The sequence below is a fragment of the Pseudomonas sp. NPDC086581 genome (assembly GCF_044746165.1).
GTDB lineage: Bacteria > Pseudomonadota > Gammaproteobacteria > Pseudomonadales > Pseudomonadaceae > Pseudomonas.
In genome coordinates this window covers 1-111,986 of record NZ_JBIVBR010000007.1, presented here as the reverse complement: position 1 = coordinate 111,986, position 111,986 = coordinate 1, and the positions used below count along the sequence as shown (strand labels likewise).

At 65.9% G+C, this 111,986-nt stretch carries 101 protein-coding genes (1 of these 101 running past the window's edge); 38 read left to right on the top strand and 63 right to left on the bottom strand.

Going from position 1 to position 111,986, the window contains the following annotated elements; translation table 11 throughout:
• The 3 genes in view from ACIPK7_RS15615 to ACIPK7_RS15605 are tightly spaced (at most 14 nt apart) and all read right to left on the bottom strand, a layout consistent with a single transcriptional unit that may run on beyond the window.
• Positions 1-318, bottom strand: partial view of a YidH family protein gene (locus ACIPK7_RS15615; RefSeq protein ID WP_401088729.1) — the 5' portion only. The gene continues 48 nt to the left of window position 1, outside the view; the window shows 318 of its 366 coding nt (coding positions 1-318); its start codon is at positions 316-318; the stop codon falls past the left edge of the window.
• Between the two features lie 13 nt (positions 319-331).
• Positions 332-1,684 carry a DUF1329 domain-containing protein gene (locus ACIPK7_RS15610; protein ID WP_401088727.1) on the bottom strand — a complete coding sequence of 451 codons (1,353 nt, stop codon included), beginning with the start codon at positions 1,682-1,684 and terminating at the stop codon, positions 332-334.
• 14 nt (positions 1,685-1,698) lie between these two features.
• Positions 1,699-3,549 carry a DUF1302 domain-containing protein gene (locus ACIPK7_RS15605; RefSeq protein ID WP_401088725.1) on the bottom strand — a complete coding sequence of 617 codons (1,851 nt, stop codon included), beginning with the start codon at positions 3,547-3,549 and terminating at the stop codon, positions 1,699-1,701.
• Positions 3,550-3,843: 294 nt separating this feature from the next.
• Between ACIPK7_RS15605 and ACIPK7_RS15600 the strand changes: the two genes are divergently transcribed.
• On the top strand, positions 3,844-4,791 hold the full coding sequence (locus ACIPK7_RS15600) for a LysR family transcriptional regulator (RefSeq protein ID WP_401088723.1): 948 nt from the start codon (positions 3,844-3,846) through the stop codon (positions 4,789-4,791).
• A 39-nt stretch (positions 4,792-4,830) separates the two neighbouring features.
• On the opposite strand, the gene ACIPK7_RS15595 is transcribed toward ACIPK7_RS15600, so the two are convergent.
• From ACIPK7_RS15595 to ACIPK7_RS15580, 4 genes are all read right to left on the bottom strand, one after another.
• Positions 4,831-6,117: an MFS transporter gene (locus ACIPK7_RS15595; protein WP_401088721.1), complete on the bottom strand. Its 1,287-nt coding sequence runs from the start codon at positions 6,115-6,117 to the stop codon at positions 4,831-4,833.
• 49 nt (positions 6,118-6,166) lie between these two features.
• On the bottom strand, positions 6,167-7,369 hold the full coding sequence (locus ACIPK7_RS15590) for an acyl-CoA dehydrogenase family protein (protein WP_401088720.1): 1,203 nt from the start codon (positions 7,367-7,369) through the stop codon (positions 6,167-6,169).
• 4 nt (positions 7,370-7,373) lie between these two features.
• On the bottom strand, positions 7,374-8,921 hold the full coding sequence (locus tag ACIPK7_RS15585; RefSeq protein ID WP_401088718.1) for an AMP-binding protein: 1,548 nt from the start codon (positions 8,919-8,921) through the stop codon (positions 7,374-7,376).
• A 125-nt stretch (positions 8,922-9,046) separates the two neighbouring features.
• Entirely contained in the window at positions 9,047-9,259 is a 213-nt protein-coding gene (locus ACIPK7_RS15580; protein ID WP_401088716.1) for a PLD nuclease N-terminal domain-containing protein, read from the bottom strand.
• Between the two features lie 265 nt (positions 9,260-9,524).
• Here ACIPK7_RS15580 and ACIPK7_RS15575 point away from each other — a divergent pair, with 265 nt between their 5' ends.
• Both ACIPK7_RS15575 and ACIPK7_RS15570 read left to right on the top strand, forming a co-directional pair.
• Positions 9,525-9,884 carry a hypothetical protein gene (locus ACIPK7_RS15575; RefSeq protein WP_401088714.1) on the top strand — a complete coding sequence of 120 codons (360 nt, stop codon included), beginning with the start codon at positions 9,525-9,527 and terminating at the stop codon, positions 9,882-9,884.
• Between the two features lie 47 nt (positions 9,885-9,931).
• Positions 9,932-10,543, top strand: a complete 612-nt coding sequence (locus ACIPK7_RS15570) for a Yip1 family protein (protein ID WP_401088713.1) — start codon at positions 9,932-9,934, stop codon at positions 10,541-10,543.
• A 42-nt stretch (positions 10,544-10,585) separates the two neighbouring features.
• Here ACIPK7_RS15570 and ACIPK7_RS15565 read toward each other — a convergent pair whose 3' ends face one another.
• From ACIPK7_RS15565 to ACIPK7_RS15550, 4 genes are all read right to left on the bottom strand, one after another.
• The gene (locus ACIPK7_RS15565; RefSeq protein ID WP_192432710.1) at positions 10,586-10,726 is read right to left on the bottom strand and encodes a hypothetical protein; all 141 of its coding nucleotides are present in this window, start codon (positions 10,724-10,726) and stop codon (positions 10,586-10,588) included.
• A gap of 66 nt (positions 10,727-10,792) precedes the next feature.
• Positions 10,793-12,748: a PAS domain S-box protein gene (locus ACIPK7_RS15560; RefSeq protein ID WP_401088711.1), complete on the bottom strand. Its 1,956-nt coding sequence runs from the start codon at positions 12,746-12,748 to the stop codon at positions 10,793-10,795.
• A 271-nt stretch (positions 12,749-13,019) separates the two neighbouring features.
• Entirely contained in the window at positions 13,020-14,378 is a 1,359-nt protein-coding gene (locus ACIPK7_RS15555; RefSeq protein WP_401088709.1) for a DUF1329 domain-containing protein, read from the bottom strand.
• 27 nt (positions 14,379-14,405) lie between these two features.
• On the bottom strand, positions 14,406-16,259 hold the full coding sequence (locus tag ACIPK7_RS15550; protein ID WP_401088707.1) for a DUF1302 domain-containing protein: 1,854 nt from the start codon (positions 16,257-16,259) through the stop codon (positions 14,406-14,408).
• A 282-nt stretch (positions 16,260-16,541) separates the two neighbouring features.
• On the opposite strand from ACIPK7_RS15550, the gene ACIPK7_RS15545 reads away from it, so the two are divergent.
• From ACIPK7_RS15545 to ACIPK7_RS15530, 4 genes are all read left to right on the top strand, one after another.
• Entirely contained in the window at positions 16,542-17,864 is a 1,323-nt protein-coding gene (locus ACIPK7_RS15545; RefSeq protein ID WP_401088705.1) for a CapA family protein, read from the top strand.
• A gap of 54 nt (positions 17,865-17,918) precedes the next feature.
• A complete protein-coding gene (locus ACIPK7_RS15540; RefSeq protein WP_401088703.1) occupies positions 17,919-18,599 on the top strand; it encodes a response regulator in 681 nt (226 codons plus the stop codon).
• A gap of 187 nt (positions 18,600-18,786) precedes the next feature.
• Positions 18,787-19,461, top strand: a complete 675-nt coding sequence (locus tag ACIPK7_RS15535) for a polysaccharide lyase family 7 protein (protein WP_401088701.1) — start codon at positions 18,787-18,789, stop codon at positions 19,459-19,461.
• Between the two features lie 101 nt (positions 19,462-19,562).
• Positions 19,563-20,159 carry a GNAT family N-acetyltransferase gene (locus ACIPK7_RS15530; protein ID WP_401088699.1) on the top strand — a complete coding sequence of 199 codons (597 nt, stop codon included), beginning with the start codon at positions 19,563-19,565 and terminating at the stop codon, positions 20,157-20,159.
• 7 nt (positions 20,160-20,166) lie between these two features.
• On the opposite strand, the gene ACIPK7_RS15525 is transcribed toward ACIPK7_RS15530, so the two are convergent.
• The 9 genes from ACIPK7_RS15525 to ACIPK7_RS15485 form a co-directional block, all read right to left on the bottom strand.
• Positions 20,167-21,669 (bottom strand): aldehyde dehydrogenase, encoded by a 1,503-nt coding sequence (locus tag ACIPK7_RS15525; protein ID WP_192432718.1) that lies wholly within the window; start codon positions 21,667-21,669, stop codon positions 20,167-20,169.
• A complete protein-coding gene (locus ACIPK7_RS15520; protein WP_192432719.1) occupies positions 21,666-22,718 on the bottom strand; it encodes an aminoglycoside phosphotransferase family protein in 1,053 nt (350 codons plus the stop codon). Before ACIPK7_RS15520 ends, ACIPK7_RS15525 begins: the two co-directional genes overlap by 4 nt.
• Positions 22,719-22,722: 4 nt before the next feature.
• On the bottom strand, positions 22,723-23,067 hold the full coding sequence (locus ACIPK7_RS15515) for a cupin domain-containing protein (RefSeq protein WP_081518261.1): 345 nt from the start codon (positions 23,065-23,067) through the stop codon (positions 22,723-22,725).
• A gap of 65 nt (positions 23,068-23,132) precedes the next feature.
• On the bottom strand, positions 23,133-23,513 hold the full coding sequence (locus ACIPK7_RS15510; protein ID WP_401088696.1) for a cupin domain-containing protein: 381 nt from the start codon (positions 23,511-23,513) through the stop codon (positions 23,133-23,135).
• On the bottom strand, positions 23,506-24,810 hold the full coding sequence (locus tag ACIPK7_RS15505) for a nucleotide disphospho-sugar-binding domain-containing protein (protein ID WP_401088694.1): 1,305 nt from the start codon (positions 24,808-24,810) through the stop codon (positions 23,506-23,508). The genes ACIPK7_RS15510 and ACIPK7_RS15505 overlap by 8 nt, the downstream gene beginning before the upstream one ends.
• 32 nt (positions 24,811-24,842) lie before the next feature.
• Positions 24,843-25,922 carry an ABC transporter ATP-binding protein gene (locus ACIPK7_RS15500; protein WP_401088692.1) on the bottom strand — a complete coding sequence of 360 codons (1,080 nt, stop codon included), beginning with the start codon at positions 25,920-25,922 and terminating at the stop codon, positions 24,843-24,845.
• The gene (locus tag ACIPK7_RS15495; protein ID WP_401088690.1) at positions 25,915-26,730 is read right to left on the bottom strand and encodes an ABC transporter permease; all 816 of its coding nucleotides are present in this window, start codon (positions 26,728-26,730) and stop codon (positions 25,915-25,917) included. The genes ACIPK7_RS15500 and ACIPK7_RS15495 overlap by 8 nt, the downstream gene beginning before the upstream one ends.
• A complete protein-coding gene (locus ACIPK7_RS15490; protein WP_401088688.1) occupies positions 26,723-27,595 on the bottom strand; it encodes an ABC transporter permease in 873 nt (290 codons plus the stop codon). Before ACIPK7_RS15490 ends, ACIPK7_RS15495 begins: the two co-directional genes overlap by 8 nt.
• Before the next feature lie 172 nt (positions 27,596-27,767).
• Positions 27,768-28,817: a spermidine/putrescine ABC transporter substrate-binding protein gene (locus ACIPK7_RS15485; protein ID WP_401088686.1), complete on the bottom strand. Its 1,050-nt coding sequence runs from the start codon at positions 28,815-28,817 to the stop codon at positions 27,768-27,770.
• A gap of 202 nt (positions 28,818-29,019) precedes the next feature.
• On the opposite strand from ACIPK7_RS15485, the gene ACIPK7_RS15480 reads away from it, so the two are divergent.
• Both ACIPK7_RS15480 and ACIPK7_RS15475 read left to right on the top strand, forming a co-directional pair.
• On the top strand, positions 29,020-29,952 hold the full coding sequence (locus ACIPK7_RS15480) for an FCD domain-containing protein (RefSeq protein ID WP_401088684.1): 933 nt from the start codon (positions 29,020-29,022) through the stop codon (positions 29,950-29,952).
• Positions 29,953-30,038: 86 nt separating this feature from the next.
• Positions 30,039-31,325, top strand: coding sequence for a glycosyltransferase (locus ACIPK7_RS15475; protein ID WP_401088682.1), 1,287 nt, complete (start codon positions 30,039-30,041; stop codon positions 31,323-31,325).
• A 72-nt stretch (positions 31,326-31,397) separates the two neighbouring features.
• Here the strand turns inward: ACIPK7_RS15475 and ACIPK7_RS15470 are convergent, their stop codons facing one another.
• The 5 genes from ACIPK7_RS15470 to ACIPK7_RS15450 form a co-directional block, all read right to left on the bottom strand.
• Positions 31,398-32,804 (bottom strand): DUF1254 domain-containing protein, encoded by a 1,407-nt coding sequence (locus tag ACIPK7_RS15470; protein ID WP_401088680.1) that lies wholly within the window; start codon positions 32,802-32,804, stop codon positions 31,398-31,400.
• Between the two features lie 3 nt (positions 32,805-32,807).
• Complete coding sequence (locus ACIPK7_RS15465; protein WP_401088678.1) at positions 32,808-34,151, bottom strand: DUF1254 domain-containing protein; 1,344 nt, start codon at positions 34,149-34,151, stop codon at positions 32,808-32,810.
• 224 nt (positions 34,152-34,375) lie between these two features.
• Entirely contained in the window at positions 34,376-35,713 is a 1,338-nt protein-coding gene (locus tag ACIPK7_RS15460; RefSeq protein WP_401088676.1) for a DUF1329 domain-containing protein, read from the bottom strand.
• 10 nt (positions 35,714-35,723) lie between these two features.
• On the bottom strand, positions 35,724-37,553 hold the full coding sequence (locus tag ACIPK7_RS15455; protein ID WP_401088674.1) for a DUF1302 domain-containing protein: 1,830 nt from the start codon (positions 37,551-37,553) through the stop codon (positions 35,724-35,726).
• Positions 37,554-37,636: 83 nt separating this feature from the next.
• Positions 37,637-38,482: an AraC family transcriptional regulator ligand-binding domain-containing protein gene (locus tag ACIPK7_RS15450; RefSeq protein ID WP_401088672.1), complete on the bottom strand. Its 846-nt coding sequence runs from the start codon at positions 38,480-38,482 to the stop codon at positions 37,637-37,639.
• Positions 38,483-38,578: 96 nt separating this feature from the next.
• Between ACIPK7_RS15450 and ACIPK7_RS15445 the strand changes: the two genes are divergently transcribed.
• Complete coding sequence (locus ACIPK7_RS15445; RefSeq protein WP_192432731.1) at positions 38,579-39,517, top strand: LysR family transcriptional regulator; 939 nt, start codon at positions 38,579-38,581, stop codon at positions 39,515-39,517.
• A gap of 44 nt (positions 39,518-39,561) precedes the next feature.
• A complete protein-coding gene (locus ACIPK7_RS15440) occupies positions 39,562-40,602 on the top strand; it encodes an AraC family transcriptional regulator ligand-binding domain-containing protein (RefSeq protein WP_192432732.1) in 1,041 nt (346 codons plus the stop codon).
• Positions 40,603-40,633: 31 nt separating this feature from the next.
• On the opposite strand, the gene ACIPK7_RS15435 is transcribed toward ACIPK7_RS15440, so the two are convergent.
• A complete protein-coding gene (locus ACIPK7_RS15435) occupies positions 40,634-41,560 on the bottom strand; it encodes a cation diffusion facilitator family transporter (RefSeq protein WP_401088669.1) in 927 nt (308 codons plus the stop codon).
• A 391-nt stretch (positions 41,561-41,951) separates the two neighbouring features.
• Between ACIPK7_RS15435 and ACIPK7_RS15430 the strand changes: the two genes are divergently transcribed.
• Entirely contained in the window at positions 41,952-42,377 is a 426-nt protein-coding gene (locus tag ACIPK7_RS15430) for a hypothetical protein (RefSeq protein ID WP_401088668.1), read from the top strand.
• Positions 42,378-42,394: 17 nt separating this feature from the next.
• Here the strand turns inward: ACIPK7_RS15430 and ACIPK7_RS15425 are convergent, their stop codons facing one another.
• Together ACIPK7_RS15425 and ACIPK7_RS15420 are read right to left on the bottom strand one after the other, a co-directional pair.
• Complete coding sequence (locus ACIPK7_RS15425; protein ID WP_401088666.1) at positions 42,395-43,921, bottom strand: MDR family MFS transporter; 1,527 nt, start codon at positions 43,919-43,921, stop codon at positions 42,395-42,397.
• Between the two features lie 56 nt (positions 43,922-43,977).
• Entirely contained in the window at positions 43,978-44,643 is a 666-nt protein-coding gene (locus ACIPK7_RS15420; RefSeq protein WP_401088664.1) for a TetR/AcrR family transcriptional regulator, read from the bottom strand.
• A 277-nt stretch (positions 44,644-44,920) separates the two neighbouring features.
• Here ACIPK7_RS15420 and ACIPK7_RS15415 point away from each other — a divergent pair, with 277 nt between their 5' ends.
• Positions 44,921-45,442, top strand: coding sequence for a ProQ/FinO family protein (locus tag ACIPK7_RS15415; protein ID WP_192432737.1), 522 nt, complete (start codon positions 44,921-44,923; stop codon positions 45,440-45,442).
• Between the two features lie 226 nt (positions 45,443-45,668).
• On the opposite strand, the gene ACIPK7_RS15410 is transcribed toward ACIPK7_RS15415, so the two are convergent.
• The 3 genes from ACIPK7_RS15410 to ACIPK7_RS15400 all read right to left on the bottom strand — a co-directional run bounded on the left by ACIPK7_RS15410 (position 45,669) and on the right by ACIPK7_RS15400 (position 48,737).
• Positions 45,669-47,303, bottom strand: coding sequence for a mechanosensitive ion channel family protein (locus tag ACIPK7_RS15410; protein ID WP_401088662.1), 1,635 nt, complete (start codon positions 47,301-47,303; stop codon positions 45,669-45,671).
• Between the two features lie 215 nt (positions 47,304-47,518).
• Positions 47,519-48,160, bottom strand: coding sequence for a DUF1109 domain-containing protein (locus tag ACIPK7_RS15405; protein WP_401088660.1), 642 nt, complete (start codon positions 48,158-48,160; stop codon positions 47,519-47,521).
• Positions 48,147-48,737 (bottom strand): sigma-70 family RNA polymerase sigma factor, encoded by a 591-nt coding sequence (locus ACIPK7_RS15400; RefSeq protein WP_192432739.1) that lies wholly within the window; start codon positions 48,735-48,737, stop codon positions 48,147-48,149. The genes ACIPK7_RS15405 and ACIPK7_RS15400 overlap by 14 nt, the downstream gene beginning before the upstream one ends.
• Positions 48,738-48,967: 230 nt before the next feature.
• Here ACIPK7_RS15400 and ACIPK7_RS15395 point away from each other — a divergent pair, with 230 nt between their 5' ends.
• Genes ACIPK7_RS15395 through ACIPK7_RS15380 form a run of 4 tightly spaced genes read left to right on the top strand, consistent with a single transcriptional unit; the run spans position 48,968 to position 51,335 of the window.
• Positions 48,968-49,255, top strand: a complete 288-nt coding sequence (locus tag ACIPK7_RS15395; protein WP_192432740.1) for a DUF2282 domain-containing protein — start codon at positions 48,968-48,970, stop codon at positions 49,253-49,255.
• Between the two features lie 16 nt (positions 49,256-49,271).
• Positions 49,272-50,105: a DUF692 domain-containing protein gene (locus tag ACIPK7_RS15390; protein WP_192432741.1), complete on the top strand. Its 834-nt coding sequence runs from the start codon at positions 49,272-49,274 to the stop codon at positions 50,103-50,105.
• Positions 50,102-50,857, top strand: coding sequence for a putative DNA-binding domain-containing protein (locus ACIPK7_RS15385; RefSeq protein WP_401088657.1), 756 nt, complete (start codon positions 50,102-50,104; stop codon positions 50,855-50,857). Before ACIPK7_RS15390 ends, ACIPK7_RS15385 begins: the two co-directional genes overlap by 4 nt.
• Positions 50,858-50,867: 10 nt before the next feature.
• A complete protein-coding gene (locus ACIPK7_RS15380; protein ID WP_192432743.1) occupies positions 50,868-51,335 on the top strand; it encodes a DoxX family protein in 468 nt (155 codons plus the stop codon).
• A 95-nt stretch (positions 51,336-51,430) separates the two neighbouring features.
• Here ACIPK7_RS15380 and ACIPK7_RS15375 read toward each other — a convergent pair whose 3' ends face one another.
• Genes ACIPK7_RS15375 through ACIPK7_RS15360 form a run of 4 tightly spaced genes read right to left on the bottom strand, consistent with a single transcriptional unit; the run spans position 51,431 to position 55,445 of the window.
• Complete coding sequence (locus ACIPK7_RS15375; RefSeq protein WP_401088991.1) at positions 51,431-52,255, bottom strand: autotransporter domain-containing protein; 825 nt, start codon at positions 52,253-52,255, stop codon at positions 51,431-51,433.
• Entirely contained in the window at positions 52,180-53,484 is a 1,305-nt protein-coding gene (locus ACIPK7_RS15370) for a hypothetical protein (RefSeq protein ID WP_401088655.1), read from the bottom strand. The genes ACIPK7_RS15375 and ACIPK7_RS15370 overlap by 76 nt, the downstream gene beginning before the upstream one ends.
• A gap of 57 nt (positions 53,485-53,541) precedes the next feature.
• Positions 53,542-55,257: a beta strand repeat-containing protein gene (locus ACIPK7_RS15365; protein ID WP_401088653.1), complete on the bottom strand. Its 1,716-nt coding sequence runs from the start codon at positions 55,255-55,257 to the stop codon at positions 53,542-53,544.
• Between the two features lie 20 nt (positions 55,258-55,277).
• Positions 55,278-55,445 (bottom strand): hypothetical protein, encoded by a 168-nt coding sequence (locus tag ACIPK7_RS15360; protein WP_192432744.1) that lies wholly within the window; start codon positions 55,443-55,445, stop codon positions 55,278-55,280.
• A gap of 635 nt (positions 55,446-56,080) precedes the next feature.
• Between ACIPK7_RS15360 and ACIPK7_RS15355 the strand changes: the two genes are divergently transcribed.
• Together ACIPK7_RS15355 and ACIPK7_RS15350 are read left to right on the top strand one after the other, a co-directional pair.
• The gene (locus ACIPK7_RS15355) at positions 56,081-57,070 is read left to right on the top strand and encodes a D-2-hydroxyacid dehydrogenase family protein (RefSeq protein ID WP_401088651.1); all 990 of its coding nucleotides are present in this window, start codon (positions 56,081-56,083) and stop codon (positions 57,068-57,070) included.
• Between the two features lie 182 nt (positions 57,071-57,252).
• The gene (locus ACIPK7_RS15350) at positions 57,253-58,137 is read left to right on the top strand and encodes a DMT family transporter (protein ID WP_401088649.1); all 885 of its coding nucleotides are present in this window, start codon (positions 57,253-57,255) and stop codon (positions 58,135-58,137) included.
• Here the strand turns inward: ACIPK7_RS15350 and ACIPK7_RS15345 are convergent.
• From ACIPK7_RS15345 to ACIPK7_RS15335, 3 genes are all read right to left on the bottom strand, one after another.
• On the bottom strand, positions 58,130-59,467 hold the full coding sequence (locus ACIPK7_RS15345; RefSeq protein ID WP_401088647.1) for an MFS transporter: 1,338 nt from the start codon (positions 59,465-59,467) through the stop codon (positions 58,130-58,132). The genes ACIPK7_RS15350 and ACIPK7_RS15345 overlap by 8 nt on opposite strands.
• Positions 59,468-59,648: 181 nt before the next feature.
• Positions 59,649-60,728 (bottom strand): C45 family autoproteolytic acyltransferase/hydolase, encoded by a 1,080-nt coding sequence (locus ACIPK7_RS15340; RefSeq protein WP_401088646.1) that lies wholly within the window; start codon positions 60,726-60,728, stop codon positions 59,649-59,651.
• Between the two features lie 60 nt (positions 60,729-60,788).
• Positions 60,789-62,525, bottom strand: a complete 1,737-nt coding sequence (locus ACIPK7_RS15335) for an amidohydrolase (RefSeq protein WP_401088644.1) — start codon at positions 62,523-62,525, stop codon at positions 60,789-60,791.
• 119 nt (positions 62,526-62,644) lie between these two features.
• Here ACIPK7_RS15335 and ACIPK7_RS15330 point away from each other — a divergent pair, with 119 nt between their 5' ends.
• Positions 62,645-63,559 carry a LysR family transcriptional regulator gene (locus ACIPK7_RS15330; RefSeq protein ID WP_401088642.1) on the top strand — a complete coding sequence of 305 codons (915 nt, stop codon included), beginning with the start codon at positions 62,645-62,647 and terminating at the stop codon, positions 63,557-63,559.
• Positions 63,560-63,683: 124 nt separating this feature from the next.
• Here the strand turns inward: ACIPK7_RS15330 and ACIPK7_RS15325 are convergent, their stop codons facing one another.
• On the bottom strand, positions 63,684-65,156 hold the full coding sequence (locus ACIPK7_RS15325; protein ID WP_192432751.1) for an aldehyde dehydrogenase family protein: 1,473 nt from the start codon (positions 65,154-65,156) through the stop codon (positions 63,684-63,686).
• A gap of 398 nt (positions 65,157-65,554) precedes the next feature.
• Positions 65,555-66,292 carry a helix-turn-helix domain-containing protein gene (locus tag ACIPK7_RS15320; protein ID WP_401088989.1) on the bottom strand — a complete coding sequence of 246 codons (738 nt, stop codon included), beginning with the start codon at positions 66,290-66,292 and terminating at the stop codon, positions 65,555-65,557.
• Positions 66,293-66,532: 240 nt separating this feature from the next.
• Here ACIPK7_RS15320 and ACIPK7_RS15315 point away from each other — a divergent pair, with 240 nt between their 5' ends.
• The 3 genes from ACIPK7_RS15315 (at position 66,533) to ACIPK7_RS15305 (ending at position 69,403) form a co-directional block, all read left to right on the top strand.
• On the top strand, positions 66,533-67,918 hold the full coding sequence (locus ACIPK7_RS15315; protein ID WP_192432753.1) for an FAD-binding oxidoreductase: 1,386 nt from the start codon (positions 66,533-66,535) through the stop codon (positions 67,916-67,918).
• 11 nt (positions 67,919-67,929) lie between these two features.
• Positions 67,930-68,289 carry a cupin domain-containing protein gene (locus tag ACIPK7_RS15310; protein ID WP_192432754.1) on the top strand — a complete coding sequence of 120 codons (360 nt, stop codon included), beginning with the start codon at positions 67,930-67,932 and terminating at the stop codon, positions 68,287-68,289.
• Between the two features lie 289 nt (positions 68,290-68,578).
• Positions 68,579-69,403, top strand: coding sequence for a lytic transglycosylase domain-containing protein (locus tag ACIPK7_RS15305; RefSeq protein ID WP_401088640.1), 825 nt, complete (start codon positions 68,579-68,581; stop codon positions 69,401-69,403).
• Positions 69,404-69,550: 147 nt separating this feature from the next.
• On the opposite strand, the gene ACIPK7_RS15300 is transcribed toward ACIPK7_RS15305, so the two are convergent.
• The 6 genes from ACIPK7_RS15300 to ACIPK7_RS15275 all read right to left on the bottom strand — a co-directional run bounded on the left by ACIPK7_RS15300 (position 69,551) and on the right by ACIPK7_RS15275 (position 76,005).
• Positions 69,551-70,645, bottom strand: coding sequence for a hypothetical protein (locus ACIPK7_RS15300; protein WP_401088638.1), 1,095 nt, complete (start codon positions 70,643-70,645; stop codon positions 69,551-69,553).
• 175 nt (positions 70,646-70,820) lie between these two features.
• Positions 70,821-71,972, bottom strand: coding sequence for a M24 family metallopeptidase (locus ACIPK7_RS15295; protein WP_401088636.1), 1,152 nt, complete (start codon positions 71,970-71,972; stop codon positions 70,821-70,823).
• Positions 71,973-72,060: 88 nt separating this feature from the next.
• Positions 72,061-72,903 (bottom strand): ABC transporter permease, encoded by an 843-nt coding sequence (locus ACIPK7_RS15290; protein ID WP_401088635.1) that lies wholly within the window; start codon positions 72,901-72,903, stop codon positions 72,061-72,063.
• Positions 72,900-73,751 carry an ABC transporter permease gene (locus ACIPK7_RS15285; protein WP_401088633.1) on the bottom strand — a complete coding sequence of 284 codons (852 nt, stop codon included), beginning with the start codon at positions 73,749-73,751 and terminating at the stop codon, positions 72,900-72,902. The genes ACIPK7_RS15290 and ACIPK7_RS15285 overlap by 4 nt, the downstream gene beginning before the upstream one ends.
• Before the next feature lies 1 nt (position 73,752).
• Positions 73,753-74,886, bottom strand: a complete 1,134-nt coding sequence (locus ACIPK7_RS15280) for an ABC transporter substrate-binding protein (RefSeq protein WP_401088631.1) — start codon at positions 74,884-74,886, stop codon at positions 73,753-73,755.
• A 39-nt stretch (positions 74,887-74,925) separates the two neighbouring features.
• Positions 74,926-76,005, bottom strand: a complete 1,080-nt coding sequence (locus ACIPK7_RS15275; RefSeq protein WP_401088629.1) for an ABC transporter ATP-binding protein — start codon at positions 76,003-76,005, stop codon at positions 74,926-74,928.
• A gap of 131 nt (positions 76,006-76,136) precedes the next feature.
• Here ACIPK7_RS15275 and ACIPK7_RS15270 point away from each other — a divergent pair, with 131 nt between their 5' ends.
• The gene (locus tag ACIPK7_RS15270) at positions 76,137-77,030 is read left to right on the top strand and encodes a LysR substrate-binding domain-containing protein (protein ID WP_081516854.1); all 894 of its coding nucleotides are present in this window, start codon (positions 76,137-76,139) and stop codon (positions 77,028-77,030) included.
• Between the two features lie 300 nt (positions 77,031-77,330).
• Here ACIPK7_RS15270 and ACIPK7_RS15265 read toward each other — a convergent pair whose 3' ends face one another.
• From ACIPK7_RS15265 to ACIPK7_RS15245, 5 genes are all read right to left on the bottom strand, one after another.
• Positions 77,331-79,766, bottom strand: coding sequence for an RND family transporter (locus ACIPK7_RS15265; protein ID WP_401088627.1), 2,436 nt, complete (start codon positions 79,764-79,766; stop codon positions 77,331-77,333).
• A 59-nt stretch (positions 79,767-79,825) separates the two neighbouring features.
• Positions 79,826-80,902: a WD40/YVTN/BNR-like repeat-containing protein gene (locus ACIPK7_RS15260; RefSeq protein WP_401088625.1), complete on the bottom strand. Its 1,077-nt coding sequence runs from the start codon at positions 80,900-80,902 to the stop codon at positions 79,826-79,828.
• Between the two features lie 89 nt (positions 80,903-80,991).
• Positions 80,992-82,350, bottom strand: coding sequence for a DUF1329 domain-containing protein (locus ACIPK7_RS15255; protein ID WP_192432764.1), 1,359 nt, complete (start codon positions 82,348-82,350; stop codon positions 80,992-80,994).
• A 41-nt stretch (positions 82,351-82,391) separates the two neighbouring features.
• Positions 82,392-84,239, bottom strand: coding sequence for a DUF1302 domain-containing protein (locus tag ACIPK7_RS15250; protein ID WP_192432765.1), 1,848 nt, complete (start codon positions 84,237-84,239; stop codon positions 82,392-82,394).
• A gap of 128 nt (positions 84,240-84,367) precedes the next feature.
• Positions 84,368-84,934, bottom strand: coding sequence for an RBBP9/YdeN family alpha/beta hydrolase (locus ACIPK7_RS15245; RefSeq protein WP_401088623.1), 567 nt, complete (start codon positions 84,932-84,934; stop codon positions 84,368-84,370).
• 344 nt (positions 84,935-85,278) lie between these two features.
• Here ACIPK7_RS15245 and ACIPK7_RS15240 point away from each other — a divergent pair, with 344 nt between their 5' ends.
• Complete coding sequence (locus ACIPK7_RS15240; protein ID WP_401088987.1) at positions 85,279-86,283, top strand: AraC family transcriptional regulator; 1,005 nt, start codon at positions 85,279-85,281, stop codon at positions 86,281-86,283.
• A gap of 1,117 nt (positions 86,284-87,400) precedes the next feature.
• Here ACIPK7_RS15240 and ACIPK7_RS15235 read toward each other — a convergent pair.
• From ACIPK7_RS15235 to ACIPK7_RS15190, 10 genes are all read right to left on the bottom strand, one after another.
• Complete coding sequence (locus ACIPK7_RS15235; protein WP_192432767.1) at positions 87,401-88,411, bottom strand: YeiH family protein; 1,011 nt, start codon at positions 88,409-88,411, stop codon at positions 87,401-87,403.
• The gene (locus ACIPK7_RS15230; RefSeq protein WP_192432768.1) at positions 88,408-88,734 is read right to left on the bottom strand and encodes a Rieske 2Fe-2S domain-containing protein; all 327 of its coding nucleotides are present in this window, start codon (positions 88,732-88,734) and stop codon (positions 88,408-88,410) included. Before ACIPK7_RS15230 ends, ACIPK7_RS15235 begins: the two co-directional genes overlap by 4 nt.
• Positions 88,731-89,396, bottom strand: coding sequence for a DsbA family protein (locus ACIPK7_RS15225; RefSeq protein ID WP_192432769.1), 666 nt, complete (start codon positions 89,394-89,396; stop codon positions 88,731-88,733). The genes ACIPK7_RS15230 and ACIPK7_RS15225 overlap by 4 nt, the downstream gene beginning before the upstream one ends.
• Complete coding sequence (locus tag ACIPK7_RS15220; protein ID WP_401088620.1) at positions 89,396-90,685, bottom strand: MFS transporter; 1,290 nt, start codon at positions 90,683-90,685, stop codon at positions 89,396-89,398. The genes ACIPK7_RS15225 and ACIPK7_RS15220 overlap by 1 nt, the downstream gene beginning before the upstream one ends.
• Before the next feature lie 90 nt (positions 90,686-90,775).
• Positions 90,776-91,828 (bottom strand): 3-keto-5-aminohexanoate cleavage protein, encoded by a 1,053-nt coding sequence (locus ACIPK7_RS15215; protein ID WP_081516844.1) that lies wholly within the window; start codon positions 91,826-91,828, stop codon positions 90,776-90,778.
• Between the two features lie 44 nt (positions 91,829-91,872).
• Positions 91,873-92,721, bottom strand: a complete 849-nt coding sequence (locus ACIPK7_RS15210; protein WP_401088618.1) for a TauD/TfdA dioxygenase family protein — start codon at positions 92,719-92,721, stop codon at positions 91,873-91,875.
• 10 nt (positions 92,722-92,731) lie between these two features.
• On the bottom strand, positions 92,732-93,712 hold the full coding sequence (locus ACIPK7_RS15205; protein WP_192432771.1) for a quinone oxidoreductase: 981 nt from the start codon (positions 93,710-93,712) through the stop codon (positions 92,732-92,734).
• 201 nt (positions 93,713-93,913) lie between these two features.
• On the bottom strand, positions 93,914-94,585 hold the full coding sequence (locus ACIPK7_RS15200; RefSeq protein ID WP_192432772.1) for a DUF3313 domain-containing protein: 672 nt from the start codon (positions 94,583-94,585) through the stop codon (positions 93,914-93,916).
• A 135-nt stretch (positions 94,586-94,720) separates the two neighbouring features.
• Positions 94,721-95,680 carry an HlyD family secretion protein gene (locus tag ACIPK7_RS15195; protein ID WP_192432773.1) on the bottom strand — a complete coding sequence of 320 codons (960 nt, stop codon included), beginning with the start codon at positions 95,678-95,680 and terminating at the stop codon, positions 94,721-94,723.
• Between the two features lie 3 nt (positions 95,681-95,683).
• Positions 95,684-96,052 (bottom strand): DUF3302 domain-containing protein, encoded by a 369-nt coding sequence (locus ACIPK7_RS15190; protein WP_192432774.1) that lies wholly within the window; start codon positions 96,050-96,052, stop codon positions 95,684-95,686.
• 222 nt (positions 96,053-96,274) lie between these two features.
• Between ACIPK7_RS15190 and ACIPK7_RS15185 the strand changes: the two genes are divergently transcribed.
• Entirely contained in the window at positions 96,275-96,460 is a 186-nt protein-coding gene (locus tag ACIPK7_RS15185; protein ID WP_192432775.1) for a hypothetical protein, read from the top strand.
• Between the two features lie 27 nt (positions 96,461-96,487).
• On the opposite strand, the gene ACIPK7_RS15180 is transcribed toward ACIPK7_RS15185, so the two are convergent.
• Entirely contained in the window at positions 96,488-96,718 is a 231-nt protein-coding gene (locus tag ACIPK7_RS15180; protein WP_192432776.1) for a hypothetical protein, read from the bottom strand.
• Positions 96,719-96,886: 168 nt separating this feature from the next.
• Here ACIPK7_RS15180 and ACIPK7_RS15175 point away from each other — a divergent pair, with 168 nt between their 5' ends.
• From ACIPK7_RS15175 to ACIPK7_RS15150, 6 genes are all read left to right on the top strand, one after another.
• On the top strand, positions 96,887-97,888 hold the full coding sequence (locus ACIPK7_RS15175) for an HlyD family efflux transporter periplasmic adaptor subunit (protein WP_192432777.1): 1,002 nt from the start codon (positions 96,887-96,889) through the stop codon (positions 97,886-97,888).
• On the top strand, positions 97,888-99,654 hold the full coding sequence (locus ACIPK7_RS15170; protein ID WP_401088615.1) for an ATP-binding cassette domain-containing protein: 1,767 nt from the start codon (positions 97,888-97,890) through the stop codon (positions 99,652-99,654). The genes ACIPK7_RS15175 and ACIPK7_RS15170 overlap by 1 nt, the downstream gene beginning before the upstream one ends.
• Positions 99,651-100,793, top strand: coding sequence for an ABC transporter permease (locus ACIPK7_RS15165; RefSeq protein ID WP_401088613.1), 1,143 nt, complete (start codon positions 99,651-99,653; stop codon positions 100,791-100,793). Before ACIPK7_RS15170 ends, ACIPK7_RS15165 begins: the two co-directional genes overlap by 4 nt.
• Positions 100,794-100,798: 5 nt before the next feature.
• The gene (locus tag ACIPK7_RS15160) at positions 100,799-101,902 is read left to right on the top strand and encodes an ABC transporter permease (protein WP_192432780.1); all 1,104 of its coding nucleotides are present in this window, start codon (positions 100,799-100,801) and stop codon (positions 101,900-101,902) included.
• 68 nt (positions 101,903-101,970) lie between these two features.
• Positions 101,971-102,279, top strand: a complete 309-nt coding sequence (locus ACIPK7_RS15155) for a hypothetical protein (RefSeq protein ID WP_401088612.1) — start codon at positions 101,971-101,973, stop codon at positions 102,277-102,279.
• 45 nt (positions 102,280-102,324) lie between these two features.
• On the top strand, positions 102,325-103,818 hold the full coding sequence (locus tag ACIPK7_RS15150) for an efflux transporter outer membrane subunit (RefSeq protein WP_401088611.1): 1,494 nt from the start codon (positions 102,325-102,327) through the stop codon (positions 103,816-103,818).
• 2 nt (positions 103,819-103,820) lie between these two features.
• Here the strand turns inward: ACIPK7_RS15150 and ACIPK7_RS15145 are convergent, their stop codons facing one another.
• A complete protein-coding gene (locus tag ACIPK7_RS15145; protein ID WP_401088609.1) occupies positions 103,821-104,441 on the bottom strand; it encodes a DUF4157 domain-containing protein in 621 nt (206 codons plus the stop codon).
• 273 nt (positions 104,442-104,714) lie between these two features.
• Between ACIPK7_RS15145 and ACIPK7_RS15140 the strand changes: the two genes are divergently transcribed.
• The 6 genes from ACIPK7_RS15140 to ACIPK7_RS15115 all read left to right on the top strand — a co-directional run.
• Positions 104,715-105,131 (top strand): YybH family protein, encoded by a 417-nt coding sequence (locus ACIPK7_RS15140; RefSeq protein WP_401088607.1) that lies wholly within the window; start codon positions 104,715-104,717, stop codon positions 105,129-105,131.
• Entirely contained in the window at positions 105,128-105,619 is a 492-nt protein-coding gene (locus ACIPK7_RS15135) for an ATP-binding protein (RefSeq protein ID WP_192432784.1), read from the top strand. Before ACIPK7_RS15140 ends, ACIPK7_RS15135 begins: the two co-directional genes overlap by 4 nt.
• Positions 105,620-105,677: 58 nt before the next feature.
• Complete coding sequence (locus tag ACIPK7_RS15130) at positions 105,678-106,616, top strand: class I SAM-dependent methyltransferase (protein ID WP_401088606.1); 939 nt, start codon at positions 105,678-105,680, stop codon at positions 106,614-106,616.
• A gap of 250 nt (positions 106,617-106,866) precedes the next feature.
• On the top strand, positions 106,867-108,516 hold the full coding sequence (locus ACIPK7_RS15125) for a VRR-NUC domain-containing protein (RefSeq protein WP_401088604.1): 1,650 nt from the start codon (positions 106,867-106,869) through the stop codon (positions 108,514-108,516).
• A complete protein-coding gene (locus tag ACIPK7_RS15120; protein WP_401088602.1) occupies positions 108,513-110,834 on the top strand; it encodes an ATP-dependent DNA helicase in 2,322 nt (773 codons plus the stop codon). The genes ACIPK7_RS15125 and ACIPK7_RS15120 overlap by 4 nt, the downstream gene beginning before the upstream one ends.
• Before the next feature lie 509 nt (positions 110,835-111,343).
• Positions 111,344-111,986 (top strand): transposase (locus tag ACIPK7_RS15115; RefSeq protein ID WP_401088600.1); only part of this gene is annotated, 643 nt, incomplete at its 3' end.

The window sequence follows — 111,986 nt, the reverse complement described above, 5'->3', positions numbered from 1 at the left end:
CGCCAACAGCGGCACCAACAAAGGCACCGGCAAGGGCCGCCCCTGGCGCAGCGCGCGCTCCACGCTCAGCCAGCGCAACCCGGCTGCTCCCGCCGTGAACAGGCCGAGGCCGGCCAGCACCAGCGCGAAGAAGGTCCGTGCGGCCCCCGCCAGCGCGGAGTCTGCGAAGGCGTCCACGGCGATGGCGCCGGCCAACAGCGCCATGGAGGTGCGAATCCAGGCCAGAAAGGTGCGCTCGTTGGCCAGGGTGAAACGCGGGTCCGGCTCCTGACCGCCGCCCAGCAGGCGGTCGGCCAGGCGGCTGCGGCCGCTGCTCATTGCCGCTGCCCCATCAGCGGATACCCAGGCCGCGCAGGGCGCCCGGCGAGTAGTCCGACGTGGTAGCACGGAAGCCGAAGTCATAGCCGCGCGGCTGCTCGTTGCTCATGTTCGAAGCGATGTAGCGGCCGGCCTGCAGGTCATAGAACACCTGCGCGGCGGACAGCAGCACCTGGGCATCCGGGCGGTAGAAGGTGTGGTTTTCACCAATCCGCCAGAGCTCGCCACGGCTGTCGTACTGGTCGTTCTCGACCACCGTCCAGCTGTCCTCGTCGAGGTAGAAGCGGCGCTTGGAGTAGATGTGCCGTGCGCCGGGCTTCAGGGTTGCCTCCACTTCCCAGACGCGGTGCAGCTCGTAGCGGGTCGGCGCAGCGTCGATCACGCCGGGCTTGAGGAAGTCCGCGTACTTCAGGCTCGGCGAGGCCAGGCGGTAGCTGTTGTAGGGGATGTACAACTCTTTCTTGCCGATCAGCTTCCAGTCGTAGCGATCCGGCGCGCCGTTGTACATGTCGCGGCTGTCGGCGGTACGCAGACCGGCGGTGGTGGGCCCGGCGGCGTCGTAGGCGTTGTCCGGGGCGCGGCGTACGCGGCGCTGGCCGGAGCTGTAGACCCAGGACAGGCGCGGCTGCTTCACCTGGTCCAGCGTCTCATGGACCAGCACCACCTCGCCCACCTGACGCGAGGGCGCGGTGATGCGGTGGCTGTAATAGAACAACATGTTGTCCACCTTGCCCGGCTCATAGTTGCTCACCTGGTCGGCCATGGTGAAGCGCTGTTCGGTGGTGGTGATCACGTAGTCGCCGCCGGCCTGGGGCGCCGCGCTGTCGTTGACCGACAGCAGGCTGCCGCCGCGGTAGCGGGTGATGTGGTTCCAGATCGCTTCCAGGCCGTTCTGCGGGATCGGGAAGGCCACCGCGCCGTGGAAGCCCTCGATGCCGTTGCCTTCGTTCACCAGTTTCGCGCCGGTGGCGTTCTGCGCCACCCAGCCCTTCACCTGCTCGGAGACGCCCACGCTGCGGTGGCTCGGGTACACCGGCAGCCTGTACTGGCCGGGGTAGCGCTTGAGCAGCGCAATCTGGCCCGCCGTGAGGTTGGCCTGGTATTGCTGGTAGTTGCCCGAATCGATGGTGAACAGCGGCTGGTCACCGGCGTAAGGGTCGGCCGGCGTACCGTTGCCCTGGATCTTCAGGCCATCGCCGGACAGCCCGCCCTGCCAGGCCGGGACCTTGCCGTCGGCGCTGGCGGCGCGTTCGGCGCCCATGGGGGTCAGGCTGTCTTGCAGCTTGGCAGCCTCCCCGGCCGGCACGGCGGCATGCGCGCCGGGGGCCAGGAGGATGGCGGAGAACAGGCAGTAAATGCGTTTCAAGGGGGCAGGCTCCGTCAGAAGTTGATGCCGACCGACAGCGAGACGAAATCGCGGTCGCCGCGGTTGCCGTAGTCGCCATCGAAATAGTTGGTGTAGGAAATGCCGGCGGTGTAGGTGCTGTTGAAGTCCGCATCCAGCGAGACGCCGACCGCCTTGGAGCCCTCGTTGAAACCCGAGACCTCCGCCGGGGCGTAGCCCTTCACATCGTGGGACCAGGAGAGGCCGGGCTTGAGGTCGATACCGGCGATGGCGTTGGCGTAGCTCCAGATCGCCCGGGCGCGGTAGCCCCAGGAGAAGGACGTAACGAAGCCTTCGTTGTTGCAGTTTTCCGGCGTGGCCGAGTTGGCGATGCACACCGCGTTGTTGGCCAACTCGCCCGAACCGAAGGTGCTGTTGCGCCCGTAGCGCGGGCCGCCGTTGCCCTCCAGGCCGCCAACGAAGGTGGCGCCCACCTCGCCCACCAGCACCAATTGGTCCGCGCCCATGACCTGGCTGATGGTCTGGGTGGCGGTCATCTGCGCCTGAGTCACTTCCTTGCGGCGGTAGCCGTCGGTGGCGTTGCTGTCGGCGTAGGCCACGACGCCACTGTCGTACAAGGGCGTGCGTGACGGATCGCCCAGGCCGGACTGGATCAGGTCCGGGCCGTTGAACTGCAGCGGCAGGTTCGGCCGGTAGCTGATCTCGCCCTGCAGAGCGGTGCCGCTGGCCAGCGTGGTGGCGAAGGTCAGGCCATACAGGCGGATGTCTTCGGGGTACTCGACGAAATAGCTGGAAGTGCCCATGCGCAGCGCGTCGGTCAGCGTCTTGCCGGCACTGCTGCTCATCAAGCCGTTGCAGGCCGCCCCGGACAGACCCAGGTTGCCGCACAGTTGCGGGACAAAACTGGTATTGGTCAGGTACGGGCTGCTGATCGAGCCGGTATACGGCAGGCGGCTGTGGTAGTTGGCCGCATAGGCGCCGAACTCTGTGTCCAAAGCCGGCACGAACCAGTGCAGCGACAGGCCCCACTGGCCGCTGTTGCGCGCGTCCTGGTCGGCGGCGCGCTGCAGGCGGATGCCTTCGCTGGTCAGGTCGACGCCGAACGGCGACAGCGCGCGCACGGCAGCGGCGTTGCCCTGCAGGTTCCTGCCGACATCCAGGCCGGAGCAGCCTTCGGGGATATAGTCGTTGCTGGAAAAGAAGGTGCCGCAGTTGTCCAGATTGGTCTGTTCCCAGTCCAGCTGGTAGAAAAAGTCCGTCGAGAGGTTCTCGCTGAGGTTCTGGGTGACGTAGAACAGGTTCACCGGCACCAGCGCGTCCTTCACCTCCGAGCCCGGCCGGCGGATGGCCGACAGGTTGGTCGGGTTAACCACGTTAAGGCCGCCCTGGATGAAGGTGCTCTCGCCCCAGTTCACCACCTGCTTGCCCAGGCGCACGGAGCCCGGCTCATCGGCGATCTGGAAGTTGTGATAGACGAAGGCGTCGAGCAGCTCGAAGCCGGCGGACTTGTTGGCGTTCTTGCGGCCGTTGTCCTCGACGTCCTTGAAACGCTGGCTCTCGTCGCGCAGGGCGTAGTCGTACCAGTAGCTGCCGCGCAGGAATACGCCACTGTCGTTGTACTTCAGCTCCAGGTCGTGGCGACCCTTGAAGATTTTCGAGAAGACGTCGCCGGCTCGATAGTTGCGCCGGCCGTCATCGCCCGAGGCGCTAAGCATAAGGCGCTGTTCCGGGTTGTGGGTCGACATGCTGGCGCCCAGCGACAGCGCAGAGTCGAGCTGACCCTGGATTTCCCCGATCTCGAAGTTGTAACCCCAGGCGGAATGGCAGGCGCAAGTTGCGACCAATAGCCATGAGCCTCGCACCATGATGCGAACTTTCGGCGTCATCACTCTTATCCTCTTTATTCTTGTTCGAGCGATCTTCAGGCAATAGCAAGCCTTCCTCGAAATCACTTTAAGTGACGTGAAGTTTCGAGCATATGCTTCTGAATTTAATGAATATTTTTAATCTATAAATTGCTCTTCCGATGAACTTCCAGAAGACTTGGCAGATTGTTGACTTATCGTTAACGGCCCTTGATTTGCGTGGACAGGCCGATACTAAATAGCCCTTTCTGGACGAACAAATATCGTCTTCAGATGGGCCCCATAACAAACCGGCATGGCCGGAAAGGCACGACGATGACCCTCAAGCAGTTGCGTTACCTGATCGCCATCGCCGAGGCCGGCAGCTTCTCCGCCGCCGCCCGCAAGGCCTATATCGCCCAGCCGGCGCTGAGCCGGCAGATCGGCATGCTGGAGAGCGAACTGGAGGTGCAACTGCTGCTGCGCCAGCACGACGGCGTGGACCTGACCGACGCCGGCCGTCGCCTCTACGAAGTGGCGCGCTCGGTGGTGCAGAAGATCGATTCGGTGAAGGACGAGTTGGTTTCCAGCCGGGGCGACCCGCGCGGCCGGGTGTCCGTGGCGATCCCGGTGACCACCTCCGCCCTGCTGCTGCCGGCGATCATCCAGCGCGTGCAGGAGCGTTTCCCCGGCATCGACCTGGTGGTGCGCGACGGCCTGAGCAAGGAAGGCGGCGAGGCCATCGAGCTGGGCAAGGTGGATTTCGGCATCGTGCCCAATGCCGAGGAGCTGGAAGGTGTGATCGCCGAGCCGATCTTCGTCGAACAGCTCTACTGGGTCGGACAGATGCAACTGGCCAGCACGGGGGACACCATCACCCTGGCCGAGGCGCTCAGCCAGCCGCTGGTGATGCCGCCACGGGGCATGCATTTGCGCCGGCGTATCGAGCAGGCGGCCATGGCGGCCGGCCTGGAACTGAACGTGAAGTACGAACAGCAGTCCGCCTATGGCATTACCGGCCTGGTGGTCAGCGGGCTGGCGGCGTCCATCAGCAACTGGCCGCCCATCGAGGTCGGTTCGCAATCCCTGGCGCGGCGCATCGTCGAGCCGCAGATCGAGCGCACCGTGTCCATTGCCCATTCGGCGCACAAGCCGCTGAGCTTTGCCGCCTCCTGCGTGCACGACCTTATGCGCGAACTGCTGGTGGAATCGGTGCGTAACGGAACCTGGAAAGGCGAGCTGATCGAGCGCTCGCCTTTCCCGGCGGTCAATCTCGTCGATTGACCGAGTCACCCTCATTGCCCGCGTGCAAGGCGCTACCGGTCAGCCGGCGGTAGCCAGCCCCGCGGACAGTTGGGCCCGCGATCGCTGCGGGCGCAGCCAGGCCAGACCGACCAGCCCCGCCACCACCAGCAGCACGCCACTGACCGCGAAGCCATGAGCGTAGCCGGCGCCGTCCAGCCCGCCGGAGCGTTGCACCAGGAAACCGGTGACGATGGGTGCGCTCAGCCCCGCCAGTGAGGAGAAGGCGTTGCCGATGGCAAGGATGCTGCCGCGCTGGGCGGTGGGCGTGACTTCCGCCAGCATCGCCGGGCCTACCGAGTACATCACCAGCGCGAGGCCGCCGCTGAGGGTCATGTAGGTCATGCGCAGGACCACCGGCAGGTCTGCCAGCAGACTGATCGACAGCACACCGCTGGCCATCAGGCAGGCGGAGACGAACACGCCCCGCGCCACCCGCGACGACAACCCGGCGCGCAGCATGCGCTGCGACAGCCACGCCATGAACAGGCTCAGCGGCATGGTCACCAGCACGAACAGGCCGAACAGGCGCCCGGCGTTCATCCCGCTCAGGCCCAGGCCGCTTTCCAGGTAGGCCGGCACCCAGGTCAGGGTCAGCGCCAGCGACCAGTTGGCGGCGAAGTGGCAGAAGTAGTTGGCCAGCACCGTGCTGTCGCCCAGCAGGCGGCGATACGGCAGGCGCTCGCCACCCGGCTGGCCCTGGCGTACCTCGCCCAGCCGGCCTTCCTGGCCGAAGAAGAACCAGGCCGCGCACCACACCGCGCCGAGGATCGCGAGGATGGCGAAGTTGCTGCGCCAACCGTAGTGGGTGCTGACCCAGGGGATCATCAGCCCGGCGATCAGCAGGCCCATGGCGCTGCCCGAGTGCAGCAGCGCCACCGGCAGGCTGCGGCGCTCGTCGGGGAACCACTTGTACAGCGCGTGTGTGGCGACCGGCGAAGCCGGTCCCTCACCCACGCCCAGCAGCACCCGGCAGGCCACCAGCGTCCATAGCGAAGTGGCATAGAGCATCGGCAACTGCACCAGCGCCCAGAAGGCGCCCATGCCCAGCAGCATCCAGCGGGTGGAGCGGCGATTGGCGAGGAAGCCGCCGACCACCGCGGAGATGGAGAACAGCCAGTGCAAGCTGCCACCGACCAGACCGAATTCGGCCGGGGTCAGGTTCAACTCCTTCATCATCGGCACCGCGACCAGTCCGGTGACCACCTTGTCGAGGAAGTTCACCAGCATCATCGCCGCCAGCAGGAAGGCGACCGTCCAGGCCTGGCGAGGCTGGTAGGCATGATTTGGGGCGTAAGAGTCGTGCATGTTGCTTGTCTCTCTCTTGTTATTGTCGAGCGCGCTCGCAGCCACCCGCTCAATCGGGCATCAGGATGCCCTTGGCGATGGTGTTGCGCTGGATTTCGCTGGTCCCGGTGAGGATGCGCATCATACGGGTCGCGCGGAACAGCCACTCCACCGGATGGCCGTTGATCAATCCGGCGCCGCCGTGCACCTGCACCGCGCGGTCGGCGATGCGGAAGGCGGTCTCCGAGCTGAACACCTTGCACATCGACGACTGGGTGCGTATGTCGCCGCCCCCGTCATAGCTGGCCGCGGTGGCGTACATCATGCTGCGCGCGGCATACAGCTCGGTGGCCATGTCGGCGATCATGTGGCTGACCGCCTGGAACATGCCGATAGGCCGGCCGAACTGCACCCGCGTGCGGGCGTAATCCACCGACAGGTTCAGCGCCAGCTCGGCCATGCCGAGCATGGTCGCGCAATGCAGCAGGCGATTCAGGGTGATGCGCCCCATGGCCAGCTTGAAGCCCTTGCCCTCCTCGCCGATGCGGTGCGCCAGCGGCACTTTCACCCCTTCGAGGATGATGTCGCCGTGGGTGCCTGGGCCAGACATCGCCTGGTAGTCAGAGACTACCTTCGCGCCGGGAGCTGCGAGATCGACGAAGAACGCCGAGATGCCTTCCGCGCCCTTGCCCGGCCCGGTCACCGCCAGCAGCACGGCGAAGTCCGCGTAGGGCGCGCCGGAGATGTAGCGCTTGGCACCGTCCAGCACGTAGTGGTCGCCCTCCAGGCGCGCGCTGGTCTTGATCGCCGTGGCGTCGGAGCCGGCCTCGGCCTCGGTCAGCGCGAAGCACACGGCCTTCTCGGCGCGGCACACCGGGCGCAGGAAATGCTCGATCTGCTCTTCGCTAGCCACGCGGAACAGGTGGCCGACGCGCGGCGGGCCGCTCAGTTCGCCCAGCACGTGGGCGGCCAACACCGCACCGCTGCTGGCGGCGGCTTCCTTCACTGCGCACAGGTCGGCGATGCCCAAGCCGGCGCCGCCCAGTTCCTCGGGCAGCATGATGTTGTAGAAGCCGCGCTCGCAGGAACGCTTCCACAGGTTGCGCAGCAGCTCGCGCGGGTGCTTCTCGCCGAAGCGGATGCCCTCGCGCTGCTCCAGCGGCAGCAGCTCCTCACGCAGGAAGCCGCGCAGGTCGTCGATGATCGCTTGCGCCTTGGCGCTGGGCTGGATGCCCGGATAGCTCGATTGCACAGGGTTCGATTGCATGCTCATGTCCTCAGATCCGCCGATCCTGGTTCTGCCAGTAGGGCTCGCGCACCAGGCGCCGCACGACCTTGCCGTTGGGGTTCTTGGGCAGTTCGCGGACGAAATCCACGCTGCGCGGCTTCTTGAAGCCAGCCAACTGTGCGGCGCACAGCTCGATGATCCGCGCCTCGTCCAACTGCATGCCGGGCTTGAGCACCACCACTGCCTTGATCGCCTCGCCCCACTGCTCGTCGGGCACGCCGACCACCGCCGCCTCGAAGATTTCCGGCAGGCTGTAAAGCACTTGCTCCACCTCGGTCGGGTAGATGTTGAAGCCGCCGGAAATGATCATTTCCTTCTTGCGGTCGACGATGAACACGTAGCCGTGCTCATCCACCGTGGCGAGGTCGCCGGTGAGGTAGTAGCCGTCGCGCATGACCTCGGCGGTCAGCTCCGGCGCCTGCCAGTAGCCCTGCATGATGTCCGGCCCGCGCACGACGATCTCGCCGATCTCGCCTGCCTTCACGTCCTCGAAGTCTTCGTTGACCACCCGCAGGTCGGTGTCGAAGTAGCAGCGCCCGCAGGAGGCCAGGCGCCTGGGGTCTTCCAGGGCGGCAATGTGGTCCTGCTCGGTGAGCACGGTGACCAGCGAACAGGTCTCGCCGGCGCCGTAACCCTGGGCGAGTATCGGCCCGAACACCTGCATGGCCCGCCGCACCAGCGCCGGAGCCATTGGAGCGGCGCCGTACATCACCAGGCGCAGGCTGCTCAGGTCGTAGGTTTCCACGCCGGGGAAGTTCACCAGGCGATTGATCATCGCCGGCACCAGGAACAACCGCGTAACGCGCTCGCGCTGGATGGTCTCCAGCAGCAGGCGGTCGTCGTAGCGCTCCACCAGCAGGTTGCAGGCACCAGCGGCGAGCAACGGCATGACCTGCATGCCACTGGCATGAGTAATGGGGCCGACGTGGGCCATCACATCGCCGGGGCCGGAACGGCCCGTGGGGCTGGCGATGCTCTTGCGCACCAGCGCCTTGCGGTTGCCGACGCTGAGCATGGCGGCCTTGAGCACGCCGGAGCTGCCGGAGGTGTAGTGCAGCACGGCCAGTGCGTCATCCGCAGGGTCGCAACTGATGTGCGCCTCCGAGCCACGCTCGAGCACTTGCATGTAAGGCACGTCAGCGCCCGCGTCCGCCAGGGGGACGATCAGTTTCAGGTCCGCCAGTTCGGCGCGACGCTGGTCGATCAGCTGGGCGAAGGCCGCATCAGCGATCACCGCCTGGCTCCGTGAATCCTTCAGTACGCTCAACACTTCATCGGGAGCCAGGCGCGCATTGATCGGCACCTTGACCATGGCGTTCTTGTAGAGCGCGACTTCCGCCTCCACCAGTTCGACGCGGTTGAGCGCCAGGATCGCCACGTGGGCGCCCTGCTCCAGCCCCAGCGCGAGCAGGCCGGAGGCCAGACGGTTGGTGCGGCGTTCGAGGTCGGCGAAGGTGATGCGTTGGCGGGAGTCGACCACGGCTTCGCGGTCAGGCCAGTAAAGCGCGCTACGGCGCAGGATTTTACCCAGGTCCACTTGTTGTTCTCGTTGTCAGGGGAGACGCACGAGATGCTAAGAGCCGGGTGCCGGACCCGGCCAATACCATAGGTCGATGCCGGCCATGCCGGAATGCGATGGGTCATGCCAATGGAGCCGGTGAGCTAGTCCAGCGGCGGCTCCTGGGCGAGGCCACGGGGCCCGGCAATTCCCCAGATAACCAGCCCGACCGCCGGGAAGATCACGATCAGCAGAGACCACAAGGCCTTGGCATTCACGTCCTTGTCGCTGCGGAAGATGCTGACGATGGCCCACAGGTCCAACAGCACGATGATGATCGCCACGGCGATCCAGAACCACGAAGCGAGCGTGGACATGGCAGGTCTCCTTTCTATGACGGGCAATGGCCTATGACAGGCAATGGCTGCCCTGTCCTACGACTGGCCGCGTGCCTTGCGCAAAGGTTCATTCCGCCGGACGAGACGTGTGCACAGACCGTTCGTCCCTGGCAGCGAACACCGGACCTGTTACACCGGTCATCCGCATAGGCGACACAACAACAGATGTCGCCCGCTGCCAGCGTTCATGGCCAGCCGTTCACGTTGACCACTCACGCTTGACCAGACACGCGAGGTGCCCCCGATGGGCTGGAACGATCATCAGGATGTCGAGCGCTCGGAGGCCCTGCGCCGGCTGCTCGAAGAAGGTGCCCTGGAAGCCGACAGCCGCCAGGAAATACTTGCCCGCTACATCCTCAACCACGGCTTCGCGGCGCTGTCCGAGGCACAGCAACAGGAATTCCACGATGAACTTCTCCCGCTACTCAATCGCCGAGACCGCAGCGAAGGGCTGATGCCCCAGGGCGACCTCGACCCGGCCATCGCCGATCCGCCCATCAACGCGCCTTCCATCAACGATCCTGGCAACGAAGACCCCGGCTCCCTCATCGAAGTGGAAGTCGCCGAGGGCCTGCGCCCAGGGCACCGCTCCAGCCGCGATTGAGCCCGGACAGGGGCGAACATCCAAACCACAGGCCCGAGGAGGACGACATGAGCTTTCCCCTGACCCATTTCTTTTCCCACCCGGAGCAGGCCTGGCACGAACTGCGTGAGAACACCGAGCGGCATCCGGCCAGCTACCTGCCGTTCTGGTTGCTGATGCCGCTGATCCCGGCGGTGTGCCTGTTCATAGGCACCACCCAGGTCGGCTGGCGCCTGCCCGGCAACGAGCAGACCCAGTACCTCAGTTTGTCCAGCGGCGCGCTGCTTGGCTTCTGGTGCTATGTCGGCCTGGTCGCCGGGATCGTCATCATCGCCTACCTCACGCGCTGGGTGCTGTTCCGTACCGAGGTGCGGTCCAACGTCAACCACAGCATGGGCTTCTCCACCGCCGTGGCCCTGCCGCTGATGCTCGCCGGCATCGCCGCGCTGCTGCCCTCACGCTGGCTGCTGATCCTCGCTGCCGGGGCAGCCGCGGCCTATTCCGGCTGGCTGCTGTTCATCGGCCTGCCGATCTACATGCGCCTGACCCAGCGCAGCGCGGCGTTCTATGCCGGCTGCATCCTCGGCCTCGGCTTCCTGGCATTGCTGACGACGGCGTTCGCCTTCCTGGAGATGTGGGGGCAGACAATGGCGGGGGCCGGGGAATATCTGCAGGAGTAGGCCAGCACTCCTACAGAGTGATTCGCTCGCATCCGGGTTCGGTCATTGCTCCGGCCGCGGCACAGGTTCTTCCGGGGGTTGCTGCATCGGTACTTCCTCGGGGAAATCCTCGGGAATCTGGCTCTCACGGTCCGGCGGAGCTTCCTGGGGTTCCGGGCGCTGGGCTTGGTGATGGGCGTACATGGCGAGTCCTCCGGCCAGATGGCAGTCACCATTGGGCTGCACCAGCGTCACGGAGGTTCGCTTTTTCTACCCGCGGCGCGTCACCTGCAGCAGCAATGCCAGCAATTGCTCGCGGTCGAACGGTTTGGGCAGACGCAGCACCGCGTCGGCCACACTGTCCAGCCGTCCGGCGTAACCGGTGGTAAGTACACAGGTCAACGCAGGGTAAGACTGGCGCACCTGCTGGATCAGCAGCATGCCGTCCATGTCCGGCATGGCGAAATCGGTGATCATCAGGTCGAACTCCGACTGCTCCAGCAGGTGCAGCGCCGCCCGCGCCGAGTCGGCCCGAGCAGGCTGGCAACCGAGGTCCGCCAGCAATGCACTGGTGCCGGCCAGCACCAGGGCATCGTCGTCAACCACCAGCACCCGCAGTCCCAGTGGCTCGGTCAGTTCGACCGGGGCACCATCCGCTGGCACTTCATCGCTCACACCCGGGTCCGCCTTGGCCGTCACCTTGACCGCCGGTAACCAGATTTCCGCCGTGGTCCCCTGCCCCGGTTTGCTGCGCAGCAGCAGCGCCCCACCCTGCTGCTGGGCGAGACCGTGGACGATGGACAGGCCCAAGCCGGTGCCCTTGCCGGTCGGTTTGGTGGTAAAGAACGGCTCGGCGGCTCGGCGCAGGGTGCCCTCGTCCATGCCCTGCCCCGAGTCGGTCACGGCCAGGCACACGTAGTCCCCCGGCGCCAGCTTGCCGCTCTGGCGCGGCCCGACCTGGGCATTACGCGCCGAGAAGGTGATGCTGCCACCGCCAGGCATGGCGTCGCGGGCGTTGGTGGCGAGGTTGATGATCGCCAGCTCCAGCTGGTTCTGGTCACTCATCACGCAGTCCAGCTGAAGCGGAAAACGCGTCTCCAGGCTGATGGTCGGGCCCAGGGAGCTGACCAGCAGCTCGCTCATGTCCTGCAGCAGCGCCGGCAGCTGGATCGGCTGCGGGAACAGCCGTTGCTTGCGGGCGAAGGCCAGCATCCGCTGGGTCAACTGGGCGCCGCGCCGGGTAGCCTCCAGCGCATTGCGCCAGATGGCCTGGACCTTCTCGTTGTCCTTCGGCAGCTGCCGTTCGAGCAACTGCAAGCCGCCGAGAATCACCGTCAGCAGGTTGTTGAAGTCGTGGGCAACGCCGCCAGTGAGCTGGCCGAGGGACTCCATCTTCTGCGACTGGATCAGCTCGTCGCGGGCGCGCTCCAGCTCTTCCTGGACGCGGCGCTTGTCGGTGATGTCGCGAGTGATCTTGGCAAAGCCCAGCAGCTTGCCGCTGTCGTCGAACACCGGGTCGATGACGATGTTGGCCCAGAAGCGCGAGCCGTCCTTGCGCATCTGCAGGCGCTCTTCCTCGTAGCGCCCTTCAGCCAGCGCGGTGCTCAGGCTGGCCTCGGGAACGCCATCCTGGCGATCCTCGTCACTGTAGAAACTGTCGAAGTGACGGCCGATCACTTCCTCGGGATGGTAGCCCTTGATCCGCTGGGCACCGGAGTTCCAGCTGGTGACGTGCCCCTCGGGATCGAGCATGTACAGCGCGTAATCGGTAACGCCGTTGACCAGCAGGCGGAACTGCTGCTCGCTGCGGCGCAGAGCCTGCTCGGTTTCGTGCTGCTCAGTGCGGTCGCGGGTGATCTTGGCGAAGCCCAGCAGCTCGCCGGAGGAATCACGGATGGCGTCGATCACCACGTGTGCCCAGAACGATCTGCCATCGCGGTGCAGGCGCCAGCCCTCGCTCTCGAAGCGCCCGACCCGAGCGGCCTCGCCCAGTGCCAGCTCCGGCAACCCGGCTTCGCGGTCAGCGGGGGTGTAGAAACGCGAGAAGTGCTCGCCGAGGATCTCATCAGCGGCATAGCCTTTGAGGCGCTGCGCCCCGGAGCTCCAGCTGCTGACGCGGCCATCGGGGTCGAGCATGTAGATGGCGTAGTCGGTCACCGCCTCGACCAGCAGGCGGTAGCGTGCATCTTCGACGAGTTGGGCGGTGCTGGCGATCTTATCGGGCATGGATTAGGGGCTCCCTCGGCTCATTGAGCAAAGCACAGGCTCAGCCATCCTACCCCGGCTGCCGCCGGATGGCGCCGCAGGAAAGAATCTCTGCCCCCTGCGCGCTTGTGCCCGTCCGCCAGCGTGGACTCAGGCTGCTCACCGGTGCGGCGTACTGTCCCCGCGAAACCGGCTCAAGGCTTGCGCTCATGGTGACAGTCGCAAAAAAAAGCGGCCCGAAGGCCGCTGATAAACACATCGGAGCGCCGGTGAGCGCCAGTCAAGCCCGCCGTCAGCGGATGCCGGTGGCGCGCAAGGCGTTGGGGGTGAAGTCGTTGCTGCTGGACTGCACCGCGAAGTCGTAGCTGCTCTTCTCCTCGTTGCGCAGGCCGGACACCGTGTAGCGGCCGGACAGCACGTCATAGTGGGTTTCCGCCGTCAGCCAGGTGAACTGCTGGTCGTAGAACGGCCGCGCATGGCCCTCGGATACGCGCCAGAGGCTGCCACGGCCGTCGTAGGCGTCCGCCTCGGCGATCTGCCAGCTGTCCTCGTCGATGTATAGGTCACGCTTGCTGTAGATGTGCCGCTGGCCCGGCTTCAGGGTCGCCACCACGTGCCACACGCGATGCAGCTCATAGCGGGTGTGGTCCGGGTTCAGGTGGCCGGGCTTGACGATGTCGTCGTACTTCAGCGATGGCGAGTCGAGCGCGAAGCTGTTGTAGGGGATGTACAGCTCCTTCTTGCCCACCAGTTTCCAGTCGTAGCGATCCGGCGCGCCGTTGAACATGTCGAAGTCGTCGTAAGTACGCATGCCTTCCGCGCCGGGGCTGTCGTAGCCCACCTGCGGAGCGCGGCGCACGCGGCGCTGGCCGGCGTTGTACATCCACGCCATGCGCGGTTCCTTGACCTGGTCGATGGTCTCCAGCACCAGCATCACGCTGCCCGCGCGACGCGGCGGCGAGAGAATTTCCTGGCGGAAGTAGTAGAGGATGTTGTCCATCTTCGCCGGGTCGTAGTCCTTGAGCCCGAACGGGAAGGCGAATTGTTCCTTCATGTAGCTGATGGTGTAGGCGCCATTGGTCTGCGGGTTCATCTGCGCGGTGGTGCGCAGCATCGCATTGCCACGGTAGCGGGTGACGTGGTTCCAGATCACTTCCAGGCCGTTCTGCGGGATCGGGAATGGCACAGTCATGCTGAAATTGGTCAGCCCGTTGCCACCTTCGGCCAGCGACGTGGCGGTGGCGTTCTTCTTCGCCGCGTCGATCACCGCCTGCGGGTAGCTCGCACTACGGTGGCTGGGGTAGACCGGAATGCGGTAGGTCTCGGGGAAGCGCTGGAACATCGCCAGCTGCCCCGGCGTGAGCTTGTCCTGGTACTGGCTGGCGTTCTGCGCAGTGATGGTGAACAGCGGCTTGTCCGCGGCATAGGGGTCGGCGAGGAAGCCGCCAGCGTCGACCGTGCCGGCGTTCAGCGCCAGGCCACCGGTCCAGGCCGGGATGCTGCCGTCGGCGTTGCCCGCTTTCTCGGCGCCAATCGGGGTGAGTTCATTGCCCAGGCGCTCGGCCTGGTCGGCGCCGACCGCGGCCATGACCTGCCCGGCGAGCAGGCTCAGCGTCAGGCAGCCGGCCTGCAACCATTGTTTGTTGTTCATGCTTTTACCTCAGGGGGCTGGCGGGCATCAGAAGCTGACGCCCATGCTGACGGCGAGGAAATCGCGGTCGGTGTTGACGTTGTAATCACCGCCGAAGTAGTCGGTGTAACTGATGCTGGCGGTGTAGCGGCTCAGGTACTCGGCATCGACGCCGACGCTGACCGACTTGTCGCCCTCGTTGAAGGTCGGGCCGTAGCCCTGCACGTCGTGGGAGAACGCCAGGTTCGGGCGCAGCGAGACGCCGCCGAGCAGGTCGTTGTATTCCAGGCCCGCGCGCACGCGGTAACCCCAGGAGTTCTGGGTGTAGAAGCCCTTGTCATCGCACTGGCCGGGGTTGGCGGTGTTCACCACCTTCTGGCAGATCGCGTTGCCCGACAGCCCCAGCAGCGCCGAGGTGCCGGCACTGGCCAGCTCACCGTTGCCGTATACGCTGCTGCGGCCGAAGCGCAGGTCGGAGCCGTCGGTGGAGCCCAGGTCGGCGATATGGCTGAAGCCGATCTCGCCCACCAGCGTCAGTCGCTCGGCGCCGATTAGTTCGATCTGGTCGAAGGTGTTGGTGAAGGTCATCTGCGCCTGGGTGAACGGCTTGCGCTCGTAACCCTGGATCAGCGAGCCGTAGGCCGAGTCGGCCCAGCCGCTGGAGAAGATCGGCAGGCCGCCGTTGACCAGCGGGCTGGTCGCCGCGGAGCCGAGGGTGGCGGCGCCGGAGACGTCGCTGGAATTGATGCCCAGCGGCATGTTCGGCCGGTAGCTGATCTCGCCCTGTACCGCGGTGCTGCCCCAGGTGGTGTTGAAGCCCAGGCCGTAAAGGCGGATGTCCTCGGGGTAGTCCAGGTACCAGCGCGCGGTGCTCACGCCGCCCTGCCCGATCAGCCCGCCGACCGGGTCGGCCAGCGCGCCCTTGCCCACCACCCAGTTACTGGTCGGCGTGCGGCTGTGGTAGTTCATCGCATAGGCGGAGAACTCGGTGTCGTTGACCATCCAGCGCAGCGCCACGCCGAACTGGCCGCCGTCGCGGGCGTCGTGGTCCTTGCCACGCGGTACGTAGCCATAGCCACCCTTGATACCGGTGCCGTCGATGTCACGGTCGAAGTCGCTGCCGTTCACCGCCATGTTGATGTCGCAGCCCTTGGCCGCCACGTCGCTGCCGAAGAAGGTGCCGCAGTTGTCCGGCACGGTCTTCTCCCACTCCAGCTGGTAGAAGGCCTCCATGGACAGGGTGTCGGTGAGCCCCTGGTTGAAATACAGCATGCTCACCGGGATCAGCGCTTCCTTCACCTCGGAACCGGGGCGGCGCAGCGCGGCGACGTCCGCCGGGTTGATCGAGTTGATGCCGTTCTGGATGAAGGTGCTCTCGCCCCAGCTCACCACCTGGCGGCCCACGCGCACGGTACCCGGCCGGTCCTGCAGTTCGTAGTTGTGGTAGAGGAAGGCGTCGAGCAGCTCGGCGCCGGAGGACTGGGCGGCGGTATCGCGACCGCTGTCGTCGATGTCATAGAGCGGACGGTGTTCGTCCTTCAGTTCGAAGTCGTACCAGTACTTGCCACGCAGGAACAGGCCACTGTCGCCGTACTTCAGCTCCAGGTCGTGCAGGCCCTTGAAGATCTTGGAGAAGGTCTCGCCGCGCTTGAAGTTCAGCCGACCGTCATCGGAGGTCTGGCTGGATGCCGTGCCGCCGTTGCGGGTGCCGATGAATTTCTTGTCCGGGCTGTCCATCGCCCAGCTCGCGCCGATGGACAGGGTCGAGTCGAAGCGACCCTCGATTTCCCCCACGTTGAAGCTCACTGCCTGAGCCGAAGATGCCCCGCCAAGGGCCATGCTGGTAGCCAGCGCCAGCGCGTGCGGCTTGAAGCCTGCGGCGCCGGTTATTGTTTTTTTCATGCTGCTCTCCGCCTGGATCGTGCTGGTCACGGCAAGCCGTGCCACCCCTGCTCCGCGGCTCTTGGGCCGGGAGGCGGTCGCATGGTAAGAGCGCTGTCACACCCCTGACTTCTGAAAAAAAGTGATGCCCATAGCCAGAATGAAACCGCCGGCACCTCGCTGCGCGTGAGGCATTTCGGGTGATAACCGACGGCTATCGCGATACCCAGGATTCAGCCGACCCGGGGCGCGCATTGCCCTAAAGTCCGCCGCCATCAGCGACTCCCGACCCTGAGGTGGACCATGAAGATTGCGTTGACCGGCGACAGCATCCTGCAGCGCCGCCTGAACAGCCGCGAAGACCAAACCCTGCTCCCGCTGTTCGACCTGCTGCGCGGCGCCGACGTCAGCTTCACCAACCTGGAAGTGCTGCCCAACGACTTCCAGGGCGACGCCGTGCTGGAAAGCGGCGGCTCGCACTTCGGCGCGCCCTCCTGGGTTCTCGACGAACTGGTGGACGGCGGCTTCGACCTGTTCTCCACCGCCAACAACCACAGCCTGGACTACGGCATCGCCGGCCTGCAGGCCGCCCACGCGCAGCTGGACAAGCGCGAGCTGCTGTTCGCCGGCACCGGCCGCAACCTCGAGGAGGCCCGCCGCCCGGTGTACTGCACCAAGCCTGCCGGCACCGTCTCGCTGCTGGCCTGCACCTCCACCTTCGGCAAGGGCCAGGAAGCCAGCGAGCAGACCCGCGACATGCCCGGCCGCCCCGGCCTCAACCCGCTGCGCTACGACACCGTGCACCAGCTCGACGCCACGCAGATGGAAGCCATGCGCGGCATCATCGCCAGCCTCGGCCTGGACCGCCTCTACCAGGGTGCGGTGGACCTGGGCTTCGCCCACCCGATTCCCGATCCGTCGCTGGCGGTATTCGGCCCCTTCACCCCGCTGCTGTTCCGCCAGGGCGAAACCTCGCGCCTGCGCACCCTGCCGCGCAAGAAGGACATGGACGACATCCTGCGCTGGGTCGAGGAAGCGCGAACGTTATCCGACGTGGTGGTGCTGAGCATCCACGCCCACGAACTGGGCCACGACGCCAAGGGTGAGTGGGACCTGGAAGTGGCTGCCGAATTCATCCAGCCGGTAGCCCGGCGCATGATCGACGCCGGCGTCGATATCGTGGTTGGCCACGGCCCGCACCTGCTGCGCGGCATGGAGATATACAACGGCAAGCCGATCTTCTACAGCCTGGGCAACTTCATCGGCCAGAACGAGCTGGTGGAGCGCCTGCCGGCGGACAGCTACGAGCAATTCCGCGTGGACCGCAACCAGACGCCTTCGAAGGTGTTCCTGCAGCGCACCCAGAACGACACCCGCAGCTTCCCCTCCGATGCGCGCTTCTGGGAGAGCCTGGTGCCGGTCTGCCAATTCGACGGCCGCCGCCTCACCGGCATCGAGCTGCACCCGGTGAGCCTGGGCCTGGGCGAAGCGGTGCACCGCCGTGGCCGCCCGCGCCTGGCCGAAGGCGAACACGCACAAGCGATCCTGCAGCGCTTCGCCGCGTTGTCGGAACCTTACGGTACTCGGCTGTCGGTGGACGGTTCGATTGCGCGCGTCACACTCTGATGCCGCAGCGCCGGGCAGCCACAAGCTGCCCGGCGCCCTCTTCTTCCCATACCCATGACCACAGCCCGCATTCTCATCGTCGAGGACGACCTGCGCCTCGCCGCCCTCACCCGCGACTTCCTCGCACAGCACGGCCTCCGCGCCTCCATCGAGCCTGACGGCGCGCGCGCCGCCGAGCGCGTACTGGACGAACGCCCAGACCTGGTGATCCTCGACCGCATGCTGCCCGGCGAGGACGGTCTGTCCATCTGCCGACGCATCCGCCCGCGCTATCAGGGCGCAATCCTCATGCTCAGCGCGCGCTCCGAAGACACCGCGCAGATCGACGGCCTGGAGAACGGCGCCGACGATTACGTCTGCAAGCCGGTGCGCCCCAGCCTGCTGCTGGCTCGCGTGCGGACCCTGCTGCGCCGCCCCCGAAGCGCGGCCGAGCCGGCGGAACGGCTGGAGCATTCGGGACTGATCCTCGACGCCCGCCAGCGCGAAGTGCGGCGCAACGGCTCGCGCATCGACCTGACCGGCGCCGAGTTCGACCTGCTCTGGCAACTCGTCGCCCACGCTGGCCAGACTCTCAGTCGCGATGAGCTGCTCCTGACCTTGCGTGGCATCACCTGGGACGGCATGGACCGCTCGGTGGACGTGCGCGTCGCCCATCTGCGCGCCAAGCTCGACGAAGACCCGCTGCGACCGCTGATCGTCACGGTGCGCGGCAAGGGCTATCGCTTCACCGGTTAGCAGGAATCCCCTTTGTTGGAGCGCGCTTGCTCGCGAACCTACCCAGCATTGGCGCTGCCGGTGAATCTGTTCGCGAGCAAGCTCGCTCCTGCAAAAGTGCCGCCATGACCGCCCGGCCGAAAATTCGTCCCGCGGGGAACTCCGTCCAGTCAAACCAGGCATCCTCACCGCCGCAGGAGTGCCCGGCATGACCGTCAACATCGACAACCTCAACATCGCCCTGCCCGTAGGCAAGACGCCGACCGATACCGTCTCTATCGAAATCCCCGGTCCGCAGGCGCTGGCGCAATATCCCCAACTGGTCACCCGCCTGCCCGACGGCAGCCTGCAGCTCACCGCGCCGACCAAGGGCGTAGCGAGCAAGAGCGTCCACCGCACCCGCTGCGAGTGGAAGGAACCGATCTATTGGGCCCTGAGCGGCGCCACCGAGCATGTGAACCACCAGCTGATGAAGGTCACCCAGGTGAACTCGGCGCAGAAGGTGGTGGTGGCGCAGATGCACGTGAAGGACGACGACAGCCCGCTGCTCAAGGTGTTCTGGCAGAAGGGCAAGCTGACCATGGGTTTCCGCCAGAACTTCAACCAGACCACGCCGGTGAACAGCACAGTGCTGGACAACGTGCCGCTGGGGGCGGAGTTCGACATCCTGATCCTCGCCACTTCCAGCCTGATGCTGACCGTGCAGGCCAGTTGCAACGGGCGTAATTCGGCGGTGCCTTCGATGCCGCTGGATGTCAGCTGGGCAGCACGGGTTTTCGATTTCCACGGCGGGGTCTACAACCAGATCGACTTCACCGACACGACCCTGGCGAGCGATGCTTCGGTGTGCGTGATCAAGGACCTACAGATCAGGCACGCGTGAGCGCGCGCCTTACAGGCGCTGTTCGCGGGCGTGGCGCACTTCTACAGAAAAGCGTCGGCTTCCGGTAGGCTGTGAGGGCGTCCCATTCAGAGCCTATCCGCATGCCCGCCCTCACCTGCCCCCACCTGATCGGCAATCACGTCGAACTCCTGCCCCTGCGCGCGGAACATGCGCAGGCGCTGCACGAAGCAGCCGCCGATGGCGAACTGTGGAACCTCAAGGTCACGGTGGTGCCCGGTCCGGATACCGTCGCGAGCTATATTGCCAAGGCCGAAAAGGGCCTGGAGGAAGGCAGCGTCCTGCCCTTCGCCATCCTCGACCGGCGCACCGGCAGGATCGTCGGCAGCACCCGCTTCTGGAAGGTCGACCGCGCCAACCGCAAGCTGGAGATCGGCCACACCTGGCTAGCCCTGTCGGCCCAGCGCACGCCGATCAACAGCGAGGCCAAGCTCCTGCTGCTGACCTACGCCTTCGAGGAACTCGACTGCGTGCGCGTGCAGTTCACCACCGACGAGCTGAACGAGAAGTCTCGCGCCGCCATCCTGCGCCTGGGCGCGGTGCAGGAAGGCATCGTCCGCCACGAGCGCATCATGCCCGACGGCCGTAAGCGCAACTCGGTGCGCTTCAGCATCGTCGACAACGAGTGGCCCGAGGTGAAGGCGCGGCTGCTGGAAAGGCTCGGCCGCGCCCCGACCTGAGAGCCGCTCAGCCCTGGTAGAACACCTCGTCGCTGTACGGATACCACCAGGAATGGATCTGCGGCTGGTGGTCGATGATCACCATCTTCGAGCGGCGGAACGCATCCAGCCCCTGGCGACCGAGTTCGCGGCCCATGCCGGACATCTTCCAGCCGCCGAAGGGCAGCGCATCGTTGTCGATCAGCGGGTTGTTCACCCAGACCATGCCCGCTTCCAGGCGATCCGCCGCTTCCATGGCTTCGGCCAGGTCGGTGGAGAACAGCGAGGCGCCGAGGCCGAAGGGCGAGTCGTTGGCCAGCCGCACCGCCTCGTCGAAGTCCTTCACCTTGCAGATCGCGGCCACCGGGCCAAAGCACTCCTCGTGGAAGATCGCCATGGCCGGGGTGACGTCGGTGAGGATGGTCGGCTCGTAGTACCAGCCCACCGGGAACTGCTCGGGAATGCGCCCGCCGCAGACCAGTGTGGCGCCCTTGGCGATGGCGTCATCCACCAGGCGCATGACCTTGGCGCGGGCCGCCTCGCTGACCATCGGGCCGATCTCGGAATGCTCCAGGCCATGGCCGATGCGCAACGCGCGGGTGCGCTCGGCGAAGCGCGCGACGAACTTGTCGTGCACTTCATCGACCACATAGAAGCGCTCCGCCGAGGTGCAGATCTGTCCGCTCAGGTGGAAGGCCGCAGTCACCGCACCGGCCGCCGCGACTTCCAGCGGTGCATGGCGGGAGATGATCATCGGGTCGCTGCCGCCGGCCTCGATCACCGCCGGTTTCATCCGCTCGGCGCAGGCCACCGCCACCGCCTTGCCGGCGGCGACGCTGCCGGTGAAGGCCACGGCGTGGGTACGCTCGGACTGCACCAGGCGCTGCGCGGTGCTGGCATCACCCGGAACGCAGCTGACCATCCCAGCCGGCAGCACCTTGAAGTGCTGCATGAATTTCAGCGTGCACAATGTGGTGCTTTCCGCCGGCTTGACGATGCAGGCGTTGCCGGCCGCCAGCGAGGCGGCCAGGGTCCAGCACATCAGCAGGATGGGGAAGTTGAACGGCATGATGTGCACGCTGACGCCGTAGGGCTCGTAGCGCACATGCTGGAACGAGCCGAGCTGCGTGGTACCGGCGACCTTGCCAGCTTCGTCGCGGGCCATTTCGGCGTAGTAGCGGAAGATCGGTGCGCAGTTCGCCAGTTCGCCCATGGCTTCGGGGAACGGCTTGCCCATTTCCAGGGTCATCAATCGCGCCACTTCGCGCTGGGTCACCTGGTCCGTTTCGATGGTGTTGGCCAACTGGTGAAGGATCGCCGCGCGGGACTTCGCGTCCACGAGCTTCCACTCGCGCTGGGCCGCGTTGGCCGCGTCGATGGCGGCGTCCACGTCTTCCGCGTCGCACAGGGCGATGCGTCCGACCGGGGTGAGGTCGGCGGGGTTGATGATGTCGCGCAGGCGCTGCGTCGCCACGCCCTGGTAATGCGGGCCGATGAAACGCAGGGGCCGATCAACGTGAAAGTCGGTCATGGAATGCTCCGCAGGGATTCGGATGAAGCCAGGCGCTGGGCGATCACGTCGCTCTCCAGCGGCTGGCGCCAGTTCGGCAGATGGGCGTCGAGCAGCGCTGCCAACGGGCGCAGCTGTTCGCTGTCGAGCGCGCGCTGGAACAGCCGCAGCACGCGCGGCAGATGCTTGAGGTAGCCGTGCTTGCCATCGCGCCTGGCCAAACGCACGAAGATGCCAAGTACCTTGGCGTGGCGCTGAGCGGCGAGCACCTGGAAATCGGCCATGAAACGCCGGCCGTCCACTTCCGGGCGCTGGCTGAGATACTGGGTGAGCAGGGTCACGCGCAGGGTTTCGGGAATGTCGCGGCGCGCGTCTTCGAGCAGGGACATGAGGTCGTAGGCCGGCGCGCCGAAAAGCGCATCCTGGAAGTCCAGCAGCCCGCACGCCGCCACGCCCGCCCTGCCCTCCAGCAGCATCAGGTTGTCAACGTGGTAGTCGCGCAGCACCAGCACTTCCCGGCGCAGCGAGACATCGCGCCAGAGCGCGGCGAACTCCGCAAGATAGCGTTCGCGGATCTGCGCAGCGGCCTTCTCGCCCACCAGCAGCGGCGCATACCAGTCAATGAACAGCGCCGCTTCGTCCTCCAGCTTCTGCCCGTCGTAGGCCGGTACGCCTTCGGCGGCCTGGGGGCCCGCGCGGTGCAGGCGCACCAGCGCTTCAACAGCCAGGCGGTATAGCACCACCTCGTCATGGCTGTCGGCGAGCAGCCGGGTATAGGTGGCGTCGCCGAAGTCTTCCACGAGCGCCAGGCCCAGCTCACGGTCGGCGGCCAGTACGCTGGGCGCCGACAGACCGCAATCGCGCAGCAACTGCGCCACCCGCAGGTACGGGGCCAGCGGCTCGGCACTGGGTGGCGAATCCATCAGCAGTAGTCCCTTGCCGTCGAGGCGGAAGTAGCGCCGCGCCGAGGCGTCCGCCGGCAGCGCGGTGATCGCAGCGCCGGCCAGGCCGCTGCCGGCGAGGAAGGTCTCGCGGGCGGCGGCACGGGTGGTTTCGCAAGGCAGGTTCATGGCATCACCGGATCATGTAGACCTTCTTGATGGTCTCGTGCACGGTGCACACGCCCTTCCAGTCCTTGGGGAAGAAGGCCGCGGTGTCCGGCTCGATCTCGATCACCTCACCGGACTCGTGCACGTAGGTGCAACGGCCCTCAAGGAAGTGGCAGAACTCGTCGCTGGTTACGTGGCAAAACCACTTGCCCGGCGTGCAATGCCAGATGCCGCATTCGGACTGGCCTTCAGGCCCCTTGTGCAGGACCACGCCGCTGACATGGGATTCGCCCTCTAGCATGGTCGGGATCACGCCCCAGTCCTTGAGTTCGGTGACCTGCAGCGGGCGGTAGATAACGGGGGTCTTCATGTACATCTCCTTCGATGGCCGTCCGCACGGACGGCCGGGTAAGGCGTAGCCGGTGGGTTCGGAAATCAGGCCAGCATGTAGAGGTTTCGCAGGGTGCTGTGCACGGTGCATTCGCCGGTCCAGCCGGCCGGGAACAGCACCAGGGTATCGGGTTCGATCTCGATCACCTCGCCCTCGTCGGAGCGGTAGGTGGCGCGGCCTGCAACGAAGTGGCAGAGCTCATCGCGCGGGATCGACAGCCGCCAGCGGCCGGGGGTGCAGACCCACAGGCCGGTTTCCGGGCTGTTGTTCGGGCCTTTGAACAGCAGACGCCCACTGGAGTGCGAGACGCCCTCCAGCGCGTCAGATTGCACACCCCAGTCCACCAGGTCGTCGTAGTCGCGGGCGCCGAGGATGTGTGGCGCAGTGCTCTCTCCATTAAAGGAAGCGGCCTTGAACTCAGGCATGGTTCACCGCCTTGCCCTGCACCAACTGGTCGAGGATGCGCGCGGCGTCTTCCGGGCCCTTGCGCGAGCGCATGTAGTCGCTGGTGCGGGCCAGGCGCTCCTTCATCAGCTCATCGCCCAGCAGTTGGGCGATGTTGCGCGCCAAGTCTTCCTCGCTCCAGTCGTAGCGGTCCATGCGCAGGCCGTGGCCGCTTTCCTGGGCGCGCATGGCGTTGTCGTGGCCGTCCCAGACGTAGGGCATGACGATGGCCGGTTTACCGAAGAACAGGCACTCGGTGAAGCTGTTGTTGCCGCCGTGGTGGATCACCCCGTCGACCTGGGCGATCACCGAGGGCTGTGGGTACCAGTTGGAGACGATCACGTTGTCCGGCAGGTCGGTGTACTTCTCCACGTGCTCGCCGACGTTGAACAGCGCGCGGTACGGCAGCTTGCCGATGGTGGCGACCAGGCGCTTGAGCAGCTCGACGTCGCCCGAGCCCAGGCTGCCGAAGCTCACGTACAACAGTGGCTTGTCGTTGTGCGCCTTGAAACGCGGGATTTCGTAGGGCTTGTCGGTGCGTACGCAGCCTTGCAGATAATGGAACTGCCGTGCCGGCAGCGGATGGCGGCGCTGGAACTTCACCGGGTCCGGATAGAGCAGCAGGTTCATGTAGGGCGACTCTTCGAAGAAGGTGCCCAACGGATACGGCCGCTCGCCACACTCGGCGAGGAAGTCGTTGAAGTCGGCGTGGATCGGCGCGATCACTTCCTCGAAGCGCTTCTGGAAGCGCGCGTGGCCGTCCTTGTCGTCGACGCTCATGCCCGACAGGTACGGTGGGATGTCCGGGTCGTGCACTTCGTTTTCCGAGCAGGAGATGATCCGCACCCAGGGCTTGCCGTAGTGCTTGATGGCCGGGAAGAGGATCACGTTGTCGACGCAGATCAGGTCCGGTTTGATCCGGTCGAGGATCGCCGGCAGCTCCTTCTGCGCCCACTTGGAGGTGGAGACGATGGCCTCCCAGCATTCCTTCACGTAGTTGTCGAGCTGGTCGATCGGCGCCTTGCGGAAGTTGGGGATGTGGCCGTTGATGAAGTCGGTCCAGTAGCGCGCCATCTCCTCGGCCGGCATCGGCTCGGACATGTTCACGTAGTGCTCCTCGAAGCCGTAGGCCGAGTACACCCCGGTCATCCCCGGATCGGTGAGGAACACCGCCTTGTGCCCCAGCGCCTCGCAGGCCTGGGCGATCCCTACCGAGTTGAGGGCCGGGCCGTAGGCGGCCTCGGGGAAGAATGCGATGACCTTGCGTTCACTACTCATGGTGCTCTCCAGTCAGTCTTGTTCTTAGGCGATCAGTGAGTCAGCACGCGGCCATGCCGCGCATCCCAGCCCAGGCGCACCGGCATGCCGGCGGCAAGGCGCAAGAAGTCGTAGTCCGAGGACGGCACGCGGACGATCAGCGGCTTGCTGGAGAGCGCCGTGTTCACGTGCAGGTTGGTGTCCAGGCCGTGGTAGGCCACTTCGGCCACCTCGCCGTGAATCTGGTTGTCGGTGGCCGGCGTGGCGTCGGTGAGAACCCGTAAACGCTCCGGGCGCAGCGCCAGGGTCACGCTCTCCGGGCTGGACTCGGCGGTGGTCTCGATGTTCAGCACCTGGTCGCCGGCCTGCAGGCGATTGGTGCCCACCCGGCGACCTTCGATGAGGTTGCTGACGCCGATGAAGTCGGCAACGAAGCGGCTGCCCGGATTCTCGTACAGCTCACTGGGGCTGCCGCACTGGCAGACCTTGCCGTCACGCAGCACGGCCATGCGGTCGGACATGACCAGGGCTTCTTCCTGGTCGTGGGTGACCATGATGAAAGTGATGCCGCTCTCGTGCTGCAGGCGCTTGAGCTCCAGCTGCATCTTTTCGCGCAGCTTCTTGTCCAGCGCGCCGAGGGGTTCGTCCAGCAGCAGCACGCGCGGGCGCTTGACCAGCGCGCGGGCCAGGGCGACGCGCTGGCGCTGGCCGCCGGAGAGCTGGTCCGGCCGGCGGTTGGCCAGCGGGCCGAGCTGGGCGGTGTCCAGCACCGCATCGACGCGCTGGCGGATTTCAGCGGCCGGCAGCTTCTCCATCTCCAGACCGTAGGCGATGTTGCCGCGCACGGTCATGTTGGGAAACAGCGCATAGGACTGGAACATCAGGTTCAGCGGGCGCTTGTTTGGCGGCAGCGGCGAGATGTCCTGGCCGTTGAGATAGATCGCGCCGGAGCTGGGCGTCTCGAAGCCGGCGATCATGCGCATCAGGGTGGTCTTGCCGCAGCCAGAAGGGCCGAGCAGCGCGAAGAACTCGTTCTCGCGGATGCTCAGCGACACCTGGTCCACCGCCGTCAGGCCCTCGCCGTAGGATTTGCTCACCTGCTCCAGCACGAGCAGGTCGGATGACTTAGTCATGGGCTTTGGGCACCTTGTTCAGACGTTGGGAGGCGAACAGCGCGGTGAAGCTGACCAGCATCACCAGGGTGGCGAGGGCGTTGATTTCCGGGGTCACGCCGAAGCGGATCATCGAGTAGATTTGCATCGGCAGCGTGGTGGACGCGCTGCCGGAACCGGAGTTGAAGAAGGCGATGATGAATTCGTCCACCGACAGGGTGAATGCCAGCAGGCCGCCGGCCATCACGCCGGGGAAGATCGCCGGCAGCAGCACGCGGCGCGCGGTGGTGAACCAGCCGGCACCCAGGTCGATGGAGGCTTCGAGGATCGAGTAGTCGAAGTGCTTGAGCCGCGTGCGCACCACCGCGCAGACGAAGGCGATGTTGAACACCACGTGGCTGAGGATGATCGAGTGCAGCCCCAGGCTCATCTTCAGCAGGTTGAAGAAGCTCAGCAGCGCGATGGCCAGGACGATGTCGGGGATGATCATCGGCGCCATCAGCAGGGTGTCGGCGAGGTTCGCCCCCTTCTTGCCGGGATTGTTGCGGGCGCGCATCTCCACGCCAAGCGCGAGCAGCGTACCGAGCACGCAGGCGATGAAGGTGGAGGTCAGCGCGACAATCAGGGTGTTCAGCGCCGCGTGCTGGATCGAGGCGTTGGCCAGCAGCTTGGCGTACCACTTCAGCGACGCGCCGCCCCAGGCGGTGGGCAGGCCGCTGGCATTGAACGACAGCAGGATCAGCACCAGGATCGGCACATAGAGGAAGGCGTACACCAGCCACAGGTGCGCGCCGAGGGCGATGCCGGAGACGTTACTGGAGCTACGCATGGCGTTCGCCCTCCGCGCCCTGGGCCCGGCGCGAGACCATGGCCTGGATGAACAGCAGCAGCATCATGATGCCGATCAGGAAGAAGCTCAGCGCCGCGCCGAACGGCCAGTCGCGCGCCGTGAGGAACTGCGCATAGATCAGGTTGCCGACCATCTGTACCTGCTTGCCGCCCAGCAGGTCGGCGGTGATGAAGTTGCCGATGGACAGCACGAAAACGAACACCGCGCCGGCGGCCACACCCGGCACCGACAGCGGCAGGATCACCCGGCGGAAGGTGGTCCAGCCGGAGGCGCCGAGGTCCCGCGAGGCTTCCCAGAGTTCGTTGTCGATGCGCGACAGCGAGCTGTAGATGGCGAGGATGACGAAGGGGATGTAGTTGTAGACCAGCCCGAGCACCACGGTGGCGTCGGTGTACAGCAGGCTGATCGGTTCGCCGCTATAGCCCAGCAGGTTGAACAGCCGGTTGAGCAGGCCTTCGCGGTTGAGCAGCACGATCCAGGCGTAGGTGCGGATCAGGTAGTTGCTCCAGAACGGCAGCATCACCAGGAACAGGAATACCGCCTGCCGGCGCGGCGTGCTGCGGCTGATCGCATAGGCCGCCGGGTAGCCGATGAGCACCGCGAACAGCGTGGCCAGGCCGGCGATCTTCGCCGAGCGCAGGAGGATGTCGAGGTACAGCGGGTCCACCGCGCGGCGGTAGTTTTCCCAGGTGAACACGTAGTCGATGCCGCCATAGGCACCCCGCTCGAGGAAGCTGTAGACCAGCACCAGCAGGCACGGCAGCAGCAGGAACAGGGCCAGCCAGCCAAGGCCGGGCGCGAGTAGCCAGGCCGAGAGTTTCCGGTCGGCGGACAAAGCGGTCATGCGTAGTTCCCCCAACCCCACGCCAGGCGGGGTGCTTCAGGGTTATTGAATGCAGTGAACTTGTGGGGCGAGCGAGCTAGAGCGAGGCAAGGCGAGAACAAGCGTGGGCGCGGATGTAAATAAGCAAGCCCGCGCGTGTTCTCAACGCAGCATCGCCGACGCGCAGCCGGCCCTACTGCGCAGCCATGATTTCGGTCACGGCGCGGGTGTAGGCCTTCTGCGTGGAGCCGCCGACGTCACGCAACTGCTGCTGCTTGACCAGCTCTGCCGGCGTGGTGGTGAGGTTCGGGTACTTGGCCAACAGGTCCGGCTTGAGCGTCGCCATCGCCGCCTGGTTGGGCACCTTGTAGAGGATGTTCTCGGCCACCCAGGCGTGGTTTTCCGGCTCCAGCATGTAGTTGATGAAGCGGTAGGCGGCGTCGGGGTTCTTCGAGCTTTTCAGCACGACCATAGTGTCCACCCAGAGGTCGGAACCTTCCTTGGGCACGACGAACTTGATCGACTCGTTGGCCTGGGTGCCGTAGTTGCACCAGCCGTCCCAGGCATGGGCCATCAGCGCCTCGCCGGAGGCCAGCTTGGAGTAGAAGGTGGTGTCGTCGAAGGACAGCAAACGCTTCTTGGTGGCGATCAGCTGGTCGCGCACCGCGTTGATCTGGTCCGGGTTGCCGTCGTTAACCGACCAGCCGTTGGCGAGGAAGCCGGCGCCCAGCAGCCAGCGGTCGGTGGCGAGCATGGTGGTCTTGCCCTTGAGGGCGTCGGAGGGCTTGAGCAGGTCGCTCCAGCTCGAAGGCGCCGGGCTGACCTTGTCCGAGCGGTAGCAGATGCCGGTGGTGCCCCAGGTGTAAGGCACGGAGAAGTGGTTGCCGACGTCGTACTCGAGCTTCTGCGCTTCGGGGTAGAGATTCTTCAGGTTCGGCACCTTGGCCGGATCGATCTCGGCGAGCAGGCCCTGCTTGTGCAGGATCTCGGCAAAGGGCGAGGAAACGAACACCACGTCATAGCCTTCACCGCCGGAAGCCATGAGCTTGCCCATGATTTCTTCGTTGGTGGCGTGGAGAGATTTGTCGGCTTCGAGGCCAGTGGCTTTCTGGAACTTCTCCAGGTTGTCCGGGGCCATGTAGCCGTCCCAGATGGAGATCACCAGATCCTTGGCGCTGGCCGTGGTGGCGGACAGCGTGAGCGCGAGGGTTGCCCCTGCGTAGAGCATGGTCTTCAGCTTCATCTTGCGCACCTGACGATTGGTTGTTGTTGTGTCGACGGCAGCGGAACGAAAAGCGTACTACATGTCTTTTTTTCAAAATAAAAACCGAACCGCTGGCGAAGTCAACAATTTCCTACAACCATTTCCCACATTCTTGTTGGACCACCCACGCTGTGGCATAAGGGATCGCCCCTTTACTACGGGCCTGCTGGAGATACGCCGCTTGAGCAAGGACACCGAAAAACGACCACGTACCAACCACCTGGAACTGGCCCGGCGGATCATCGAGCACGCCCAGGACACAGGGCTGGGAGATGGCGACGGGCTGTCCGAGCAGCAACTGGCACGCACTTTCGGCGTGTCACGCACGCTAATCCGCGCGGGGCTGGACCTGCTGCTGGAACAGCAACTGGTGGCCCACGAGCCGGGCAAGGGCTATCGCCTTAGCGCCGACCCTTCCGCCCAGGTACTCGGCCCCGCCCTGCCCCAGGCCGAGGAACAGGCGCTGGCCGCCTCGGTACTGCGCGACCGCATGGCCGGGCGGCTGGGCAACAGCCTCAGCGCCAGCGAGCTGATGCGCCGCTACGACATCAGCCGCGCCGCCGCGCAGAAGGTTTTGGCGCAGCTCAGCGAAGACCAGGTGCTGGAGCGCGGTGCCGGGCAGAGCTGGTCCTTTCGCCCGCTGCTGAACAACCTCGCGGCGCTGGAAGACAGCCTGCGCTACCGCCTGATCCTGGAGCCGGAAGCGCTGCTGGCGCCCGGTTTCGACCCTGACCTGGCGCGCCTCGCCCTGCTGCGCGGCGCCATGGAAGACTTGCTCAGTGCGCCCATCGAACGCTTCGACGTGGCGCAGTTCCGCGAGCTGGACATCGGCTTCCACGAATTGATCGCCCAAGGCTGCGGCAACCGCTTCGTCGGCGACGCTTTGCTGCAGCACCAGCGCCTGCGCCGCTTGCCAAACCTGCTGCCGATGGTCAGCGTGCACCGCCTGCAGGAAGCCCTGCGCGAGCATCTGCGGATCATCGAACAGATCGAGCGCGGCCAGCTGGAGGTCGCCGCCGACCTGATGCGCCTGCACCTGCGGCTGTCCTTCGCGCAGCGCCCGCAGACCGCCAACCGCGGGATTCCGCAGTCATTCGCCAGCGCACGCCGCTAAGTATTTTTCACTCACGGTGTTTTTTTTAACGAAAAAATGCAGTATCACTTTCACGCAGTGCCCGTGAGCAACACCCGGATGTGCCCATGACGCAAAGAACCAGAACCATCGCCTTCTTCCCCGAGGCCAGTTTCGGCGCCGCGCTGAACTGCATCGGCATCGCCCAGGCCCTGCGCGATCTCGGCGCCCGCCCGGTGTTCATCTGCCATGCGCACTTCCAGGGCATCTTCGCCGAGTACGGGTTCGCCGAGTACCCGCTGCAGTTGGACTCGCCGCTCTCCGCGGCCGACCACCAGCACTACTGGGAGCGCTTCATCGAGCGCAATGTGCCCTACTTCGACCAGCCGCCCCTGGCGCAGATCGACAGCTACGTGGCGCCGGCCTGGGAAGCCATCATCGACACCGCCATCGAATCGGAAAAGCCGCTGCAGCAACTGCTCGCCCGGCTCAAGCCGGACGCCATCGTACTGGACAACGTCGTCAGCTTCCCGGCCATCGCCGCGGCCGGCTGCCCCTGGGTGCGCATGGTCTCCTGCGCGGAAACCGAGCTGCCCGACAACGCCGTGCCGCCCTATCTGTCCGGCGCCAGCAGCAGCGATGAGCAGGCCTGCGCCATCTACCGCGAGCACTATCTGCAGGCCACGAAACCGGCACACGAGCGCTTCGCCCGTTTTCTCGCCGAGTGCGGCCACCCCGCCCTGCCCGCCGGCCAGTTCCTCGAGGACTCGCCCTGGCTCAACCTGCTGTTGTCGCCGACGCCGGTGCGCTACGAGCGCAAGAAGCCGCTGCCGGCCGAGCGCTACCTGTACCTCGACGGCTGCGTGCGCAGCGAAGCGCCGTACATCCCACCGCAGTTTCCCCGGCATGACGACGCACCGCTGATCTACGTGAGTTTCGGTAGCCTCGGCGCGGCCGACGTGGCGATGATGCGCCGGCTGATCGACGCCGTTGCGCAGTTGCCCTATCGCTTCCTGATCAACGTTGGCGCCTACCGCGAGCACTACGACACGGTGCCGGACAACGTCTACCTCGACAGCTGGTATCCGCAACCGGCGGTGCTGCGCGAGTGCCAGCTGTTCATCCACCACGGCGGCAACAACAGCTTCTGCGAGGCGCTGTATTTCGGACTGCCGTCGGTGATCATCCCCTACTGCTGGGACGGCCACGACAACGCCCGGCGCGCTGATGAAGTGGGTGTGGCGCGCTACCTGCCGCGCTTCGAGAACCCGCTGGCGGCGCTGCCCACAGCCCTCGCCGAACTGCTCGCGGACACGGCCATGGAGAAACGCCTGAACGCCGTGCGCGAACAGATGCAGGCGTCGCGCGGCACCGAGGCGGCGGCGCTGGCGATCCTCGGCATCTGCGCGGACTGAGCCCGCCACGGGAACCGCTCCAGGACGCTTCACCCGCTAGCCTCGCCCCTTGGGGCGAGGCACACTCCAAGGTCAGACCCGCTCGATTCCCGGCAGGGTCCACTGCCCGGCTACCACCGACTGCTCCGGCCCGTAGATGCGCAGGATCAGGTTGAACGGCCCCTGCCGGGTCGACGGCAGCCAGTTCAGCTGATGGTTCTCACCGGGCGAGTCAGCCTGGATGTACAGCGTTACCCCGCCGTCAGCGTCGCGCACCAAGGGATCGCGGCTACTCAGGCAATAGCGCTGGATCGGGTTGTCGACCAGTTGGCGGTCGGGCAGATCGTAGAGCGTCAACGACCAGAATTCCCTGGCTGGCGGCAACTGCCCCGGAGCGAAATGCAGTCGATAGCGCTGCCCGCCCTGCAGCGGCTGCTGCGTGCTGTCCTGGCGGCTGCCCAGGTAGATCGCCTCCTCCACGCTGTTGCCATAGATGCCGCTGGCGGCCGCTACCGCGCGGCTCAGGTAGTCGTTGTGCATCACCGCGCGGGTACCGAACAGTCCAGCCGATGAGCGCAGCGTTGCGACCTTGGCCTTCAATTCCTCGACACCCTGCTGGATACCGGCGGCCAATGCCTGGCGCTGGGCGGGGCTCAGCGCGACAGGGTTGAACGCCAGCCCCGCACCAATGCCTGCGCGAGCGAAACGCTGGCGCAATTCGACCTCGCTGGGGTCCACTGGGCAGAAAGCGAGGATCTGGTTCAGGTGCGGAATGAATCCCGCACCAAGATCACGCGGCAGCTCCCAGGGCAGCCATTGCTCCGCCGGTGCGACAGCTGGCGCCGAGCCACCGACAAAGCCATGCAGCGGCCTCAGACGGTATTGCTGCTGGAGTTCGCGTACCGCCGGAAGGTCGTCACTATTGTGCAGGCCGGTACGCCCCAGGATCATGGCGATCTGCGTCTCGCTGCGCAGCACCTGACGGATTCCGGGCGGTGTAGCGCCTTTCCAGTCTGGCCCGGCGATCAGGTAGTCGCCCGCTTCGCGGCCGGTGCTGAGGACCCCGACATAGCCGAAGTTGAAGGTGTACTGGTCCACCAACTGGTGCACGTAGTAACGATCTTCTGCCACGTCGGGCACGCTGAGCACCCAGGGTTCGGCGCGCAGGTCAAGCCAGGCCCAGGAGTAAGGCGTATCGTTGTTCGGCGTGACAATGTCGCGGTTCTTCGGCGTGAAGAGTTCGCTGTAGTGACGGAACACGCCGAAGCCGCCGACGTACTCGGGCGATGCCGGGTTCAGCGCTTGCTTCTGCATCGTCTGATAGTGCATCAGCATCGGGTAGGCGTAGATCCACGCCTGGCGAATGATGTCCTGGAGCACGGCGGGGTCACTTTCCAGCTCGACGGGAGCGGCCAGAAGCCAGCTCGGCACGCAGCCCAGGCCGAAGCCGAGCGCTCCGCTGGCACCGAGGAAACGGCGGCGGGTCAGAATCGGGTTCATGGCTTACTCCTGGCGGTTGACGGGCTGCAGGGCCGGCGCCTGGTAGTCGCCCTTGAGTGCCTTTTCCTGCGGCAGGTACATGCGCAGGATCAGGTTGAACGGCCCTTTTGGCGCCGGCAACCAGTTGTCGGTGCTAGCTGGCTGAGCATTCTGGATGCTCAGAGTCAGGCCGCCATCGGCATCCATCTTCAGTCCGCCTTCGCTGTTGAGCGTGTAGCGGTTGAGCGGGTTCGCCGAGAGCATCTGGGTCTTGCCGTCGTATAGCGTGACGGACCAGAACGCATCGACCGGAGGCAACTGCCCAGGGGCGAAGTGCAGCGTGTAGGCACGGCTGCCATCGAGTGCCTGGCCGGCAGCGTCGACGCTGGTGAGCGGGTAAATCGCCTCCGCCGGGTCGTTGGCGTAGATGTATTTCCAGGCGACCGCCGCCCGCGTCAGATCGTCATTGCCGTAGTGCCCGATGTTCGTAGGAGAGCTCTGCCAGCCATTGACCGGCGCGGCGAAGCTCTCGCTGGCGGTGCGAACCTTTTCGCGCCCGGCCTCAGCCCCTTGCTGCACTGCCTGGGCGATATCTTTCGGCAGTTGCTTCGCATCGAATGGCTTCCCGGTTCCAACGCCGATCTGTGCGAACTGTGCCAGGCGCTGTTGCTCGTCGGCGCTCCAGGCGTGCCAGGCGGACAGCCCGTTGAAGTCGATGAAGGCGTTTTCCGCCGGGCCTTCCTTGGTCGGCAGGTACTCGGGCACATCCATCTTGTGCGGCAGCAGCGTCTGTCGGGTGCTACGCAACTTGTAGCCGTCCATCACGGCCTTGGCCGCGTCGAGATCGGCCTCGCCATCCACGGCCGTGCGGCCGAGCAGGAAGACGACGCGGCTGGGCGAACGGATCACCTTGCCACCGAAGCCTTCGGGTTGTCGGCCATCCCAATCGGGACCTGCGATCAGGAAGCTGCCGGCCTCCCGGCCGGTGGCGCGGGTGCCGATGTAGTCGAGGTTGTTGGTGCGCATGTCGATCAGCTGGAAGCTGTAGTAACGCTGCGGCACCGCCGGCACCTCGAGGATCACAGGGTGTTCGCGCAGGTCGAGCAGCGCGTAGGAATACAGCGTGTCATTGTTCGGCGAGACCACGGTTCGGTCTTCCGGGCCGAGCAACGTCGTGCGGTTGTACAGGTAGTTGACCGGCAGCTTGGCGGCGATGGCCTGCAGGATCTTGCCGTGCTCGGCGGTGGCGAAGCTGAACAGGTAGGCCTGCTCGGCCAGGTCGCGGGCCTGCTGCGCGGTGGGCGCGGCAGCCCACGCATGGCCGGCGAACAGGGGCAGGATGGCGAGTACGGGCAGCCAATGACGCATGGGGGTTCCTCATTCTTCTTGTTGGACCGCCCGGCCATGCGGCACCGACGGCGGGTGTCGGGCCAGAGTGCGGCATCCCCGGCAGGCGGCGGCCAGCACCAGCGGACAAAAAGCGATCATGGCGCCCCTTCGGTAGAGCGCTGCGGGAACAACGACGCCATCCCCAGATTGCCGGGATGGCGCAAGAACCCCGGCCACGCCCGGCCGGGGAAAGGAACACAACGTTACTTCGCCCAGCGGCGCAGATCGGACGGAGTGTAGTCGCTCATCTTCGCGTGCTGGCCGGTCTTCAGGCCGCTGTTCTCCTCGTTCATCAGGCCGTTGACGAAGTAGCGTCCGCTGATCAGGTCATAGGCGGCAGCCAGGGCCTCGAAGGTGAACTGTTTGTCGTAGTACGGCATGGCGTGGGACTGATAGTTGCGCCACAGCTCGCCACGGCTGTCGTAGAGCTCGCCGAGGAGGATGTTCCAGCTGTCTTCGTCGAGGTAGTAGCGGCGCTTGCTGTAGACGTGGCGCGCCCCCGGCTTGAGGGTCGCCTCGACAACCCAGACGCGGTGCTTCTCGAAGCGCGCGAGGTCGGGGTTCAGATGGCCGGTCTTGAGGATGTCCGCGTATTTCACCGAGCGGTCGTATAGGCGGAAGCTGTTGTAAGGTACGAACAGTTCCTGCTTGCCCAGCAGCTTCCAGTCGTAGCGATCAGGCGCGCCGTTGAAGCCGTCGAGGCTGTCGGCGGTAACCATTCCATCGCTGTAGCGCGCGCTGTTGTCGTAGGCGATAAGCGGGGCGCGACGAACCCGGCGCTGACCGGGGATGTACTGCCAGGCGGCGCGAGGTTCGGCGACCTGATCCATCGGCTCGTGGCTCAGCACCGCCTCGCCTGAGAGTCGCGCGGGCTCCAGCACGCGGGTCTTGAACAGGTACAGCACGTTAGCGCCCTGCGGTAGGTCGTCGACGGTCTCGGCGTAGTTCATGTCGGTCTGCGAGCGGACCAGGCTGTAGACGCCATTCTCCTTTACGTTGGCCGAACTGAAGGTGCGCTCGATGCTGCCACCGCGGTAGCGGGTGATGTGGTTCCAGATCGCTTCGACGCCCTCCTTGGGCAACGGGAAGGGTACGCCACGCTGGTAGTTCAGCACGCCGTTGCCGCCATCGGCGAGTCTGGCGTTGACGGCGTTGTCGCGGGTCGCGGCGTTGATCTCGTCGGGCAGCCGCGCACTGCGATGGCTGGGGTAGACGTTGATCTTGTAGGTCGCCGGATAGCGCTTGAGCATCGCCTGCTCGCCAGGGCTGAGCCACTGGCTGTACTGCCCAGCGTTGGCTGGGGTGATAGTGAACAGCGGTTGCTCGGCGGCATAGGGATTGGCATAGCCGCCCTTTGCGTCGACCTGCCCGGCGTCTGGCTTCAGCCCACCAGCCCAGGCGGGAATGCTGCCGTCGGCATTGCCTGCCTTCTCGGCCCCGACCGGGGTCAGGCTGTTGCCAAGATCGGCGGGAGTGGAGGCATGGGCGCAGAACGCCAGACCCATGGCCAACGCCAGGGCGGAAATTTTCGAAAGGTGCATGGGCGGTTCCTCAGAAGTCGACCTTGGCGCTGACGCTGTAGAAGTCGCGGTCGTCGAGCGTGCTGTACTTGTTGGAGCCGAAGAAGCTGTTGTAGCCGAACTCCAGGCTGTAATCGTTCAGGTAGTTGAAGGCCAGCGACAGACCGGCAGCCATCTGCCCTTCCTGGAACGGGCCGCCCGGATCGTAGGAGTAGCCCTCGACGTCATGACGGAAGTTCAGGCTGGGCAACATGTTCACCCCCGGCAGCACGTCGCTGTATTCCAGGCCGGCGCGCAGGCGGTAGCCCCAGGACCAGGGCGTGGCGAAGCCATCGTCGGTGCAGTATCGGTTGGTCACGCCGCTGGCCACGGTATTGCACTTGCTGCCATTGAGCGGCGCGCTGCGGCCGAAGGCTGCGTTGCGCCCCAGGCGCTCGTCACCGACATCACCGACGTGCACCACCCCAGCCTCGCCGAGCAGCGTCAGGCGCGTAGCGCCGAGCACGTTGTCGACGATCTGGGTGGCCGAGGCGGTCATCTGCCATACCGGCTTGCGCTCCCAGCCATCCAGGGTCCGGCCGGTGGTGGAGGCATTGGCCGGTACGTCGGTGATCGACGAACTGCCACCAGGGCCGGTGATCATGGCCACGTTCATGTCCGGGCCATTGAGCGCCACCGGCATGTTCGGCCGGTAGCTCAGTTCGGCTGCCAGCGAGGTGCCCCAGCCGGGCAGCGCGCCGTTGATGCTCAGGCCGTAGAGGTGGATGTTCTCCGGGAAGGCGGCGGCGTACACCGGCCCCTGCACGCGGCCGAGAGGGAAGTTGCCGGGCTTGCTGACATCCCGCGCCGTAAGCTCCAGGTAGGGCAGGCGCGCGTGGTAGTTCACGTAGTAAAAGGCCGCCTCGGCATCATTCAGCGAGCTGATCAGGGTACGCAGGGCGACGCCCCACTGGCCCTGGTCGGACGGGTCCCGGTCGTCACCGTGGTAAGCGTACAGGCCGCTGGCCTGCATCTGTGTGTCGGTTTGCACCTGGCTCAGGTACAGCGGGCCGCAGCCGGGCTGGATGGCGTCGCTGGTGGCGAAGAAGGTGCCGCAGCCGTCGAGTACGCTGGGCCGCCAGTTGTACTGGTAGAAGCCTTCCAGGTTGACTCTGTCGCTCAGTCCGAGATTGAACGAGAGCATCTCCACCGGCAGCTGGCCTTCCTTGATGTCCACGCCGGGCTTGTTGAAGGCGCTGTAGTCCAGCGGGTTGATCACGTTGATGCCGTTCTGGATCAGGATCGATTCGCCCCAGGACAGCACCTGCTTGCCGAGCTTGAGGTTCAGCGGGTGCTCGTCAATGTCGAAGTCCTTCCACACATAGGCGTCGAGGGTATCGAAGCCGTGGTAGCGCGCCAGGGTCGGCCAGCCGCTGTCGTCGAAGTCCTTGAAGCGGCCGTCGCCGGTCTCGTAGGCGTGGTCGTACCAGTACTTGAAGCGGACGAAGGCGCCCTGGCCGTCGCCCTCCAGGCTGAAGTCGGTGAGGCCCTTGAACATCTGCGAGATGGGGTCGCCCTTCTTGAAGTTCAGGCGGTTGTCGTCGGCGCTCACGCTGGTGCCGTCGGCATTGCCGATTTGCTGGGCCTGGATCGCGTTGGCGTGGGTCATCAGGTGGCGATTTGGGTCCTGCGCCGACCAGCTAGCCCCCAGGCTCAGGGTGGTCTTGGTGGACAGGTTCCAGTCGTCGTTCAGTTCGAAGGTAGTGGCCTGTGCGCTAAAGGCGCTACTGACCGCCAGGGCAAGCAATAGAGGTTTGGCAATGCAGTGCTGGCGCTGCCCCGCGAATGCGCGGGAGACAGGGGCCGGATGGATTCTTGTCATTATGGGCTCCGGATGGGGGTACCGCCGGCCAACCATGAGGGGCGCGGGCGCGACGACCACAAGCCGGGGCCGACAAATTCCGATCATGCAGGGCTCTGGCCGAGGCGGAACTGCTTGGGCGTGACACCGAAGCGCTTGCGGAAGGCGCGGATGAAGTTGCCGCTCTGCCGGTAGCCGATGCGCTCGGCGATCCGCTCGATGGGCTGGTCGGATGAGCGCAGCCAGATACGCGCCAGGCTCAGGCCGTCGCCCTCCCCGGATTCCCTCGCATTGCCCCATTGGCGACGCAGGCTCTGGTAGAGGAATTCGTTGGCGCCCGTCAGCGGAGTCGCCAGCAGCTCCGTGGGTAGAAGCAGGAATGGCGAAGGCGCCACTCGGCAGGGCACGCCCCATTCGCCGAGCGTCGAGGCGCAGCGCTGTTGCGCTGCGATGCCAGCTTCCCGGCACGCCTGCGCCGCCGGTAGTCCGACACGGCGGGCAATGTTGCGGATCAGGGTCAGCACGGCGGCATCCAGACCGAAGTGGTGCAGGTCGTCGCGCACCAGCTCCAAGACCAGGCGGGTGACCTCGCCCTCCTCTTCCAGGCGCGCCTGCACGCAGTTGGTCACCGTCGGCAGGTACTGGCAGAAGGCGGCGAGGCTGGTGCCCAGGTCCGGGGCTGAATCCAGCAGGATGTTCAGCCCCTGCAGGCAATGGGTGGCCATGCTGTTGAGCAGTTCGCAACCGAACTGCGGATTGCCGCTGGCGCGCTCGCACTCGATCCACAGGCGCTCCACCTGATCTGCCGGGATGCGTGCGCGATGATCCGCCAACTGCGCCTCGGCGATCCCTGCCCGAAGGCGCAGCTCTGCCGCGCACAATCCCAGGCGGGCGGCATGCAGGAGGATAGTGCTGGCGAAGGCGCTGGAGGCGAACAGCAAAGGCGACATGAGGCGGCTCCGGTACGGCAGGCGCTTTACTAGACCAGCTGAGTCTGCTATCCATCAAATTCATTCGACTCAACGCTTTTATGCGCAGGATGCATAATGGAACTCAGACAGCTCCGCCACCTGTCCGCCCTCGCCGATTTCCAGAACTACCAGCGCGCCGCCGACGCCATCGGCCTCAGCCAGTCGGCGCTAAGTCGCAGCATCCAATCCCTTGAGCGCGACCTGGACTGCTTGCTGGTGGACCGCCAGAGCCGCGACTTCCGCCTGACCGGCCAGGGCGAGCTGGTGCTACAGCACGCGCGGCGCCTGCTCGCCGGCACCCGTTCGCTACGCAACGAACTGCAGCAGTACAACGGCCTCGACGCCGGCGAGCTGCGCTTCGGCTGCGGCCCTTATCCGGCGCAACTGCTCGTGCCCGAGGCGATGGCCGACTTCATCCGCGCACACCCCGCAATCAATGTCGGCTTTCTGATGGGCGACTGGGAACAGATGGCGCAGTTGCTCAGGGAGGAACAGGTCGAATTCTTTGTCGGCGATGCCCGCGAGTTCGCCGACGATCCTGCGTATCAAGTGCGCTGGATGGAGTTCCGCCCCGGCCGCTTCTTCTGCCGCTCCGGCCATCCGCTGGCAGACGAGGCAAAATTGAAGCTGGCCGACCTGCTCGACTACCCGCGCGTCGGCACTCGAATTCCGCCGCCGCTGCGCAAGGTGCTGGCCGAGGTGATCGGCGAGCGCGACTTCCACATGAACATCGAGTGCGCGCAGTTCGCGGCGATCCTACACATCGTCGCACGCTCCGACGCGGTCGGCCTGGCGGCGGTGGAGGCGCTGCACGACCCAGTGCAGCGTGGCGAGGTGGCTCTGCTGAAGATCACCGACATTCCGCAGGACCGCCCCGAACTGCGCCTGCACTACGGCATCGTCAGCCGCGCCGGCTTCAGTCTTTCACCGGCTGCGCAGGCGATGGTCGAGGCAATCTTCGCGGCGGACGAGCGCCTGCCGCGCGGGCTTGTCGTTACCAAGCGCAATGCGTAAGGTCGTCCGCCCGTCCCCACCGGTTCGTCGAGTCATCTCACGCCATGAGCCCAGATTCCGCCCATTCCTCCAACGCCTTCTACGCGCCGACGCTACTGCCGGCCGTGGAGGAGTTGCTCGCACGCGGTGTTTCCGCCGTGGAGTTGGAGGCCTGCATGCGCCGCACGCTGCTGGAGCTGCGCACGCCGCTGGTGCGCGTGCCACTGTTCCTCTCCCGACGCTTCTGGGACCTGGCCGAGCGAGCCAGCGGCGATGTTGCCATCGGCCTGCTGGCGGGCAAGCGCTTCGTGTCGACCCTGACCAACGGGCTGACCTACCTGTTCGATGTGGCACCAACCCTGGAAGCGGCCTGCACCTACTTCGCCCGTTACTTCCCCTACTTCAACGGATCGCTGCACATCGAACTGCGCACGGAGGGTGACCACATCGCCCTGGTGCTCTCCGAGTGCGGCGCGCTGCTGTCCGGCCGGCAGAGCCGCGACTACACCTTGGTCGGCATCTGCAGCTTGCTGCGGCGCAAGCTGCTGGCTAGCGGCCTCGCCCAGGACCCGCTGCTCAGCATCCAGTTGCCCGGCCACGCACCAGCAAACGCAGAGCTCTATGAGCAGACACTGCGCGCGCCCCTGCATTGGCGCAGCGATGCCTCGGAGATTGTGCTGCAACTGCAGCCCGCGCTATTCCGCCACCCGCTGTCTCCTTGGAACTCCGAACTGGAGGCCACCCTGGTCGGCATCGTCGAGCAGGCGCGCGGGCAGACCCAGAGAACCCTGCTGGACGAAGCCGCCGATCATATCGCCAGCACCCTGACAGAGGGTGCGAGTTTCCAGTCCTTCTGCAGGACGCGCCACCTGACTGAGCGCACCGCCGCACGACGACTGCTCAGCCACGGCTGGCGCTACAGCGAGCTGCTTGATGAGCAGCGCCGCTACAGGGCGCTGGATCTGCTGGATGATGCGACGCTGTCACTCGCGCAGATCACCGACCTGCTCGGCTACAGTGACCTGCAGAGCTTCTCCCGGGCCTTCGGCCGCTGGTACGACAGCAGCCCGGGAGCCTGGCGCGAGGCGCGCTTGCGCGAAGGATGAGCGCGGCCATGATCGGCGTGGTGTAAAGCGCTCAGCGGGTCCAGAGCGGATCGGTGGTAAAGGCGATGGTCAGCCAGCGATTGGGGCCTTCGCCGCCGATGGCCTCGCCGATCTCGTCGCGCAGCTTGTCCCACTCGGCGAGGGTCTGTGCCGGCCAACTCGGCGGGACGATGAAGTACAGCTCGATCTGCTGCGCCCGTCCGACCTTGGCGACATAGGCCTGGTACGCCACGAAGCCGTGCTGCGAGACGGTGGCCGCGGCCACCTCGTCGACGTGCTCCTTGAGCTCCGGCGGGGTGACCAGCAGGATGTCCTTGAAGGCCTGGCGGATGGTCAGGAAGGGAATCGGCAGGATCACCAGGCAGATCAGCGCCAGCACCGCCGGGTCGACATAGGGGCCGATGTGCGCGTAGCCGCTCACGGTGGCCACGTCACCCACCAGGAAGGCGATCAGCAAGGCCAGGGAAATGCTGCCGGACATCACCCAGGACTTCGCGTCCAGGGCGACGAAGTCCGAGGCGATGCGCTTGTTGGCGCGGAACTGCACCGCCGCCAGGGAGAAACAGACCAGCGTGGCAACCGACGCATAGAGGATGGCGAAGCCGAACTCCAGCGCATGGCCGCCCGTGAGCAGCCGGCCAATGGCGTTGATCAGCGCGTAAAGCGTGACGCCTGACAGCAGTGTGCCGTTGAGCGCCAGCACCATGGGTTCCAGATGCCAGAAGCCCATGTTGAAGCGCTCGGCCAGGCGCCGGCTGGCATCCCCCTCGGTGGTATGGCGGCGGATCAGGGTGGCCACCATCAGCGCCAGGCCGCTCATGCTGGCATCGGCCAGGGAATAGACACCGTCGAAGACGATGGAGAAGGATCCCGAAAGCAGGCCGACGATGATCCCGAAACCGGCCAGCAGGACGGTGACGATGATGGAAAGCCGCAGGATGCCCTGTTCTGTTTTCATGACTGGCGTGCTCCTCGCGCCTTGAGTGGTTGCGTAGCGGAGGCAGGCCCGATGGGTGCTGGCGGCTTCGCTGGGGGCGCGACTATATGCCAGCGCCGGCACCAAGGCTATTGGCGTCCGGGCAAAGTCGCCATGCACTTTCGCAAGGACGCCGGCGGTGAGGTTGGGCCTTGGCGGGCAGAGTTCCCGGCGGCTCGGCCAATGCCCAGGCGGCCAATGACTGCATAAGCTGCGCAGAACTGTCCGCTGTCCTGATTCATCGGCAAGCGCCAGCGAGGGTTGCTCGAAGAACCGCAGCACTGCCCGCCACGAACGGCCTCACGGTTCGTTTCAAGTATCGGTCTCCGTACCAAGCATCGCCGCACTAGGAATCGCCGCACAAGGAAGTGTCATGCGTACCGTGAATCTCGTGGTCATGCTTGCAGTGACGGTCATCAGCGCGCTGCTGGGCGCGATCAACCTGCTCCTCGGGGACCACCCCAGGCACCTGCCGCTGATGGCAGCACTACTGAGCCTGATCCTGGTATCCGTCGCCTATGCCCTCCTCCTGGTGAACCACGCGGCAAAGGGCTTGGGTGGTCAGGTGCTGGTCCTTCTGCTGTACATGGTCAGCATCGCCGCCGGATTCGTCACTTGCGGCAGTCTCGGCCTGGTCCCCTACACCATGGAGAGCCAGGGGGTGGGATTCCTCCCGGCGCTGAACCGTGTCTGGCGCACCGTGCTGACCTTTGGGGTGCCCGCCGTAGGCTCCTACGCACTGGCCGTCTTCTACCTGCGGCGGCGGAGCGCCGCCCTCCGCCGTACTTCTGACCAGTAGCCAGCAGCGCGACCTGGTCAGGCCTTGCGCAGCGGCACCTCCTGCAGCAACCACGACAGCGCGAAGGCCACCGCGCTGACCAGGCACGCCACCAGGAACACCCAGTGCATCGACCCGGAGAACGCCTCCAGGTAGGCCTGCTGCAGGGCCACCGGCAAGGCATGCACATCGGCCGGCGACAGGTTGGCCGGGGAGCCGACGCCAGCCGGGAAGTTGCTGGCGAGCCGGCTCATCAGTTCGTGCGAGAACAGCGCACCGAATACCGAGACGCCGATGGAGCCGCCGATGGAGCGGAACAAGGTGGCGCCCGAGGTGGCCACCCCCATGTGACGGAACTCGACGCTGTTCTGCACCGCCAGGATCAGCACCTGCATGACCATGCCCAGCCCCGCGCCCAGCAGAGCCATGTAGAGATTCATCTGCAGCATCGACGACTGCAGGTCGAGACGGCTGAGCAGCGCCAGGGCGATCACCTGCAGCAGGGTGCCGAGGATCGGGAAGACCCGGTAGCGCCCCCAGCGGCTGATCAGCCGGCCGGTGACCGCCGAGACCACCAGCATCGCGCCCATCAGCGGCAGCATCTGCAGGCCCGCGCTGGTCGGCGTGGCGTCCTTGACCACCTGCATGTACAGCGGCAGGAAAGTCACCGAGCCGAACAGCGAAACACCGACGGTGAAGCCGATCAGCCCAGCCAGCACGAAGGTGCGGTGGCGGAACAGGTGCAGCGGCATGATCGGTTCGGCGGCGATGCGCTGCTCGTGGACGAAACCGATCAACCCGACGACGGCGAAGAGCGCCAGGACCATGATGTCGATCGAGGTCCATTTCAGGGTGCTGCCGCCCAGGCTGGTGATCAGCACCAGCGAGGCCAGCGCCAGGGTCAGGAAGAAGGCCCCGAAGTAGTCGATGACGTGCTTGACCCGCGCCACATGAGGGCGGAACGCGCTGCCGATCACCAGCAGGGCGAGCAGTCCCAGCGGCAGGTTGATGTAGAAGATCCAGCGCCAGGACAGTTGCTCGACCAGAAAGCCGCCTACCAGAGGGCCAACCACGGTGGCGAGGCCGAACACACCGCCGAACAGCCCCTGGTAGCGACCGCGTTCGGCCGGAGGGATGACATCGCCGATGGCCGCCATCGCCACCACCATCAGGCCTCCCCCGCCCAGGCCCTGAAGCGCGCGCAGGAGAATCAACTGCGTCATGTTCTGCGCCAGCCCGCAGAGCGCCGACCCCACCAGGAACAGAACGATGGCGGTCTGCAGCACCAGCTTGCGCCCGTACAGGTCGCCGAACTTGCCATACAACGGCACTACGACGGTGGACGCCAGCAGGTAGGCGGTCACCACCCAGGACAGCAGGTGCAGGCCACCCAACTCACCGACGATGGTCGGCAAGGCGGTGGAGACGATGGTCTGGTCCAGCGCCGCGAGGAACATCACCAGCAGCAGCGCTGCCAGCAACAGGGGAATGGAGGGGCGTACAGCCCCGGCGTCGGTTGCCGGACTCGCGTGGCTGGCCAGGGTTTGATCGGAAGCCGGTTGCATGGAGCAGACCTGAAAAGAGGGAACGTCGTTGCGCGGGAATGCAGTTGCGTGCGGACTCAGGAGTCCGCCGAGGTGGCCCTCAGTTGGTACTGCCGGCCCACCTCCCGCAGGCCCGCCAGAGCAAAACCGTAAAGCTGCGCGGTGACCACTTCACCGGGCATGTCGAGGATGTCGCGAAGGGCGCCCCGGCCGCCGCGGGGGCCGATCAGCAGCATCGCCCAGGGCGCGGTCACGCTGAGGATGCAGGGGACCAGCGTGGGCTCATCCGGCGGTATCCCGGTAATCTCGCTGAACAGCTGCTTGAGCAGTGTCAGCTTCAGCGTCTTCTGCGGATGCAGCACTTCCTGGCCATGGCTGCTGGGCGCCAGGGCTTCGGCGGCGAGCACTCGCAGGTGCCAGCTCTCCCGACCGCGCGACGCCTTGCGCACGACCAGCTCGGTCAGCGCGAGCAACTTGTCCGGCGCCGGCTGCTCGGCCTGGATGATCCGCTGCAGGTCGGCGATGTCGAGAAAGCGCCGCCGGGCCTCCCCCAGCACCGCCTGGTAAAGACCGCTGCGGCTGCCGAAGTGGTAGTTGATCGAAGCCAAGTCCACTTCTGCCTTCGCGGCCACCGCCTTGTTGCTGGTTTCAGCGAAGCCGAGGGTCGCGAGCAGCTCACCGGCAGCCTCGAGGATGCGGATGCGGGTCGCTTCACCGTCTTTACGGGATTCGCGGAAGGCCATGGCTACTCCTGGGCACAAGAAAAGATGGGGGCCAGCCTGCCGCAGGGGAAATCTAAATTCAATTTAAATTTAATATTCGCGACGAACTGCGCCCCAGCGACGGCTTCGAAATCAGCCACCTAAGCCCGCCGGAGCGCTTTGCGCAGAGCCTCTGTCAGCCTTGGATTCATCCTTTGCCGACGAAAACAGCGACGATTTGTGCTGATACAGGTGATCCGGAGAGCTGTATGGAATAACCTTGCACCACGCAATCAACCTCGAAGCTGTGAATTGAACGATGGGTTTTGAACAACTAGCTGGGCTACGTGACCGCCTGCGGGCAGAAAAAGAGCAGGCCAAGGCCGCTAATGAGAAGCGCCGCAAGCCGAAGTCCTCATCGCAGGAGAAACCTCGTGAGCAGGATCCTGCGCTGGAAGCGATCTGGCGCTTGCAGCGGCATTTTCCGTTGGCCTTCCCGGTGAATCCGGCGCCCAAGGTTCCGCTCAAGGAGGGGATTCTCAAGGATGCCGAGCAACACCTGGCGCAACTCGGGATTACCAGCGAGCAACTCAAATTGGGCGTCGCGGCCTGGTGCAAGGGCGCCCGTTACTGGGCCAGCATGGTGGAGAACGCGCCGCGCCTGGACTTGAACGGCCAGCCCGTCGGCACCGTAACCGCCGCCCAGGCACTGCACGCGAAGCAGCAAGCTTCCCGGCAACGCAGCCAGGAGCGCCGTAATCGCGAGAAGCTGAAAAACCGCACTCCCGCCGCCGATACCACCACTGGCGCCGCTGCCACTGAAGCTCAGTCTTCGGAGTGAACGTGGCCGCGTACTGCATCGCATCGGCCATCACCCACTGGGTGACTGTCCGATGCGGCAGCCCGCTTCCGCCCAGATGCTGCTGACTATTTGCCTTCGGCCAGGAGCGAGCATTGGCTTGGTATACGCAGAGGATGGCCGCCATTGCGGCAATCGCTCACACTCCCCCGGTCTGCGCAACGACGACCGTTGACGATAGAAAACTGGCTAGGAAGAAAGCGCGCCTCTAGTCCGCCTCAGGGGGACTTGCAGGCGCTGCGTACCAGTTTTCACGCGACACCACCTTTTCCACGCCGGGATCGCCCAGGTAATGCGGCGACATGATCTGCACGCCGTATTCGTTGAACACGTCCTGGATGTGGGCATGCAGCATGCTCAGCAGTTGGGCCCGTGGACGCGGCTCGCTGGGAATGGCCTGGGCGACCAGCCGGTATTCGGGATAGAAGTCCGACAGGGCTGTCTGGAACACGTAAGGCGGTGGAACCTGCAAGATGCCATCCGTACGCCGGGCGGCCTCGATGAGCATCGCTTCAACCTGGCGCCAGGGAGTGTCATAGCCAATGGTGACCACGGTGTCGACGACGTACCCCTGCCCCTGCACTATCCGCGAGTAATTCTTGGTGACCGAACCGGTGATCATCGAGTTCGGCAATGTCAGGACCTCTCCTAGGCCGGTGCGGATAGTGGTGTTGAACATGCCGACCTCCGTCACCGTGCCCTCGTGATCACCGATGCGCACGAACTCCCCGGCACGCAGCGTCCGCGAGTAGGTCAGGATCAGGCCGGAAGCAGCCTGCCCCACCACGCTGGAAGCCCCCAGCGAGATCATCAGGCCCACGAGCACCGACAGTCCCTTGAATGCCTCGGTGCCCGAACCGGGCAAGTAGGGATAGGCCATCACCACGGCGAACAGCCAGATAGCGAGCGAGGTCAGGCGCGTAGTGGGCTGGAGGGTTTCTTCGGTCAGCCAGCGAATGGTGCCAGGCCGTGACAGGCGCTCCAGCAGCCTCTTGCTGAATCCGCTGATGCCCCGGGCGATGAAGAAGATCATCACGGCGACGGCAATGCCCGGTATCGCGCTGACGATCCCGCTGAGCAGGTAATCCGCCAGGCGGAACAGATAGACGTCGAGGCTTTCACCCCAGGGCCGGGTATAGGGGAACTGGGACAGCACATAGCTGAGCCATTCGTAGCTCAGCAGAAACACGACAGCCCAGCAGAAGAGCCAGATCACCCGATCCGCCAGGTAGTACAGGCACTGCATGTCGAACAGCTGAAGTTGCCCCACCTTGATCTGCCGGGCCCGCTCGCGCATCACTTGCGGCAGCCGTCCGCGCAGCTTGCGCCTGAGGAAATGCACCAGCCTCAGCAACAACACGTACAGGACGGTGGCAACAGCGGAGTACCCCACGGCCTTGAGCAGGAATCGAAGGCTGCGCGCCTGGCCGGTCTCTTCGACCACCACCTTGAGGTTCGCGGCAGCCCTCGCTGCGGCCTCCTGTACAGAACCCTCTGGCGACTCGACGTCCTGTGGCGAAACGATGAAGGCGCGTCGGCCACCCAGCAGCACCATGTAGCTGTGGAGGATGGGGGCGGTACTGACTTGCAGGTCGTCGGTCCCCTGCAGCACCTCCTCGATCACGGCCTTGGCCCGTTGCTGCCGGCCGATCGGCGTCTCACCCAGCAAGGTCGCGCGGAACACAACGATGCTGCGGTTGGCGATCTTCAACTCCACAGGGTCAGCGGCGACGCCCTCGGCTACCTCGGTAACTGAAGTAGCCTCAGCGCAAACCACAGACGCGTAGGCCACCCCCAACACGACAAGCATCAAGCTGAGCCTTGCGCCGATCCAACGCCCCATTCCATTTCTCCCTGGAAGTACCGCCAACCCACCAAGCACAAACTGAATCAAGCGTAGCCAGCTTCTGGAGGTCCGGAGCAGGACATGCCCCAGGAAGGGCGCTCTGATTCGGTAGAGTTCGCCCAGCGGAGGTTACGGCCCGAAGACACTCAAATGCGGCGAGGGCCATCCAGTTCCGGCATGTCCAACGCATTTCCCGGGTTCTTGCCGTTCGGTTACCAGCGCAACAGGCGTGGCCCGAGCACCGCTCCCAGCAGCGTGGGCAGAAGCATGCCGAGCAGATACCAGACGCCCCAGAACGGAATGCCCATCTCGGGGCAGTGCAGGCAGTACGCCAATGTCGCAGTGGCTCCCGCCAACAGCCCGCCAGCCGCTCCAGCAATACGCAAGCGGGTCGGAGCGAGGCCGCGTAGCGCCCAGAACACCCCGATGAAGGTCGGCACCGAGAGCAGCGCAATGTTCAGCGGACAGGTGCGCCAGGTCTTGCCCAGAATCAGGCCGGCGCGAGCTTCGGCGGGTACTCCGGCCAGCTCAACCGCTCCGCCAATCCACACCAGAAGCACGGGCAACACCAGCAGCTCCCAGGCCACGCCTCCGCTCACTCCTGGCCGCGCTAGGCGACTGCTCAGCCACAAGGCAAGGGGAGCCAGACTACCGGGCAGCGCGACCTTGGCCCAGAACAGCGGCGTGCGCGCCACCTCGCCCAGGTCAGGGCGTACGCCGAAGATTGCCGTCATCAGCAGCAGTGCGCCCAGGGCGCCGGCCAGCAGGGCGATGGCGAAGCGCTTGCCCAGGGCGTGACGGTCGACTGCGCCCTCGCCAGCGCTCAGCAGGTCGATCAGTTCATTGGTCTTCATCGCTTCGCAACCCTCGGATGATATTCGCCAGGGCCTTGAGCCCGCGGTGGATGCCGACCTTAACGGCGGAACTGGAAAGCCCGGTGAGGCTGGCGGTTTCCTCCACCGACAGCCCTTCCAGCTTCACATGAACAATCGGCAAGCGCTGCTTGTCGGGCAGTCGCTGCAGCAGCTTGCCGAGGTCGCGGCTGGCCTGCGCGGGTTCGCCATCCTCGACGGCGAACAGTTCTCCCTCGTCATCCGCCAGCGGATCGTGGAGCGCCTCCCGGCGCGCAAAAGCGCGGAAGTGGTCGGCCAGCTTGTAGCGCGCGATTGCCTGCACCCAGACGGTCAGAGGCTGCTCGGCACGGTAGGTGTGGCGGGCATTGTGGACCGCCAGCAGCACTTCCTGCAGCAGGTCTTCGACCTCGCCGGGGCGCTGGCTCAGGCGCCGGCCCAGGAAGGCCCGCAGGTGCGTACCGAGTGCGCTGAGGAATTCGCGATAGGCCCTGTCGTCACCGTCCATGCCACGCAGCAGGAGTGCCTGCAGCTGCGCCTCACGCGCGATCAACGCTTCCTGGCTGGTAGTTCGTTGCATCGACCGTCCTGGTTACAGCGAAGGTGAATTCTTTGCCGATCCCGCCCCAGCCTGCTGGCGTGCCGCCGGCCCGCGGAGAAAACAGGCCTTCGTTCAATACGTTAGGGCCACGCCGAAAAATTCTCAAAAAAATTTCGCGGCGTTGTAACCGGACCGTCTCCTCCGGCGAACTACTCATCGAGCCGCCGGAAAGCCTTCCACGGCCCTTCAATCGAACGGGAGACCACACCATGAAAACCCTGACCCTCGCCACCGCCGCCCTCGCCCTTGCCGCGATCACTGGTAGCGCCCTGGCCGACGACATGAACACCAAGGCCAGCAATGGCGCGGCCATGGAAAAATGCTACGGCGTCGCCATGGCCGGCAAGAACGACTGCAAGGCCGGCGCGGGCACCACCTGCGCAGGCAGCGCCAAGAAAGACTATGACGGCATGCACTGGAAGAACGTTCCGGCCGGCACCTGCACCACGATCAAGACGCCCCATGGCATGGGCTCGCTGACCCCGAGCAAAGCCTGAGCCAAGGCCGCCGACCATGAACGCACTCCACCAATCGGGCGCCGGGCTGGGGCTGAAGGGCGACCACTACGCCCAAGCCCTGGCCTGCTCCGCCCAAGGGCTCTGGTTCGAGGTACATCCGGAGAACTACATGGTCGGCGGCCCCCGCCTTGCCTGGCTGGAGCGGATCGCCGAACGGCATCCGCTATCGCTGCACGGGGTCGCGCTGTCCCTGGCGGCCGATGCTGAACCTGACGAGACGCACCTTCGGCAACTGCGCGCGCTGGTCGAGCACGTGCAACCGCAGTTGATCTCCGAGCACCTGGCCTGGTCGACCTGGCGCGGCCAGTACCTGCCGGATCTGCTGCCCTTCCCGCGCAGCCATGCCGCCCTGGCGCGCATCGGCGACAACATCCAGCGCACTCAGGAAGCCCTGGGCCGGCGCATCGCCATCGAGAACCCCAGCCACTATCTGCGCCTGGAGGGTCACGACTGGGACGAAATCGAATTCCTCACGGAGCTCGCGCTGCGCACCGGCTGCGGCCTGCTGCTCGATGTCAACAACGTGCACGTCAGCGCCCACAACCTCGGCTTCGATGCCAGGCGCTACCTAGACCGCTTCCCGGCGGCGGCCATCCTGGAGATCCACCTGGCCGGCCACAGCTGCGACGAGGGCGGCGAACTGCTGATCGACTCTCACGATGCTCCGGTCGCCGAACCGGTGTGGGCGCTCTATGAGCACCTGATCCAGCGTATCGGCCCAAGGCCGACACTGATCGAGCGCGACGACCATCTGCCTGCCTTCGACGAGTTGCTGGCCGAGCGCGAGCTCGCGCAAGCGATCCTCAACCTGGCGGAGATAAAGCCATGAAGACCTCACTCGGCACATTCCAGGATGCCTTCGTCGATGCCCTCTACCGGCGCCCTGCTCCGACGCTGCGAGGCATGACCACACAGGCGGCCTTCGAGGTGTATCGCAACACCGTGCTCAAGGGTTGTGTCGACGCATTGTGCGACAACTTCCCAACCGTCGAGCGCCTGGTCGGGACGGACTGGATTCGCTCGGCGGCGGCCATTCACGCTCGCGAGATGCCGCCAGACGACACACGCCTGATTCTCTACGGCGAGGGCTTTGCCGATTTCCTCGATGCTTTCGAACCCGCACGGGGACTGCCCTACCTTGGCGCCGTGGCGCGCCTGGACCGGTTATGGACAGAGGCCTTCGTTGCTCCTCAGGAAACGCAGCTCGACCTCGCCAGCCTCGCCGGCATGACCGCCTCGGATCTTGCCGCCGGCCACCTGGAACCACGCGCCTGTGTGCGCTGGTGCTGGTTCTCCGAGCAGCCGATCTACAGCATCTGGCGGTACAACCGCGAGACCCTGCCGATTCCGGAGGAACTGCCCTGGCAAGGTGAAGGCGCACTGCTGGTCGGCCATGCCGAGGGCGTCGCCTGGCATGCGCTGAAAGCTGGAGGGTGCGCCTTCCTCGATGCTTGCGCGGCCGGCAACAACCTCGATCGGGCCTCGGCCCTGGCACTCCAGGTGCAGCCGGATCTCGACTTCCACGACCTGCTCGGCCGACTCCTTGGGGCCGGTGTTTTCCGCCCCATCAATCTCGCGTAAGGAGGTCATCATGGACATCGCTCGCACTACTCTCCTCCGCGGCAGCCTGCGCCAAGGCTGGAACCGCATTGCCGACCGCCTGCAGCAACTACTCGGCGACACTGCTCTCTGCCTGGTAGCGCGAGTCGGGATTGCCGCAACCTTCTTCCTCTCCGGACGAACCAAGGTCGAGGGTCTTCTGACCATCACCCCGAGCACCTATGAGCTGTTCCGCACCGAGTACATGCTGCCCCTGGTGCCGCCGCAGATCGCCGCCCACCTGGCGACCTATGCGGAGCACCTCTTCCCGCTGCTACTGGTCGTGGGCCTGTGTACCCGCCTTTCGGCCCTGGCATTGTTGGGAATGACCACGGTGATCGAGGTCTTCGTTTATCCAGACGCCTGGCCCACCCATCTGGTGTGGGCAGGCGTGCTGCTATTGCTGATCGGGCGAGGCGCAGGCAGTTGGTCGCTGGATCGTGCTCTGGGAATAAGGTGATGCAGCCTCCATTAGCAGCCAGACGCAGACATTTGATTACCTGAGCAAAAGCCTGTCGCCGCCAAGCCATCAAATTGACGGCTAACGCTCCCTCTCTAGAACAGATACTTGAACCCGACCATCGCATCGTAGCCGTGGCTATCGCCGTCGAAGGCTTCGCGGTAGCCGGCAGAGACGGTTAAGGTCACCTTCTCGCTGGCCTGATGGTCGATGCCCAGGTTGATCTCGCCCCAGGTGCCATCAATGTCCGCCTCGAACGGGATGTAGCCTGACTGCGACGAGAATTCGGTCTTCGGCTGGCCCTTGAACTCATGCCAGACGCTGGGGCGGACCCAGCCCTGGGTGCGGCGGCGGCTCTTGTCGCTTCCCTCGGCTTCCCAGTCCTTGGCTACGCGCACGCCGAGCCGGCCGATCAAAGATTCCACGTCGCGGAAGCGCACGTCGGCGCCGATGTCGTCGCTGTCGTCGAGGTCCACGTAGCTGTAGATCACCTGGGCCTGGGGCTCGATCCACAGATCCTTGTCCGCCTCGTAGGGGTAGCCGCCCTCCAGCGACCCGGTGTAGCCCCAACCCTTGGTCTTGAGCTTGGACAGTTCATTGGGGCGTGCCTCGATGTCGTACCGGCTGACCTGCAGGACGCCGTCCAGGTACCAACCTTCCTGACCGAAGTGGGTCCAGTAGCCGCCCAGGCTGTACGCCCGTAGCGTGTCGTCGCCGGCATTGCGGCCGGTGTAGTGGCTGACGCCAGCGTCCATGCTGCCGATGCCCAGGGAGAAACCGGCCTGATCGTGACTGCCATCGGCCCGCTCCTTCCGGTACAGGTCGGCGCCCACCTGGAAGGCAGTCAGGTCGTAGTTGTACTCCGGGGTGTTGCCGACTGCGTCCTTGCGGTCGCCGTCCTGCTTGCCGCTGCGGTAGATGACGCGCCCCCACCCCAGGGACGGCCCCAGGTGCTTTCATCCTCGGCGGGCGGTTGTTGCCACGCAGTCGGCCGCTCCTCGCCCACGCGCTCGTGGAGGGTATCGACCAGGGTGCGGTTATAGACCAGGGCCAGTGCAGGGAGCGCGCCATAAAGCGACACCTCGGGACGGAAGTTCGGTGTGCGCGGTTCCGGCGGCGTGGGTGGGGTCGGCGGATCGGGCGGCGTGGGCTCGATATCCGAGCGCAGGTACCACGTCTGCGTTCCGCTGCCATCGGGCGCGCCGCGGTAGAGCTGGTATTCATAGGGGCCGGCCACGACCCGCCGGGCCAGGCTGAAGGCGTTGGCGTCGCTGGCGGCCACGGCGGTATCGAGCAGATTCACCACGGCGATGCCGTTGCCCTCGGTGAGGGCGCCCTGGCCTCCGACATTGCTCACCAGTAGGCCGGTGGCACCACCGCTGCCCGTGGCGGTGGAGTCCACCACCAGCATGTCCGAGCGGCTATTGGCGCCCCCTTCGTTGAGCTCGCTATTGAGCAGCAGGCGGCCACCGTTGGAGACGAACACACCGCCTCCGTTGCTGCCGGCAACCTGCGCGTTGCTGATGAGCAGCACGTTGCCCACCACATTGCCGCCGCCGGTCAGGTCGATCAGCCCGCTATGGGTAAAGGTGCCGACGCCCAGCAGTTGGCCTTGCACCGCCCCGTCCTGCACCGGGGCGTTGGCGCTCTGCCCCAGGGGCAGGTAGGCGCCCGTCGCGTCGAAACTCTGGATGCCGCTGCCCGGCTGGGCCGCCAGCGTGAGGGTGCCGCTGTTGTCGATGCGGTTGCCGCTGGCGATGCCGAGATTGCTGACGGCCACCGCCCAGCTATCGCGGACGCCATCGCCATTGCTGTCGGCGAAGTTGCGCACGATCCAGCTGCCTTGGTTGGCGATGCTGACCTGGGAGGTTCCTGCATTGATCGAGCCGACGATCTCGCCGCCGTTATCGATGGTCACGGTGGCATCCGGCCCACTGGCATCGCCCAGGACAGCGTGGTCGCTCAGTGCGCCGATGGTGCCGGTATTGCTCAGCGCCTGGGTCTCGCCAGCCAGGGAGACACCGGTGCTCTGGCCCCAGCCGCCAAGGATGGCCGCGCTGTTGCTGACACTGACTGACCCTCCGACGGTAAGCGCGTCGATGCCCGAGGCGATGCTGCCATGGGTCGTGATGTTGCCGCTGTTCTGCACAATGATCCTGGCTGCACCGGAGGCCTGCGCCAGGATCCCCTGGCTGTTAGTATCGCCCTAGGTAGTGATCGCCCCGCGGTTGATGATCGTCTGGTTGGCCGTCACAGTCAGGGCGCGGATTCCGCGCTGCCGGTTGCCTCTGGCGACCAGCTCGCCACTGTTGTCGATCGTCGCGCCGCCTGCGCCCGTACCGGACTTGTAGGTGGTATTGGCGAGGATTGCCGCACCGGTACCATTCACATCAATGCGCGGGCCCGTGTAGGTGATGCTGACGTCCTGTCCTCCGGTCTCGGCGCGTAATCCGTAGGCATCGATCCCCGTCCCTTCCCCACCAGCGCCTTCGGAATGTGTGTTGATGGTCCCGCCGGAGCTAACCGTTGCCTTCCCTGCCAGCGAGGTTACGTAGATGCCGTGGGCTTGTGTGCTGAGGGTTTCCAGTTTGTTGCCGGTGTAGTTCACCGTCGCATCACCATCGGCTGAGTCGAGACGAATGGCGCTCGCTCCGGGTCCGCTCGTGACGATGTCCCCGCTGTAGTCCACCGTTCCGTTCTGCGCCGCGGTGATGATGATGCCATTGGCCCGCGTGGAATCCGGCCCGTTTCTGACGGTGATGTTGCCGCTGCCGGTCAGGCTGAAATTGCCCGTGCCGCGCTTGATCACGTAGATCCCGCGCGAACCCACCGGGTCGGTGGCATTGCCGACCACCAAGTCGCCATAGTTCTGGATGCTGATGTCCCCGGTCGCCCCGATGTTGTCGTTCACGTAGATAGCGTGGGCGTTATCACCAGTCGTCGTGATGTCGCCGCTGTTGACGATATGAATGCTGCCGGTGGTGGAGATGGAGCGGATGCCGAAGCCGTTCTGTCCATCGGTGGTAATGCTGCCGGTGTTGGTGAGATTGGTCGTGCCCGTGCCGCCCTCGGTGAATATGCCGAAAGCGTTCAACCCCATGCCACGAATAGTCGCAGCGTTGCTCACTGTTGTGTTGCCGCTGATGGCTCGGGTATGCAGCCCCGCATGGTTGCCAGTGCCAGCTTGGGGATCGTTCTCGTCATCGATGTTCGGGTCGCCGCCGGACAAGGGATCGTTGTTATCGACCGTCAAACTTACCCCCGCCCCCACTGTGGCGGTTACGTTCCCACCAAGGGCTCCCTTGAGCCAGATGTTGTTGCCGCCGTAAGTGAGGATGCTGCCAGTACCAGCATGCTGGAACACGATGTCTCCACCGCCAGAGGCATTCACGTCAATACCGTCGCGCTCCGTACCAACCGCGCGATTATTGATGTTCACCTCGGTACCGGCACCGACCAGCACTGTCGATGCTCCAGCGTTGGTATTGATGGCGGCTACAGCGTCCAGGCCGCTGCCTCCCGACTGGATGAGGTTGCTACCACTCTGGAAGTTGATGAGGGCTGCACCAGGCCCTGAGACGCCGCCCAGGATCTGAGCCTGTACGGCACTTACCGCGGTGGGCGGCGTGCTTTGCACTCTGGTGCTGTTGAGCAGGATGCTCGAGCTCGCGTTTGTGGATCGGACTAGCAGTGCGTTGCCTGCTGTCGTAGTCACCTGGGTGCCGGCCAGCGTCGTGATGTCGGCCGCGACTCCGCTCGCCGGAGTACAAGTCTGGGTTGTCGTATACGTGCCGCTTTGCTGCCCACAGACCGCATGGGCAGTCTCCGGCAGCATCACCAGGGCAAACGTGTTGGCTATGGCAACGCCCAGCGCGGATCTGGTTGAAGCGGGCTTGGAGCGCCGCGTGAATGGCGGGAGCATGGCGAACCTCCTTGTTGCAGTTACATCCGTGGCAGTTTCTTTGCCTCGGCGGCACGCCGTACTCCTTCCCTCGTCGTGAACTTCTGCCGGCTGACACTTGTATGCGAAATGTAGTTCATGGCGTCAAAATCGCTATCGATGAAGCGCAGATATTGGAGGCTCGAATTGCAGCGCACGACGACTGCCATGGCTCGGCACCTGCCCCTCCTCAGCGGCGGCAAGCGGCCAGAGGCAGAGACTCAGCAAGCGCCCTGACCACCTCTGGCCTCTGAAAATACTCAGTTGTCGTACCATTGAGGCGTCGAGTGCTCTTTACCCATGCCGACCAGAACGACTCTTCCAAGAGATAGTGGGCTCTGCCGAAAGGTACTGAGCGGCCACACTGAGATTCGTCGAAATGTACGCTATGAGCCGGCAGTTGCAGTCGACAAGCGACTGCGTTCCCTGTACGCCTGCACCACGATGCCGTTCAGTCCAGTAGAGCTGTTGTGCGCGGGACGTCGGGCAGACGGTTACGCTGGCCAATTCCAGTCCATGTTCCAGTGCCACAATGACTGCACATCACCGGTGCGGCTATCCACGAACAGCGATCTCGATTCGCTGATCGATCTGGAAGCAATCGCCCAGCAGGAACTGAGGCGCGGAGAGCTCATCACACAGGCGATCCCGGTCGGACAATGCTGGGGCGCAACGGTTGTGCAAGCCGCCGCACGCACTGGCCGTGCATAGCCCAGGTCTCCTGAAGTCCGCTATGGATCGAAAGCCCCCCGAAGATCGGATATCGTCCTCCGGTAATCCAAACGACCGCAGAGGCGGACTCCCCATGAACATCGTCATCCCCGATGACTACCAGAACGCGATCCGGACACTCGATTGCTACAGCCAGCTGGCCGGGCACAATGTGCGCGTGCTGCATGACCTGGGGCCCGCTTCGGCGGACGAGTTGGCAGCGCGCTTTGCCGATGCCGACGCGCTGGTGCTCACCCGCGAGCGCACCCGCATCAACGCTGCGCTGCTCGACAGGCTGCCCCGGCTCAAGCTGATCAGCCAGACCGGCAAGGTGTCCGGCCACCTCGACCTGGACGCCTGCACCGAGCGCGGCATCGTGGTGACCGAGGGACGGGGCTCGCCCGTGGCGCCCGCCGAACTGGCCTGGGCACTTATTCTCACGGCACGCCGGCAACTCGTTCCTGCCATCGAAGCCTTCAAGGCCGGGCAATGGCAGGTCAACCTGGGCCACGCGCTGGCCGGGCAAACGCTGGGCATCTGGGGCTACGGCAAGATCGGCCAGCGCCTGGCGCGCTATGCCCAGGCGTTCGACATGCCGGTGCTGGTCTGGGGCAGCGACGACAGCCGGGCGGCCGCCATCGCCGACGGTCATCAGGCGGCAGCTTCGCGCGCGGCCTTCTTCGCCGAGGCGGATATCCTCAGCCTCAACCTGCGCCTGTCCGAAAGCACTCGCCATGGCGTCACCTTCGCGGACCTCGCGGGCATGAAGCCCAGCGCCCTGCTGGTGAACATCAGCCGCGCCGAGCTCATCGCCCCTGGCGCTCTACTGCAGGCTCTGGACGCCGGTCGGCCAGGCTACGCGGCCGTGGACGTCTTCGAGCAAGAGCCGCTGCTCGCCGACGATAATGACCTGCTGAAGCATCCCCGCGCGCTCTGCACCCCGCACCTGGGGTACGTGGAGAAGAACGGCTACGAGCTGTACTTCGGCGATGCCTTCGACAACGTGGTGGCGTTCTTCGGCGGAGCACCGAAGAACGTGGCGAATCCGCAGGCCCTGGCGAACAGGCGGGCGGACAACTCCTAGCGAAGACTGTTTCGCCCGCGCACTGCAGTGCCAGGTAGCAATGCAGGCAGCTGAAAGGCGCCGCTGACAGATGGAAAAACGTCGGTGCGCCGCCTTCCCAAGCGCCACGGGCACCCGGCAAGATAGACGCATTCGCCGCCGATTTTCGGTGGCCCTCTTCTGCCTTGTGCCACCGGAGTCGAATGCAACCGCGCGACCTTGCCGCCTATCTGTTCCTTGCGATCGGCTGGGGGCTGTCCTTTCTCGTGCTGCTCAAGGCCATCGCCGGGTTCGGCTGGGTTGGCGCAGTCAGCTTCCGCGCGCTGATCGCCAGCTTCACGTTGTTCGCGGTGGCCAAACTATCCGGGCGCCGGCTGAATTTCGAAGGGCTGTGGAAGCCACTCTGCGTGGTCGGCGCCACCACGGTGGCCGGCCAGCTGATCGGCATGACCTACGCCACCCCGCGCATCGGCACGGCCATGGCGGCGATCTTCGTCGCCGGCATTCCGCTGTTCTCCATGCTCATCGGCCGCCTCTGGGGCTTGGAGCGCATCACCTGGAGCGGCCTTGGCGGGCTGGTGCTGGGCTTCTGCGGGATGGTGCTGCTGGTGGGCTTTCCGGCAGTGCCGATCACCCACGAATTCATTCTCGGCAGTGCGGCCTCGGTGTTCGGCGCGGTGTGCGCGGCCTTCGGCAGCAATTACGCGAGCCTGAAACTACGTACCGCCGGGCCCTGGGAAGTGACCTGCGGCGCCTTCCTGGTCGGCGGCCTGATAACTCTGCCGTTGCTGATCTGGGTGCCGGTGCCGGGCACTCCACAGCCCATCGATTTCCTCTTTCTGCTGCTGTGCGGCTGCGTGCTCAGCGCGGTGAACTACGTCGTGTACTTCCAGCTCGTCGCGCGTATCGGCGCCACGAAAACCATCAGCGTGGAATTCGTCGTCACCGTGGTCGCCGTGCTGGTGGGTGCACTGGTGCTGGGCGAAAGCCTGTCGCTGATGCAAGGCGTAGGCGCGCTGATCATCCTGCTCGGCTGCGCCCTGGTGCTCGGCCTCGTGCCGGGCACCAGGGCACGCGCGGTCAGTTGACCGCCTGCACCGGGACGGCGTCTGGCGCGGCGTCGTCGCGGTCGATCACTTCCATGGGCAGGCGCGAGGTTTCCCGCAGCAGCCAGGAGCACACCGCCACCAACAAGAGCGCCGCCGCGCCGTAGAGCGCCACGCCGAACGGGTTGCGCTCGGTGGCGATGAGAATGGCGGTGGCGATGCTCGACGCCGTGCCGCCGCCCAGTGCCGCGCCGATCTGGTAGCTGAACGAGATGCCCGAGTAGCGCATTTCCCGCGGGAACTGCTCGGCGAGGAATGCCGGGATCGGCCCCTGGGTCGCGCCCATGAAGAAGCCCACGGCGACATAGGCCAGCAGCGCCAGCGCCAGGTTGTGCAGGCCGATCAGCGGGAAGAAGGCGAACAGCCCGAGCGCCATGATGGCCGCCCCGAAGATCATCACCACGCGCCGGCCGAAACGGTCCGACAGGTGCCCGAAGAACGGCGCGGAGGCGACGATGGCCACCGACAGCGAGAAGTCGAACAGCAAGGCATGGCTGCTGCTGTAGCCGATGTCGGTCGCGTAGGCGAGGAAGAAGGTGCTGCCGATATAGGCAATGGTGACGTAGCCAAAGGCGATGCCGATGCACAGCAACAGCTCGCGCGGGCGACGGCGAAAGGCCTCCATTAGCGGCATGCGCGCCTCGACTTGCGGCGCGGCCTTGGGCTGTGGCGTGGCGTTCTGCAGGCGCGCATAGAGACCGACCAGCACCAGCAGGCCGCCGAGCCAGAACGGGATGCGCCAGGCGATGCCAGAGAGGTCGTCGTCGAACGCGAAGCTGACGATGGCGAACACCGCCGAACCGAAGATCCCGCCGATGCCGATGCCCATGCTCGTGAAGCTGCCCCACAGGCCACGGCGCCCCTTGGGCGCGACCTCGATGCCGAACAGCGCTGCCCCGCCCCACTCGCCGCCGGCGGCGAAACCCTGCACCAGGCGCAGCAGCACCAGCAGAACGGGCGCGGCCGCGCCGATGCTGGCGTGGGTCGGCAGGAAGCCGATCAGCAGGGTGCTCAGGCCCATCAGCACGAGGGTGGCGACCAGCGCCTTCTGCCGACCGTAGCGGTCCCCCAGGTGGCCGAACACAACGCCGCCCAGCGGGCGGGCGAAGAAGCCGGCGCCGAACGCCGCGAAGGCGACCAGCACGGCGGTCAGGCGATCCATGCCGGGGAAGAACAGCTGCGGGAAGATCAGTGCGGCGGCGTAGCCGTAGATGACGAAATCGTAGAACTCCAGCGCGGTGCCCATGCCGGAGACGCAGAAGGTGCGAAAGGCCGAGCGCGAGCCGGGAGCTGCGGGCGTGTGGTCGATCATGGCGGTTCACTCTTGTTTTTGTGGCAACACGAAACCCGCGCGGCGGCCGGCGGGCCGTCACGGGGCGTTGGTTTGGCAAGTGGTGATACGTAGGGCGCACAATCCAAAACGGGTTATCCGCCGGTAGCTCGGCGGCGGATAACGCTGGCGCGTTATGCGCCCTACGACGGGAGGGAGAGCGTCAGAACCGCAGGAACCCCTCATCCGCCAGCTTCTTCGGCGTGCCGGCCACGTACTCCAGCGCACAGCCAGCGGTATCCAGGCCGATGCTCAGCAGGGTCTCCCAGCGTTCTGTGTCCGGCTCGGACATGTCCGGGTGGAAGCACACCACCGCCTGGTCGCCGTCGGTGCCGCAGAAGGCATCGGCGCGCTCGCGCAGGGCCTTGCCAGTCATGCCGGCAGTGCCGGCCTTGAGGTGCTCCAGGCGCGCGTAGGTGGTGGACACGTCGGCCGTGCGCTCACCCCAGCTCAGTTCGCCGTCGAGGAAGTGGTTGGTGTGCAGCAGCCAGCCATCCTCGCGCGGCACCACCACTGCGGTGTGCGCCGGGCTCATCTCGATGCTGGCGGCACGGGCACGCACGTCATTGCGGGTGAAGACGGTCAGCACGGTGGACGCACTGACCCGCGCCGAGCGCGCCATGTCGATGGCTTCGGTAACGCTGGTGGCTTCTTCCAGCACGCGGCGGGCGATGGCATGCACCGGCACGCCGGCGCTGCCGTCGTCACTGGCGTGGTGCAGGATGTTGAAGTGCACGCCAAGCCCTGCGCTGTTCACGCCGATCTTGCCGAGCATGCCGAACTCGGTGAACAGCTTGGCGGTCAGGCCGGTGCTGCCGGTGAAGCCCAGCAGCAGGCCGTGGGGCACCAGGCTGTCGTGCCAGTCCCAGGTCTGCAGGCTGCGCGGGGCGGCCGCACCCGCCGGAGCGTAGACGGAGGTGGAGCATTCGCCTTCCACCGGTTGCTCGGGCATGACCGCGAGAATTTCGGTGCGCGCGTTCAGCGCCGCCAGCTGCCACAGCGGCAGGCCGACGCCCAGGGCCAGGCCTTCGACTTCTTTCGCCAGGGCCGGGCACCAGTCGGCCAGCGCCGCGAGGCTGGCTTCGCCGATGGCGCGCGCCTTGTCCATCTCCACGCCGACGCGCGGGAAGAAGTCCAGGTACAGCGCCACGGTCTGGCGGATCTGCTCGGCGAAGGTTTCGCCGATCTGCCGGCCACGCTGCAGCGGGTCGCGGATGTCGGTGGTGAAAGTGTGAAGAATCACGGCAAGGCTCCTGCAATTGCTTTTTGAACGAGGCCGGAGCGCCGGAGCGCTCCGGGTGAATCAGAGTTTATCGCTTGGTCGACTATAGACTTCGCGGCCGGCGAACCAGGTCTTGAGAACCCGGGTATCACGCAGTGCTTCGGGCTTGACCGTGAACACGTCGCGGTCGAGCAGGATCAGGTCGGCCTGCTTGCCCGGCTTGAGCGAACCGATGCTCTGTTCCAGGCGCAGGGTGCGCGCGGCATTGAGGGTGTAGGCCTGGAACATGGTCTGCCGATCGATGTCCTCCGCGGCGTTGAGCACGCCCTTAGGGCCGACGCGCTGGATCGCCTGGTAGATGGCCTTCCACGGATCGGGCGTGGTGATTGGCCAGTCGCTGGCGCCGGAAATGGTCGCGCCGTTCTTCAACAGCGAGCGCGCCGGGTACATGTGCAGGTAGGCCATGGCGCTGACGTAGGGCTTGACCAGGTCGACGCTGTTCTCGTCGGCGGCGGCCCAGTACAACTGCATGGCGGCGATCACGTCGAGCGCCTTGAAGCGGGGGAAGTCCCTGGGGTTGACCATCTGCAGGTGGGTGATCGAATGCGGGATGCCGCTGTGGCGATCCTTGCGCGCCTGCTCGATGCCGTTGAGCGATTCGCGCACCGCACGGTCGCCGATGGCGTGGATGTGCACCAGCCAGCCGCGGGCGTCGGCGGCGCTGACCAGCTCGCCGAAATGCTTCGGGTCGATCAGCAGTTCGCCGTACTTCTTCGAGTTGCTGTAGGGCTCCAGCATCGCTGCGCTCTGCGCCGGCACTTCGGCCACGCCGTCGGCGAAGACCTTGATGCCCGGCAGGGTCAGGTTCTCCACGCCGATGAACTGCTGGCGCACCTTGTCCAGTTCGTCGAGGTCGGCAGGGGTCGCCTTGGAGTCGGCCATCAGCAGGGCCGCGACGTGAGCGGTCAGCCCGCCCTCTTCCGCCAGCATCTTGTAGGCGGGCAGCACGCCGACGGAATCGTTGTGGATGTCGCCGCCGGGGTTCTCGTTGGCCAGGGGCTCCATCCACGCGGTGATGCCCAGCTCGTGATAGTAGCTCTGCGCACCCTTCAGGGCCTTGAGCAGTTCGTCGTTGCTCGCCAGCGGCAGCAGCGCCTGCACCGGGTAGAGCCCGGCATCCACTAGGAAGCCATTGGGCTTGCCGTCGGCGTCATGGCCGATGGTGGCCTGCTCTTCGCCTTTCAGAGACTTGACCTTGGCGACGTCGATCCCGGCGAGGTCGAGCAGCGCCTGGTTGGCCCAGCCGGTGTGGTAGTCGCCGCCGGCCAGGAGAATCGGCTGCTTCACCCATTCGCCCTGGTTGAAGCGCTGCTGCAACTCGCCGATCTCGTCCCAGTACGCCGTCGGCACGCCACCGACATAGAGGAATTGGCCACGCCGCGCACGGCCGTCGTCACGCCACTGGCGCAGCTTGCTCTCGAATTCGGCCAGCGGCAGGTCCTGGTTGTCCAGGTTGGCCTGGAGCATCTGCAGGCCGCCCTTGACCAGGTGGGTGTGGGCGTCGATGAAGCCGGGCATCAGCACCTGGCCGTGCAGGTCGATGACTTTCGTTGCCGGCTGCTGGAGCCTGAGGATCTGCGCGTCGGAGCCAACGGCGAGGATGCGGCCGTTCTCCACCGCCACCGCCTGTTGCAGCGGCTGGCCGGGTTCGGCGGTGTAGACCTTGCCGCCGTGGAAGATGAGATCGGCGGCGGCCATAGTTTCCATCGAGGAAAAAGCGCAAGCCGCCGACACCAGCGCCGGAATCAGTAGTTTCATCGCAGAGCCTTCGTTATTGTTGATCTGTGACGAAGGTTAAGCAAAAGCCCCGGCGGCTTTAACACTGACTTCCCGCACAACTTCTGTTCCTATCAGGAAGCAATACCAGGAAGCAATCCATGGACAAGATGACCGCCCTCACCATGTTCGTCGCCACCGCCGACCACGGCGGGTTCAGCCGCGCCGCCGAACAGCTGGGCAAAACGCCATCAGCGATCACCAAGGGCGTGGCGCAGCTGGAGGCCGACCTCGGCCAGCGCCTGTTCGAGCGCACCACAAGGCGCATGGCGCTGACCGAGGCCGGGCACATCTACCTGGAAGGCGCGCGCTCGGCGCTGATGCAACTGCAGCGCGCCAGCGAGGAAGTCGAGCAATTGCAGACCGAGCTGCGCGGCAGCCTGCGCATCGTCTCGCCACCCTCCTTCGCCCCGGCCTTTTTCAACGCGGTGTGCTGCCGCTTCCTCCGCGAGCACCCGCAGGTGCGCCTGGAGGTAGACCTGCTGGACGAGTTCGTCGACCTGGTGGAAGGCGGCTACGACATCGCCCTGCGCGACGGCCCCATCGACCTGCCGGACGTGATCGCCCAGCCGCTGCTCGAAAACCGCCTGATGCTCTGCGCCAGCCCCAAATACCTCGCGGAAAAGGGCCTGGACGTGACGCTGGAGAACTACGAGCAGCACGACTGGCTGATCTTCCGCCACCCGCTGCTGAACCGGAATTTCTGGTGGGTGCAGAGGGACGGCGAACGCATCCGCATCCGCCAGCCGGTGCCGCGCATCGCCAGCGACAACTACGACTTCCTGCTCTCCTGCCTGCTCGATGGCCAGGGGCTGCAATTCCTGCCGCAGTGGAGCGCACTGCCCTACCTGGAAAGCGGCGAACTGGTCGAGCAGCTACCCGACTGCTGGCGCGACCAGAGCGCCTTCGGGCCCTGGGTACATGTGCTCTACCTGCCGCACCGACGCAGCACGCGCAAGGTACGGGTGTTCATCGACTACCTGCGCGAGCATTTGCAGGGGAAGGGCCTGGTCTGAGCCGGAGCGACGGCATTCCCCTGTAGGAGCGCGCCCTGCGCGCGATCGCGGGCATGGCGCGCTCCTACAAGGGAATGCCGGCGTAGGGCGAATAACCCGGAACGGGTTATTCGCCCCCCTCACATCACTTGATGTACCAACCCCACGGCTGGTCGCTGAGGTACTCGGTGACCTGCTTGGTCTCCAGGTAGTTGTCCAGCCCCCATACGCCCAGCTCACGGCCGATGCCGCTCTGCTTGTAGCCGCCCCAGGGCGCCTGGGTGAAGGTCGGCTGGGAGCAGTTGACCCAGACGATACCGGCGCGCAGGCCGCGGCTCACGCGCTGGCAACGCGACGGATCGGCAGACATCACCGCTGCCGCCAGGCCGAACTGGCTGTCGTTGGCCAGGCGCAGCGCCTCGGCTTCGTCCTTGAAACGACGCACGGCAAGCACTGGGCCGAAGATTTCCTCGCGCCACACAGCGCTCTCCAGCGGCGCGTCGATGAACACGGTCGGCTCGACGAACCAGCCTTTCTCTCGATGGGCCGGACGCTTGCCGCCAGTGACCAGCTTCGCCCCATCGCGCACACCGGCCTCGATGGCCTGCAACACCTTGGCGTGCTGGCCGGCGCTGACCAGCGGGCCGAGCAGCACGCCCGGCTCAAGGCCGTTGCCGATGGTGATGCGGCGGGTTTCTTCCACCAGGCGCTCGATCAGCCGGTCATGCAGCCCGTCCTGCACCAGCAGGCGCGACGTGGCGCTGCACACCTGGCCCTGGTTCCAGAAGATGCCGAACAGGATCCACTCCACGGCTGCCTCGACATCCGCGTCATCGAAGACGATGAACGCCGATTTGCCGCCCAGCTCCAGGCTCACGTTCTTGATGTCCTGGGCCGCCGCCTGCATGATCGCGCGCCCGGTCGGCACGCTGCCGGTGAAGGCCAGCTTGTCCACGCCCGGATGCGCCGAGAGCGGCGAACCGGCGTCACGGCCCAGGCCGGTGACCACGTTGAGCACGCCCTTGGGCAGGCCCACGGCATCGGCGGCTGCCGCCAGCTCCAGGGAAGTCAGCGGGGTCAGCTCCGAAGGCTTGAGCACGGCGGTGCAGCCAGCGGCGAGAGCCGGGGCGACCTTCCACGAAGCCATCAGCAACGGGTAGTTCCACGGGATGATCTGCCCGGCCACGCCGACCGGCTCGCGCAGCACGCGGCAGGCGAAACGCTCGTCGGGCAGCGCGACCACTTCGCCCTCGTCATTCAGCCCTTCGGCCAGCTCGGCGTAGTAGTCGAAACAGCCGATGGCGTCGTCGATATCCCACTGCGCCTCGGGCAGCGGCTTGCCGTTGTCCTGCACTTCCAGGCGGGCCAGGTCTTCGCGGCGGCCACGCAGGTTGTCGGCGATGGCGCGCAGGTAGCCGGCGCGTTCCTTGCCGCTGCTGCGACCCCACTCCCCCTCATCGAAAGCCCGACGCGCGGCCAGCACGGCGCGGTCCACGTCCTCGCCGGTGGCAGCGGCGACTACGGTCAGTATGGCTTCGCTGGAGGGTTCGTACACCTCGAAGCGGCCGCCTTGTGCGGGTGCCTGCCACTGGCCGTCGATATAGAGCTGGTCGCGCATGCGAAGGTCTCCTGAGCTTGTTTGAATGCTTGTCGGCCGAGCATAGGGAAATGGGCACGGGGTTGATAACGCGCGCGCCGTGCATGCGGGCACGCGCGGAACTCCTCGCTGGAGCAACTGGCCTCTCTGGAAAATTCGGCGTTGTGCTGCCCCTCACCCCAGCCCTCTCCCTCAGGGAGAGGGGGCAAATCATGCCGGCTGATAACAAAGACTCCCCCTGGCCGGTCGGTCCCCTCTCCCTTTGGAGCGGGGCGCGCAGCCAGGGCTAGGCTGAGGGCCGATCCGAGCGCAGAAGTTTCATACAGGAGCGAGCTTGCTCGCGAACCGCCCGGCACTGGAGTCGCCGGAAACACGTTCGCGAGCAAGGACTAGGCGTCCCCCTCGGTCCTACGAAAACATCACGCCCGCTGCTGTTCCAGATAAGCCTTCGGCGACAACCCCGTCTCTTCGCGGAAGCAGCGGTAGAAGGTCGACAGCGAACGGAACCCCGCTGCCCGCGCCAGTTCATCAATGCGCGTGACGCTGGTGGCGCCGTCGAGCTGGCCGAGCAGGTGGCGCAGGCGCAGCTGGTTCAGGTACTGGTAGAAGCTCAGCCCCAGCACCTGGTTGAGGAAATAGGAAATCTGGTTCCGCGTGTAGCCGGTGGCCGCCGCGACCTGGGGCATGTCCAGGTCGGGGTTGAGGAAGGGCCGGGTCTGCTGAAAGTACTGCTGGATATCGCCGCCGAGCAGGCTCAATTGCCGCGCGGAAAGCCCCAGGCGACTGTCGGCCATGCGTGGTTGCGGCTCGCTGGCGACTTTTTCCGGCTGGCCGACCAGCGCGGCGTGCTCGTTGACGCGGATGATCCGCCCGTCACGCACGGTGTAGGCCTCGGTGGCGCGGAAGGACACCAGCCCCTGGGTGCCACGCAGGGTCACCTGGTACTGCAGGAAGGCGGTGTCGCCGTCCACCCGCAGGCGGTCGGCGTAGACCTGAGACTCATCCCCTGCTGCGGGCATGCTGGTCTGCAGGTAATCGCGCAGTTCGTGCGGCGCGATCCGACGGCCTTGGAAGAAATCGTTGTACTCCACCTGCTGGTCGAACAGCGCCATCAGCGCCTCGATGTCACGACGACGCCAGGCCTGGTGATAATTCATGACCACCGCGTGGGTAACGGCGCTCGCCGGGTCGGGCTGGTAGGTCGTGTCTTCGAGCGTGGCGCTCCAGCCCTGTTGTTCACTCATCGCTTTCCCCTGCCGGTCTTGGCCGGCTTCTACTGCTCCGGGCGTGCCCGCAAAGAGCGGCTAGCCGTATGCCTGGGCACCCCGGAGCGATTACAAAACTCGGACACGGCCCGAAGACCGCTTTTTCTTCCGACATTCTGCCGGAGTTTTCCGATGACATCCGCCCTTCTTGCGCACGCCACTCCCCGACCTTTCTGGCTCGACACTCTCGATCCCGCTCCCGCCGCACCGGCGCTGGAAGCGGATCGCCGCTTCGACCTGGTGGTGGTCGGCGGCGGCTTCACCGGTCTCTGGACCGCCCTGCACGCCCGCCTGCGCTGGCCCGGCGCGAGCATCGCGGTGGTCGAGGCGCGTCGCTGCGGTGGCGAGGCGAGCGGGCGCAACGGTGGCTTCTGCGCGCCGAGTATTTCCCACGGCGTAGGCAATGCCCTGCGCCGCTGGCCGGAAGAAGCCGAAACCCTGGTACGCCTGGGCCGTCAGAACCTCGACGAGTTCGAGGCGGACCTGAAGCGCTTCGGCATGAACGTGGAGTTCGAGCGTCGCGGCAAGCTCAGCGTCGCCATGCAGCCCTGGCAGGTCGAAGGCCTGCGCGGCATGCAGAGCAACTACCAGCGTTTCGGCATCGACTGCGAGTGGCTCGAAGGCGCGGAACTGGCGCAGAAACTCGACTCGCCGATGTACAAGGCCGGCGTTTTCGAACCCAACTACGCACTGCTCAACCCGGCGAAGATGGCCGCCGAGCTGCGCCGGGTATGCCTGGACCAAGGCATCGAGCTGTTCGAGAACACCCCGGTGCACGAGCTGCACCAGCGCGGCGACCGCCTGATGCTGCGCTGCGATCGTGGCGAGCTGGAGGCCGGTCAGATCGCCCTGGCCACCAACATCGCCCCGCCGCTGCTCGGCCACCTGAACTCCAGCGTGATCCCCGTGTACGACTACTCGCTGGTCACCCAGCCGCTCACCGAAGACCAGCTGAGCGCCATCGGCTGGGTCGACCGCTACGGCATCGCCGATGCCGGCAACCAGTTTCACTACCTGCGCAAGACCGCCGACAACCGCATCCTCTGGGCCGGCTTCGACGCCATCTACCACTTCGGCAGCCGCCGCGACGAGGCCCTGACCCAGCGCCCGGAAAGCTTCCAGCGCCTGGCCGAGCAGTTCCGCGAGGCCTTCCCGCAGCTCGGTCCGGTCGAGTTCAGCCATGCCTGGGGCGGCATTATCGACACCTCGGCGCGCACCACGCTGTTCACCGGCTGCGTGCTCGGCGGGCGCGTCGCCTATGCGCTGGGCTTCACCGGCCAGGGCGTGGCGGCCAGCCGCTTCGCTGCGCTGAACATGCTCGACCAACTGGGCGGCGAAAGCACTGAGCGCACCCAACTGCGCATGACCTCGCAGAAGCCCTTCCCCTTCCCGCCCGAGCCGCTGCGCTACCTCGGAGTACGCCTGGCCCAGCGCTCGCTGGCCAAGGAAGACCGCACCGGCCGCCGCGACCTGCTGCTCAAGACCTTCGATGCCTTCGGCGTCGGTTTCGATTCCTGATGGAGAACCTCATGTCCACCCTGCCCCGCCACGTCATCGACTTCGCCAACCCCGAACTCGCCCCGCAGGAGCGCGAGATCAACGATCCGGCGATCGTCGATGCGCCGTACCAGAGCCGCAGCTGGCGGCACTTCAGCGCTCCGGAAAAGAACGCCATTGCCGGCATCTGGGAAGCCGGCGTGCACCTGGAGCGCTGCGAGTGCGACTACGACGAGCTGTGCCACATCCTCGAAGGCACTGTGCGCCTGACCGACGCCGATGGCGTGGCGAAGACCTTCGGGCCGGGGGATTCCTTCGTGGTCGCGGCGGGTTTCAAGGGAACCTGGGAAAACCTCACGCCGGTGCGCAAGGTGTATTTCATTCTCGGTTGAGTTCGGCGTTGCAGGTGTTCGCGAGCAAGCTCGCTCCCACAAGGGGTGCCACACGCTCTGCGTAGGAGCGAGCTTGCTCGCGAATCTGCGGACCTGCACCCTGACCTGGAACGCCGGTAAGCCGTACGTCCCCCCAAGCTCCACAACCGCTTGAAAGGGCTATAACTAGCGAAACGAAACGGCAGGTCGCCCAGGATCAACCCTGTGACGACAGCCCCTGATGGCCCTTTCCCTTTACCCGGATCAGGCTTCCCCAGCCTGATCGGCGCCCGCGGCGCGGAGCGGTTTGATGAGTTCCAGAACCTGGCGATGGGCTCGCAGGAGCCTTCCTGGCTGCATCGGACTGGCACTGCTGGTCGCACCGCTTTACTCCAATGCCCTTTACCGTTGCCAGGCCCGGGACGGCACCGTCAGCCACAGCAGCCATGCCATCGCCGGTGCCCACTGCACGCTTCAGAACGGCAAGACAAGCCAGACCAGCAAGTCGGGCGCGACTGCCGACGCCAGGTCGAAGGCCGCGCCAGCCTCCGAGCGCGGGGACAAGCCGGGCGCAGGGCGGGTTCGGGTGTACACCTTCGTCCACAAGGGTGTTCGGCAGTATGTGAGCCGCCGCCCGGTCGGGATCTCGGCGCGGGTCGATGTGATCGATGTGTATTACATCAAGGGCTGCTACTTGTGCATGGCACCGAAGGACTTCAACGTCGCCAACCTGCGCCTGGACACTCGCTCCTACCGACGGGAAATCGAGTCGGCCTCGACCCGTTACGGCGTCGACCAGGCATTGGTCCGCGCGGTGATCCATGCCGAATCGGCGTTCCAGCCCAATGCGATTTCCATCGCCGGCGCCCAGGGGCTGATGCAGTTGATGCCCGACACCGCCGAGCGCTTCAATGTCAGCAACCCCTTCGATGCGCGGCAGAACATTCGTGGCGGCGTGCGCTACCTGGCCTGGCTGCTCAAGCGTTTCAACGGCAATCAGCGGCTGGCGCTGGCGAGCTACAACGCCGGTGAAATGACCGTCGACAAGTACAACGGGATACCGCCCTACAGCGAGACGCAAACCTACGTCGCCCGCGTACAGTCGCTGACCGAGCGCTATCGCGATCATCGCTGAAGGTACTGCGGCGAACCGCATTTGAAGGAACGTAGGGCGCGCAACCTGGCACAGGTAATCCGCCGGGCCGTCCACGGCGGATAACGCTGGCGCGTCATGCGCCCTACGCAAGCGATGAATCCGGCACGAACGGATCGCGCCGTAGGCTCAGCCGAACTTCCACCCCGCCGTCGCCAGCCGCGTGTCCAGCGCGGCGAGATCGGCTTCCACTCGCGCCGCCGGTTCCGGCATGTAGGCCAGCGGATCGGGCAGCGTCGACGGCTGGCCGAGGAAGCCTTCCGTTGCGGCATGCAGGCAGTACGCGCTGTAGGCCGGGTTGTAGCCGCCTTCCTGCACTACCAGCAGGCGTCCCTGGCAGAGTTCGTCGGCCAGCGCGCGGGCGCGGCGGGCCAGGCGATTGAAGCCCTGCATGGTCACCAGCTGGCGGCCGTTAGGGTCGAACTGCGAGGCGTCCAGACCGTTGGCGATGACCAGCAGGTCCGGTTTGAAAGCCCGCAGCGCCGGCTCGACGAAGCGGCTGAAGACCATCTCGTAGAGCTGGTCGCCCGAGCCCATGGGCAGCGGCAGGTTGAGGTTGCTGCCCAGTCCCGCACCGTAGCCGCGCTCGTCGGCCGCACCACTCTGCGGGTGGCTCGGCCCCCAGGCGCCGTGGTCCATGTGCAGGGACACGGTGAATACCGAAGGATCGTCGTAGAAACCTTCCTGGGTGCCGTTGCCGTGGTGCACGTCCCAGTCGACGATGGCCACCCGCTCCAGCCCCGCCGCCTGCGCGGCGCGCGCGGCAACCCCGACGTTGTTGAAGAAGCAGTAGCCGTCGGCCATGGCCGGCGCGGCGTGGTGGCCCGGCGGGCGTACCAGGGCCATGGCCGGGTTGCCGGTCGCCAGCACGCTTTCCAGTGCCAGCAGGCTGGTGCCGGCGGCGGCCAGCAGGCCGGCGAGACTGCCGGCAGACATCAGCGTCGTGCTGCTGAAGCGCTTGCCCTGGGCATCGGCCTCGAAGATGCCGCGCAGGTAGTCGGCATCGTGGAAGCGCAGCAGTTCTTCTTCGCTGGCATGGCGACCTTCGTGCCACCGCAGCGAAGAGGCAACCGGCCCGCGCTGGAGGATGGCCCGCATGTTGAGCAGCCGGGGATTGCTCTCCGGGTGCAGCAGTTGCTCGGCCAACAGGTCGCTGGGCGGCGCCTCGAACACACCAGCGGCGGTGTCGTGGCGCAGCACGTCGTCGTGCCAGAAAATATCCATCGTGTGACTCATCGGAAACCCTCGGACTTCATTACTGCGCCCGCAGGCGCAGACACGCTTCAATCAGGTTCATACGGGTTTGCATTCAGCTGGAGAACCAGGCGGGCGGCCGAAGACAGTGCTTTAGCACGGCAAGGCCGCCCAACGACGTTATACGGCTGAAGGCGAGCCCGTATCAGTCGATGATGGTGAGTTCCGGCGGTATCTCCGACAGGCTCGCCGAGCCCTTCTCACCACACAGCACGGTGTCGCCGAGCTTGATGCCGAAGCCTTCGCTGTACAAGGACAGGTTGGGCTCGATGGAGAACGACATGTTCGGCTGGAACACGTGGTCGTCGGCCTCGTCCACCATCATCGCTTCCAGCCAGGTCGGCGGGTACGCCAGGCCCAGGCTGTAGCCGATGCGGTGTACGCGGGTACGCGAGAGGTCGATGCGGTCGAGTATCTGGTTGCACACGCGGTTGGCCTCGCCCACCGGGGTGCCCGGCTTGGCGATATCGATGGCCGCGTTGAAGGCCTCGGTGAGCAGGGTCGCCACTTCCTTCACCCGCGGACTGGGTTTGCCGATCACCGCGGTGCGCATGAGGATCGCGTGGTAGCGGTTGCACACGCCGGCGTGCTCGAGGATCACCACGTCGCCGTGGCTGATGGTCTGGCGGTGCGGCATGGCGTGGGTCATGGTGCTGCGGCGGCCGGTGGCGCACATCGGGCTGATCGCCGAGTACTCGCTGCCGGCGCGGCCCAGGGCGTTGGCGACGATGCCGGCCACTTCCACTTCCGAGATGCCCGGACGCAGCGCGTCGAAGGCGGCCAGCATGCCCTGGTCGGCCATGCGCGCGGCGCTGCGCTGGTACTCGATTTCCTCGGCGGTCTTGATCAGGCGGTTCTCGGCGACCAGCGGGCCGGCGTCCTCGAAACGCGCTTCGGGCATATAGCCCAGCAGCGCGTTGTACTGCGCCGGGGAGAAGGTCGAGGCGGTCATTTCCAGGCCGATGCGCGCCTGGGACAGGCCGGCCTGGGCGAGCACGTCGGCGACGATTTTCAGCGGGTCCTGTTTGGCGATGTCGTAGAAGATCGCCTCGTTGATGCACGACAGCTCCCAGGTGCAGGGCTCCTCGCTGGTGCGGGTGAGGAACACCGGTTCGGCCAGCTTCGGCGAGATGATCAGCGCCTGGTACCAGAGGAAGCCCAGGCTGTCGAAGCCGGTCAGGTAGTTGATGTTGTCCGGGTAGTTGACCACCAGGGCATCCAGGCCACGATCGGCCATGCGGCGTTTGACGGCTTCGACGCGTTGACGGTAGGTGCGCGCGGGGAAAGCGGTAAGCATGGGGATTCCCTCCTCAGGGACAGGCAGGTGCTTTGCTACAGAGTGGTTGGGGTCGCCAGCGCGGCGACCGGATGTGAGTCGGGGTGGATCAGGAAGGCGGTCGCTGTCGCTCCAGGTACATGCGCAGCAGCATCACCGCCAGGGTGAGGACAATCATCAGGGTGGACACGGCAGCGATCGCCGGGTCGAGGTTGTAGCGCAGGCCGTCCCAGATGCGCTTGGGCAGCGTCACCACGTTCAGGCCGCTGGTGAACAGGGTCACCACCACTTCTTCCCAGCTCATCACGAAGCCCATGAAGAAGCCGCCGAGGATGCCGCCGCGTACGTTGGGCAACAGCACGTGCCAGAGCGTCGGCCAGAGCCCCGCGCCGAGCGAGCGCGAGGCCTTGTACAGGCTCTGGTCGAGCCGCGCGTAGGCCACCAGCATGGCGATCACCGAGTACGGCAGCGCCATCAGCAGGTGGCCGAAGCCGACGCCCAGCAGGTTGTCGAGAATGCCCAGGCGCGCGTCGAGGTAGTAGATCGACATGGCCGAGACCACCTGCGGGACGATCATCGGAAGCAGCACGATCAGTGTCAGCACAGTGCGGAAGCGCCGCTGCAGCCAGATGCCGGTGGCGAACAGGAAGGCCAGCGCGGTGGACAGCGCTCCGACCACCAGCGCCAGGCCCAGGCTCTGCAGGATCGACACCAGCCACGCGCCATCGAACAACGTCGCGTAGTGGCGCAGCGACCAGCCGCCCTCCGGGAAGGCCAGGTAACGCTGGTTGCCGAACGACAGTGGCACGATCACCAGGATCGGCAGCAGCAGGAACAGTGCGGACAGCACCAGCGCGGCCCAGGATAGCCAGCGCCCCAGCGGCGGACGCGGCAGTTGCGACTTTTTCACGCCCTTGGGCATGGCGGAGAGATAGGTTCCCTGCGGGGTCACAGCTCATTCCTCCCGAGCAGGCGGCGGTAGCCGATGAGTTGTCCGAACAGCAGTGCGCAGCCCACCACCAGCAGCATCAGCACGATGCTCAGCGCCGCGCCCAGCCCCCAGTTGGACAGCTGGAACATCTGCACGTAGATGTACTCGGCGAGCATCGCGGCCTTGCCGCCGCCCAGCAGCGCCGGGGTGACGAAGCAGCCGAGGCTGAACACGAAGACGATGGCGGACGCGGCGACCACGCCCGGCAGGGTCAGCGGGATGAAGATGTCCTTGAGCGTCTGCCAGTGGCTCGCACCCAGGCTGCTGGAAGCGCGCAGCAGGCTGTCGTCCACCTGCTTCAGCGAAGACAGCAGCGGCAGCACCGCGTAAGGCACCATGAAGTGCACCATGCCGATCAGCGCGCCCAGTTCGTTGCGCACCAGCGGCGGCGGCGCGTCGAACCAGCCGGTGGCCATCAGCCCCTGGCTGACCAGTCCACCATTGCGCAGCAGCACCAGCCAGGCGAAGGCACGGATCAGCATCGACAGCCAGAACGGCAGCAGCACGAACAGCTCGATCAGCTGCCGGCCGCGCGGCGTCGCGAAGCGCCAGCGGTAGGCGATCAGGTAGGCGATGGCGACGCTGATCGCGGTGGTCAGCAGGCAGATGCGCAGGGTGCGCCAGATCACCGCCTGCAGGTTGGCGTTGTCGGCGATGGCCGCGTAGTTCTGCGTACCCCACTCCGGCAGGCTGAAGCTCCAGCCGAGCACGCCGAGGGTCGGCAGCAGATAGCCGACCACGACGAGTACCGGCAGGGGCAGGATCAGCAGGCCGTAGACCGGCAGCACGCCCGGTGCGAAACGTCGCATCTCAGCCACCGATCAGCGCGAGGTAGCGCTCCAGGGTTTCGCCGTAGTGTTCGGCGTGCCACTTGTTGTTCAGCGACACCTGCTTCTTCAGGTTGTCCGGCGCGGTGGGGTTGATTGCCTGCAGCTGGGCGCTGAGCAGGTCGTTGGCCGCAAGGTTCACCGGGCCCATGTTGTAGACCTCCATGAGCTTGGCCTGGACTTCAGGTCGAAGGGCATAGGAGATGAAGTCCATGGCCGCCTTGGCGCCGGCCGGGTTGTTCTTGGGCACCATCCACACCGAGGGCGAGACGATGCCGCCGTCGAAGCTCCAGTCGATCTTGCCGGCGGTGTCGTTCTTCACCAGTTCGGCGCGGGTGTGCCACATCTGCGCCATGCTCACCTCGCCATCGCGGATCAGCTGCTGCGACTCGGCGCCGGTGGACCAGTGGGTGGCGATGTGCGGCAGCAGCTCCTCGATCTTGCGCAGCGCGCGGTCCACGTCCAGCGGGTAGAGCTGTTCCGGCGGCACGCCGTCGGCCAGCAGCGCGCATTCGAGGTTGGCGCTCATCCACTTGTAGAGGGTGCGCTTGCCCGGGTACTTCTTCACGTCCCAGAAGTCGGCCCAGGACTTGGGCGGGTTCTTGCCGAACCGTTCGTGGTCATAGCCGATCACGTAGCTGTAGGTGTAGTTGGCGAGGCCGAAGTCATGCACGTCGCCGTAGCCGATCAGCGATTTGTCGACGATGCCGAAGTCGATGGGGGTGAGAAACTTGTCCTTGCCCAGCCGGTAGGACGAATACATCTCGCCGTCGCACACGTCCCAGCGCACCGCGCCGCTGCTCACCTGGGTCTTCAGGGCGCCCTCGGTGGGGCCGCTGCCGTCGACTTTCAGGGCCAGGCCGGAAGCCTGGTCGAAGCCGCCGAAGCTCTTCTCGAAGGCCGGCACCGCATCACCGCCCCAGTTGGCCAGCACCAGGTTGCCGCCGGCTGCGAAGGCCCGGCCGCCGGCGCCGAACGGCAGCGCACTGGCGGCGGCGAGCAGCAGCAGGCTGCGGTTGAAATCGCGGCGGCTGATGCCGACGCGCTCGCCCTTCTGGGCGGCGATTTCGATGGCGTCTTCGATGAAGCCTTGGCCTGCTTTTACAGAGTCGCTCATGTGATTGCTCCCCGATCGTTTGTTTTCGTTATGGGTTAGTCAGGCGGACAACAGGTGGCAGTGCTGCGGCGACCAGCTGCACCAGTAGCGCTGGCCGCTGCGCAGGCTGCCCAGCAGCGGGTGCGACACCGGCAGGCGCAGGTCGAGGCGATCGCCCTGCTCCAGGGTCAGTTCGAGATTGACGTGGGCACCCTGGTAGGTCGCGGGGCCTGCGGTGGCGCAGAGGCCGTTGTCGCGGCCGGCGTCCTGCAGCGGGCGCAGGTCGATGTGTTCCGGGCGCACAGCCAGCCAGCTCTTGCCGCCCTGGCCGGCATTGGGCGTATTGGCCACGCGCAGGTGCTGGCCCCGGAAATCGCAGAGCGTGGCCTCGGCTTCGCGACCGACCACGCCGACCTCCAGCAGGTTGGTGTCGCCGAGGAAGTTGGCGACGAAACGGCTGGCCGGGCGCTCGTAGACCTCGCGCGGGGTGCCGACCTGTTCCAGGCGGCCCTTGTTGAACACGGCGATACGGTCGGACAGCGCCAGGGCTTCTTCCTGGTCGTGGGTAACGAAGACGAAGGTGGTGCCGAAGTCCTTGTGCATGCGCGCCAGCTCGCCCTGCATCTCCTGGCGCAGGCGGCGATCGAGGGCAGACAGCGGCTCGTCGAGCAGCAGCAATTTCGGCTTGAACACCAGCGCGCGGGCCAGCGCCACACGCTGCTGCTGGCCGCCGGAGAGCTGGCTGATGCCGCGCCCACCCATGCCGGCGAGGCCGACGCGCTCCAGCACCTCGGCGACCCGGCGCTCGATCTCCGCGCCCGGCACCTTGCGGATGCGCAGCGGGTAAGCGACGTTCTGCGCCACGCTCATGTGCGGGAACAGCGCGTAGCCCTGGAACACCACGCCGAACTCGCGCTGGTCCGGCGACAGGTGGGTGATGTCGCGGCCGTGCTGCTCGATGCGCCCTTCGCTGGGTTCGACGAAGCCGGCGAGCATCATCAGCGTGGTGCTTTTACCGGAGCCAGACGGCCCCAGCAGCGTGAGGAATTCGCCCTGGCGGATACTCAGGCTGAGGTCGCTCAGGACCTGCAGGTTGCCGTAGCGCTTGCCCAGGCCGAGCAAGTCGACGAAATGCTGCATGGCGGATCTCCAGCCGTTTTTTCTTGTTGATCGGTGTTGGCGTGGGCTCATCTTCTGTGCAAATTTAACTAACGACAATTCAATAGATTTCCACCTGAATCGTTAGTCAAATTCACCAAAGAAGGTCCTTCATGCGTCAGAACAGTGCGTTTCGCATGCCCTCGCTCATCGCCCTGCGCGCTTTCGAGGCGCTGGTCCGCCAAGGCAGCATCAGCCGCGCGGCGCTGGAGCTGCACGTCACCCACGGGGCGGTCAGCCACCAGGTGAAGAAGCTGGAAGAGGAACTGGGCATGGCGCTGGTGGAGCGCCAGGGCAAGGGCGTGAAGCTGACCCCGGCCGGGCGCCAGCTGAGCCAACAGATCAGCAGTGCCTTCGACCAGTTGCGCGACATCCGCCGCGCCCTGCCCACCGAGGAGCCCGCCGGCGAACTGCGCATCGCCTGCGCCCCGGCGCTATTGGCGCGGGTGTCGTCGCTGCTGGAGAAATTCCTGCGCAATTACCAGGAGGTCGCCCTGCACCTGCTGCCAATGAGCAGCGACCTGGGCCAGGTAGACATGGTGATTTCCTTCGGCGAGACACACATCGAAGGCCAGCGCTTCGCCGCGCTGGGCGATATCCGCTACTTCCCGGTGTGCAGCCCGCGCCTGCTCAACACCCAGGAACACCTGCGCAAACCCCGCGACCTGGCGCGCCAGGTGCTGCTGCACGAGGACGACGGCTTCGACTGGAGCCGCTACTTTCTTGCCGCCGGCGTGCCCGGCCTGCAGGCACGGCAGAACGTCTTCCTGCCCGACGCCTACCTGACCATCCGCGCCGCCCTGGCCGGCGGCGGCGTGACCATCAGCGACCACATCCTGGCTGGCGAAGAGTTGCACCAGGGACGGTTGGTACGCCTGTTCGACATCGACTTCCCGGCGCCTCACCCCTACTTCCTGATCATCCCGCCCCACGGCAACCAGGCCCTGGCACGGGAATTCGCCGACTGGCTGCTGCATGAGCTGGAGGCGATTCCGGCGTTTGACTGATGCAGTTGTGCCCTTCGCAAAAGCGTCAGGAAGAACACCCATCGTACATTGGCGCTCTACGGCAATGCCGGCGCTGGGCGTTCGCGAGCAAGTTCGCTCTTACAGGGTGCGGCGATACGGCTCTTCGTAGGAGCGAGCTTGCTCGCGAACGGCACGGCACGGCACGGCACGGCACGGACCGTAGGGCGCATAACGCGCCAGCGTTATCCGCCGTTGTGGCATCGGCGGATAACCCGTTCCGGGTTATGCGCCCTACGGGACATACACCTGAGCGCGTCGGTGGGCGCGCCCAGGGCTGGCTCAGAGCTTCTTCCCGCCCAGCAGGAAATGCGACAGCGCCGGAATCAGGATCAACGCCCCGAGCATGTTCCATAGGAACATGAAGGTCAGCAGGATGCCCATGTCGGCCTGGAACTTGATCGGCGACCAGGCCCAGGTGATGACGCCCGCTGCCAGGGTCACGCCGACCAGCGCAACCACCTTGCCGGTGAAAGCCACGGCCTGTTTGTAAGCCACCGACAAGGGCAACCCGGCCCGTTGCATCTGTAGCTGCACGCTGAGCAGGTATAACGCGTAATCCACCCCGATACCCACGCCCAGCGCGATCACCGGCAGCGTGGCGACCTTCACGCCGATGCCCATCATCACCATCAGCGCCTCGCAGAGGATCGAGGTGAGCACCAGCGGCAGCAGCGCCACCAGGGTCGCGCGCCAGCTGCGGAAGGTGATCAGGCAGAAGATGCCCACGGCCGCGTAGACGTAGAACAGCATGCGGTGGTTGGCCTCGCGCACCACTCGGTTGGTCGCCGCCTCGATCCCGGCGCTGCCGGCGGCCAGCAGGAACTGGCGCTCCGGCGTGCTGTTGACGCGGGCGAAGTTCTCGGCGATGCCGGCCACTTCATCGAGGGTCTGCGCCTTGTGGTCCTTGAGGAAGACGATCACCGGCATCAGCGAGCATTCGGTGTTGAACAGCTCCGGGGTGTTCACCGAAGCCTGCTGGGCGGCGTAGTTGAGCACGTCCTGGTTGCGCTGCAGGCTGGCGAACTTGGGGTTGCCCTCGTAGGTGCCGGCGGTGATCTGCCGTACCGCGTTGACCAGAGAGGTGGTGGCCTGCACGCCTTCGTGCTGTTGCAGCGCCCAGCCAAGCCGGTCGGCGAGGATCAGCGTGCGGTAGTTCAGGCAGCCCTCCGGCGCCGTCTTTACCATCACCGCGAAGAGGTCGCTGGAAAGCGCGTAGTGGCTGGTGATGTAGGCGTTGTCGCGGTTGTAGCGCGAGTCGGCGCGCAGCTCCGGAGCGCCGGCGTCGAGGTCGCCGATCTGCAGGTGCTGGCTGACCAGCAGGCCACCGGCACCCAGCAGCGCCGCGATGATCACAGCCACGCTGGCCCAGCGGCGCTGGGTGAAGCGGTCCAGCAGGTCCCACAGCTTGCCCAGACCGGCATGCTGGTCCACCTGGCGGTCCTCGCGCAGGGCTCGGGCGGCGGCCTTCGGGCTGACGCCGACGTAGGACAGCGCCACCGGCATCATCAGCAGCGAGGTGAAGATCAGCACCGCCACGCCGATGCTGGCGGCGATGGCCAGGTCCTGAATGACCGGGATATCGATCAGCATCAGCACGGCGAAGCCCACGGCGTCCGACAGCAGCGCGGTGACGCCGGCCAGGAACAGGCGGCGGAAGGTGTTGCGCGCGGCCACCTGCTTGTGGGTGCCACGGCCGATGTCCTGCATGATGCCGTTCATCTTCTGGGTGGCGTGGGACACGCCGATGGCGAAGATCAGGAACGGCACCAGGATCGAGTACGGGTCCAGCGCGTAGCCCAGCCAGGCCACCAGCCCGAGCTGCCAGACCACTGCCAGCAGCGAGCAGCCGATCACCAACAGGCTGCTGCGCAGGCAGCGGGTATAGAAGAAGATGATGACGAAGGCGGTGACCACCGCCAGGCCGAAGAACAGCATGACCCGCACCAGGCCGTCGATCAGGTCGCCCACCAGCTTGGCGAAGCCGATCACGTGCAGGCGTACCGGGCCCTTGCCCTCCTCGCCGGCAGCGAAGGCACGGGCGTCGCCCAGGTATTCGTACTTCAGGCGCAGGTCGTCGAGCGCGCGGGAGAATTCGCGGTAGTCGATGCCCTTGCCGGTGGCCGAGTCGCGGTCCAGCAGCGGCACCACCAGCATGCTGGAGCGGAAGTCGTTACCCACCAGGCTGCCGACGATGCCGGCTCGGGCGATGTTCTGACGCAATTGCCCGATGGACTCGGGCTTACCGTCGTAGCCGTCGGGCATCACCGGGCCGCCCTGGAAGCCTTCCTCGGTGACCTCGGTCCAGCGCACTGCCGGCGACCACAGCGATTTCATCCAGGCGCGGTCGACGCCGTGGCTGAGGAACAGCTGGTCGCTGATTTGCCGCAGGCTGTCGATGTAGGCCGGGTCGAAGATGTCGCCGCTGGGGTTCTCCACCACCACCCGCACCGAATTGCCCAGGCCGCGCAATGCGGCGCGGTTGTCCAGGTAATTGCGGATGTAGGGATCGCTGTGCGGGATCATCTTCTCGAAGGCCGGACGCATCTCCAGGCGCGTCACGGCCATGTAGCCCAGCACCAGGGTGACCAGCGCGATCAGGGCGATGAACAGCGCACGGTGGTTGAACACCAGGCGCTCCAGCAGGTTGCCGCTGTGGGTGTCAAAGTCCCGCAGTTCGCGGACTACAGGCATCTCGCCTTGCTTCAGGTCGACCATGAGGCTGTCTCTCTATCTCTTGTTCTTATGGTTCTTGAACGGGTGAAACACCGCTGCGCTCAGCGCACCGGCATCGCGTTCTCGCGTACGCCGCGGGCGCCAACCAGTAGCAGCCGGCCGGGGCCGGCCACGGCGCCGCTGACGGGCAGGCGCTCGGCCAGCTCAAGGGCCTTGAAGCTGGCGCCGCTATCATCGCTGACCAGGCCCTGGCCGGCCTGGCTGAACAGGTACAGCCGGCCGTTGGCGTCGAAACTGGCGGCGGTCAGGCTCACCGGCAGGCCGGTGTCCACGGCGCTCCAGCTTTCGCCACCGTCGAGGCTGCGGATCGCGTGGCCGCGCAGGCCGTAGGCGAACACCAGCCCAGGGCGCGCAACAACGCCGAAGAAGCTGCCGGCATAGGGCGACTGCAGGGCGACGAAGCGCTGTTGTTGGCTCTCCTGATGAGAATCCAGACGCAACAGCAGGCCCTGCTCGCCGACGACGAACAGGTCATCGCCGCTGGCCGCCATGGCGGTCAGGTGCAGTGCCTGCGGGTTGTCGATGCGGTGGTTCCAGGGCTCCCAGGTGCGCCCGCCGTCGCGGGTGTGCAGGATCAGGTTGAAGGCGCCGACCACGAAGCCTTCGTTGGCATCGCGGAACCACAGGTCGAGGAACGGCTTGTCGGCGCCCTCCTGCTGGTAGCGGCGCGCCTGGTCCAGCCAGGTGGCGTTGTCCGGCTGCGGGTGGGCGGCGTAGTAGTCGAGCATCAGTTGGCCTATCTGCCGGCCGTCGAGCTGGCGCTCCCAGTGCTTGCCACCGTCGGCGCTGTGCAGCACCACGCCGTCGTGGCCCACCGCCCAGCCGTCCTGCGGCGTGGGGAAGCGCACGGCGGTGAGGTCGGAGCTGACCGGCACCTCGGCCTGCAGCCAGCTGGTGCCGCCGTCATCGGAATAGAGAATGTGGCCGCGCTGGCCGACACTCACCAGGCGCTTGTCGACGCGGGTGACGGCCAGCAGCGGCGCGCGGCAGGGAACGGCACTGTGGGGCGCCGGCTGGTCGAGTACATCGACGAACTCTGCGACCGTTTCACCGGCTTGAGCGCCGCCCGCCAGAAACAAGGCACCCAGGAGCAACAGGCGCTTGAAGGGGATCTGCATGAAGCTTTCCTCGCAACTCTTTTCGCAGCTTTCTTCGCAACGGCAACGACGGCCTGCTCCCTCATCAGGAGAGGCCGCCGCATCGTGCGTCAGCGAATGCCGCTACCGGCCAGCGCCTCGGGGGACCACTGGGTCTTGGCCAGCGGGTCGATGTAGCTGATGCCGCCGTACGGGCCGACGACGCCGTTGATGTTGTAGGAGCCGGCAGTCAGGTCGTAGATCATGAACGGCGTGGCGTCCGGGATGCGCTTGTCGTAGCTCTGGCTGAGGAAGGCGAACGAGCCGCGATAGAGCTGGCCGCGGGCGTCGTACTGGTCGGAGGCCAGGGCCACCCAGCTGTCTTCGTCGAGGTAGAAGCGACGCTTGGCGTAGATGTGCCGCGCGCCGGACTTCAGGGTGCCTTCGACGACCCACACGCGGTGCTTCTCCCAGCGCACGTAGTCGGGCGACAGGTGGTTGGGCGTGACCACCGGCTTGATGTCGCTGGCGTAGGTCAGGCGGTAGGTGTTGTAGGGCACGATCATTTCCTGCTTGCCCACCAGCTTCCAGTCATAGCGGTCCAGCGCACCGTTGAAGACGAACACGTCGTCGTAGGTGCCGGCGCCGGCCATGCCGGGGTTCGGGGTGTCGTAGGCCAGGTTCGGTGCCAGCTTCACGCGGCGCTGGCCGGGCAGGTACTGCCAGGCGCGACGCGGCTGCTGCAGCGGGTTGGCGGCGTCCTTGAGCATCATCGCCTCGCCGGCGCGGCGGGCCGGGCCGCTGTAGTAGAGCTTCATCTGGTAGTAGACCTCGGAGCCCTTCACCGGCTGGGTGAGGTCTTCGTACACCGGGTAGTTGATGAAGGCCTGGCCGGTGGTGGCAAGGTTGGCGCTGCCGGAGGCATCGACGTTCCAGGAGTCGTACTTGGCCTTGATGTTCACGCCCTGGTAGCGCAGCAGGAAGTTCCACATCGCCTCGGCGCCGGTCTGCGGAATCGGGAACGGCACGCCGGGCAGCGCGTTGTCGATGGCGGTGCCGCCTTCCAGGGACTGCGCGGTGACGGCGTTCTTCTTGCTGTTCTCCAGCACGGTGTCCGGCAGCGCGGCGCTGCGGTGGGTCGGGTAGACATCGACGCGGAAGCTCGGATAACGCTTGGCCAGCTCGACGGTGGTGGCCGACAGCTCGCTCTTGTACTGGTCGACGTTCTTGCCGTCGATCACCAGCAGCGGCTTGTCGCTGGCGAACGGGTCCGGACGCATGCTGTCGCCGCTCTTGAAGCTGGCCGGAGCGGTAGTCAGGCCACCGGCATAGGCGGGAATCGAGCCATCGCTGCTGGCGGCTTTCTCGGCGCCGACCAGGGTCAGGGTGCTGCCCAGCTGGGCGGCGTCCTGCGGGGAAACGGCGGCCTGGGCCAGACCGCAGAGGGTCAGGCCGAGGGCGGTGGCGATCAGGGTGGGTTTGAAGTTCATGCTGTGTTTCTCCTGCTTCGAGAGCGAAGCCTGGGGTGAAATCAGAAAGTGGCCTTCAGGGATGCGGTGACCATGCCGCGGTCCTTCAGCAGGGGTGCAAGGCCCGCCTGCGAGGTGATCTGGCCGGGGATGCACTGGTACTGGCCGTTGGCGCCGGGAGTGTTGTTGTCGCGGCCGCTCTCGCAGGTATCGAAGGGGCCGAAGGCGTCGACGTATTTCAGGTCCAGGCGGTATTTCTGGTGGAAGTCCGCGGCCACGCCGACCGAGTAGCTGCCGGCATCTTCGTTGCCGCCCAGCTGCACCGCCGAGTTGCCGTGCAGGCCGACGTTGTAGGACATGGGCATGGACAGGTCGACGCCGGGGAAGGCCTGGTACCAGGTCGGGGTGAAGTTGGCGGACATGGCGTAGGCGTTGGTGGTGACCTTGTCGACGCCGTGGTAGCTGGAGTCGCCCTTGAAGGTCTGCTGGCCTTCGGTGACGTCGATCAGGTGCGTCAGGGTGCCTTCCACCGCCAGCGATGAGGCGTCCCACAGCGGGGTGGCGCCGAAGGTCACCAGGCCGTTGAGCACGACGTGGAAGGTCTTGCCGCGGGCAAGGCCGGTATCGCCGTCGCTGGGCAGCTCGCCGATCAGGTTGGCGCCGTTGATCAGGCCGCGCTGGGCCGCCGCATAGAGCGTCGGGTTGACCGTGGTGAAGTTGCTCGCCAGCGGCATGTTCTCGCGGTAGTTCAGGTCCATGCCGACGCTGACGCCGCCGACTTCCTTGGACAGGCTGATGCCGTAGATGTCGATGTCGTCGGCGTAGGCGGTGAAGTAGTTCATCCCCGGCAGGCCGGCGAGGCCCGGCTTGTGCAGGTTCGGTGCATCCACCAGTACCGCCGGCAGGGTGTCAGAGGTCTTGCGGTAGTAGAAGCCCAGGGTGCCGTCGAGCCATTCCGGGCTCCACTTGGCCATCAGGCCGAAGTCGCCGGTGTTGTCGGGCTTGCGGTCATGGCCGCGCGCCGCACCGTAGAAGGCGTTCTGCGCCGGCAGCGGCAGCCAGAAGACATTGCCGCCATCGTTGAGCATGTCGTAGGGGCCCATGTAGGTGCCGCCTTCGGGGAAGCGCGAGTTCTCGAACTCGAGGAAGTACTGCGCGGCCAGGGTCAGCTCGGGGTTCACCGTCAGCGAGGCGGACAGCTGATTGCGCGGCATGAACAGCTCTTTCGCCTCGGTGCCGGGGACGTTGTACAGCTTGCCCAGGTCGAGGGCCGACTGGCCGTAGTTGATGCCGTTGGCCGCGCTGAACAGGGTCTCGCCCCAGTAGATGGTGTGGCGACCGAGCTTGCCGCTGAGCTGCATATCGTCGCCGACCTGGTGGCTGGCGAAAACGAAGGCGTCGAGCAACTCGCCGGACGGGCCGTTGTAGTAGCGGTCGGCGAAGTTGCTCAGGCCGTGGGTGGCCGGCTGTGCGCCGCGCGGGGCAACCACCGCGCCGTTACGGGTGACCAGGTGGCCGGCGTTGCCCTTCTGGCCGGGGAATGGGTTGCTTGCGCCGACATCATCGTAGGCATGGTCGTACCAGCCGGCGGCGGACAGGCGGAAGCCCATGCTCTCGCGGTAGACGAAGTCCAGTTCGCTGAGCAGGTCAAAGCGCTGGGTCACCGGGCTGCCGGAGGAGAAATTGCGGTCGCCGTCGTTGGTGTTGGCGGTGCCGGCGATCTTGCTGTTGGGCGACTCGACGCGCTGCCCGTAGCTGAGCTTGACTGTGTTGTCGAAGCGGATCGACAGATCCGGATTGCCGGTGTCCAGCTCGAAGGCCTGCAGCGGCTGGCCGGCCATAGCGGCGAGGACTGCGCTCGCCAGCAGGCAGCGTTGCAGGGGGCGGTGCGGGTTGCTCTGATGATGCATGCTCGTGCTCCGTTTCTTGTTGTGGTCGGGACGCTTTCCGGGCCCGTCCCGCGGCCCATCCCCCTGCGCCGGAGCGCACGAGGGCCCGCCCCGGCGCGAACGCCGGAGCCGGAGGTTGCTCGGTTGGATCAGGTGTCCAGCAGCTGAATCAGCTCATCGGCCTGGGGCCAGTCGCCGTATCCGGATGCCGGGTTGAGGTGGCCGACCCGGCCCAGCTCCACCACGCTGGCGCGCCAGTGGCGGGCCATGCGCTGGACTGCCTCGGGGCTCGCCAGCGGGTCGTTGTCGCTGCAGGCCACCAGTGTGGGGAACGGCAGCGGCTCCAGCGGTAGCGGCGACCAGCCCATCTCGGCCAGGACCGCAGGCTTGGGGTAGTGCGCCGGCCAGTCACCGTCGAGATCCGGCGGAGTAGCCAGCAGCGCGCCCTTGATCGGCCGGCTGTAGCGTGCCGCCCAGTGAGCGACCATCAGTACACCGGCACTGTGGGCAACCAGGATCACCTCGCCGTCGATGCTTTCCAGCTCGCGCTGGATGGCTTCGACGCGGGCATTCAGGTCCAGCTTGTTCTCGGTCAGCGGCGGTACGCTGCGGACATGGGGCAGGCGCTGCTGGAGCAGGGTCTGCCAGTGCTCGGCGACGTGGTCGCGCAAGCCGGGGACCAGGAGGACGGTGGTGGAAGTCTTGTGGTTGCTCACCGGTTCACCTTTGGGTGATTTCGAACTTGTTGGACAGACAGTAGAGGTGCACCGGTGAAGGTGCTTTGCATTGAGCGTCAGGCACTTCGCATTTGATGACAGGCCCCGGCCAGCCTGCTGTCCCGCCGTGCCCACGGCGTTCGGGCGTATCGGGACGTACGGTGCATTCCAGAGCGCCGCAGGCACTGGCCGAAGTGAGAACTTTCGTACACGATTGGTAACAGCTGTCGCTAGAATCTGACGTCATCGACCCAGCCAGCGTGCACTCTGGCCACCGGGCGTCCACGGACCCCGGCGGCACGGAGCGACCACAAGAACAAGAAGGCGATACACGCATGACCCCCATGGTTCGCATTGCGGCCCTCACCAACTACCTGGAAGTGGCCCGCCACCTGGGCCTCAACCCGCAGCAGCAGCTAAGCGCCGTGGGCCTGTCCCAGTCCATGCTCGAGCATCCGGAGCAGCGCATTCCCGTTGCCACCGCGGTGACCCTGCTGGAGGAATCGGCGCGCATCAGCGGCTGCGAGACCTTCGGCCTGCGCATGGCCGAATCACGCCAACTTGCCGACTTCGGTGTGATCAGCCTGCTGCTCTCGCACCAGGCGACGCTGCGCGAGGCCATCGACACCATCATTCGCTACCGCCACCTGCTCAACGAATCCCTGGCCCTGTACATCGACCAGGAAGGCAAGCTGGCGATCCTGCGCGAAGAGCTTCTCACCGTACCGCCGATGCCCATGCGCCAGGGCCTGGAACTGGCCCTGGGCACCCTCTATCGCCTCTGCGCCGCCCTCCTCGGCCCGCACTGGCGGCCGGTCAGCGTGAACTTCAGCCACGACGCCCCGGCGGACCTGCAGGTGCATCGCCGGCTGTTCGGCTGCAAGATCGAATTCGGCAGCGAGTTCAACGGCATCGTCATCCCCGCCGCCGACCTCGACGCCGCTAACCCCATGGCCGACCCGGCCATGGCGCGGCATGCGCGCAGCTTCGTCGACTCCCTGCCCGGCGCCACCGACGGCAGCACGCTGAACGAGGTGCGCAAGTCCATCTACCTGCTGCTGCCCATGGGCCGCGCGACCATCGAACAGATTGCGCAGTCGCTGGGGCTGAACGTGCGCACGCTGCAACGGCGGCTGGAAGACAACGGCGTGACCTTCTCCGACCTGATCAACGAGGTCCGGCGCGAGCTGGTGCTGCGCTACATGGAGAACCCGCGCTATTCGCTGGGGCGTATTGCCGACCTGCTGGGGTATTCGATGCCCAGCTCCTTCACCCGCTGGTTCGCGGTGCAGTTCGGCGTGTCGCCGGCGGCGTGGCGCAAGGAGCATCTGGGGCGGGAAACGGAGTGAGTTTTTCCTGGGGGGAATGGTGCCGTGCGGTTCGCGAGCAAGCTCGCTCCTACAGGTTGGCACCAGCGCCCGGGCTCCCGTAGGTGCGGACCTTGTCCGCGAAATCCGTCGCGGCGGAAATCGGAGTCACGGGGATATTCCGTCAACCATCGCCTGCCGGCGATTCGCGGAGAAGCTCCGCTCCTACAAGAGCGTGCGCATCGTTCTGGCTCTGGCTCTGGCTCTGGCTCTGGCTCGAAAGTCTTCCAGAGAAATATCCGCACACTCCGACTGCCCCGTTCAGGAGGCCTCGTTGAAGCGGAGTTTCAGGGGTTGAGCGACATGGATGTCGCGAGAGCCGCGATGGGCCAGGGATGGCCCTTCGCGGCGTGCCCCTGAAACTTCGGTTCAACGAGGGAATTTTTCGCCTAGGCGAAAAACCGGATGTCCGGGGAAAGACCTTTGCCTACTTTGGGGCGTTTGCCAAAGTAGGTCGCCCGAGGGGGCGAAACACGAAGTACGAGCGCACGTAGATGCGGCGCTGAACATCGGACTGGAAGCCCAGACATGTTGAGTTTGATCCTTCCTGCGAAAGCTCCCTGCTTCCGGTTCGGCGAGTACGCGTCGCTTCGGCATACGCGCGAGCATTTTGTTTCGCCCCCTCGGGCGAGTCCCTTTTGGCAAACGCCCCAAAAGGAACTAAAAGGTCTCGCCCCTGCCATCCGGCTTTTCGCTTCGCGAAAAGTACCCTCGGTTCTTCGGAGTTCCAGGGGGCCGCCGCGAAGGGCCATCCATGGCCAGTCGCGGCTTCCGCGGCATCCATGCCGCTCTCCCCCTGAAACTCCGATCACCTTCGGCCTCCTGAAAGGGGCACTCCGGAGCGTGCGGATATCTCTCTGGAAGACCTCAAAATCCAGAGCCAGAGCCAGAGCCAGAGCCGGAGCCAGAACCGGTGCCAGTACGTAGGGCGCATAACCCGGAACGGGTTATCCGCCGATAGCCACAATGGCGGATAACGCTTAGGCGTTATTCGCCCTACGCCCCCGCCGTGGGCCCACGGCTATGGATGGGTATCGCTGCGCTCCACGCCAACCTACGTTCGTGCTTCACCGCCATTCCGGTGTGATCGTCACCCGAATCAACCGGCGAACCGCAACATCCCCAGCACCAGCACCGCCAGGAACGCCGTCTCCCCCAGCATCAGCAGGATCGGCTTGATCCCCACCGTCGCCAGCGCCCGCAGCTGGGTCTTCATGCCCAGCGCCGCGATGGCAATCACCAGGCACCACTGGGACAGCTTGCCGCCCGCCTGCTGCACCATCGGCGGCAGCCAGCCGGTGCTGTTCACCGCCGCCAGCAGCACGAAGCCCACGGCGAACCACGGCAACAGCGGCGGGCGCTTGTCGCCCGGTTCCACGCCACGGGCGCGGGTGATCATCGCCGCGCAGAGGATCACCGGCAGCAGCATCGCCACGCGCATCAGCTTGACCACCGTGGCGCTGTCACCGACTTCCTTGGAGATGCTGTAGCCGGCGCCGACCACCTGGGCCACGTCGTGGATGGTGCCACCGAGGAAGATGCCCGCCTGCAACGGCGGCAGGCCCAGCGACTTGACGATCATCGGGTAGAGGATCATTGCCAGGGTCGACAGCGCCGAGACGCCGAGCACGGTGAACAGCGTGGCCTTTTCCTTCTGCGTGTGCGCCGGCAATGCCGCCGCCAGGGCCAGCGCCGCCGAGGCGCCGCAGATGGCCGTGGCGCCGCCGGTGAGCAGGCCGAAGAGGAAATTGAAGCCCATGGCGCGGGCCGCCGCGATAGAGACCAGGATGGTCACCGTCACCAGCACCACCACCATGATCACCGGCTGCCAGCCCAGCTCGGCGATCTGCCCGAAGGTGATGCGGATGCCCAGCAGCGCCACGCCCAGGCGGAGGATTTCGCGGGCAGTGAACTCGATGCCGGCCTTGCACACGCTGTCGGCGGAGAGGAAGTTCATCGCCAGGCCCAGCAGCAGCGCGAAGAGCATCACCGGGGCGCCGTAGTGCTCGGAGAGGAAGGTCGCGGCCGCCGCCACCATGGCGCTGACCAGCAGGCCGGGCAGCAGGGTTCGGCTGCGCGAGCCGAGGGCCGTGAGGGTCAGCGTGGTCATGCCGGCACCTCCTGCCGGGCCAGCACCACGTAGCATTCGTCGGCGCGCCATTCGACCTCGTAGCGCTGCAGGCCGAAGCCCTTGATACCCGCCGGGCAGCCCGTGGCCAGGTCGAAGCGCAGGCCGTGGGCCGGGCACTGCAGCCAGCGGCCGTCCAGGCGACCGCTGAACAGCGAGGCGCCGGCATGGGGGCAGCGGTCGTCAATGGCATGCAGTTCGCCATCGACGTCGAAGAGCAGGATGATGCCCTTCTCATGGTGCAGCAGACTGCGGCCGCCGCGCGGCGGCAGGCGATCGGCGGGGATACGGATCGAGCAGCTCATGCCGGGATCGCCTCCGGGAACTGCCGCTCCAGCGCGCGGTAAAGCGCCGCCAGCAGTTGCTCCGGACTCTGCCCCCCAAGTGCGAAGGCACGGCCTTCGAGGAGGAACATCGGCACGCTGGAATCGGCCAGGGCCACGCGGCGGCCGATGAACTGGCGCGCGCCGTCGGCCAGCGCGTCGTCGAAGTCGGCCACGTTGAAATCACAGGCACGCAGCAGGCGGCAGAGGGTTTCGCGGTTGCCGATGTCCTGGCCCAGCTGGAAGTGCGCGCGGAAGATCATCTCCAGCAACTGCTCCTTCTGGTTCTCGCTGCCCACATGCACGGCGCGCTGGAATACTCGGTGCGCATAGGTGGTGTTGGGCATAGTGAGGATGCGCTCGAGGTCCAGGTCGACCCTGGCGCCCTCTGCCGCGCGACGCACTTCACCCATCCGCGCACGCACGGCGCGCTTGCCGCCCAGGCGGCGCTGGTAGAACTCGGCGAAGGGTTCGCCTTCCATGGAAATCTGCGGCAGCAGTTGCAGGCCGAGCCAGTTCACCCGCACGTCCAGTTCCGGACGTTGGCGCGCCAGCAGGCGAAGCGCGACATCGAGGTTGCGCTTGCCGATCAGGCACCAGGGGCAGATGAAGTCGAAGGTCATGTCCAGATTGAGAGTCGGCATCAGGCGCCCTCCTCTTCGCCGCGCAGGCGGCGGATATCACTGTGGTAGTGGCGCCGGGCGTAGAGGAAGACCAGCGCGGCGAGAATGCTCAGCAAGGGTATGAGCTGGAAGGCACGGTCCAGGCCGATGCGGTCGGCCAGCACACCGGTGAGCAGCGGGCCGGGCGCCAGGCCCAGCAGGTTGTTGGCCAGGGTCAGGGTGGCGAAGGCGGTGCCATGCACGGCCGGCGCGGTGAGGTTGGCGACCATGGCGCCGGACGGCCCGGAAGTACCGGCGGCGACCAGCATGCCAAGGGCGATCAGGCTCAGTTGCGCAGTGCCCGGCGGCAGGTGGAAGGCCACCAACAGCAGCAGGCAGCTGGCCAGGCAGAAGCCGATGGCGAGGATGATCTTGCGCGGCGGGTTGCTGCGGCCCAGGCGGTCGCAGAGGATGCCGCAGAGCACCATGCCGCTGCCGCCGACCAGCACGATCACCGCCGAGATCATCCCGGCCTTGCCGGTGTCCAGGTGGTAATAGCGGTTCAGGTAGCTGGGAATCCACACCATCACGGCGGCGGCAACGAACAGCTGCAGGCCGCTGCCCAGGTAGGCGGCGATCACTGATCGGCTGCCGAACAGGCTGCGCAGCGAGCGCCCGCCGGCCTGGCGCGGCGCTTCGGCAGCGGCCACCGGGGCAATGCGCTTCTCGCTCACCACCAGCGGGTAGAGCAGCGCCAGCAGCAGGCCGAACAGCGCCATGCCGGCGAATGCCCAGCGCCAGCCCAGGTGTGCGGCGAGCACGCCGCCCAAGCCCATGCCGAGCACCGAGCCGAACATGCCGCCGGCCATGAAGGCGCCGGTCAGGGTGGCGCGCAGGTGCGCCGGGAATACCGAGATGACCACGGCGATACCGACGCTGCCGTAGGCGGCCTCGCCGACGCCGACGAAGAAGCGCGCGGCGAACATCTGCGGGAAGGTCTCAGCCACGGCGCAGCCAAGCGTTGCGAGGCTCCACAGCATGGCCATCAGCGCCAGGCTGCGTACGCGCCCCCAGCGGTCGGCGAGCAGCGAGAGCGGGAAAGTCAGCAGGCCGACCATCACCGCGACGATACCGCTGAGCAGGCCCAGCTGCGCATCGCTCAGGGCCCATTCGACCTTGAGCAGCGGGAAGACGGCATTGAGCACCTGACGCGACATGTAATCGGAGATCAGCAGGCCGAAGGTCAGAGCGAACACCACCCAGGCATAGCGGCGCGGCACGCTGGGCACGGTGGCAGGGATGTCGCCCCGGGGGACGGAGTGGATGGCCATGGTGCTAGCTCTCCAGGTGGGTCAATGGATTCTTGTTGTTCTGGGATAAAAGCCGACGCGGGTTACTGGCAGAACCCGCGCCGGAGCCTGTCACGCGCGAAGCGGGACGGACTTCTGGCCCGGCTGGCGATTGGGCGCCATGCCGTTCATGCGCAGGGTTTCTTCCACGCTGTCGTACTGCACGCCGATCTTGTAGATGGCGCGTGCTTCCTTGCCACTGGCGACCTCGCGGCCCAGTTCATGGGCGACGCGGACGCACTGCTGGATCTGTTCCACCGAGGTCATGCGCTGGCCGTGCTGGCCGATGATGGTGTCCTCGATGCCGCAGCGCGGGTGCAGCCCCATGGCCATCGCCATCATGTTGAACGGCAGGACATTCTTGAGCAGCGACTCGGCGGTGACGGTGGCGCCGTCCGGTGCGCGGTGCACGAAGTTCATGAAGTTGAACGGGTTGGGGCCGTCGAAGCCGCCGCCGATGCCAATCCAGGTCAGGTTCAGCGGGCCCTTGTAGACGCCCTTGCGCACCAGGCGCTCGAGGGTTTCCAGGGCATGCATGCCGGTCAGCTGGAAGTGCGGCTGGATGCCGGCGGCCTGCAGGCGCTTCAGGTGCTCCTCGACCCAGGCCGGACCGGCCGGCACGGTCATCTCGCTGTAGGCCGCCTGGTAGAGCGGGTTCTCCAGGGAGGTACCTTTCAGGTACTCCGGATAGAGCAGCTCCATGATGTTCATCTGGGTGGTGTTGATCGCCACCGTCACCTGGTCGGGCTTGGGGGTCAGCTCGGCGAGCATGTGACGGGTGTCGTCGGACAGCCACTTGGCCGCTTCGCCGTCGCTTTCCGGGGCGAAGGAAATCGAGCCGCCGACCTGGATGATCATGTCCGGCACGGCTTCGCGCACGCCGGCGATCAGCTCGTTGAACTTGGACAGGCGCTTGGAGCCCTTGCCATCCAGCTCGCGCACATGCAGGTGCAGCACGGTGGCGCCGGCCTCGTAGCAGTCAACGGCCTTCTGGACCTGCTCGTCCATGGTCACCGGGATGTCTTCGGGGAAGTCCTCGGGCATCCATTCGGGGCCGTAGGGAGCGGTGGTGATGACCACCTTGTCCTGGTTCTCGGGGTGCAGCGAATCGTCGAAGAATTGCATGTCGGTCTCCGTAATTGTTCTTGTCAGAAGTCTTTCTTCAGGGATCAGAACGGCTTGTCGCCGATGATCCCGGCGCGTTCCATGCGGCGCACGCAGGGCGGGTAGTCCATCACCGCGTAGTGCTGGGTACAGCGGTTGTCCCAGATCGCCACATCGTTCTTCTTCCAGCGCCAGCGCACCTGGAATTCGGGGATGTACACCTGGCTCACCAGGTAGCGCAGCAGGTCGGCCGCGCCGGGGTTGGCGTCCTGGCCGAAACGCACGTTCTGTGGCGTGTGGTAGTTGCTGAAGTGGGTGGTGAAGGCGTTGACGAACAGCACCTTCTCGCCGGTTTCCGGGTGGGTGCGCACCACAGGATGCTCGGCGTCGGGGTACATGGCCTTGAGCGCCAGGCGCTTCTCGATGGGCATGGCCGCGCCGAAGCTGGCTTCGATGCTGTGGCGAGCCCGCAGCTTGGCGATGCGCTCCTTGATCTCCGGCGGGAGCATCTCGTAGGCCAGCGCCATGTTTGCCCACATAGTGTCGCCGCCCACCGGCGGGCACTCCACGCAGCGCAGGACGCAGCCCAGGGGCGGCACCTCGCGCCAGGTGGCGTCTGTGTGCCAGGCGCTCTCGTAGCGGTCGTTCGGCAGGTCCGGGGTCTTGTAGATGCGTACCAGGCCCGGATGCTCCGGGTCGCTGCCGGCCACCGGGTGGTCTTCCAGCTCGCCGAAGCGGCGGGCGAAGGCCACGTGCTCGGCACGGGTGATGTCCTGGTCGCGCAGGAACAGCACCTTGTGCTTGAGCAGCAACTCGCGCAATTCGGCGAACAGCCCTTCGTCGCGGGAGGCATCGCCCAGGTTCACCCCGGATATTTCGGCGCCGATGCTGCAGGTCAGACGTTCTACGTGCATGGCGGCGCCCTCAGATGACGAAGATCGACGAGCCGGTGGTCTTGCGCGACTCGAGGTCGCGGTGGGCCTGCACGGCATCTTCCAGCGCGTAGTGCTGGTTGATCTCGATGCGGATGTCGCCGTTGCCCACATGGGTGAACAGCTCGTCCAGCAGCGCCGCTTTTTCCGCCGGGTCGGCGATGTAGTCGGCCAGGGCCGGGCGAGTGAGGAAGATCGAGCCCTTCATCGCCAGCAGCACCGGATCGAACGGCGGGATCGGGCCCGACGCTGTGCCGACGCAGACCATCAGGCCACGGCGCTTGAGCGACTCCAGGGAGGTCATAAAGGTGTCCTTGCCGACGCTGTCGAAGACCACGTCCACGCCACGGCCATCGGTCAGCTCACGCACGCGCTCGGCGACGCCTTCGTGGCTGTAGTTGATGACGTGTTCGCAGCCGTGGGCGAAGGCGATCTCGGCCTTGGCGTCGCTGGAGACAGTGCCGATCACCCGCAGGCCGAGCAGCTTGGCCCACTGCGAGACGATCAGACCGACACCGCCGGCGGCGGCATGCAGCAGGATGCTCTGGCCCGGCTTGAAGTCGTGGATGCGACGCAGCAGGTAGGCCGAGGTCAGGCCGCGCATGGTCATGGCGGCGGCAGTCTCGAAGGCAATGTTCTCCGGCAGGCGGATCAGCGGCGCCGCCGGTACCAGGCGCTCGGTGCTGTAGGCGCCGAGGGTATTGATGAAGCCGGTGTAGGTGACGCGGTCACCGGGAACGACGTTGCTCACGCCCTCGCCCACCGCCACTACCACGCCGGCGGCTTCCACGCCCATGCCGCTGGGCAGCGGAACGGCGTAGGTGCCATTGCGGAAATAGGTATCCGCGTAGTTCAGGCCCACCGCCACATGGCGGATGCGCACTTGCCCCGGGCCGGGCTCGCCGACCTCCACGTCCTCGTAACGCAGGACTTCGGGTCCCCCTGTTTCATAGAAACGAACGGCTTTGGCCATGGCCGGAATCTCCAGTTGTCTTGTTGTCCTGGGCGCTTTCGTTTGGAGCAGGCAAGCGCCCTTTGAGCGGACAATAGGCAGGGGCCGGGCGGGAAGCTTCACATCGTGCGACAGGGGCTTTTCATTTCATGACAGGCCGATGCGGCGCCCCGATGGGCGCCGCATGGAGAGCGGGTTTGCAGTGGCGGAAACGGGGCGGGGTTACTTCAGTTCGCGCAGCTTGCTGTAGGTCAAGCGCATGTCGCGGGCCCAACCGTCGAGCACGCCCTTGAAGTCGCTGGCGGCCATGGCCTGGCTGTCGTTCTCCAGCGCGTGCCCGGTGCCTTTGCGCACCACCTGGGCGACCACACGGCTGGAAGGGCCGTCGAGAATCGCCGCTTCGGTGCCGATCTGGGTGTCCTGGTCACGGATGCCGGCGGCGGTGCTGACGCCGGCGGCGATCAGGGCGATCGGGATGACTTCATAGGGTTTGAGCGATTGGGTATGGCTGCTCACCGCGGTGATCGCCGGACGCAGCACGAGGGTGCCCGGACCGGGCTTGTCGACGACCTTCAGGACCTGGCCCAGCTCGCGGCGCAGCGCCTTGTCGTAGTAGTCGGTGATCTGCGTCATGGTGGCTTGCGAGAGCTGCTCGGTGGCCTTGGGCGCCGGGTAGAACTGCGAACGCTCGATGACGATGCTGCGGTAGTTCATCAGGTTCAGCTTGGGATCGATCCAGGCCAGGACCTTGGTGCCCGCGGCGTTTTCCTGTTCGGTGAGACGGGAGTAGTCATACAGGAAGCCGGAGTATTCCTCCGGCTGGACCTGCTTTTCCGCGCAGCCTTGCAGTAACGGCAACAGCAGCAGGGACAACAACGCGACATAGGACTTCATAGAGTTCTCCGGTTGAGATATCGATGTCGCCAGGTTGTACGGCAGGAGACTGCGTTACCCCCTCCCCCGTGTTGTTCGCGCGCGGACGGACGCCCACGCGCAGGCGCCCCGGTGGGGGCGCCGCAATGCCGCGAATCAGTGGAACGGGAAGATGTAGTTCATCCAGGCCGCCATACGCAGGAGTATCTTGCGCATGACCGCCACATGGTGGAAATGCTCGCTGTAGAGCGCCGCCTGGCCGTAGGAGCCGCCGGGCATGATGTTCGCGTACTGGGCGAAATCGGGGTCTGTGATCTTGATCAACACCGGTACCCGCCCCGGCGGCGGGGAGCCGGTGTAGCTGATCAGGGTGCCGGAAGGCTGCACCTGGCCCTCGCCGATCACCGGCAGGACCTTGTCCACGGTGCCGGCGAAGACCCTGCCGGGTATGCCGTCGAACGCGACTTCAGCCTCGTCGCCGACGGTCAGGCGCAGCTGGCTGTTCTGGCGCATCCAGGCGGTGAAATACGGGCCTTCATCCGGTACGAAGACCATCGAGGGGCGCAGCGGCAAGCGGCTGGCCATCATCCCGGGACGCAGCGACACGTGGCTGACGAAGCCCCGCGAGGGCGCGCGCACCACGGTGTTGTCCAGATTGAACTGGGCCAGGGCCGCCTGCGCATTGAGGTCATCGACGCGGGCGGTGGTCAGGTCCACGTCGCGCTTGTTGCCGACGTTGCGCAGCGCCAGCTCACGGGCGCGGGCCTGGTCGGCACGCGCCGAGACCAGTTGCGCCTTGAGCGAATCCAGCTTGAGCTGGAAGGGTTTGGGATCGATGCGGAACAGCACGGCGCCCTTCTCGATGATCTCGTTCCCCTTGACCGGCACCTCCACCACTTGCCCGGTAACCACCGGGATCACCGGCGTGGTGACGAAGTAGGTACGCGCCACCTCGGAATACGGGTGGTTGTAGTTCATCAGGAAGATCAGCGTACCGATCAGCACGATGCCGCCGAGCGCGGCGGTAGGGACCGTCCACTTGTTCAGCGGGATGCGGAAGATCTTGAAGATGGCGACGCAGAAGGCGGTGTAGGTGAGGATCAGCAACAGGTCCATGGATCAGCCCTCCCCGCCCGGTTGAGTGGTTGCCGGTGCGGCGGGAGCGTTCTGGCGGCCTTCCAGCGCATCCAGGCGCTGACGCAGCTCGGCCAGCTGCTGCTCCAGGTATTCCGCCTCCTGCGCCGGCGTCTTGCCGTGGTGGAAGCCCCACCCCCGGTCCTCGCGGTACAACATGGCCCAGATCCACAGGAACGGCCACAGCGCATGCAGCGTGAAAAGGCTTACCCAGCCGGCCGCGTGGATCGCGTCCTGGTGGGGATGGTTGCGGTGTACCGCAATCTCATAAGGAATGTCGTGCAGCACGATGATCCCGTAGAACAGTACCAATCCGACAAAGATCAGTACCCCCAGCGCAAAATAGTCGAGCATCCCGCCCTCCTTGTTCCCCCGAGCACAACGCCGGAGCGAGTCGCCTGAGTATGGTTGATCCATGGCAATCTGCACGATCGTAACCGCGCGAAAACAGCGGGATTTCAAGCGATTGCCAGGGAAACCGGCGGGCCGGTTGCGCCGCCCCCATTCGTCCGACCAGCCGGCTCAGCGGCGGGTTTTCGTTTTCACTGGAAGGACGGCTCACCAGGAGCAACCACGATGGGAAAAACCACCGTTCTACTCATGATCGGCGCGCTGGCCGTGCTGCTGGGCGGCTCGTCCTGCGGCAGCCACAATGACCAAGACGCACCACGCCCGCCGCCCATGGAAGAGGGCCAGATGGGCTACCGGAACATCCCGCAGCAGCAGATGCAGCCGCAGGTGCAGTCCATTCCGCGGCGCTGAGCCGTATCGGCCCAGCACCGGTGGCTCCTACACAGGCTTCGGCCGCAACAGGATCAACCGCGCCACCACCAGCGCCAGCGCGCCGACCACAGCGAAGGCGACAATGGTCGCCACCCCGCCATCGCGCTGCAGGAAGTCGGTCAACGCCGCAAGTCCCACGGCCAGGAACAGCAGCACCAGGCCGAACCATTGAATCCGCTCGGCGCGCAGGTACAAGGACGCCCGGTGCGCGCTCGTGGTGTTTTCGTCTTTGCCCATGGTGGCATCTCCATCGGGATGTCTCTCCACGCTAACAGGCGACGCCCGTCGCGGCACGGCAGCTGACGAAGGGCAGGCTCTGCGACGCGGGGTAGCGGCTTGCGTCAGGGTCCTGGGGCGAATAACTGTCTATCCTTCACCGGGCTGTCATGAATCAGGGATGGGCCGATGCCTAAGAAGCTGGTGCTGGTGGCGCTCGTTGCGCTGCTGCTGGGGGGCGGACTGTGGTGGTACCTGCAGTCCCGCGAAAATGATGACAAACGCCTGGTGCTCTACGGCAACGTGGACATCCGTCAGGTGTCGCTGGCCTTCACCGGCAGCGAGCGCATCGCGAAGATGAATGTCGAGGAAGGCGACGTGGTCAAAGCCGGCGACGTGCTGGCGAGCCTGGATACCCGCGCCCTGCGCCTGCAGATCGACAAGGCCCGAGCACAGATTACCGCCCAGGAGCAGAACCTGCTGCGCCTGAAGAACGGCTCGCGCCCCGAGGACATCGACCGGGCGAAAGCCCAGGACAAAGCCGCCCGCGCCCAGCTCGACCTCGCCAGCACCCAGCTGCGCCGGCTGGAAAGTATCCGCGCCAACAGCCCTGGTGGCCGCGCCGTCAGCCAGCAGGACATCGACAGCGCCACCTCGCAGCAGAAGGTCGCCCAGGCCGAGCTGGAAGACCGGCAGAAGTCATTGCGCCTGGCGCAGATCGGCCCGCGCGCGGAAGACATCGCCCAGGCCGACGCCCAGCTCGCCGCCGCCCGCGCTGACCTGGCGTTGTTGCAGCACAACCTCGACGAAGCCGACCTCAAGGCACCGCAGAACGCCACTGTGCGCTCGCGCCTGCTGGAGCCCGGCGACATGGCCTCGCCGCAGCGGCCGGTGTACTCCCTGGCGTTGACCGACCCGAAATGGATTCGCGCCTACGTCAGCGAAACCAACCTGGGCCGCATCAAGCCCGGCCTGAAGGCCCAGGTATTCACCGACAGCCATCCGGACCAGGCCATCGACGGCCACGTCGGCTTCATTTCCTCGGTGGCCGAGTTCACCCCGAAATCGGTGCAGACCGAAGAGCTGCGCACCAGCCTCGTCTACGAGGTGCGCGTGCTGGTAGCCGACCCGGATAACCGGCTGCGCCTGGGCATGCCGGCCACGGTGCGCTTCGCCGACGAGCCGCGCTGATGTCTGACGCTCCAGTCATTCGCGCCGAGGGCCTGGCCAAGCACTTTCTGGTGAAAGAGTCGGGTAAGACGGTGCAAGCGCTCAAGGACATCAGCCTGGACATCCCCCGCGGTCAGCTCACCGCGCTGGTGGGCCCGGACGGCGCCGGCAAGACCACCTTCCTGCGTCTGGTCGCCGGGCTACTGCAGGCCGACGCCGGCACCCTCACGGTGCTGGACGTGGACGTCCACGCCCACCCGCAGCAGGTGCAAGACCGTATCAGCTACATGCCGCAGCGCTTCGGCCTCTACGAGGACCTCAGCGTGCAGGAGAACCTCGATCTCTACGCCGACCTCCACGGCGTGCCGCACCAGGAGCGCCAGGAGCGCTACCAGCGCCTGCTGGAGATGACCGACCTGGCGCGCTTCACCGATCGCCCGGCGGGCAAGCTCTCCGGCGGCATGAAGCAGAAGCTGGGCCTGGCCTGCACCCTGGTGCGCTCGCCTGACTTGCTGCTGCTCGACGAGCCAACAGTCGGCGTCGATCCGCTGTCGCGCCGCGAACTGTGGGAGATCATCCAGCAGTTGATCGAGCAGGAGCAGCTCAGCGTGTTGGTCTCCACCTCCTACATGGACGAGGCCGAGCGTTGCGCCGAAGTCTTTCTGCTGCACCAGGGCCAACTGATGGCCAAGGGCGACCCGGCGTCGATCCGCGAGCACGCCGACAACCTCTGCTTCATCGCCACGCCACCTGCCGACGAACCCGCCCGCACGCTGCAAGCGCGGCTGCTGGACGACCACCAGAACATCGTCGACGCGGTGCCACAGTCCGGCGAGGTGCGCTTCATCCGCCAGCCGGACGCGGACCAGGGCAAGCTCGATCAATTGCTCGACGGCGCACCGGTACGCCAGGTGGACGCGCGCCTGGAAGACGGCTTCATGTTCCTGCTGCGCGCTCGCAGCGATGCCGAAGCCGTCGACATGGAGTCGCTCAAGGCCGGCACGCACCGTCACGACGACAGCAACGAAGCGGTGATCGAAGTGAAGGACCTGGTCCGCAAGTTCGGCGACTTCACCGCCGTGGCCAGCACCAACTTCAGCGTGCGCCGGGGGGAAATCTTCGGCCTGCTCGGGCCCAACGGCGCCGGCAAGACCACCACCTTCCGCATGCTCTGCGGGCTGCTGCCGGCCACCAGCGGCACGCTGCAGGTCGCCGGGGTCAACCTGCGCCACGCGCGAGCCCAGGCGCGGCGCAAGGTCGGCTACGTGTCGCAGAAGTTCTCCCTCTACGGCAACCTCTCGGTCGCCGAGAACCTGCGCTTCTTCGGCGGCGCCTATGGCCTGGGCGGCAAGCGCCTGAGCCAGCGGATGGACGCGGTGTCCCGGCAGTTCGACCTCAGCGGCCAGGAGGACTCGCCCAGCGGCCAGCTGCCCGGCGGTTTCAAGCAGCGCCTGGCGATGGCGGTCGGCCTGCTCCACGAGCCAGAAATCCTCTTCCTCGACGAACCCACCAGCGGAGCCGACCCCCTCGCCCGCCGCGGCTTCTGGCAGCGCATCACGGCACTGGCGGCATCGGGCACCACCATCATTATCACCACCCACTTCATGGAAGAAGCCGAGTACTGCGACCGCATCGTCATCCAGGATGCCGGCAAGCTGCTGGCCATGGGCACCCCGCAGGAAGTCCGCGAGCAGGCCGGCGGCAAGGGCAGCACGCTGAACATGGAGCAGGCGTTCATCGAAATCGTCGAGAGCAATCGCCAGCACGCCAAGGCAGGCACGGCATGAGCGCCGGTGGCTTCTGGCGGCGCCTCGCCTCACTGACCCGCAAGGAAGTGCGGCAGCTGGTGCGCGACCGCAGCAACCTGCTGATCGGCATCGGACTGCCCATCGCGCTGATCCTGATCTTCGGCTATGGCCTGTCGCTGGACGTCAAGCGCGCCATCGTCGCCATCGTCCTCGATGACCCGTCCCCCGTGGCCCGAGACGTGGCCGCGGGGATCAGCCGTACCGAGTACCTGGAGCCACATCTGGTGCGTTCCTTCGCCGAAGGCGAGGCGCTGATGAAGGCCCGCGAGGTGGACGCGCTGGTGCAATTCCCTGCCGATTTCACCCGCCGCCTGAACGACGGCAACGCGCAGGTACAGGTACTCGTGCAGGGCTCGGACGCCACCCGCGCCGCCAGCGTCTCCAACTACGTCAGCAGCGCCCTGGCGGGCTACGGCGAGAAGCAGGCCGACCGCAGCGCCGGCAGCGCCGCCCAGTCCACGGACCAGCGCGGCGCGGTCACCATTGTCCAGCGCATGTGGTTCAACGCCGCCAACACCAGCACCTGGTACCTGGTGCCGGGACTGATCGTGCTGATCATGACCCTGGTTGGCGCCTTCCTTACCGCCTTGGTCATGGCCCGCGAATGGGAGCGCGGCACGCTGGAAGCGCTGTTCGTCACGCCGGTGCGGCCGGTGGAAATCCTCCTGGCGAAGATCATCCCCTGCTTCGGCATCGGCATGATCGGCCTCGCCCTGTGCCTGCTCGCCGCGCGCTTCCTGTTCGACGTGCCGATCTATGGCTCCTTCGTCGTGCTGGTGATCGCCTCGATGCTCTACATGCTGGTGGCGCTGGGTATCGGCCTGCTGATCTCGGCGGTGACCAAAAACCAGTTCCTAGCCAGCCAGATCGCCCTGCTCGCCAGCTTCCTGCCGGCGATGATGCTCTCGGGCTTCATCTTCGACCTGCGCAACGTGCCCACTGCCATCCGCGTGATCGGCAACCTGCTGCCGGCGACCTACTTCATGGAGCTGGTGAAGTCCCTGTTCCTGGCCGGCGACTTCTGGCCGATGATCCTCAAGAACTGCGCCATCCTCGCCGCCTACGCCGTCGCCCTGCTGGGCCTGGCGCGGATGGTGACGCGCAAGCGGCTGGACTGACTCGCATGGAATTTCTCTGGCGCATCCTCAACCTGTGGCGCAAGGAACTGCTGGTGATCCTCAAGGACCCGGCCAACCGCATCGTGCTGGTGGCGCCGGTGCTGATGCAGAGCGTGCTGTTCGGCTACGCGGTGACCTTCGACCTCAACGACGCGCCCTACGCCATCCTCGACCTGAGCCACAGCGAATCCTCCACTCGCCTCGCCTCGCGCCTGGACGGCAGCGGCATCTTCCACCGGGTGGCGACGCTGACCCGCGTGGAGGAAATCCAGACGGTGATCGACGAGCAGAAGGCGCTGCTGGTGATCCATATCCCCTCGGACTTCCAGACCCGCCTGGCGCAGGGCGACCCGGCGCCGATCCAGGTCATCCTCGACGGGCGCAACTCCAACACCGCCGGCTCCGCCGCCGCCGGGCTGGCCGTGGTGGTGCAGCAGTTCAACCAGGAACAGGGCCTGACCGCGGCGCCGATCAGCGTGGTCAGCCGCTCCTGGTACAACCCCAACCTGGAGACCCGCTGGCCGCTGATCCCCGCGCTGATCGCCACCCTGAGCATGATGCAGACGCTCATGCTCACCGCGCTCTCGGTGGCCCGCGAACGCGAACAGGGCACCTTCGACCAGTTGCTCGTGACGCCCTACACGCCACTTGAGATCATGCTCGGCAAGGCCATTCCGCCCCTGCTGATCGGCATGCTGCAGGCCACGCTGGTGCTGCTGATGGCGCTGTTCTGGTTCCGAATACCCATGGCCGGTTCGCTGTTCAACCTCTACGCCGGGCTGGCGGTATTCACCATCGCCTGTGTCGGGCTGGGCATGTCGATCAGCGCGGTGTCGCTGAACATGCAGCAGGCGATGCTCTACACCTTCGTGCTGATCATGCCGCTGACGCTGCTCTCCGGCCTCGCCACGCCGGTGCGCAACATGCCCGAGTTCCTGCAGGTGGTGACCTACGCCAACCCGCTGCGCTTCGGCATCGACCTGATCCAGCGCGTCTACCTCGAAGGCGCGACGTTAGCCGATGTCTGGCACAACCTGATCCCCATGCTGGTGGTGGCCGCCGTCACCCTGCCGCTCGCCTCGTGGCTGTTCCGCCACCGGCTTGCGTAGTCGATTACTGGAGATGGCCCCGCGATGCAATACCCTCAGCCGGAACCCCACTTCAGAAGCCGCCACCCATGAGCGAAACCAGCCAGTTCATCGTCTTCGCCGTCACCCAGCTCGCCCTGCCGTTCGGGCTGGGCTACCTATACTGCCGCCGCAAGGGCATCCCGACCGACACCTGGCGAGCCGGAGGCATCTACCTGATCGCTCTGTCGCTGGCGATGCTGTTCTTCATCGGCCTGCTCGGTCTGCCGACCCATGTGAAAAACGTCGGCATGGTCAGCAACCGCTCCATGGGCCTGACGCTGGGCGTCGTCGGCATTGCCACAGGCCTGCTGCTGGGCTTCGTCGCACGGCGTTTCGAGGGCTCGTCCGATGACTAGCGCCCAGCGAATCTGAAAAGGTGCAATTCTGAAAAGGTGCCATCGATGAACCGCACGTCTCGCCTCGTCTCCCTTGCCCTGCTCGGCACCGGCCTCGCCGGTTGCGCCGTCGGCCCCGACTACGAAGCGCCGCAAACCCAGGCGCCGGCCAGCTGGCAGGCCGCGCACTCCGGCGATGCGCAATTGCACCCGGCCCAGGGCAACGTCCGCCTCAGCGAGGACTGGTGGACGCTGTTCAACGACCCGGTGCTGAACAACCTGCAACGCCGCGCCGACAAGGCCAGCCCCGACCTCAACAGCGCTGTCTTGCGATTCGCCCAGAGCCGCATGCAGCGGCAGATGGTGGCGGCGCAGCGTGGCGTGGACGTCAACGCCTCAGGCGGCGTGACCCGCCAGCGCATGAGCGAGAACGGCGCCAACGCGCTGATGATCCAGCGCATCGCCCCCGGCGCCAGCAGCGACGAGATCAGCAAAGTGCTGGCGCAGCCCTTCACCCTCTACCAGGCCGGTTTCGACGCCTCCTGGGAGCCCGACCTGTGGGGCCGCGTAAGCCGCTCTATAGAGGCCGCCGACGCCAGCGTGGCGGCGCAGCAGGCGATGTTCGAGGAAACCCGCCTGGGCGTCTCGGCCGAACTGGCCCGCGCCTACTTCGAGCTGCGCGGCGTACAGCAGCAGATCGCCGTGGCCAACCAGGACATAGTCGCTACCGAGCAATCCCTGCAGCTGATCCAGGTGCGCGCCGATGGCGGGCTGGTGGATGACTTCGACGTCGAACGCCAGCGCGGCCAGCTCGCCGATCTGCGCTCCAGCCTGCCGCAGCTGCACGCCAGCGAGAGCGCGGCGATCAACCAGATCGGCGTGCTGATCGGCGCCGAACCCGGCAGCCTGCGCGATGACCTCAGGCCCGTCGCGCAAAACACCCCGCAAACGCCCGACCTGAGCCTGGGCCTGCCTTCGGAAGTGGCACGCCGCCGCCCGGATATCCGCGCCGCCGAAGCCCAGCTGCACGCTGCCACCGCCAATATCGGCGTGGCCGTGGCCGACCTCTACCCGTCCATCCGCCTGGGCGCCAAGTTCGGCTACGAATCGGCCGACGACGGCAAGTTCAGCGACTGGGGCAGCCGCACCTGGAGCGTCGGCCCGAGTCTGTCGCTGCCGATCTTCGACAACGGCCGGCGGCGCTCGCAGATCAACCTGCGCAAGCTGGAGCAGCAGGAAGCGGCGGTGTCCTACCAGCAGACCGTGCTCAAGGCCTGGCAGGAAGTGGACGACGCCTTGAGCCACTACGGCGCCGAGCGCCAGCGCAACCAGCGCCTGCAGGAAAAGCTGCGCAGCAGCGACGTCGCCTACGGCATGGCCAAGGCTCGCTATGCCGGCGGCATGACCGACTTCCTGGTGGAACTGGACGCCCAGCGCGCCTACCTGCAGTCGCGGCGCGACGTGGTGGACAGCGATACCCAGCTGCGCCTGACGCTGATCGCCCTGTGCAAGGCGCTCGGCGGCGGCACGCCGACGCCGGAGGCCAGCGCCAGCCGCTGAGGTCAATTCTGCTGTGCGGTGACCTTGCCGTCGCGCAGGTCCTTGGCGACCCGGCGCTGCATCTCGTAGGCCGGGGCCTCCACGGCGTCGAAGTCCTCGGAATAGCGCGTGGCGAAGCCCTGTACGCCCCACTCCTGGTACTGCTTCACGTGCCACAGCTCGTGTGCCCAGAGGGCGACGTCCTTTTGCGCGTCATCCTCGCTGCGGAAGACGATCACGTCCACCAGGGTGACGGCCTCGGTGTCGGGGTTCTGCATGATCGCCTGGGCGGCGTTCAACTCGTCCAGCGCACCGGTGGAATAGCGCGCGGCCATCAGCACGTCGTCGGAGAAATACGGCTGCAACTGGGCGCGGATCTCCAGCGGGATCGGCTCGGTGCCGCCCTGCGCCGCTTGCTCGCGGGACTGCTGCAGCCAAACGCCCAGCGCCTGGGCGGCCATCTTGCGGGTGTCAGTCAGCACCGGACCGAGCACGGCGCCCAGGTCCGGCAGGCAAGTGCAGGTGTCCAGGCAGACCTGGCGCTGCCCCGGCGGGCAGGTCGCGGCAAGGGTATCGACGGACGCGGCCAACCCGGCGAGCAGCGCCAGGGCGCGCAGGAAGCGGGTTGCGAGGGGGGATGGCATGAAGAGACTCCGCTACAGCGTGGAGAAAGACATGGTGCTCAGACCATGGCGCGGCGCGATCATGCCATGCCGCCAGCAAAAAAAGAGCGCTGGCGCGACGTATGAAACTTCTGATAGCTTCTGACCCATGAATGCCGCCAACCGCACCTTCCAGCAGATTATTACCACCATCGCTCCGATGGTGGGTTAGCGCATTCAAGCGAACAACCAAACCCGCCTCCCGGCGGGTTTTTTAATGCCCGCCGTCCGAGGCTCCCGATCGAGGAGACACTGATGGACCAGGCAACCCCAGCGGCCCTTTCGCCAGAGCAGCACCCCCTGCAAGCGCTCATCCAGGCCGCCGACGCAGCCATCGGCCGCGAGGACTTCGACGCGCTGCTCGAGTTCTACACCGAGGACGCCCTGCTGGTGGTCAAGCCGGGCCTGCTGGCGCGCGGCAAGGCGCAGATCCGCCAGGCCTTCGTCGCCATCGCCGAGCACTTCGGGCACAAGCTGCGGGTGCGCCAGGGCCGCCTGGAAATCCTCGATACCGGCGATACCGCGCTCGTTGTCGCGCAAACCCTGCTGGATACCAGCCACGGCAAGCTGAGCCGCCGCGCCACCTACGTGTTCCGCCGAGAAGCCGACGGCGTCTGGCGTTGCGCGGTCGATAACTCCTACGGCACCGACCTGTTGGAGGCGACTACATGAGCACACAGACAGGCACGCTGCACCTGCTTTGCGGCAAGGCGGCGTCGGGCAAGTCCTGCCTCGCGCGCGAGCTGGCCGAGGCGCCGGGCACCGTGATGCTGGCCGAGGAACAGTGGCTGGCGGAGCTGTTCCCCTGGGGCATCAGCAACCCCGACGACTACCAGCTCTACGCCCGCCGCGTGCGCAAGGTCATGGGCCCGCACGTGGTCGGCCTGCTCCGCGCCGGCACCAGCGTGGTGCTGGACATCCCCGCCAACACCCTGGCCGACCGCCGCTGGCTGATCGATCTGGCTCAGCAGGCCGGTGCGGCGCACTGCCTGCATTTCCTCGACGTCGACCCGGCCACCTGCCGCAGCCGCCTGCTGGCGCGCCACGCCATCGCCCCGCTGGCCGCGCCGCTGGACCCGGCCGGCTACGAGGCGCTCAACCGCTACTTCGTCGCCCCGCGCCCGGAGGAAAAACTGCAGGTGCAGCGCCACGGCGCCTGAGCGCGTAGAATCGCCGCCCCGATTTGCTCCAATCGCCTGAATCAGAAAGACCGGATAGATGAACACCGAAGCCATCGCCACCCTGCGCGAGCAACTGCTCACCGCCCTGAACCCCGCCCCTGCGGAGACCCGCCGCCTGTTCCACGGCCGTGGCCGCCGCTGGCCGGGGCTGGAGCAGGTCACCGCCGACTGGCTGGAAGGCGTGCTGCTGGTGTCGCTGTTCCGCGAGCCCGCCGAAGACGAGCTGAGCGCGCTGCGGGCAATGCTGGTGGAACTGGCACAGGGCGACATCTGGCGCGCCACCGGCGCCCGCAGCCTGATGCTGCAGCACCGCTACACACTGGAAAGCACCATGGAAGTGCTCAACGGCGAAGCCTTCGACGGCTGGCAGATCAGCGAGCATGGCCTGCGCTACCAGCTGGACCTGGGCCGCAAGCAGAACAACGGCCTGTTCCTCGACATGCGCTACGGCCGCCAGTGGGTGCAGGCCAACTCCGCCGGGTTGCGCGTGCTCAACCTGTTCGCCTACACCTGCGGCTTCTCCGTGGCGGCGATGGCCGGCGGCGCGCAGAAGGTGGTCAACCTCGACATGGCCCGTGCCGCGCTCAGTCGTGGCCGCGACAACCACCGCCTGAACGGCCACGACCTGTCGAAGGTGAGCTTCCTCGACCACGACCTGTTCAAGTCCTGGGGCAAGGTGAAGAAATCCGGCCCGTACGACCTGATCATCATCGACCCGCCGAGCTTCCAGAAAGGCAGCTTCGTCCTCGACAAGGACTACGCCCGCGTCCTCCGCCGCCTGCCGGAACTGCTGGACGGGGCCGGCACCGTGCTGGCCTGCGTGAACGACCCCGGCGTCGGCGTCGACTTCCTGCTCCAGGGCATGACCGCCGAAGCACCGCAGCTGCGCTTCATCGAGCGCCTGGAAAACCCGCCGGAGTTTGCCGATATCGAGGAAGACAGCGGCCTGAAGGCGCTGGTGTTCCGGCTGGATTGATCCGCCGCCCTCACCGCGCAATGGCATTGGACGGCGGATAACCGTGAACGGCTATTCGCCCTACGAACGAGCGCTCCGACTGAGCCCCCCGTAGGGCGGATAACGCCTACGGCGTTATCCGCCGTCCCACCTGAGGTACGGCGTCCCTAAAACCAAGCCCCACATCTCCCGATGAAAGGCCACGCTAACCCTTGCGGCCAGGCCCCCATCACGCCATCCTTGCCACTGTATGTAAAACCAGTGCCCGCCAATGTCCGTGCCGCTCGATCCCAGCCTCTACTACCTGACCAACTTCCACCGCGCCCTCGACTGGATCGACGAACGTTACGCCGATCTGCTCGACGCCGAGGAAGCCCGGTTCATCGCCGATTTCCGCGCGCTGCCGCTGCCGTCGCGGGCACTGCTGGTACGACTGGTGATGCGCAAGGGCCCGCATTTTCGCGCCGGCAAGCTGAGCTACGCGGAGATCGGCGACATTTCCCAGGCAGCCGCGCCGCTGCTGGAGCTGGGTTGGCTGGACGATGCCTGCCCGCTTGCGCTGGAAGACCTGCTGCCGCTGCTGCTCAAGGACGAACTGCTCACGCGCTTCCGCGCTGACCTGCCGCGCCGCGCGCTGAAGAAGGCCGAGCTGTACGAGCACCTGCACGCCTACCACGAGCAGGTACAGCCCTTCGCCGGCTGGTACCCGGAGCTCGACCAGCTCTACACCCTGATGGCGACGCCGCTTTGCGACCGCCTGCGCCTGCTGTTCTTCGGTAATCTGCAGCAGGACTGGTCCGAGTTCGTCCTCGCCGATCTCGGCATCTTCCGCTACGAAAGCGTCCCTTTCACCGCCGATTCCCGAGCCTTCCGCAGCCGCGACGACCTGGAAGCCTACATTCACCTGTGGAACGGCGCGGTGCGTTTCGAAACCGGCGAACCCATCGACGGGCTGCTGGCCGAACTGGGCGACTTCCACAGCGACAACGCCTACCTGCAAGCCCGCCACGGCCGCCTGCTGTACCGCATGGCCTACCAGCTGGAGCGCGAAGGCGAGCTGGACGCCGCGCTGGCGCTGTACCAGCGCACCGCCACCGGTGGCTCGCGGCAACGGCAGATTCGCGTGCTGGAGCGTCTGCAACGCTTCGAAGAAGCCCATGCTCTGGTGCAGACCGCCCTGGCCGCGCCGGAAAGTGATGGCGAGCTGCAGTTGGTCGAGCGCGCGCTGACCCGACTGATCCGCCAGCTCGGCCTGCCGAAGGAAAAAGCCGCTAAGACCACGCCGCCGCTGCGCATCGACCTGGAGCTGCCGCGCCCGGACGTCAACGTCGAGTTCGCCGTGCAGGCCGTGCTTCACCAGGACGAAGCGCCGGTGCACTACGTGGAGAACGCGCTGGTCTGCAGCCTGTTCGGCCTGCTCTGCTGGGACGTGATCTTTGCCCCGCTGCCCGGCGCTTTCTTCCACCCCTTCCAGGCGGGTCCCAGCGACCTCAACCGCAGCGACTTCGTCAGCCGCCGCGCACAAGCCTTCGCCGCACGCCTGGCATTACTGGACAGCGACGCCTATCTGGCGGTCATCCGCGAAACCTGGACCGCCAAGTCCAGCATCCTCTCGCCCTTCGTGCACTGGGAGCTGCTGGATGAAAACCTGCTGGAGCAGGCCTTGCACTGCCTGCCGGCGGCGCACCTGAAGCTGTGGTTCGAGCGCCTGCTGGCCGACCCGAAGGCCAACCGCGCCGGCATGCCCGACCTGATCCAGTTCTGGCCCGGCGAGGCGCGCTACCGGATGATCGAGGTGAAAGGCCCCGGCGACCGCCTGCAGGATAACCAGAAGCGCTGGCTGGCCTTCTGCGCCGAGCACGGCATGCCGGTGGAAGTCTGCTACGTGCGCTGGGCGGACGAAGTGGCGGAAAGCGCGTGAGCTATGCCATCGCCGTGCGCGCGCTGTGCGAATTCACCGCCAAGGAAGGTGACCTCGACCTGCGCTTCACCCCCGCCCCCACGGCGCAGGAAGGCATGGCCGGGCACGCCACTGTGGTCTCCCGCCGAGGGCTGGGCTACATCGCCGAGCTGCCGCTGCGTGGCGAATATCCGGGGCTGGTGGTCAGCGGCCGCGCCGACGGCTACGACCCGAGCGAAAACCTGCTGGAAGAGATCAAGACCCACCGCGGCGACGTCGCGCGCATCCCGCAGAACCACCGGTTGCTGCACTGGGCGCAGGTGAAGGTATACGGCTGGCTGCTGTGCCAGACCCTGGAGATCGACGCCATCGATCTCGCCGTCGTCTACTTCAACGTCATTACCCAGAAGGAAACCGAGTTCCGCGAGCGTTTCTCCGCCGCCGACCTGCGCGCCTTCTTCGAGCTGCAATGCCAGCGCTTCGTGCAGTTTGCCGAGCAGGAAAGCGCCCACCGCGTCGAGCGCGACCAGGGGCTGGAAGCGCTGCGCTTTCCCTACGCCGATTTCCGCCAGGGCCAGCGCATGCTTGCCGAGTCGGTTTACCGCGCCGCCCGCGACGGCCATACGCTGATGGCACAGGCCACCACCGGCATCGGCAAGACCCTCGGCACGCTATTCCCGCAGCTCAAGGCCTTCCCCGGCCAGCAGTTGGACCGGCTGTTTTTCCTCACCGCCAAGACCCCCGGCCGGCGCTTGGCGCTGGACGCCCTCGCCACGTTGCGCCAGCAGGAGGCCGCCCAGCCGCTACGGGTGCTGGAACACGTCGCCCGCGACAAGGCCTGCGAACATCCGGACAAAGCCTGCCACGGCGAATCCTGCCCGCTGGCCAAGGGCTTCTACGACCGCCTGCCCGCCGCCCGCGAGGCTGCGCTCAAGCAGTGCTGGCTGACCCAGGAGGCGGTGCGCAAGGTCGCGCTGGAGCACCAGATCTGCCCCTATTACCTGAGCCAGGAGCTGTGCCGCTGGTCCGACGTGGTGGTGGGCGACTACAACTACTACTTCGACATGACCGCCCTGCTCTATGGCCTCACCTTGCTCAACGACTGGAAGGTCACCCTGCTGGTGGACGAGGCGCACAACCTCATCGAGCGCGGCCGTGGCATGTACAGCGCCGAGCTGGACCAGGGCGAGTTCAATGCATTGCGCAAGGTCGCCCCGGCCAAGCTGAAAAGCGCGCTGGAGCGCGTCGGCCGGCACTGGAACCAGCTGCACCAGGACCAGGACCAGGACGTGGATTACCAGATCTACCCGACCATCCCCGACCTGTTCATCGCCGCGCTGCAGAAGGCCGTCAGCGCCATCACCGACCACCTCACCGACCAGCCCACCGGCAACGAGGCCGAGCTGCTGCGCTTCTACCTCGACGCCATGCTGTTCTGCCGGCTGGCCGAGGCCTACGGGCCGCACTCGCTGTTCGACATCACCCGCCACGACGTCAGCGCGCGGCGCGTACTCTCGACCCTGTGCCTGCGCAATGTGGTACCGGCGCCCTTCCTCGCCGAGCGCTTCAAGGTGGCCCACAGCACCACGCTGTTCTCCGCCACCCTGACCCCCGCGCACTATTACGCCGATCTGCTCGGCCTGCCCGAAGACACCGGCTGGCGCGAAGTGGAATCGCCCTTCCACGCCCAGCAGCTGGAAGTCCACGCGCTGAGCAACCTGTCCACCCGCTACCAGCACCGCGAGGCCAGCCTCACGCCGATCAGCACCCTGATGGCCCGGCAGTTCCGCGCGCGCCCCGGCAACTACCTGGCCTTCTTCAGCAGCTACGCCTACCTGCAGCAGGCGCTGGAGCGCTTCACCGCCGAGCATCCGGACATTCCCTTCTGGGTGCAGTCGCGCAGCATGAACGAGATCGAGCGCGAGGCCTTTCTCGATCGCTTTACCACCCACTCGCGCGGCATCGGCTTTGCCGTGCTCGGCGGCGCTTTCGGCGAGGGCATCGACCTGCCGGGCGAGCGCCTGATCGGCGCCTTCATCGCCACGCTGGGGCTGCCGCAGGTGAACCAGGTCAACGAGGAGATCAAGCAGCGCATGCAGGGGATGTTCGGCGACGGCTACGACTACACCTACCTGTTCCCCGGCCTGCAGAAGGTCGTGCAGGCGGCCGGCCGGGTGATCCGCACGCCGACGGATTCGGGGGTGATCTACCTGCTCGACGACCGCTTCAACCAGCCGGCGGTACGACGGTTGCTGCCGGGCTGGTGGAAGCCGGAGCGGCTGAAGTTCATCGCCGACCCGCCGCGGTTCAAGGCCCCGCAGGGGTATCTGTTGCTGTAACTCCCGCAGGCGAAAATCCCTTTTTTTCGCGATTGATCGTGTGCCGTGTGGTTCGCGAGCAAGCTCGCTCCTACGAAGAGCGCGACATCCCCGCCTGGCTCTGGCTCTGGCTCCCAAAAGACTTCCAGAGAAATATCCGCACGCGCCGAATGCCCCGCTCAGAAGGTCTCGTTGAAGCGGAGTTTCAGGGGTTGAGCGACATGGATGTCGCGAGAGCGGCGATGGGCCAGGGATGGCCCTTCGACGCGTGCCCCTGAAACTTCGGTTCAACGAGGGAATTTTTCGCCTAAGCGAAAAACCGGATGTTCGGGCAAGACTTTTTGGTTCCTTTTGTGAGGGCGGCTCTCCGACGTTTGACAAAAGGGACTTGTAAGTTGTTTTCACCTGCTTCAGACCGCCAGTGACTAGATTTCCAGATCGTGGGCGAGCGAGGGTCGGAGCAGGGTCTTCCTGATAAACCCGAACGGTTGCCTGGGCTCAAAGCCCGTTTCTGCAAGTCAGGGTTGGAGGTGAAATCATTGGAGCAAGAGTCAGCGGTCGTTGGAATCGACATCTCGAAAAGCTTTCTTGACGTGTTCGTCAGTACCCAATCTTCGTTGCAGCGTTACGCCAACGATGTTCCTGGCAGAGCCAAGCTTGCCTGCGATCTCCTGGCACTGGCCCCGCAGTTGATTGTCGCTGAGGCGACGGGAGGTCTGGAGCGCCTGTTGATCGCGGAACTGGCAGCACAGAATCTGCCATTGGTCGTGGTCAATCCACGACAAGTCAGAGACTTCGCCAAAGCGTCTGGGCAACTAGCTAAGACTGATGCTCTGGATGCTCGAATTCTTGCTGCTTTCGGCCTGGCTGTTCGACCAGCAATCAGGCCATTGCCTGAAGCGCAAACGTTTGAGTTGGCCGACTTGCTTGGGCGGCGGCGCCAGTTGGTCGACATGCTGGTGGCGGAGAAGCTGCGTTTGCAGCAAGCCACTGGCAAAGCCCTTCGCCGTGATATCAAGCTTCACATTCAGTGGCTGGAGAAACGCCTCAGGGCCAGTGATGCGGGTTTGCACGATGCCATTGAAAAGTCACCGATCTGGCGAGCCAAGGATGATTTGCTGGCCGAAGTCAAAGGCATCGGTCCTGTTTGCCGGCTAACTCTGCTGGCTTTAC

Excerpts from the sequence above, each read along its gene's own strand:
- ACIPK7_RS15525 (WP_192432718.1), bottom strand. The coding sequence starts at position 21,669 with ATGACCGACTTTCACGTTGATCGGCCCCTGCGTTTCATCGGCCCGCAT.
- ACIPK7_RS15185 (WP_192432775.1), top strand. The coding sequence starts at position 96,275 with ATGGGAAAAACCACCGTTCTACTCATGATCGGCGCGCTGGCCGTGCTG.
- ACIPK7_RS15270 (WP_081516854.1), top strand. The coding sequence starts at position 76,137 with ATGCGTCAGAACAGTGCGTTTCGCATGCCCTCGCTCATCGCCCTGCGC.
- ACIPK7_RS15195 (WP_192432773.1), bottom strand. The coding sequence starts at position 95,680 with ATGGACCTGTTGCTGATCCTCACCTACACCGCCTTCTGCGTCGCCATC.
- ACIPK7_RS15230 (WP_192432768.1), bottom strand. The coding sequence starts at position 88,734 with ATGAGCTGCTCGATCCGTATCCCCGCCGATCGCCTGCCGCCGCGCGGC.
- ACIPK7_RS15535 (WP_401088701.1), top strand. The coding sequence starts at position 18,787 with ATGACCGTCAACATCGACAACCTCAACATCGCCCTGCCCGTAGGCAAG.
- ACIPK7_RS15215 (WP_081516844.1), bottom strand. The coding sequence starts at position 91,828 with ATGCAATTCTTCGACGATTCGCTGCACCCCGAGAACCAGGACAAGGTG.
- ACIPK7_RS15170 (WP_401088615.1), top strand. The coding sequence starts at position 97,888 with ATGTCTGACGCTCCAGTCATTCGCGCCGAGGGCCTGGCCAAGCACTTT.
- ACIPK7_RS15320 (WP_401088989.1), bottom strand. The coding sequence starts at position 66,292 with ATGAATTATCACCAGGCCTGGCGTCGTCGTGACATCGAGGCGCTGATG.
- ACIPK7_RS15305 (WP_401088640.1), top strand. The coding sequence starts at position 68,579 with ATGAGTTCCAGAACCTGGCGATGGGCTCGCAGGAGCCTTCCTGGCTGC.
- ACIPK7_RS15395 (WP_192432740.1), top strand. The coding sequence starts at position 48,968 with ATGAAAACCCTGACCCTCGCCACCGCCGCCCTCGCCCTTGCCGCGATC.
- ACIPK7_RS15285 (WP_401088633.1), bottom strand. The coding sequence starts at position 73,751 with ATGCGACGTTTCGCACCGGGCGTGCTGCCGGTCTACGGCCTGCTGATC.
- ACIPK7_RS15335 (WP_401088644.1), bottom strand. The coding sequence starts at position 62,525 with ATGAAACTACTGATTCCGGCGCTGGTGTCGGCGGCTTGCGCTTTTTCC.
- ACIPK7_RS15490 (WP_401088688.1), bottom strand. The coding sequence starts at position 27,595 with ATGACCGCTTTGTCCGCCGACCGGAAACTCTCGGCCTGGCTACTCGCG.
- ACIPK7_RS15205 (WP_192432771.1), bottom strand. The coding sequence starts at position 93,712 with ATGGCCAAAGCCGTTCGTTTCTATGAAACAGGGGGACCCGAAGTCCTG.
- ACIPK7_RS15590 (WP_401088720.1), bottom strand. The coding sequence starts at position 7,369 with ATGAGCATGCAATCGAACCCTGTGCAATCGAGCTATCCGGGCATCCAG.
- ACIPK7_RS15250 (WP_192432765.1), bottom strand. The coding sequence starts at position 84,239 with ATGCATCATCAGAGCAACCCGCACCGCCCCCTGCAACGCTGCCTGCTG.
- ACIPK7_RS15140 (WP_401088607.1), top strand. The coding sequence starts at position 104,715 with ATGGACCAGGCAACCCCAGCGGCCCTTTCGCCAGAGCAGCACCCCCTG.
- ACIPK7_RS15210 (WP_401088618.1), bottom strand. The coding sequence starts at position 92,721 with ATGCACGTAGAACGTCTGACCTGCAGCATCGGCGCCGAAATATCCGGG.
- ACIPK7_RS15190 (WP_192432774.1), bottom strand. The coding sequence starts at position 96,052 with ATGCTCGACTATTTTGCGCTGGGGGTACTGATCTTTGTCGGATTGGTA.
- ACIPK7_RS15145 (WP_401088609.1), bottom strand. The coding sequence starts at position 104,441 with ATGCCATCCCCCCTCGCAACCCGCTTCCTGCGCGCCCTGGCGCTGCTC.
- ACIPK7_RS15460 (WP_401088676.1), bottom strand. The coding sequence starts at position 35,713 with ATGCACCTTTCGAAAATTTCCGCCCTGGCGTTGGCCATGGGTCTGGCG.
- ACIPK7_RS15155 (WP_401088612.1), top strand. The coding sequence starts at position 101,971 with ATGAGCGAAACCAGCCAGTTCATCGTCTTCGCCGTCACCCAGCTCGCC.
- ACIPK7_RS15260 (WP_401088625.1), bottom strand. The coding sequence starts at position 80,902 with ATGCAGATCCCCTTCAAGCGCCTGTTGCTCCTGGGTGCCTTGTTTCTG.
- ACIPK7_RS15175 (WP_192432777.1), top strand. The coding sequence starts at position 96,887 with ATGCCTAAGAAGCTGGTGCTGGTGGCGCTCGTTGCGCTGCTGCTGGGG.
- ACIPK7_RS15295 (WP_401088636.1), bottom strand. The coding sequence starts at position 71,972 with ATGCTTACCGCTTTCCCCGCGCGCACCTACCGTCAACGCGTCGAAGCC.
- ACIPK7_RS15150 (WP_401088611.1), top strand. The coding sequence starts at position 102,325 with ATGAACCGCACGTCTCGCCTCGTCTCCCTTGCCCTGCTCGGCACCGGC.
- ACIPK7_RS15470 (WP_401088680.1), bottom strand. The coding sequence starts at position 32,804 with ATGAACCCGATTCTGACCCGCCGCCGTTTCCTCGGTGCCAGCGGAGCG.
- ACIPK7_RS15345 (WP_401088647.1), bottom strand. The coding sequence starts at position 59,467 with ATGATCGACCACACGCCCGCAGCTCCCGGCTCGCGCTCGGCCTTTCGC.
- ACIPK7_RS15160 (WP_192432780.1), top strand. The coding sequence starts at position 100,799 with ATGGAATTTCTCTGGCGCATCCTCAACCTGTGGCGCAAGGAACTGCTG.
- ACIPK7_RS15385 (WP_401088657.1), top strand. The coding sequence starts at position 50,102 with ATGAAGACCTCACTCGGCACATTCCAGGATGCCTTCGTCGATGCCCTC.
- ACIPK7_RS15505 (WP_401088694.1), bottom strand. The coding sequence starts at position 24,810 with ATGAGTAGTGAACGCAAGGTCATCGCATTCTTCCCCGAGGCCGCCTAC.
- ACIPK7_RS15265 (WP_401088627.1), bottom strand. The coding sequence starts at position 79,766 with ATGGTCGACCTGAAGCAAGGCGAGATGCCTGTAGTCCGCGAACTGCGG.
- ACIPK7_RS15555 (WP_401088709.1), bottom strand. The coding sequence starts at position 14,378 with ATGAACAACAAACAATGGTTGCAGGCCGGCTGCCTGACGCTGAGCCTG.
- ACIPK7_RS15365 (WP_401088653.1), bottom strand. The coding sequence starts at position 55,257 with ATGCTCCCGCCATTCACGCGGCGCTCCAAGCCCGCTTCAACCAGATCC.
- ACIPK7_RS15255 (WP_192432764.1), bottom strand. The coding sequence starts at position 82,350 with ATGAACTTCAAACCCACCCTGATCGCCACCGCCCTCGGCCTGACCCTC.
- ACIPK7_RS15355 (WP_401088651.1), top strand. The coding sequence starts at position 56,081 with ATGAACATCGTCATCCCCGATGACTACCAGAACGCGATCCGGACACTC.
- ACIPK7_RS15475 (WP_401088682.1), top strand. The coding sequence starts at position 30,039 with ATGACGCAAAGAACCAGAACCATCGCCTTCTTCCCCGAGGCCAGTTTC.
- ACIPK7_RS15520 (WP_192432719.1), bottom strand. The coding sequence starts at position 22,718 with ATGAACCTGCCTTGCGAAACCACCCGTGCCGCCGCCCGCGAGACCTTC.
- ACIPK7_RS15565 (WP_192432710.1), bottom strand. The coding sequence starts at position 10,726 with ATGTACGCCCATCACCAAGCCCAGCGCCCGGAACCCCAGGAAGCTCCG.
- ACIPK7_RS15360 (WP_192432744.1), bottom strand. The coding sequence starts at position 55,445 with ATGGCAGTCGTCGTGCGCTGCAATTCGAGCCTCCAATATCTGCGCTTC.
- ACIPK7_RS15495 (WP_401088690.1), bottom strand. The coding sequence starts at position 26,730 with ATGCGTAGCTCCAGTAACGTCTCCGGCATCGCCCTCGGCGCGCACCTG.
- ACIPK7_RS15575 (WP_401088714.1), top strand. The coding sequence starts at position 9,525 with ATGGGCTGGAACGATCATCAGGATGTCGAGCGCTCGGAGGCCCTGCGC.
- ACIPK7_RS15425 (WP_401088666.1), bottom strand. The coding sequence starts at position 43,921 with ATGCAACCGGCTTCCGATCAAACCCTGGCCAGCCACGCGAGTCCGGCA.
- ACIPK7_RS15390 (WP_192432741.1), top strand. The coding sequence starts at position 49,272 with ATGAACGCACTCCACCAATCGGGCGCCGGGCTGGGGCTGAAGGGCGAC.
- ACIPK7_RS15530 (WP_401088699.1), top strand. The coding sequence starts at position 19,563 with ATGCCCGCCCTCACCTGCCCCCACCTGATCGGCAATCACGTCGAACTC.
- ACIPK7_RS15235 (WP_192432767.1), bottom strand. The coding sequence starts at position 88,411 with ATGACCACGCTGACCCTCACGGCCCTCGGCTCGCGCAGCCGAACCCTG.
- ACIPK7_RS15130 (WP_401088606.1), top strand. The coding sequence starts at position 105,678 with ATGAACACCGAAGCCATCGCCACCCTGCGCGAGCAACTGCTCACCGCC.
- ACIPK7_RS15125 (WP_401088604.1), top strand. The coding sequence starts at position 106,867 with ATGTCCGTGCCGCTCGATCCCAGCCTCTACTACCTGACCAACTTCCAC.
- ACIPK7_RS15225 (WP_192432769.1), bottom strand. The coding sequence starts at position 89,396 with ATGCCGACTCTCAATCTGGACATGACCTTCGACTTCATCTGCCCCTGG.
- ACIPK7_RS15605 (WP_401088725.1), bottom strand. The coding sequence starts at position 3,549 with ATGACGCCGAAAGTTCGCATCATGGTGCGAGGCTCATGGCTATTGGTC.
- ACIPK7_RS15560 (WP_401088711.1), bottom strand. The coding sequence starts at position 12,748 with ATGCCCGATAAGATCGCCAGCACCGCCCAACTCGTCGAAGATGCACGC.
- ACIPK7_RS15135 (WP_192432784.1), top strand. The coding sequence starts at position 105,128 with ATGAGCACACAGACAGGCACGCTGCACCTGCTTTGCGGCAAGGCGGCG.
- ACIPK7_RS15315 (WP_192432753.1), top strand. The coding sequence starts at position 66,533 with ATGACATCCGCCCTTCTTGCGCACGCCACTCCCCGACCTTTCTGGCTC.
- ACIPK7_RS15510 (WP_401088696.1), bottom strand. The coding sequence starts at position 23,513 with ATGCCTGAGTTCAAGGCCGCTTCCTTTAATGGAGAGAGCACTGCGCCA.
- ACIPK7_RS15465 (WP_401088678.1), bottom strand. The coding sequence starts at position 34,151 with ATGCGTCATTGGCTGCCCGTACTCGCCATCCTGCCCCTGTTCGCCGGC.
- ACIPK7_RS15405 (WP_401088660.1), bottom strand. The coding sequence starts at position 48,160 with ATGAAGACCAATGAACTGATCGACCTGCTGAGCGCTGGCGAGGGCGCA.
- ACIPK7_RS15350 (WP_401088649.1), top strand. The coding sequence starts at position 57,253 with ATGCAACCGCGCGACCTTGCCGCCTATCTGTTCCTTGCGATCGGCTGG.
- ACIPK7_RS15455 (WP_401088674.1), bottom strand. The coding sequence starts at position 37,553 with ATGACAAGAATCCATCCGGCCCCTGTCTCCCGCGCATTCGCGGGGCAG.
- ACIPK7_RS15165 (WP_401088613.1), top strand. The coding sequence starts at position 99,651 with ATGAGCGCCGGTGGCTTCTGGCGGCGCCTCGCCTCACTGACCCGCAAG.
- ACIPK7_RS15280 (WP_401088631.1), bottom strand. The coding sequence starts at position 74,886 with ATGAGCGACTCTGTAAAAGCAGGCCAAGGCTTCATCGAAGACGCCATC.
- ACIPK7_RS15300 (WP_401088638.1), bottom strand. The coding sequence starts at position 70,645 with ATGGATATTTTCTGGCACGACGACGTGCTGCGCCACGACACCGCCGCT.
- ACIPK7_RS15540 (WP_401088703.1), top strand. The coding sequence starts at position 17,919 with ATGACCACAGCCCGCATTCTCATCGTCGAGGACGACCTGCGCCTCGCC.
- ACIPK7_RS15515 (WP_081518261.1), bottom strand. The coding sequence starts at position 23,067 with ATGAAGACCCCCGTTATCTACCGCCCGCTGCAGGTCACCGAACTCAAG.
- ACIPK7_RS15445 (WP_192432731.1), top strand. The coding sequence starts at position 38,579 with ATGGAACTCAGACAGCTCCGCCACCTGTCCGCCCTCGCCGATTTCCAG.
- ACIPK7_RS15570 (WP_401088713.1), top strand. The coding sequence starts at position 9,932 with ATGAGCTTTCCCCTGACCCATTTCTTTTCCCACCCGGAGCAGGCCTGG.
- ACIPK7_RS15180 (WP_192432776.1), bottom strand. The coding sequence starts at position 96,718 with ATGGGCAAAGACGAAAACACCACGAGCGCGCACCGGGCGTCCTTGTAC.
- ACIPK7_RS15430 (WP_401088668.1), top strand. The coding sequence starts at position 41,952 with ATGCGTACCGTGAATCTCGTGGTCATGCTTGCAGTGACGGTCATCAGC.
- ACIPK7_RS15200 (WP_192432772.1), bottom strand. The coding sequence starts at position 94,585 with ATGAAGTCCTATGTCGCGTTGTTGTCCCTGCTGCTGTTGCCGTTACTG.
- ACIPK7_RS15500 (WP_401088692.1), bottom strand. The coding sequence starts at position 25,922 with ATGACTAAGTCATCCGACCTGCTCGTGCTGGAGCAGGTGAGCAAATCC.
- ACIPK7_RS15600 (WP_401088723.1), top strand. The coding sequence starts at position 3,844 with ATGACCCTCAAGCAGTTGCGTTACCTGATCGCCATCGCCGAGGCCGGC.
- ACIPK7_RS15330 (WP_401088642.1), top strand. The coding sequence starts at position 62,645 with ATGGACAAGATGACCGCCCTCACCATGTTCGTCGCCACCGCCGACCAC.
- ACIPK7_RS15485 (WP_401088686.1), bottom strand. The coding sequence starts at position 28,817 with ATGAAGCTGAAGACCATGCTCTACGCAGGGGCAACCCTCGCGCTCACG.
- ACIPK7_RS15450 (WP_401088672.1), bottom strand. The coding sequence starts at position 38,482 with ATGTCGCCTTTGCTGTTCGCCTCCAGCGCCTTCGCCAGCACTATCCTC.
- ACIPK7_RS15440 (WP_192432732.1), top strand. The coding sequence starts at position 39,562 with ATGAGCCCAGATTCCGCCCATTCCTCCAACGCCTTCTACGCGCCGACG.
- ACIPK7_RS15415 (WP_192432737.1), top strand. The coding sequence starts at position 44,921 with ATGGGTTTTGAACAACTAGCTGGGCTACGTGACCGCCTGCGGGCAGAA.
- ACIPK7_RS15595 (WP_401088721.1), bottom strand. The coding sequence starts at position 6,117 with ATGCACGACTCTTACGCCCCAAATCATGCCTACCAGCCTCGCCAGGCC.
- ACIPK7_RS15310 (WP_192432754.1), top strand. The coding sequence starts at position 67,930 with ATGTCCACCCTGCCCCGCCACGTCATCGACTTCGCCAACCCCGAACTC.
- ACIPK7_RS15420 (WP_401088664.1), bottom strand. The coding sequence starts at position 44,643 with ATGGCCTTCCGCGAATCCCGTAAAGACGGTGAAGCGACCCGCATCCGC.
- ACIPK7_RS15435 (WP_401088669.1), bottom strand. The coding sequence starts at position 41,560 with ATGAAAACAGAACAGGGCATCCTGCGGCTTTCCATCATCGTCACCGTC.
- ACIPK7_RS15325 (WP_192432751.1), bottom strand. The coding sequence starts at position 65,156 with ATGCGCGACCAGCTCTATATCGACGGCCAGTGGCAGGCACCCGCACAA.
- ACIPK7_RS15400 (WP_192432739.1), bottom strand. The coding sequence starts at position 48,737 with ATGCAACGAACTACCAGCCAGGAAGCGTTGATCGCGCGTGAGGCGCAG.
- ACIPK7_RS15410 (WP_401088662.1), bottom strand. The coding sequence starts at position 47,303 with ATGGGGCGTTGGATCGGCGCAAGGCTCAGCTTGATGCTTGTCGTGTTG.
- ACIPK7_RS15380 (WP_192432743.1), top strand. The coding sequence starts at position 50,868 with ATGGACATCGCTCGCACTACTCTCCTCCGCGGCAGCCTGCGCCAAGGC.
- ACIPK7_RS15550 (WP_401088707.1), bottom strand. The coding sequence starts at position 16,259 with ATGAAAAAAACAATAACCGGCGCCGCAGGCTTCAAGCCGCACGCGCTG.
- ACIPK7_RS15240 (WP_401088987.1), top strand. The coding sequence starts at position 85,279 with ATGGTTCGCATTGCGGCCCTCACCAACTACCTGGAAGTGGCCCGCCAC.
- ACIPK7_RS15545 (WP_401088705.1), top strand. The coding sequence starts at position 16,542 with ATGAAGATTGCGTTGACCGGCGACAGCATCCTGCAGCGCCGCCTGAAC.
- ACIPK7_RS15220 (WP_401088620.1), bottom strand. The coding sequence starts at position 90,685 with ATGGCCATCCACTCCGTCCCCCGGGGCGACATCCCTGCCACCGTGCCC.
- ACIPK7_RS15580 (WP_401088716.1), bottom strand. The coding sequence starts at position 9,259 with ATGTCCACGCTCGCTTCGTGGTTCTGGATCGCCGTGGCGATCATCATC.
- ACIPK7_RS15275 (WP_401088629.1), bottom strand. The coding sequence starts at position 76,005 with ATGCAGCATTTCGTCGACTTGCTCGGCCTGGGCAAGCGCTACGGCAAC.